105 protein-coding genes and 1 tRNA gene (2 of these 106 only partly in view) are annotated in these 114,007 nt (G+C 66.4%); 65 read left to right on the forward strand and 41 right to left on the reverse strand.

Annotated features, from left to right (window positions below):
• Together ACEE23_RS03375 and ACEE23_RS03380 are read left to right on the forward strand one after the other, a co-directional pair.
• Positions 1–526, forward strand: partial view of a hypothetical protein gene (locus ACEE23_RS03375; protein WP_448871974.1) — the 3' portion only. 80 nt of this gene lie to the left of the window's left edge; only the last 526 of its 606 coding nucleotides appear in the window; the start codon falls outside the window, past its left edge; it ends in the stop codon at positions 524–526.
• Positions 510–2,300 carry a hypothetical protein gene (locus ACEE23_RS03380; protein WP_448873528.1) on the forward strand — a complete coding sequence of 597 codons (1,791 nt, stop codon included), beginning with the start codon at positions 510–512 and terminating at the stop codon, positions 2,298–2,300. Before ACEE23_RS03375 ends, ACEE23_RS03380 begins: the two co-directional genes overlap by 17 nt.
• 95 nt (positions 2,301–2,395) lie before the next feature.
• On the opposite strand, the gene ACEE23_RS03385 is transcribed toward ACEE23_RS03380, so the two are convergent.
• The 3 genes from ACEE23_RS03385 to ACEE23_RS03395 form a co-directional block, all read right to left on the reverse strand.
• Positions 2,396–2,887 carry a hypothetical protein gene (locus ACEE23_RS03385; protein ID WP_368519550.1) on the reverse strand — a complete coding sequence of 164 codons (492 nt, stop codon included), beginning with the start codon at positions 2,885–2,887 and terminating at the stop codon, positions 2,396–2,398.
• A 44-nt stretch (positions 2,888–2,931) separates the two neighbouring features.
• Positions 2,932–3,456: a transcription elongation factor GreA gene (gene greA, locus ACEE23_RS03390; RefSeq protein WP_368519551.1), complete on the reverse strand. Its 525-nt coding sequence runs from the start codon at positions 3,454–3,456 to the stop codon at positions 2,932–2,934.
• 222 nt (positions 3,457–3,678) lie between these two features.
• Positions 3,679–4,182 carry a DUF4307 domain-containing protein gene (locus tag ACEE23_RS03395; protein ID WP_368519552.1) on the reverse strand — a complete coding sequence of 168 codons (504 nt, stop codon included), beginning with the start codon at positions 4,180–4,182 and terminating at the stop codon, positions 3,679–3,681.
• Positions 4,183–4,345: 163 nt separating this feature from the next.
• Between ACEE23_RS03395 and mca the strand changes: the two genes are divergently transcribed.
• The 3 genes from mca (at position 4,346) to ACEE23_RS03410 (ending at position 6,453) form a co-directional block, all read left to right on the forward strand.
• The gene (gene mca, locus ACEE23_RS03400) at positions 4,346–5,236 is read left to right on the forward strand and encodes a mycothiol conjugate amidase Mca (protein ID WP_368519553.1); all 891 of its coding nucleotides are present in this window, start codon (positions 4,346–4,348) and stop codon (positions 5,234–5,236) included.
• An 85-nt stretch (positions 5,237–5,321) separates the two neighbouring features.
• Entirely contained in the window at positions 5,322–5,630 is a 309-nt protein-coding gene (locus ACEE23_RS03405; protein WP_448873530.1) for a hypothetical protein, read from the forward strand.
• Positions 5,631–5,682: 52 nt separating this feature from the next.
• Positions 5,683–6,453: an isoprenyl transferase gene (locus ACEE23_RS03410; protein ID WP_368519555.1), complete on the forward strand. Its 771-nt coding sequence runs from the start codon at positions 5,683–5,685 to the stop codon at positions 6,451–6,453.
• A gap of 27 nt (positions 6,454–6,480) precedes the next feature.
• Here ACEE23_RS03410 and coaA read toward each other — a convergent pair whose 3' ends face one another.
• The gene (gene coaA / locus ACEE23_RS03415) at positions 6,481–7,407 is read right to left on the reverse strand and encodes a type I pantothenate kinase (RefSeq protein ID WP_368519556.1); all 927 of its coding nucleotides are present in this window, start codon (positions 7,405–7,407) and stop codon (positions 6,481–6,483) included.
• 193 nt (positions 7,408–7,600) lie between these two features.
• Here coaA and glyA point away from each other — a divergent pair, with 193 nt between their 5' ends.
• Positions 7,601–8,902 carry a serine hydroxymethyltransferase gene (gene glyA, locus ACEE23_RS03420; RefSeq protein ID WP_368521016.1) on the forward strand — a complete coding sequence of 434 codons (1,302 nt, stop codon included), beginning with the start codon at positions 7,601–7,603 and terminating at the stop codon, positions 8,900–8,902.
• Between the two features lie 46 nt (positions 8,903–8,948).
• On the opposite strand, the gene ACEE23_RS03425 is transcribed toward glyA, so the two are convergent.
• Complete coding sequence (locus ACEE23_RS03425) at positions 8,949–9,293, reverse strand: DUF5997 family protein (protein WP_368521107.1); 345 nt, start codon at positions 9,291–9,293, stop codon at positions 8,949–8,951.
• A gap of 84 nt (positions 9,294–9,377) precedes the next feature.
• On the opposite strand from ACEE23_RS03425, the gene ACEE23_RS03430 reads away from it, so the two are divergent.
• The 4 genes from ACEE23_RS03430 (at position 9,378) to ACEE23_RS03445 (ending at position 13,081) form a co-directional block, all read left to right on the forward strand.
• Positions 9,378–10,064, forward strand: coding sequence for a LysR family transcriptional regulator substrate-binding protein (locus ACEE23_RS03430; protein ID WP_368521017.1), 687 nt, complete (start codon positions 9,378–9,380; stop codon positions 10,062–10,064).
• A 120-nt stretch (positions 10,065–10,184) separates the two neighbouring features.
• A complete protein-coding gene (locus ACEE23_RS03435) occupies positions 10,185–10,823 on the forward strand; it encodes an LGFP repeat-containing protein (protein ID WP_368521018.1) in 639 nt (212 codons plus the stop codon).
• Positions 10,824–11,074: 251 nt separating this feature from the next.
• Positions 11,075–12,448: a PhoH family protein gene (locus ACEE23_RS03440; protein WP_368521019.1), complete on the forward strand. Its 1,374-nt coding sequence runs from the start codon at positions 11,075–11,077 to the stop codon at positions 12,446–12,448.
• A gap of 81 nt (positions 12,449–12,529) precedes the next feature.
• Positions 12,530–13,081, forward strand: coding sequence for a GNAT family N-acetyltransferase (locus ACEE23_RS03445; protein WP_368519561.1), 552 nt, complete (start codon positions 12,530–12,532; stop codon positions 13,079–13,081).
• Between the two features lie 171 nt (positions 13,082–13,252).
• Here the strand turns inward: ACEE23_RS03445 and ACEE23_RS03450 are convergent, their stop codons facing one another.
• From ACEE23_RS03450 to glpX, 5 genes are all read right to left on the reverse strand, one after another.
• Complete coding sequence (locus ACEE23_RS03450; RefSeq protein WP_368519562.1) at positions 13,253–14,812, reverse strand: MDR family MFS transporter; 1,560 nt, start codon at positions 14,810–14,812, stop codon at positions 13,253–13,255.
• Positions 14,806–15,435, reverse strand: coding sequence for a TetR/AcrR family transcriptional regulator (locus tag ACEE23_RS03455; protein WP_368519563.1), 630 nt, complete (start codon positions 15,433–15,435; stop codon positions 14,806–14,808). Before ACEE23_RS03455 ends, ACEE23_RS03450 begins: the two co-directional genes overlap by 7 nt.
• A gap of 98 nt (positions 15,436–15,533) precedes the next feature.
• Positions 15,534–16,061, reverse strand: coding sequence for a hypothetical protein (locus ACEE23_RS03460; RefSeq protein ID WP_368521020.1), 528 nt, complete (start codon positions 16,059–16,061; stop codon positions 15,534–15,536).
• Between the two features lie 77 nt (positions 16,062–16,138).
• Positions 16,139–17,539 carry a class II fumarate hydratase gene (locus ACEE23_RS03465; protein ID WP_368519565.1) on the reverse strand — a complete coding sequence of 467 codons (1,401 nt, stop codon included), beginning with the start codon at positions 17,537–17,539 and terminating at the stop codon, positions 16,139–16,141.
• A gap of 114 nt (positions 17,540–17,653) precedes the next feature.
• Positions 17,654–18,673, reverse strand: a complete 1,020-nt coding sequence (glpX, locus tag ACEE23_RS03470; protein ID WP_368519566.1) for a class II fructose-bisphosphatase — start codon at positions 18,671–18,673, stop codon at positions 17,654–17,656.
• Positions 18,674–18,889: 216 nt separating this feature from the next.
• Here glpX and ACEE23_RS03475 point away from each other — a divergent pair, with 216 nt between their 5' ends.
• A complete protein-coding gene (locus ACEE23_RS03475) occupies positions 18,890–19,486 on the forward strand; it encodes a DUF4245 domain-containing protein (protein ID WP_368519567.1) in 597 nt (198 codons plus the stop codon).
• Here the strand turns inward: ACEE23_RS03475 and ACEE23_RS03480 are convergent.
• The 3 genes from ACEE23_RS03480 to xseA form a co-directional block, all read right to left on the reverse strand.
• Positions 19,467–19,826, reverse strand: a complete 360-nt coding sequence (locus ACEE23_RS03480; RefSeq protein ID WP_368519568.1) for a hypothetical protein — start codon at positions 19,824–19,826, stop codon at positions 19,467–19,469. The two genes, ACEE23_RS03475 and ACEE23_RS03480, sit on opposite strands and share 20 nt — an antisense overlap.
• Before the next feature lie 64 nt (positions 19,827–19,890).
• Complete coding sequence (locus ACEE23_RS03485) at positions 19,891–20,172, reverse strand: exodeoxyribonuclease VII small subunit (protein WP_368519569.1); 282 nt, start codon at positions 20,170–20,172, stop codon at positions 19,891–19,893.
• A 51-nt stretch (positions 20,173–20,223) separates the two neighbouring features.
• Positions 20,224–21,465, reverse strand: coding sequence for an exodeoxyribonuclease VII large subunit (gene xseA, locus ACEE23_RS03490; protein WP_368519570.1), 1,242 nt, complete (start codon positions 21,463–21,465; stop codon positions 20,224–20,226).
• 85 nt (positions 21,466–21,550) lie between these two features.
• On the opposite strand from xseA, the gene ACEE23_RS03495 reads away from it, so the two are divergent.
• On the forward strand, positions 21,551–22,537 hold the full coding sequence (locus ACEE23_RS03495) for a 4-hydroxy-3-methylbut-2-enyl diphosphate reductase (RefSeq protein WP_368521021.1): 987 nt from the start codon (positions 21,551–21,553) through the stop codon (positions 22,535–22,537).
• 108 nt (positions 22,538–22,645) lie between these two features.
• On the opposite strand, the gene ACEE23_RS03500 is transcribed toward ACEE23_RS03495, so the two are convergent.
• The 3 genes from ACEE23_RS03500 to ACEE23_RS03510 all read right to left on the reverse strand — a co-directional run bounded on the left by ACEE23_RS03500 (position 22,646) and on the right by ACEE23_RS03510 (position 26,181).
• On the reverse strand, positions 22,646–23,530 hold the full coding sequence (locus ACEE23_RS03500; RefSeq protein WP_368519572.1) for a DUF6542 domain-containing protein: 885 nt from the start codon (positions 23,528–23,530) through the stop codon (positions 22,646–22,648).
• 120 nt (positions 23,531–23,650) lie between these two features.
• Positions 23,651–24,769, reverse strand: coding sequence for a DNA recombination protein RmuC (locus ACEE23_RS03505; protein ID WP_368519573.1), 1,119 nt, complete (start codon positions 24,767–24,769; stop codon positions 23,651–23,653).
• A gap of 35 nt (positions 24,770–24,804) precedes the next feature.
• Positions 24,805–26,181: an AI-2E family transporter gene (locus ACEE23_RS03510; protein WP_368521108.1), complete on the reverse strand. Its 1,377-nt coding sequence runs from the start codon at positions 26,179–26,181 to the stop codon at positions 24,805–24,807.
• 127 nt (positions 26,182–26,308) lie between these two features.
• On the opposite strand from ACEE23_RS03510, the gene ychF reads away from it, so the two are divergent.
• Positions 26,309–27,394, forward strand: coding sequence for a redox-regulated ATPase YchF (gene ychF, locus ACEE23_RS03515; protein WP_368521023.1), 1,086 nt, complete (start codon positions 26,309–26,311; stop codon positions 27,392–27,394).
• Positions 27,395–27,460: 66 nt separating this feature from the next.
• Here ychF and ACEE23_RS03520 read toward each other — a convergent pair whose 3' ends face one another.
• The gene (locus ACEE23_RS03520; protein WP_368519575.1) at positions 27,461–28,120 is read right to left on the reverse strand and encodes a pyroglutamyl-peptidase I family protein; all 660 of its coding nucleotides are present in this window, start codon (positions 28,118–28,120) and stop codon (positions 27,461–27,463) included.
• A gap of 41 nt (positions 28,121–28,161) precedes the next feature.
• On the opposite strand from ACEE23_RS03520, the gene ACEE23_RS03525 reads away from it, so the two are divergent.
• Both ACEE23_RS03525 and ACEE23_RS03530 read left to right on the forward strand, forming a co-directional pair.
• Positions 28,162–28,728 (forward strand): mismatch-specific DNA-glycosylase, encoded by a 567-nt coding sequence (locus ACEE23_RS03525; protein ID WP_368519576.1) that lies wholly within the window; start codon positions 28,162–28,164, stop codon positions 28,726–28,728.
• 108 nt (positions 28,729–28,836) lie between these two features.
• Positions 28,837–29,370 (forward strand): type 1 glutamine amidotransferase domain-containing protein, encoded by a 534-nt coding sequence (locus tag ACEE23_RS03530; protein WP_368519577.1) that lies wholly within the window; start codon positions 28,837–28,839, stop codon positions 29,368–29,370.
• A gap of 60 nt (positions 29,371–29,430) precedes the next feature.
• Here ACEE23_RS03530 and ACEE23_RS03535 read toward each other — a convergent pair whose 3' ends face one another.
• Positions 29,431–30,156 carry a FadR/GntR family transcriptional regulator gene (locus ACEE23_RS03535; RefSeq protein WP_448872518.1) on the reverse strand — a complete coding sequence of 242 codons (726 nt, stop codon included), beginning with the start codon at positions 30,154–30,156 and terminating at the stop codon, positions 29,431–29,433.
• 425 nt (positions 30,157–30,581) lie between these two features.
• On the opposite strand from ACEE23_RS03535, the gene ACEE23_RS03540 reads away from it, so the two are divergent.
• Positions 30,582–31,526, forward strand: a complete 945-nt coding sequence (locus ACEE23_RS03540; protein WP_368519579.1) for a PRC and DUF2382 domain-containing protein — start codon at positions 30,582–30,584, stop codon at positions 31,524–31,526.
• 207 nt (positions 31,527–31,733) lie between these two features.
• Entirely contained in the window at positions 31,734–32,945 is a 1,212-nt protein-coding gene (locus tag ACEE23_RS03545) for an MFS transporter (RefSeq protein WP_448872520.1), read from the forward strand.
• Positions 32,946–33,590: 645 nt separating this feature from the next.
• Here ACEE23_RS03545 and ACEE23_RS03550 read toward each other — a convergent pair.
• Positions 33,591–34,979, reverse strand: coding sequence for a dicarboxylate/amino acid:cation symporter (locus ACEE23_RS03550; RefSeq protein ID WP_368519581.1), 1,389 nt, complete (start codon positions 34,977–34,979; stop codon positions 33,591–33,593).
• 151 nt (positions 34,980–35,130) lie between these two features.
• Here ACEE23_RS03550 and ACEE23_RS03555 point away from each other — a divergent pair, with 151 nt between their 5' ends.
• The 7 genes from ACEE23_RS03555 to yedF all read left to right on the forward strand — a co-directional run bounded on the left by ACEE23_RS03555 (position 35,131) and on the right by yedF (position 43,108).
• Positions 35,131–35,829: a PIG-L deacetylase family protein gene (locus ACEE23_RS03555; RefSeq protein WP_368519582.1), complete on the forward strand. Its 699-nt coding sequence runs from the start codon at positions 35,131–35,133 to the stop codon at positions 35,827–35,829.
• 108 nt (positions 35,830–35,937) lie between these two features.
• Positions 35,938–39,216 (forward strand): formate dehydrogenase-N subunit alpha, encoded by a 3,279-nt coding sequence (gene fdnG / locus ACEE23_RS03560; protein WP_368519583.1) that lies wholly within the window; start codon positions 35,938–35,940, stop codon positions 39,214–39,216.
• A 72-nt stretch (positions 39,217–39,288) separates the two neighbouring features.
• A complete protein-coding gene (locus tag ACEE23_RS03565) occupies positions 39,289–40,290 on the forward strand; it encodes a 4Fe-4S dicluster domain-containing protein (protein WP_368521109.1) in 1,002 nt (333 codons plus the stop codon).
• Positions 40,287–41,405 carry an NrfD/PsrC family molybdoenzyme membrane anchor subunit gene (nrfD, locus tag ACEE23_RS03570; RefSeq protein WP_368521024.1) on the forward strand — a complete coding sequence of 373 codons (1,119 nt, stop codon included), beginning with the start codon at positions 40,287–40,289 and terminating at the stop codon, positions 41,403–41,405. Before ACEE23_RS03565 ends, nrfD begins: the two co-directional genes overlap by 4 nt.
• A gap of 129 nt (positions 41,406–41,534) precedes the next feature.
• Positions 41,535–42,536, forward strand: a complete 1,002-nt coding sequence (gene yedE / locus ACEE23_RS03575) for a selenium metabolism membrane protein YedE/FdhT (protein ID WP_368519585.1) — start codon at positions 41,535–41,537, stop codon at positions 42,534–42,536.
• 12 nt (positions 42,537–42,548) lie between these two features.
• Positions 42,549–42,785, forward strand: a complete 237-nt coding sequence (locus tag ACEE23_RS03580) for a hypothetical protein (protein ID WP_368519586.1) — start codon at positions 42,549–42,551, stop codon at positions 42,783–42,785.
• The gene (gene yedF / locus ACEE23_RS03585) at positions 42,785–43,108 is read left to right on the forward strand and encodes a sulfurtransferase-like selenium metabolism protein YedF (protein WP_290225688.1); all 324 of its coding nucleotides are present in this window, start codon (positions 42,785–42,787) and stop codon (positions 43,106–43,108) included. Before ACEE23_RS03580 ends, yedF begins: the two co-directional genes overlap by 1 nt.
• On the opposite strand, the gene selD is transcribed toward yedF, so the two are convergent.
• The gene (selD, locus tag ACEE23_RS03590; RefSeq protein ID WP_448872768.1) at positions 43,105–44,091 is read right to left on the reverse strand and encodes a selenide, water dikinase SelD; all 987 of its coding nucleotides are present in this window, start codon (positions 44,089–44,091) and stop codon (positions 43,105–43,107) included. The two genes, yedF and selD, sit on opposite strands and share 4 nt — an antisense overlap.
• A gap of 180 nt (positions 44,092–44,271) precedes the next feature.
• Between selD and ACEE23_RS03595 the strand changes: the two genes are divergently transcribed.
• From ACEE23_RS03595 to selB, 3 genes are all read left to right on the forward strand, one after another.
• Positions 44,272–44,366: transfer RNA gene (locus ACEE23_RS03595), tRNA-Sec, on the forward strand.
• 27 nt (positions 44,367–44,393) lie between these two features.
• Positions 44,394–45,686, forward strand: coding sequence for an L-seryl-tRNA(Sec) selenium transferase (selA, locus tag ACEE23_RS03600; protein ID WP_368521026.1), 1,293 nt, complete (start codon positions 44,394–44,396; stop codon positions 45,684–45,686).
• The gene (gene selB / locus ACEE23_RS03605; protein WP_448872770.1) at positions 45,687–47,480 is read left to right on the forward strand and encodes a selenocysteine-specific translation elongation factor; all 1,794 of its coding nucleotides are present in this window, start codon (positions 45,687–45,689) and stop codon (positions 47,478–47,480) included.
• A gap of 9 nt (positions 47,481–47,489) precedes the next feature.
• On the opposite strand, the gene ACEE23_RS03610 is transcribed toward selB, so the two are convergent.
• Positions 47,490–48,365, reverse strand: a complete 876-nt coding sequence (locus ACEE23_RS03610) for a hypothetical protein (protein ID WP_368521028.1) — start codon at positions 48,363–48,365, stop codon at positions 47,490–47,492.
• 361 nt (positions 48,366–48,726) lie between these two features.
• On the opposite strand from ACEE23_RS03610, the gene ACEE23_RS03615 reads away from it, so the two are divergent.
• Entirely contained in the window at positions 48,727–50,619 is a 1,893-nt protein-coding gene (locus tag ACEE23_RS03615; protein WP_368521110.1) for a BCCT family transporter, read from the forward strand.
• A gap of 39 nt (positions 50,620–50,658) precedes the next feature.
• Positions 50,659–51,459, forward strand: a complete 801-nt coding sequence (zupT, locus tag ACEE23_RS03620) for a zinc transporter ZupT (protein ID WP_368519591.1) — start codon at positions 50,659–50,661, stop codon at positions 51,457–51,459.
• Here zupT and ACEE23_RS03625 read toward each other — a convergent pair.
• From ACEE23_RS03625 to ACEE23_RS03640, 4 genes are all read right to left on the reverse strand, one after another.
• On the reverse strand, positions 51,428–52,732 hold the full coding sequence (locus tag ACEE23_RS03625) for a chloride channel protein (RefSeq protein WP_448872773.1): 1,305 nt from the start codon (positions 52,730–52,732) through the stop codon (positions 51,428–51,430). The two genes, zupT and ACEE23_RS03625, sit on opposite strands and share 32 nt — an antisense overlap.
• Positions 52,713–53,630 carry a DUF808 domain-containing protein gene (locus tag ACEE23_RS03630; RefSeq protein WP_368521030.1) on the reverse strand — a complete coding sequence of 306 codons (918 nt, stop codon included), beginning with the start codon at positions 53,628–53,630 and terminating at the stop codon, positions 52,713–52,715. Before ACEE23_RS03630 ends, ACEE23_RS03625 begins: the two co-directional genes overlap by 20 nt.
• Before the next feature lie 130 nt (positions 53,631–53,760).
• Complete coding sequence (locus ACEE23_RS03635; protein ID WP_368521031.1) at positions 53,761–54,303, reverse strand: DUF402 domain-containing protein; 543 nt, start codon at positions 54,301–54,303, stop codon at positions 53,761–53,763.
• 4 nt (positions 54,304–54,307) lie between these two features.
• A complete protein-coding gene (locus ACEE23_RS03640; protein WP_409338323.1) occupies positions 54,308–55,027 on the reverse strand; it encodes an Rv1157c family protein in 720 nt (239 codons plus the stop codon).
• A gap of 520 nt (positions 55,028–55,547) precedes the next feature.
• Between ACEE23_RS03640 and typA the strand changes: the two genes are divergently transcribed.
• From typA to ACEE23_RS03680, 8 genes are all read left to right on the forward strand, one after another.
• Positions 55,548–57,458, forward strand: a complete 1,911-nt coding sequence (gene typA / locus ACEE23_RS03645; protein WP_368519595.1) for a translational GTPase TypA — start codon at positions 55,548–55,550, stop codon at positions 57,456–57,458.
• Between the two features lie 86 nt (positions 57,459–57,544).
• Positions 57,545–59,143 (forward strand): ABC transporter family substrate-binding protein, encoded by a 1,599-nt coding sequence (locus tag ACEE23_RS03650; protein ID WP_368521033.1) that lies wholly within the window; start codon positions 57,545–57,547, stop codon positions 59,141–59,143.
• The gene (gene mshB, locus ACEE23_RS03655) at positions 59,130–60,044 is read left to right on the forward strand and encodes an N-acetyl-1-D-myo-inositol-2-amino-2-deoxy-alpha-D-glucopyranoside deacetylase (RefSeq protein WP_368521034.1); all 915 of its coding nucleotides are present in this window, start codon (positions 59,130–59,132) and stop codon (positions 60,042–60,044) included. Before ACEE23_RS03650 ends, mshB begins: the two co-directional genes overlap by 14 nt.
• The gene (locus ACEE23_RS03660; protein WP_368519598.1) at positions 60,041–60,424 is read left to right on the forward strand and encodes a hypothetical protein; all 384 of its coding nucleotides are present in this window, start codon (positions 60,041–60,043) and stop codon (positions 60,422–60,424) included. The genes mshB and ACEE23_RS03660 overlap by 4 nt, the downstream gene beginning before the upstream one ends.
• Before the next feature lie 48 nt (positions 60,425–60,472).
• Positions 60,473–60,796 carry a ferredoxin gene (fdxA, locus tag ACEE23_RS03665; protein WP_070769427.1) on the forward strand — a complete coding sequence of 108 codons (324 nt, stop codon included), beginning with the start codon at positions 60,473–60,475 and terminating at the stop codon, positions 60,794–60,796.
• 7 nt (positions 60,797–60,803) lie between these two features.
• A complete protein-coding gene (gene dapC / locus ACEE23_RS03670; RefSeq protein ID WP_368519599.1) occupies positions 60,804–61,904 on the forward strand; it encodes a succinyldiaminopimelate transaminase in 1,101 nt (366 codons plus the stop codon).
• An 8-nt stretch (positions 61,905–61,912) separates the two neighbouring features.
• Positions 61,913–62,713 (forward strand): pseudouridine synthase, encoded by an 801-nt coding sequence (locus ACEE23_RS03675; protein WP_368521111.1) that lies wholly within the window; start codon positions 61,913–61,915, stop codon positions 62,711–62,713.
• A gap of 57 nt (positions 62,714–62,770) precedes the next feature.
• Complete coding sequence (locus tag ACEE23_RS03680; protein WP_368519600.1) at positions 62,771–63,334, forward strand: GtrA family protein; 564 nt, start codon at positions 62,771–62,773, stop codon at positions 63,332–63,334.
• A gap of 330 nt (positions 63,335–63,664) precedes the next feature.
• On the opposite strand, the gene ACEE23_RS03685 is transcribed toward ACEE23_RS03680, so the two are convergent.
• The 6 genes from ACEE23_RS03685 to ACEE23_RS03710 form a co-directional block, all read right to left on the reverse strand.
• Complete coding sequence (locus tag ACEE23_RS03685) at positions 63,665–64,156, reverse strand: hypothetical protein (RefSeq protein WP_368519601.1); 492 nt, start codon at positions 64,154–64,156, stop codon at positions 63,665–63,667.
• A 151-nt stretch (positions 64,157–64,307) separates the two neighbouring features.
• A complete protein-coding gene (locus tag ACEE23_RS03690; RefSeq protein WP_448871531.1) occupies positions 64,308–64,730 on the reverse strand; it encodes an endonuclease domain-containing protein in 423 nt (140 codons plus the stop codon).
• Positions 64,731–64,743: 13 nt separating this feature from the next.
• On the reverse strand, positions 64,744–65,166 hold the full coding sequence (locus ACEE23_RS03695; protein ID WP_448871529.1) for a hypothetical protein: 423 nt from the start codon (positions 65,164–65,166) through the stop codon (positions 64,744–64,746).
• A gap of 395 nt (positions 65,167–65,561) precedes the next feature.
• Complete coding sequence (locus ACEE23_RS03700; RefSeq protein ID WP_368519796.1) at positions 65,562–66,893, reverse strand: amino acid permease; 1,332 nt, start codon at positions 66,891–66,893, stop codon at positions 65,562–65,564.
• Between the two features lie 126 nt (positions 66,894–67,019).
• The gene (gene dapD, locus ACEE23_RS03705) at positions 67,020–67,991 is read right to left on the reverse strand and encodes a 2,3,4,5-tetrahydropyridine-2,6-dicarboxylate N-succinyltransferase (RefSeq protein WP_368519603.1); all 972 of its coding nucleotides are present in this window, start codon (positions 67,989–67,991) and stop codon (positions 67,020–67,022) included.
• Between the two features lie 84 nt (positions 67,992–68,075).
• Positions 68,076–69,446, reverse strand: coding sequence for an amino acid permease (locus ACEE23_RS03710; protein ID WP_368519604.1), 1,371 nt, complete (start codon positions 69,444–69,446; stop codon positions 68,076–68,078).
• Positions 69,447–69,575: 129 nt separating this feature from the next.
• Here ACEE23_RS03710 and dapE point away from each other — a divergent pair, with 129 nt between their 5' ends.
• From dapE to ACEE23_RS03745, 7 genes are read left to right on the forward strand one after another with little or no spacing between them, the layout of a single operon-like run.
• Entirely contained in the window at positions 69,576–70,679 is a 1,104-nt protein-coding gene (gene dapE / locus ACEE23_RS03715) for a succinyl-diaminopimelate desuccinylase (protein ID WP_368521035.1), read from the forward strand.
• Between the two features lie 43 nt (positions 70,680–70,722).
• Positions 70,723–71,514 (forward strand): LOG family protein, encoded by a 792-nt coding sequence (locus ACEE23_RS03720; RefSeq protein WP_368521036.1) that lies wholly within the window; start codon positions 70,723–70,725, stop codon positions 71,512–71,514.
• A 4-nt stretch (positions 71,515–71,518) separates the two neighbouring features.
• The gene (gene folP, locus ACEE23_RS03725; RefSeq protein ID WP_368521037.1) at positions 71,519–72,358 is read left to right on the forward strand and encodes a dihydropteroate synthase; all 840 of its coding nucleotides are present in this window, start codon (positions 71,519–71,521) and stop codon (positions 72,356–72,358) included.
• Positions 72,355–73,098: a glucosyl-3-phosphoglycerate synthase gene (locus tag ACEE23_RS03730; protein ID WP_448871525.1), complete on the forward strand. Its 744-nt coding sequence runs from the start codon at positions 72,355–72,357 to the stop codon at positions 73,096–73,098. Before folP ends, ACEE23_RS03730 begins: the two co-directional genes overlap by 4 nt.
• On the forward strand, positions 73,095–73,382 hold the full coding sequence (locus tag ACEE23_RS03735) for a cell division protein DivIVA (protein WP_368521039.1): 288 nt from the start codon (positions 73,095–73,097) through the stop codon (positions 73,380–73,382). Before ACEE23_RS03730 ends, ACEE23_RS03735 begins: the two co-directional genes overlap by 4 nt.
• 44 nt (positions 73,383–73,426) lie before the next feature.
• Positions 73,427–73,594 carry a DUF3117 domain-containing protein gene (locus ACEE23_RS03740; RefSeq protein ID WP_070769414.1) on the forward strand — a complete coding sequence of 56 codons (168 nt, stop codon included), beginning with the start codon at positions 73,427–73,429 and terminating at the stop codon, positions 73,592–73,594.
• A gap of 9 nt (positions 73,595–73,603) precedes the next feature.
• Positions 73,604–74,464, forward strand: coding sequence for a methyltransferase domain-containing protein (locus ACEE23_RS03745; protein ID WP_368521040.1), 861 nt, complete (start codon positions 73,604–73,606; stop codon positions 74,462–74,464).
• Positions 74,465–74,478: 14 nt separating this feature from the next.
• Here ACEE23_RS03745 and ACEE23_RS03750 read toward each other — a convergent pair whose 3' ends face one another.
• Together ACEE23_RS03750 and glgA are read right to left on the reverse strand one after the other, a co-directional pair.
• Complete coding sequence (locus ACEE23_RS03750; protein WP_368519797.1) at positions 74,479–75,897, reverse strand: GH32 C-terminal domain-containing protein; 1,419 nt, start codon at positions 75,895–75,897, stop codon at positions 74,479–74,481.
• A 23-nt stretch (positions 75,898–75,920) separates the two neighbouring features.
• Positions 75,921–77,075, reverse strand: a complete 1,155-nt coding sequence (gene glgA / locus ACEE23_RS03755) for a glycogen synthase (protein WP_368519611.1) — start codon at positions 77,073–77,075, stop codon at positions 75,921–75,923.
• A 109-nt stretch (positions 77,076–77,184) separates the two neighbouring features.
• On the opposite strand from glgA, the gene glgC reads away from it, so the two are divergent.
• Positions 77,185–78,402: a glucose-1-phosphate adenylyltransferase gene (gene glgC, locus ACEE23_RS03760; RefSeq protein ID WP_368519612.1), complete on the forward strand. Its 1,218-nt coding sequence runs from the start codon at positions 77,185–77,187 to the stop codon at positions 78,400–78,402.
• On the opposite strand, the gene ACEE23_RS03765 is transcribed toward glgC, so the two are convergent.
• A complete protein-coding gene (locus tag ACEE23_RS03765) occupies positions 78,399–79,070 on the reverse strand; it encodes an O-methyltransferase (RefSeq protein WP_368519613.1) in 672 nt (223 codons plus the stop codon). The two genes, glgC and ACEE23_RS03765, sit on opposite strands and share 4 nt — an antisense overlap.
• Before the next feature lie 114 nt (positions 79,071–79,184).
• Between ACEE23_RS03765 and sigE the strand changes: the two genes are divergently transcribed.
• The 3 genes from sigE to ACEE23_RS03780 all read left to right on the forward strand — a co-directional run bounded on the left by sigE (position 79,185) and on the right by ACEE23_RS03780 (position 80,904).
• Positions 79,185–79,793 carry an RNA polymerase sigma factor SigE gene (gene sigE / locus ACEE23_RS03770; RefSeq protein WP_368519614.1) on the forward strand — a complete coding sequence of 203 codons (609 nt, stop codon included), beginning with the start codon at positions 79,185–79,187 and terminating at the stop codon, positions 79,791–79,793.
• Positions 79,794–79,933: 140 nt separating this feature from the next.
• Complete coding sequence (locus ACEE23_RS03775) at positions 79,934–80,341, forward strand: zf-HC2 domain-containing protein (RefSeq protein WP_409338180.1); 408 nt, start codon at positions 79,934–79,936, stop codon at positions 80,339–80,341.
• Positions 80,342–80,346: 5 nt separating this feature from the next.
• Complete coding sequence (locus tag ACEE23_RS03780) at positions 80,347–80,904, forward strand: twin-arginine translocase TatA/TatE family subunit (protein ID WP_368519615.1); 558 nt, start codon at positions 80,347–80,349, stop codon at positions 80,902–80,904.
• Positions 80,905–80,907: 3 nt separating this feature from the next.
• Here the strand turns inward: ACEE23_RS03780 and ACEE23_RS03785 are convergent, their stop codons facing one another.
• On the reverse strand, positions 80,908–82,044 hold the full coding sequence (locus ACEE23_RS03785; RefSeq protein WP_368519616.1) for a P-loop NTPase: 1,137 nt from the start codon (positions 82,042–82,044) through the stop codon (positions 80,908–80,910).
• Positions 82,045–82,135: 91 nt separating this feature from the next.
• Here ACEE23_RS03785 and ACEE23_RS03790 point away from each other — a divergent pair, with 91 nt between their 5' ends.
• Together ACEE23_RS03790 and ACEE23_RS03795 are read left to right on the forward strand one after the other, a co-directional pair.
• Entirely contained in the window at positions 82,136–82,840 is a 705-nt protein-coding gene (locus ACEE23_RS03790) for a hypothetical protein (protein ID WP_368519617.1), read from the forward strand.
• 134 nt (positions 82,841–82,974) lie between these two features.
• On the forward strand, positions 82,975–84,003 hold the full coding sequence (locus ACEE23_RS03795) for an HNH endonuclease signature motif containing protein (protein ID WP_368519618.1): 1,029 nt from the start codon (positions 82,975–82,977) through the stop codon (positions 84,001–84,003).
• A gap of 87 nt (positions 84,004–84,090) precedes the next feature.
• Here the strand turns inward: ACEE23_RS03795 and ACEE23_RS03800 are convergent, their stop codons facing one another.
• Together ACEE23_RS03800 and ACEE23_RS03805 are read right to left on the reverse strand one after the other, a co-directional pair.
• Positions 84,091–87,834, reverse strand: coding sequence for a multifunctional oxoglutarate decarboxylase/oxoglutarate dehydrogenase thiamine pyrophosphate-binding subunit/dihydrolipoyllysine-residue succinyltransferase subunit (locus tag ACEE23_RS03800; RefSeq protein WP_448871521.1), 3,744 nt, complete (start codon positions 87,832–87,834; stop codon positions 84,091–84,093).
• A 144-nt stretch (positions 87,835–87,978) separates the two neighbouring features.
• Positions 87,979–88,746 carry a hypothetical protein gene (locus tag ACEE23_RS03805; protein WP_368521043.1) on the reverse strand — a complete coding sequence of 256 codons (768 nt, stop codon included), beginning with the start codon at positions 88,744–88,746 and terminating at the stop codon, positions 87,979–87,981.
• 116 nt (positions 88,747–88,862) lie between these two features.
• Between ACEE23_RS03805 and ACEE23_RS03810 the strand changes: the two genes are divergently transcribed.
• From ACEE23_RS03810 to ACEE23_RS03820, 3 genes are read left to right on the forward strand one after another with little or no spacing between them, the layout of a single operon-like run.
• Positions 88,863–90,563, forward strand: coding sequence for a carboxylesterase/lipase family protein (locus tag ACEE23_RS03810; RefSeq protein WP_448871519.1), 1,701 nt, complete (start codon positions 88,863–88,865; stop codon positions 90,561–90,563).
• A gap of 54 nt (positions 90,564–90,617) precedes the next feature.
• Positions 90,618–91,430 carry a DNA primase gene (locus tag ACEE23_RS03815; protein WP_368519622.1) on the forward strand — a complete coding sequence of 271 codons (813 nt, stop codon included), beginning with the start codon at positions 90,618–90,620 and terminating at the stop codon, positions 91,428–91,430.
• Positions 91,431–91,456: 26 nt separating this feature from the next.
• The gene (locus tag ACEE23_RS03820; protein WP_368519623.1) at positions 91,457–92,293 is read left to right on the forward strand and encodes a hypothetical protein; all 837 of its coding nucleotides are present in this window, start codon (positions 91,457–91,459) and stop codon (positions 92,291–92,293) included.
• A 12-nt stretch (positions 92,294–92,305) separates the two neighbouring features.
• Here ACEE23_RS03820 and ACEE23_RS03825 read toward each other — a convergent pair whose 3' ends face one another.
• Positions 92,306–92,812, reverse strand: coding sequence for a hypothetical protein (locus ACEE23_RS03825; protein WP_368519624.1), 507 nt, complete (start codon positions 92,810–92,812; stop codon positions 92,306–92,308).
• Positions 92,813–92,918: 106 nt separating this feature from the next.
• Between ACEE23_RS03825 and ACEE23_RS03830 the strand changes: the two genes are divergently transcribed.
• A complete protein-coding gene (locus ACEE23_RS03830; protein WP_368534105.1) occupies positions 92,919–94,193 on the forward strand; it encodes an MFS transporter in 1,275 nt (424 codons plus the stop codon).
• Position 94,194: 1 nt separating this feature from the next.
• On the opposite strand, the gene ACEE23_RS03835 is transcribed toward ACEE23_RS03830, so the two are convergent.
• Entirely contained in the window at positions 94,195–95,256 is a 1,062-nt protein-coding gene (locus ACEE23_RS03835) for an alcohol dehydrogenase catalytic domain-containing protein (RefSeq protein WP_448871516.1), read from the reverse strand.
• Between the two features lie 344 nt (positions 95,257–95,600).
• Here ACEE23_RS03835 and ACEE23_RS03840 point away from each other — a divergent pair, with 344 nt between their 5' ends.
• On the forward strand, positions 95,601–96,917 hold the full coding sequence (locus ACEE23_RS03840) for a YjiH family protein (RefSeq protein WP_448871535.1): 1,317 nt from the start codon (positions 95,601–95,603) through the stop codon (positions 96,915–96,917).
• A 44-nt stretch (positions 96,918–96,961) separates the two neighbouring features.
• On the opposite strand, the gene hutG is transcribed toward ACEE23_RS03840, so the two are convergent.
• Positions 96,962–97,948, reverse strand: coding sequence for a formimidoylglutamase (hutG, locus tag ACEE23_RS03845; protein WP_448871514.1), 987 nt, complete (start codon positions 97,946–97,948; stop codon positions 96,962–96,964).
• A gap of 61 nt (positions 97,949–98,009) precedes the next feature.
• On the opposite strand from hutG, the gene ACEE23_RS03850 reads away from it, so the two are divergent.
• From ACEE23_RS03850 to ACEE23_RS03880, 7 genes are all read left to right on the forward strand, one after another.
• Positions 98,010–98,753: an IclR family transcriptional regulator gene (locus ACEE23_RS03850; RefSeq protein ID WP_448871512.1), complete on the forward strand. Its 744-nt coding sequence runs from the start codon at positions 98,010–98,012 to the stop codon at positions 98,751–98,753.
• 166 nt (positions 98,754–98,919) lie between these two features.
• Entirely contained in the window at positions 98,920–100,509 is a 1,590-nt protein-coding gene (gene hutH, locus ACEE23_RS03855) for a histidine ammonia-lyase (RefSeq protein WP_448871510.1), read from the forward strand.
• A gap of 281 nt (positions 100,510–100,790) precedes the next feature.
• Positions 100,791–102,467 carry a urocanate hydratase gene (locus tag ACEE23_RS03860; RefSeq protein WP_448871508.1) on the forward strand — a complete coding sequence of 559 codons (1,677 nt, stop codon included), beginning with the start codon at positions 100,791–100,793 and terminating at the stop codon, positions 102,465–102,467.
• 54 nt (positions 102,468–102,521) lie between these two features.
• Positions 102,522–103,721: an imidazolonepropionase gene (gene hutI, locus ACEE23_RS03865; RefSeq protein WP_368521050.1), complete on the forward strand. Its 1,200-nt coding sequence runs from the start codon at positions 102,522–102,524 to the stop codon at positions 103,719–103,721.
• A 75-nt stretch (positions 103,722–103,796) separates the two neighbouring features.
• The gene (locus ACEE23_RS03870; protein WP_368519633.1) at positions 103,797–105,770 is read left to right on the forward strand and encodes a DEAD/DEAH box helicase; all 1,974 of its coding nucleotides are present in this window, start codon (positions 103,797–103,799) and stop codon (positions 105,768–105,770) included.
• A 122-nt stretch (positions 105,771–105,892) separates the two neighbouring features.
• The gene (locus tag ACEE23_RS03875) at positions 105,893–106,471 is read left to right on the forward strand and encodes an HNH endonuclease family protein (RefSeq protein ID WP_368519634.1); all 579 of its coding nucleotides are present in this window, start codon (positions 105,893–105,895) and stop codon (positions 106,469–106,471) included.
• Between the two features lie 120 nt (positions 106,472–106,591).
• Entirely contained in the window at positions 106,592–107,035 is a 444-nt protein-coding gene (locus ACEE23_RS03880; protein ID WP_368519635.1) for a DUF2269 domain-containing protein, read from the forward strand.
• Positions 107,036–107,146: 111 nt separating this feature from the next.
• Here ACEE23_RS03880 and putP read toward each other — a convergent pair whose 3' ends face one another.
• Positions 107,147–108,712, reverse strand: coding sequence for a sodium/proline symporter PutP (putP, locus tag ACEE23_RS03885; protein WP_368519636.1), 1,566 nt, complete (start codon positions 108,710–108,712; stop codon positions 107,147–107,149).
• Positions 108,713–109,165: 453 nt separating this feature from the next.
• Between putP and ACEE23_RS03890 the strand changes: the two genes are divergently transcribed.
• The 3 genes from ACEE23_RS03890 to ACEE23_RS03900 all read left to right on the forward strand — a co-directional run.
• The gene (locus tag ACEE23_RS03890; RefSeq protein ID WP_368519637.1) at positions 109,166–112,255 is read left to right on the forward strand and encodes a DEAD/DEAH box helicase; all 3,090 of its coding nucleotides are present in this window, start codon (positions 109,166–109,168) and stop codon (positions 112,253–112,255) included.
• Between the two features lie 12 nt (positions 112,256–112,267).
• On the forward strand, positions 112,268–113,101 hold the full coding sequence (locus tag ACEE23_RS03895; RefSeq protein ID WP_368521051.1) for an SWIM zinc finger family protein: 834 nt from the start codon (positions 112,268–112,270) through the stop codon (positions 113,099–113,101).
• Between the two features lie 65 nt (positions 113,102–113,166).
• Positions 113,167–114,007, forward strand: the 5' portion of a protein-coding gene (locus ACEE23_RS03900; RefSeq protein WP_368519639.1) for a metallophosphoesterase family protein. The gene runs 317 nt beyond the window's last position; 841 of the gene's 1,158 nt are visible here — the first part of the coding sequence; its start codon is at positions 113,167–113,169; its stop codon lies off the right edge, out of view.

The following is a 114,007-nucleotide window of genomic DNA, read 5'->3' on the forward strand; positions in this document are numbered from 1 at the left end:
GGATGAGCACAACACCGTTGGTGCCGAGGGGGCGGCGTCCGAGCCCGCGGATGTTGCATCCGACGCAGAACCCCACAGCTCAAACTCCGAGTCCACGAAGTCCTTGCTTCCTCCACTAGGGGAGCCGGACTTTATGGCCCCGGGGTTTGAGCTCTTTCAGCTTTGCAAGGAAATTTCACAAGAAGAATTCGAAAAGGCCGGGTTCGGTCCACGTTGGGACACCATGGATGCTTTCAGCAACGAGATCTGCATGTTTGGGGAATCTAGGGCTGACTTGGTTGTCGCTTCGGTAGCTGAGGCGTCGAACAATTGGGACCCTGAGTATGAGCCTGTAAGAGGAGCAGCGGAAGAAATCAGCGGAAAAGTATCCGAAGATCGGTGCACCATAAGCATCGATACTGTTGGTGGCTCTGTGACTGTCCAACATATCAAACAGCAAGATGTAGCTCTCGAAGAGCGATGCGAAAGAACAAGAGAATTAGTTAGCAATTTAACGGGGGATGAGTTTTATGGAACTGAGCGCTGATTCGCTTTTTGAAAGCCAACAAAGAATGTTGCAGGTCAAGGACCGCGTCGATAGCTTGCGCCACTTCGGTTTCGACGTCTTAGACTTCGGCTTCTCGCCCATTACTGGCATTGACCGGACGGGGGATATCCACGGGCGGGCGGTGCATATGGACCCGGCGTCGGCGTTTAGTACTTTGGAGAAGTTTGCGGGCCAGTTGGGGTGGATGGCCTCGGTGCTGGGGGATGAGGCGCAGGGCTTCGAACAGCAGGAGGATGCGAATGCTCATGGCCTGGATATTGCGGATGCTGGCGGGGCGGTAGGTAAGTCGGCGATGCCGATTGTGAACCAGCCGGAGCCCGGCTACAGTCCGTTTAGCTTTGTGCCGCCGGTGGTGAATACGGGGTCGTCGATGTTTGGCCTGGTCCAGGGCTTCTTGTTTACGAATATGGGCCGGATTAGCAACACGATTCATCGCTGGCAGCAGTTCGCGTCTCGGGTCAATGGGATCTCCAACGAGATGGATGCGCTGGCGGGGCAGCTGCAGTCGCGCAACCAGTCGGAGACCACGGACCGGGCCGCGGCCAAGATTCGGGAGGTCGCGGCTACGGGTCGGCAGTTCGCGGCTAATGCGACGGTGATGGCGGGGAAGAACTCGACCATGCTGGCGGGCCTGCAAGCCGACCAGGTAGTGGCGTCAGTTGATTGGGGAACGGTTCTTTCTATCCCGGACCCGGTGGCGCGGAAAGCGGCGGAGCAGGCGATGCTGCTCAAGCACCAGGGGATTTTGCAGAATATTGTGCTGCAGTCCATGCCCATCCAGCACAGCCTGATGGACCAGGCCCCGGCCAGCGGTGGTGGGGACCTGCACTTGGGGATGGGGGCCGTGGATGGAAACGGGCAGCGCTATTCCACCGAGGGAGTCACACTGCCACAGCAGATGCAGGAGCTTATGAACCGCCCGGGCGTGGGCCCGGGCTCCTTCGAAGTCGCAGACGGCCAGATTAGTGCGGTCGACGGGGTGGGCCTGGACGCCGCGACGCGGCAGGAGATGCGCGATGCCGCCCACCGCGGCAGCCAGTGGCTGGCCGACCACGGGCTGATTCCGGCCGGGGATTCGGCGTTCAGTGGCGGGCAGATGGCAACGCACGCGGCCAACGTGGCGGCGCCGAGTATGCCGGGCGCGGTGGTGCCGGGTGCATCGGCAGCAGGTGGTGTAGCGACACCGGCCGGTGCGCCGGGCACTGTCACCCCGGCCGGGGCGTGGGCCGCACCAGGCGCCGGTCGACCGGGGATTGGGGCAGCGGGCGGTGGCCTGGCCGGAAGCAACCGCGGGGCGGCCTTCTTGCCGGGGAGTGCCTTCGGAGGGATGACCACGGCGGCGCCGGGTGCGGCCGGCGGTTCCGGCCATGGTTCAGCCGGAGCGCGCGGTGGCCTGCGCGGCGGGGTGCCGGGGGCTGCTGGCATCGCTGGTGTCCCGGGAGCGGCCGGCGGTGGCCTGGGCGCTGGTGCCGGGGCTGGTTCGGGTGCCGGCGGTGCCTACGGGCAGAGCCCGGCGCAGCAAGCCAACAAGGCTGCGGCCGGGGCGTCGCAGAATGGCCGGGCAGGAGGCATCGGCCGCGGAATGGCGCCCATGATGGGCATGCACCGCGGGGGACACTCGTCGAAGGAGTCCTCGCGGTCGGTGCGCGCGGTCGTAACCGAGGTCGAAAAGGACCCGAACCGGCTAGCGCTGCTGGGCCAGCGGCCGGCGGTCGTCCCCGGCGTTATTGGTGCCTGGGTGCGCGAAGACTAGGTTCTGTTAGGTCTTTTAGTCCCTTAGCTGGACAACAAAACCGCCCCGCGGGAGTGCGTGTGTACTCCGGCGGGGCGGTGGTGTTTAGGGGGAGATTAGTTCTCGCCGACGACTTCGCCGTCGACGGTGATCTCCGTGAAGGTCAGGCCCTGCGGGGACTCGGCCGGGCGGGAGAGGACGACCTCGACCTCTTCGGTGTTGGCGCCGCCGGCGCGGGTGCCGGTGCCGCGGGCGGAGTCATTGTCCCACTCGGTCCACTCGATGTTGGTGATGGAGTCGGTGGTGTCCTCGCAGTCCAGAGCGATGGAATCCGGCTCAGCGACGGCGATGGACTCGCAGGTCAGGTGGCGCGGGGCGCCGGCCGCGGCCAGGGTCGGCTGAGCCGAGGAGGGCTCAGCGGTGGTGCTGGCGGAAGAACCCGCGCCGGACTCGGCGGCGGAGCTGGACGGCTCAGCGCGGTCGGTGAAGGTCGAGGCGTTGTCGATCTTCTCCTCGGACGGGTTCTCGTGCGGCGGGTGGCAGGCAGCAAGGCCCAGGGCGGAGACTACGGCGAGGCCGGCGGTAGCGAGGCGAGAAAACTTCTTCATGGGGAGTGCTCTTTTCTGAGTTAGGGGGATCGCAGAAATGTGGATTAAGACTGCTGGCGCGGGGTAGCGGCCTTAGCAGAATCATACGGCTTGGCCGACAGGATCGTGACCGAATTGGTCTTGCCGCTCGGAGCGGTGTATTCGCGGGTCTCACCCTCGTGAGCGCCCAGGATGGCAGCGCCCAGCGGGGACTGCTCAGAGTAGGTCTCCAGGTCCTTGTTGTCGGAGGCGGCAGCGCGGGTACCGATGAGGAAGGTTTCCTTGTCGTCCTCGTCGCCGTTGTAGTAGACGTGCACCACGGAACCGATGTGGGCCACGCCCTCCTCGACGCCGGAGCGCTCCGTGGTGGAGTTGGCCAGCACCTCGGAGATCTGCTTGATGCGGGCCTCTTCCTGGTCCTGCATCTCACGGGCGGCGTCGTAGCCGGCGTTCTCCTTGAGGTCGCCCTCTTCGCGGCGCTCGTTGATCTCGGCGGCAACGACGGGGCGGTGATCGATAAGCTCCTGGAGCTCTGCCTCCAGCTTGGCCTTGGTCTCCGGCGTGATGTACTGCTTTTGCTGTTCAGCCATGGTGCACCTTCCCTAAATTCATCTCAGATTGTTCACCGTGCCACTACCTGGCCGGTGGTAAATGGTGGGGTCGGCCGGCGAAAAAGAAACAGGCACGGTCGACCCACGTAGCGCCCCGAATTTTAGCACAGCGGCTAGGCCGCACTTGTGTGCGTCCCCCAAGATTGGGGCCAGCGGGTCCCGCCGCACGGCGGAGTAACGGTAGCGGCGTGGGAGCCGGGATTATTCGGCGTATTCGGGGTTGTCGACGTCGAGGTAGGCCGGGATCTGGCTCGAGCAGCCGTAGACGCCGCCGGCGACGGCGCGGTCATTGGTGGGGATATCGACCGCGATGCGCATGCTGTCCTTACCGTTGGCAGGGATGGGGATTTCGCGCCGGCCGACCTCGGCCTTGGAGTAGTCATAGGCCTGGACGATGCAGTATGCGGCCTCGTCAGGGGAGTTGCGGGTGACATCCGCCCACACGCGCAGGGTGTGATCGTCGCGGATTTCGTGGGTGACGTAGGAGATTTCCGCGTTGACCTTTTCTTGCTGCATGAAATACTGCACGCCGTAGAAGATCATGGCCAGGATGATCGCGCCGATGACGAGGGCGATTGCCTTGCCCGTGAAATCCTTCGGGGCGGTGCGGGTGCGGGTGCCGCCGTAGCGGGCCGACAGGACCGTGCTCGTGGGCCGTGCTGCCGATGCCCCACGCGGGGCGCGCTGGTCTCCTCCGGAACTCATGAGCCACAGTCTAGTCAGAGTGCCCGGCGTTCGGGAATTCGCCGTCATCGCTTAGGATAGATCCCCATAGGCTCAGGCGGTTGAACGTTCGCGCCCCGCACGCGGGCGCCACGCACCGGATCTGAGCCGGACGGTAAATCTACGATTGAGGATGTTTTAGCACGTGACTGGATTGCGTCTGTTAGCTATTCACGCCCACCCGGATGACGAGTCATCGAAGGGCGCGGCCACCACCGCCAAGTACGCCGCCGAAGGCGACGAGGTGCTGGTGTTGACCTGTACCGGTGGCGAGCGCGGCGACATCATCAACCCGGCGATGGACAAGCCGGGCATTAAGGAGCGGATGAAGCAGGTCCGCCGCGAGGAGATGGCCGCTGCCGCCCAGGCGCTGGGCGTTAAGCACCACTGGCTCGGCCACGTCGACTCCGGCCTGCCCGGGGACCCGTGGACCGAGGACATCCAGGCGCTACTGCCGGAGGGCTGCTTCGCCGCGCTGGACGATGCCGTGGTGGCCCAGGAATTCGTCCGCGTCATCCGCTCCTTCCGCCCCCACGTCATCGTCACCTACGACGAGAACGGCGGCTACCCGCACCCGGATCACCTGATGGTGCACCGGGCCTCGATGATCGCGTGGGAAAAGGCCGGGGATCCGGGCTACCACCCGGAGCTCGGCGAGGCCTGGGAGCCGCTGAAGCTGTACTACTCCCACGGGTTTATCTACCAGCGGATGAAGATCTTCCACGAGATGCTGCTCAAGGAGGGCAAGACCAGCCCGTACGCCCCGATGATGGCGCGCTGGGACGAAGGCTTCGGCGATATTATGGCCAGGGTTACCACTCAGGTAGAATGTAGTGAGTACTTTGCCAACCGCGAGGCCGCCCTGCGGGCGCACGCGACGCAGATTGACCCGGCCGGCGCTTTCCTCGCGACCCCGGTTGCGGTGCAGCAGAAATACTGGCCGACCGAGGAATTCGAGCTGGCGCGCACGCGGGTGTCCACGTCGCTGCCGGAAAACGACTTGTTCGCCGGGATTTCTGCGGACAGCGAACGCTAACCGCGCAGCACACGCTTCTTGCCCCGCGTAGTGAGCAGTATTATTGAACCTATCGGGCATTTCTAACCAGGAGGACGAAGCCCCTATGAGTATCAGCGATCACGTGATTTACGCCGCCAGCGACCCCAGCTTCATGCTGCTGGCCCAAGGCGGCTCCGACGGCCCGGTCGGGCCGGAGTTCGGTAAGGCCTCGCCCATCGGCCTGCTGATCCTCGCCATCATGGGCGTCTTCGTCATCATGGCGGGGGGGTTCTTCCACCGCCGCTACTCCCGTTTCCGCCGCCGCACCCTCTTTGCCGAGGCGCACGGCATCGATCCCTTCGACAAGGAGACGCTGGACGCGGCCATGGCAGAGGCCGGGGTCCTCGACCGTCGCAAGTCCTCGAAATTCTAGACATTCAACCGCATTTGGCTCGAGAGAGGCAATAGCCAGCTACACTAAGGGCGTGAATTTCGTGCCAGCTTTGCTCTACCCGCTCTACGAAGCCCGGCTCCTGCGGGGGCTCAAGGGCAAACCCCAGCCTAAGCACGTCGCGATCATGGCGGACGGCAACCGCCGGTGGGCACGGGAAGCTGGTTTTACCGACATCAGCCACGGGCACCGGCAGGGGGCCAAGAAGATCGGCGAGATGATCTCTTGGTGCGCCGATACCGAGGTGGAAGTTGTCACTATTTATCTGCTTTCGACGGAAAACCTCAAGCGCCAGGAGGCGGAGGTCAAGCTCCTCTTCGACATCATCTCGGATGTGGTAGAGACCCTCTCGACGGGCGATCTGGGCTGCCAGGTCCGCTTGGTCGGGCACTTAGACCTACTGCCGGACCCCGTCGTCGATCGCATGCGCCAGGCCGCCGAAAAGACGCAGGATAACTCCGGGGTCATCGTCAACGTGGCCGTCGGCTACGGCGGCCGGCAGGAGATCGTCGACGCCGTCCAAGACTTGGTGCGCGCGGAGGCGGCCGAGGGCACGACCGCGGAGGAGATGGCTGAGCGCGTGACCGCCGAGTCCATCTCGCACCACCTCTACACCAAGGGGCTGCCGGACCCGGACCTGGTCATCCGCACTTCGGGCGAGCAGCGCCTGTCCGGCTTCCTGCTCTGGCAGGCGGCCTATTCCGAAATCTGGTTCACGGACACGTACTGGCCGGCCTTCCGCAAGCTCGACTTCCTGCGCGCGCTGCGTGACTATTCGCAGCGCTCCCGCCGCTTCGGCAAGTAGGACGGGGAGTTCAGCGCGGAGTTTTGTTTAAAGCTTGCGCATGCGCACTTGCTCGACCAGGTGGTTCGGGCCCTTGGTGAGCACCAGGGAGGCCCGCACGCGGGTCGGCAGGATGTTTTCTACCAGGTTGGGCAGGTTAATCGACTGCCAGATCTCGCGGGCCTGGGCCGCGGCCTCGGGGTCTTCCAGCCCGGCGTAGTGGGCGAAGTGAGCGCCCGGCTTGCGGAAGGCCGTGTGGCGCAGCCGCAGGAAGCGATCGATGTACCACTGTTCGATGACGCTGGTGCGGGCGTCGACGTAGACCGAGAAATCGATCAGGTCGGAGACCATTAGCGTCGGGCCGGTCTGCAGCACGTTGAGGCCTTCCAGGATGAGGATGTCGGGCTGCTCGATGACCTGCTGCTCGTCCGGCAGGATGTCGTAGACCACGTGGGAGTAGACGGGGGCCTTGACCTGCGCGGCGCCGGACTTGACCTCGGTGACAAAGCGCAGCAGCGCGCGCCGGTTATAGGACTCGGGGAAGCCCTTGCGTTGCATCAGGCCGCGTTCCTTGAGCACCTTGGTGGGGTAGAGGAAGCCGTCGGTGGTCACCAGGCTGACCTTCGGGTGGTGCTCCCAGCGCTGCAACAGCACCTGGAGCAGGCGCGCGGTGGTGGACTTGCCGACGGCCACGGAGCCAGCCACGCCGATGACGAACGGGACGTTGGCGGGCGGATTGCCCAGGAATTGTTCGGTGGCGGCCGTGAGCTTCTGCCGGGCCTCGACCTGCATGTGGATGAGACGCGACAGCGGCAGGTAGACGTCTGCGACCTCGTTAAGGTCGATGTTCTCCCCGAGGCCGGATAGCTTGGCTACCTCTTCTTCGGTCAGCACCTGGGGCATAGATTTGCGCAGCTCGCGCCAGGAATCTCGGTCGAAGTTCAGGTAGGGGCTGGGGTCATGCGTGCGCGCCATAGCCCCTATTGTTCCAAAGCTCCCTTCAAGCGGGTGTAAACGGGTAGCGGGAAACGCCGAACTAAACGGGAAAGTACTCACTTTCGTTAAGATAAGTGGCACGCCTAATACAACCCCGGGGCGTTCGGCTTTTGAGCGGGCCGGGGAGTGGCGGGTGAGTTTAGCCCCACAAGGAAGGTACGGAAGAATTTCTATGACTGCTTCGAATAACGCGGACGTTCGCTACCAGGAGCTGCGTGAGCTGGATCCGGACACGCACGCGGCGATCACCGGTGAGCTCGCCCGACAGCGAGACACCCTGGAGATGATTGCCTCCGAGAACTTCGTCCCGCGCGCGGTCCTGCAGGCCCAGGGCTCGGTGCTGACCAACAAGTACGCGGAGGGCTACCCGGGTCGCCGCTACTACGGCGGCTGTGAGCACGTCGACGTGGTCGAGGACCTGGCGCGCGACCGGGCGAAGGAAATCTTCGGCGCGGAGTTCGCCAACGTGCAGCCGCACTCCGGCGCCCAGGCCAACGCCGCGGTCCTGGCCGCGCTGGCCGAGCCGGGCGACAAGATCCTCGGCCTGTCCCTGGCCCACGGCGGCCACCTGACCCACGGCATGAAGCTGAACTTCTCCGGCAAGCTCTACGACGTCGCCGCCTACGAGGTGGACCCGGAGACCATGCGCATCGACATGGACAAGCTGCGCGAGCAGGCCCTGGAGGTCAAGCCGAAGGTCATCATCGCCGGCTGGTCCGCCTACCCGCGCACCCAGGACTTCCAGCGCTTCCGCGAGATCGCCGACGAGGTCGGCGCTTACCTGTGGGTCGATATGGCCCACTTCGCGGGCCTGGTCGCGGCCGGCCTGCACCCGTCGCCGGTGCCGTATGCAGACGTGGTCACCACCACCGTCCACAAGACCCTGGGCGGCCCGCGCTCCGGCATGATCCTGGCCAAGCAGGAGCTCGCCAAGAAGCTGAACTCGAACGTCTTCCCGGGCCAGCAGGGCGGCCCGCTGATGCACGTCATCGCGGCCAAGGCCATCGCCATGAAGATCGCCGGCACCCCGGAGTTCAAGGAGCGCCAGGAGCGCACCCTGGAGGGCGCGAAGATTATCGCCGAGCGCCTGACCCAGGACGACGCCAAGGGCGCGGGCATCGACGTGCTCACCGGCGGCACCGATGTGCACCTGGTGCTGGTCGACCTGCGCAACTCGGAGGTCGATGGTCAGCAGGCGGAGGACCTGCTGCACGAGGTCGGCATTACCGTCAACCGCAACGCCGTGCCGAACGATCCGCGCCCGCCGATGGTGACTTCGGGCCTGCGCATCGGTACGCCGGCGCTGGCCACCCGTGGCCTGGACGCGGAGGCATTCACTGAGGTCGCCGACATCATCGCCACCACTCTGGTGGAAGGCGATAAGGCGGACAAGCAGGCGCTGCGCGCCCGCGTGGAGGAGATTACCAAGCAGTTCCCGCTGTACGAGGGACTCGAGGACTGGAAGCTGCTCTAAGGATTGGGGCCTGCAGCTAGGCTCAGCGAGGGCCTAGCTGCAGCTTTTATTCGGACGCCTCGTTGGCGCCCGAGTGGTTGTCGCGTTCCTGGGCGTGCTGCGTGCGCGCGGCGCGCAACCACTCGGGCTGGTTTTCCAGCAGCTCCTTGATCTGGGCTGTGGTCAGCGGGGCGTCCATGTCGTTCTTTTTCAGCGAGGTCACCGAAATGCCCAGCTTCTGGGCGACCACGGGGCGCGGGTGCGGGCCCTCGCGCCGCAGGGTGGCAAGCCACTCCGGAGGATTGTGCTGGAGCTCGCGGAGCTCGGCGTGGGTGACCGCGCCGGATTGGAAGGACTCCGGGGTGGCCGGCAGGTAGATGCCAAGCTTCTTCGCCGCGGTCTGCGGGCGCATGGCGGTGCCAGAGGGCTGCTGCGGGGAATCTTTTTGGTAATCAGTCACAAGGATAACGGTAGCACTTTCGCTAGAATAAGGACCATGTTGCGCCTAGCATTTGCCACCGGCACGGAGCCGGGAAAGTGGTTTCGTCGGTTCCGGGAAAACACCGCCCACGGGGGACTGGAAACACTGGACGCGGACGACGCGCTTGCCACCTTGCTCGACGGGGGAGCGGATCTGGCGCTGGCGCGGGTGCCGGCCCGTGGGGACGAGCGCATCGACAGCTCCTTCCACGTGGTGCGCCTGTACGCCGAGGCCCCCAGCGTGGCGGTTCCCAAGGACTCGGTTTACGCCGAGGTCGGCGAGGACGTCCGCGCGGAAGACGTCGCGGACGAGTACCTCAACTATCGCATCCCGGATTCCGGGCTCGTGGACGTCGAGGCCGTGCGCGCCGGGCTGCAGGTGGTCGGCGCCAACGTGGGCATCGTTATTGCCCCGCGGCCGCTGCTGAAAGTGCTGTCCAAAAAGCAAGTGGTGCCGCTGGGGCTGGTGGATGCCGAGGTACCGCGCACGGAGATCTGCCTGGTGTGGAAGAAAGACCGCGACGCCGACGATATCCAGGACTTCGTGGGCGTGGCGAAGGGGCGGACGAAAAACTCCTCGCGGCAGGAGAAGCCGAAGCGCAGCGCCCGCGAGAAGGCCAAGGCCAAGCAAGCGCGGCGGGCGGCCGCGCGTTCGTTACCAAAAAGTAAGAAATCCTCTGACCGGCATAAACGGCGCAAATAGTTAGCGTATATCCCATAATTTCTGACTAAAGTTTGGGATATTTGTTGAAAAACTCTGGATGGATTCTTACGGTGGAAGTTGTTGTTAAAGCGTATTTATCAACGAAAGTGAGGATCAACCATGAACAAGATTTCTCGTCGTGTTGTTGCCGGCCTGGCAGCTGCCACCCTGTCCTTCGGCGTAGTTGCGTGCTCCGACGCGGAGAACGCTGCCAACGACGCTAAGGACACCGCCGGTTCCGCCGCCAACGAGGCCACCGACGCCGCTGGCTCCGCCGCTAACGAGGCCACCGGCTCCAACGATGACGACGCCGACGACAAGGGCGACGACAATGCTGACGATAAGGGCGACGACAATGGCGCCAACGGCGACAAGAAGGCCGTGACCACCGCCGCCGGTGAGAAGGAAGTTCCGGCTGATTTCGCTTCCGCTATCGAGGACAAGACCTCCGAGTGGGGCGAGCCGAAGGATATCACCGAGGGGGAGAACGGCTCCGTCGCCACCTTCGACGATGACAAGCTGCTGGCTTACTCCGAGGAAACCGGTGCCCAGCCGGTTATCGGCAAGATCGCTGAGACCTGGACCGCCGAGGGCGGCGTCGACAGCAAGGTCGGCCTGCCGACCGCTCCGGAGCAGCGCGACGACGACGATGACGACGGCTTCGAGGGCTGGAAGCAGAGCTTCACCAACGGCTCCATCGAGTGGGACTACGACGATGACCACGGCCAGTACGAGGCTGACATCGACGTCAACGACTAATTTTTCGCAGCGCCTCATTCCGGCGCGCTGATTCACACCCGCGGGAAGCGGCGGCAGTATTTAGCCGCCGGCCCGCGGGTTTCGTGATCGTTAGGGAAGGGGTGGCCGGGATGTTGCGTCTAGTTTGACTAATGTTCATCTTTCACCCATGTAATTTCAACCTAGCCGGCCTACATTGGGTGGTGTCCGCACGGGCCGGGCACCACTGGTTCGTGATTGACCGCCAATTTTTAAGGGAGCACCTTAAAGCCATGACCTATCCGACCACGACCTCCACCCTTCCGCTTACCGACGCCCACCTCGACGGCTCCGTCAAGACCAAGACTTATGTTCTGGATACTTCCGTGCTGTTGTCCGACCCCTGGGCGCTGAAGAAATTCGCCGAGCACGACATCGTGCTGCCGGTAGTTGTTATCTCGGAGCTGGAAGGAAAACGTCATCACCCAGAGCTTGGCTGGTTCGCCCGCCAAGCTCTTCGTCATTTGGAGCAGCTGCGCGTCACCTACGACCACCTGGACCAGCCGGTACCCGCCAACGAGGAGGGCGGCACCCTGCGGGTGGAGCTGAACCACCAGGACCAGTCCCTGCTGCCGGCCGCCTTCCGCGGCCCGGAGGGGGATCACCGGATTCTGGCCTGCGCGCTGAACCTGGCGCACGAGGGCAAGGAGACCGTGCTGGTGACCAAGGACGTGCCGCTGCGCGTCAAGGCCGGGGCCGTGGGCCTGCCGGCGGATGAGTACCACGCGCAGGACATCGTGCTGACCGGCTACACCGGGATGGCGGACGCCGCCGTGCCGGGCGAGGTGATTGACGAACTCTATCGCGATGGGGAAGTCGTGATTGATGACGTCCGTACCCGCGAGGGCACGCCCGTGACAGAGCTGCCGGTGCACTGCGGCGTGAAGCTGTGGGCCGGCCAGCAGGCGGCGCTGGGGCGCGTGGCCGCGGACGGTTCCGTCCAGGTGGTGCGCGGCGACGCCAACGCCTTCGGCCTGCAGGGACGCTCGGCGGAGCAGCGCATCGCCCTGGATCTGCTGCTGGATAACTCCGTCGGCATCGTCTCCGTCGGCGGCGGGGCCGGCACCGGCAAGTCGGCGCTGGCGCTGTGCGCCGGGCTGGAGGCCGTGCTGGAGCGCGGCGAGCACCGCCGGATCGTGGTCTTCCGCCCGATGTACGCGGTCGGCGGCCAGTCCCTGGGCTACCTGCCGGGCTCCGAGTCGGAGAAGATGAACCCGTGGGCGCAGGCCGTCTACGACACCCTGGACGGGCTGGTCTCCGAGAACGTCATGGACGAGGTGCTCGACCGCGAGCTCATCGAGGTCCTCCCGCTGACCCACATCCGCGGCCGCTCCCTGCACGACTCCTTCGTCATCGTGGACGAGGCGCAGTCGCTGGAGCGCAACGTCCTGCTCACCGTGCTCTCCCGCCTGGGGCGGGGGTCCCGCGTCGTGCTCACCCACGACGTCGCCCAGCGCGATAACCTGCGCGTCGGCCGCCACGACGGCGTGCAGGCCGTCATCGAAAAGCTCAAGGGCCACGAGCTGTTCGCGCACGTGACTCTGCAGCGCTCCGAGCGTTCCGCCATCGCGGAGCTGGTCACGGATCTGCTCGAAGGCGATCACTAAAAGCGCTGGTGAGCACGCTCGAAACGCGGTTTTGGGAAACCGACTAGCGCGCAAAAACAACTGCAAGGAATAATGGACAGCATGTCTAAAAAGTCGTTCAACATTCGTCCGTTCCGGACAAACGATTACCCGCAGATGATGCATATTTACGAGGAGGGCCTGAACACGGGCCACGCCACGTATGAAACGACGGCATTGTCGCTCGAGCAATTCACCAACGCCAAGATCCTGTCCACCGTCTTCGTCGCCGTCGAGGAAGACGATGACAACAAGGTCGTCGGCTGGGTTTCGGCCGCCCCGATTTCCTCCCGCTCCGTCTTCCACGGCGTGGTGGAAGACTCCATCTACGTCGATCCCTCGGCCCAGGGCCGGGGCGTGGCCGGCGCGCTGCTGGACAAGCTCATTGAGGTCTGCCAGGAGCTGCACAAGTGGGCCATCCACGCGTGGATCTTCCCGGAAAACACCGGCTCGGCCAAGCTGCACGAGTCCCGCGGCTTCGCCAAGGTGGGCACCTACTCCCACCTGGCGAAGATGACCTACGGCGAGCTCGCCGGCCAGTGGCGCGACACCGTCGTCTACGAAAAGCTGCTGCCGAAGCCGGATGCGCCCGGCACCGCGCCCGCTGAGGACTAGCTCCACTCAACCGCTACTGCACGCCACGCGTCCCTACTCCGGTAGGGGCGCGTTTTGTTTTAAGTACCGACTGCGGCGGAGACGAAAAGACAAAAATGACCACCCGCGCCGCGGCTGGTATGCAGTGCGGCGGTGGGTGGCCATCGTTGGCATCGGAGTAGGTAAGGGGTTTTAGGAGATGGTCTCCTTGAGGTGCTCCTCGCGCAGCGGCAGCAGGAGCAGCAGGGCGATGATGGCCATCGGCACCATCAGCAGGATGACGGGCGTGAGACCGTCGTTGTAGGAGTTCAGGATGGCGTCCTGGACCGGGCCGGGCAGGTTGGCGACCATGTTCGGGGTCAGGGAGTTGGCGCCGCCGCCATTCTCGCTGAACTTCTGGGCCAGGGCCGCGCCCTGCTCGCCCATCTGGGCGAAGGCCTTGGGCAGGCGGGTGGCCATCTCATCCTGCATGTTGTGGATGAACATGGAACCGACCAGGGAAGCGCCCAGTGCGGAGCCGATCTGGCGGAAGAAGTTGTTGGCCGCGGTCGCGGTGCCGACCTGGGCCAGCGGGAAGGAGTTCTGGACGATCAGGACCAGCACCTGCATGACCAGGCCGAGGCCGACGCCGAAGACCAGGAAGCGCACGCCCAGCTGGGTCAGGGAGGTATCCACGGTCAGCTGGGAGAGCCAGTAGAGGGCGCCGGCGGTAATCGCCAGGCCGACAATCGGGTAGATCTTGTAGCGGCCGGTCCGGGCGATGATGAAGCCCACGCCGGTGGAGGTGCCGATCAGGCCGACCATCATCGGAATCATCATCAGGCCCGCCTCGGTCGGGGTGAGGGTGTGGACCATCTGCAGGTAGGTGGGCATATAACCCAGCACACCGAACATCGCCAGGCCCAGGACCATGCCGGAGGCGGTGGTCAGCACCATGTTGCGGTTCTTAAACAGGTGCATCGGGATGAGCGGCTCGGCCGCGCGCAGCTCGATCAGCACGACCAGGATGGCGCCGATGACGGTGATGGCGGCCAGGGTCAGGATGACCGGATCGGACCACTCGTATTCGGTGCCGCCCCAGGTGGTCATGAGGATCAGGCTGGTGGTGGTGATGGCGATGAAGGTCGCACCCAGGGTGTCGAACTTCTGCAGGTTCTTCTCACCGACGCGCAGGTGGAGCACGGCGATGCTCACGCCCATGGCCAGAATGCCCAGCGGGATGTTCATCCACATGCCCCAGCGCCAGCCGGGGCCGTCGGTGAACCAACCGCCCAGGACCGGGCCGAGCACGGAGGACAGGCCGAAGACGCCGCCCATGATGCCCATGAACTTGCCGCGCTCACGGGCGGAGGTCACCTCGGCCACGATGGCCTGGGAGGAAATCATCATGAAGCCAGCGCCGAAGCCCTGGACGGCACGGCCGATGATAAGCAGCGTCATCGAGTTGGCGAAGCCGCCGATGGTGGAGCCGATGACGAAGGTGAAGGTACCAGCGATATAGATCCACTTGCGGCCCATCTGGTCGCCGAGCTTGCCGGAAATCGGCATAGCGATGGTCATGGTGACCAGGAAGGCGGAAATAACCCAGCTCATGTGGTCGACGCCGCCGAGCTCGCCCACGATGGTGGGCAGGGCCGCGGAGAAGATCATCTGGCCGAGCGAAGACATCAACATTGTCAGCACGAGCGCGCTGAAGATGAGCCCGAGGTTGTCGGCGCTCTTTTTACCCGCGTGGGGGTTTGCAACTACCATGCCAGGCCTTTCGCGTACGAAGTAATAATTTGAGCAGAACGACGGAGATTCTCCGTCAAAGATTTATCGGTGGAGTAGAAGTCCCCGGTGGCCACCAGCCACAGCGACTCCCGAAGCAGGGAGGCGATGAGCGCGGCCTCGCACCGCGGGGACATTCTCGGGTTTTGTTGGTCGTCCGGGGTCTTTTCCAAGCGCTTCTCGATCAGCTCGCGCAGCTCCTGGGCCTTGGCCCGCTTGCGGGCGAAGGACTCGGCGGCTACCTCGCTGTCTTGGGCAATTCTTTGCCGACGCGCGTGGATTTCCGGGCTGTCGTAGTGATCGTCTACGTGCTTAGCGATGAGGGTGAGGCTGAGCTCCAGAACGTTGTCGGTGGGGGTGGTCAAAAACCACTCGGTCAGCTCCGGGGAGAATTCCCGGGACGGGCTGCCCATGACCGCCGAGGCCTTGGAGTCGAAGTAGTTGAAGAAGGTGCGCCGGGAAATGCCGGCGTCCTCGCAGATCTCTTCTACCGTTACCGCCGCGAAGCCGTGTTCGTCCACGAGCTTGGTGGCGGAGTCTTCGATCCGGCGCCGCGTCTTGCGGCGCTTCTGTTCACGCAGTCCTACACAGTCATCGTCTTGCACGGAGTGCAACTTTACACGCGGTGCAAGTTTGCACCAAGTGCAACGACTATGATTTTTCGAAAACTCTCGGCCGATTGTTTCCGGCGTTACATCGTGGCCTATTCGGCGGTCAGCGTGCCCCGGACCAGGCCGGCATCCGCAGCCTCATCGCGCGGGGTATACGTCGCGCGCAGGCCGTGGTCGGCGGGCTCAAAAGCCCAGGTCCCGTCCGCCTGGCAGCGCCCGGCGAGGGTCTCGGCGTCGAAAACCACCCGAGAGCCGTCGGCCTCCGGATCGAAGAGGTAGACTTGGCAGTTTTGGTCCGGGTAGGTCGCGATCCCCGTCTGCCCGGTCAGCGCCGCGACCGCGGTCCAGGGAGTATCGGCGGAGTCTTCCTCGCTCAGCTCGCCGTAGAACATGCCGCGGGCAGAAGCGGAGCCGGGATCGGTATGCAGCTCGAAGTCGCCGCCCGCGTCGTCGCGGGCGGTGGGGAGGGAAAACGGCGCGGGCTCGCTGGGGGCCGGGCGCAGCAGGTAAGCGGCGACGGCTGCGAGAAGCGCTAGCACTATCACGGTCACCCCGGCGAGGATGAGGCGGCGGCGGGAGCGACGGGACTCGCGGTAGCGCGTGAAGGTATCGGCAGGCATGACAAAAGCATAACGCCTCCCGCCGGCCCGACTGGGACCGGTGGGAGGCGTAGGTCAGCTTTTAAACGCTGGCGGAACTAGAAGTTGTCGCGGTCGGTGTTGGCCATGTCCAACACGTTCAGGCGGCGATCCAGCTCCCCCTCGGTGAGGTTCTCGCCGTCGACGAAGCCCAGGTCAATGACGGCCTCGCGCACGGTGATCTTCTCGTGGAGAGCGTGCTTGGCGGCCTTGGCGGCGTTCTCGTAGCCGATGGCGGAGTTCAGCGGGGTGACAATCGAGGTCGAAGACTCAGCGAAGGTCTTCATGCGCTCCTCGTTGGCGGTGATGCCGTCGATGCACTTCTCGGCGAAGACGCGGCCGGTGTTGGCCAGCAGGCGGGCGGATTCCAGCACGTTGCGCGCCATCATCGGGATGAAGACGTTGAGCTCGAACTGGCCCTGGGAACCGCCGAAGGCGACGGCGGCGTCGTTGCCGATGACCTGAGCGGAGACCTGGGTGGCGGTCTCGCACAGGACCGGGTTGACCTTGCCCGGCATAATCGACGAACCCGGCTGCAGATCCTTCAGGTGGATTTCGGACAGGCCGGTCAGCGGGCCGGAGCCCATCAGGCGGATGTCGTTGGCGATCTTGTACAGGCTCACAGCCACGGTGCGCATAGCGCCGGAGAACTCCACCAGGGAGTCGCGGGCAGCCTGGGCCTCGAAGTGGTTGTGCGCCTCCTGCAGCTCCTCCAGGCCGGTGAGCTTCTTGAGCTCCTCGGTGACCTTCGCGCCGAAGTCGGCGGAGGTGTTCAGGCCGGTGCCGGTGGCGGTGCCGCCGATGGCCAGCTCACCCAGGCGCGGCAGGGTAGCCTTGACGCGCTCGATGCCGAGCTCGATCTGGCGAGCGTAGCCGCCGAACTCCTGGCCCAGGGTGACCGGGGTAGCGTCCATCAGGTGGGTGCGGCCGGACTTGACGACGCCCTTCCACTCCTGTGCCTTCTTGAGAAGCGACTCGTGCAGAACCTCCAAGCCCGGGATGAGGTCGTTGACGGCCTCGTAGGTGGCCGCCACGTGGGTGGCGGTCGGGAAGGTGTCGTTGGAGGACTGGCCCATGTTGACGTGGTCGTTCGGGTGGACCTCGACGCCGGCCTTAGCAGCCAGGGAGGCGATGACCTCGTTGGTGTTCATGTTGGAGGACGTGCCGGAGCCGGTCTGGAAAACGTCGATCGGGAAGGCGTCGTCGTGCTGGTTGTCAGCAATCTCCTTGGCGGCGGCGATGATGGCGTCAGCCTTGTCCGCATCCAGGGCGCCGGAGTCCTTGTTGACCTGGGCGCAGGCCGCCTTCAGCAGGCCGAGGGCGCGGATCTGCGCGGACTCGAGGCCACGGCCGGAGATCGGGAAGTTATCCACCGCGCGCTGGGTCTGGGCGCGCCACAGGGCGTCCTTCGGGACCTGCACTTCGCCCATCGTGTCGTGTTCGATGCGGTACTCAGTCATGAAAAACCTCGTCTTCCTTAAGTTGGATTAATTGAGCTGTTGAAAACTGCGTTACAGCCACCTTTCAGTATGACAAAAAGCACGCGGGAGGGGGCTGTGATGAGTATGTCCGATTTATTCGTTCGGATCCGAGTAGTCGACCACGGAGTATTCCCGCAGCTTGGACATCTGGTGGATCGAATCGATGTAGCGGATGGTGCCGGACTTCGAGCGCATCACCAGCGAGCGGGTGGTGGCCGAGTGGGCGCGGTAGGACACGCCGCGCAGCATGTCGCCGTTGGTCACGCCGGTGGCGGCGAAGTAGCAGTTCTCGGAGGAGACCAGATCGTCGTTGGTCAGCACGCGGTCTAGGTCGTGGCCGGCAGCCTTGGCCTTTTCCGCCTCCTGCTCGTCCTTCGGCCACAGCTGGCCCTGGATCTCGCCGCCCATGCACTTCATGGCGCAAGCGGTGATGATGCCCTCCGGGGTGCCGCCGATGCCCATCATGATGTCGATGGAGTTGCCGTCCTGGGCGGCCGCGATGGCGCCGGCGACGTCGCCGTCCATGATGAGGCGCACCTTCGCGCCGGCGGCGCGGATCTGGGAGATCAGATCGTCGTGGCGCGGGCGGTCCAGCACGACGACGGTGATGTCCGACGGGCGCAGCTTCTTGGCCTTGGCCACGGCGTTGATGTTGTCCTCGACGGAGGCGCTGATGTCGATGTGGCCCTTGGCCTCTGGGCCGACGGCGATCTTCTTCATGTAGAAGACGGCCGAAGGATCGTACATGGTGCCGCGCTCGGCAGCGGCGATGACGGAAATCGCGTTCGGGCGGCCCTCGGCCATCAGGCGGGTGCCGTCGACCGGGTCCACCGCGATGTCCATCGCCGGGCCCTCGCCGGTGCCGACCTCTTCGCCGTTGAAGAGCATGGGGGCTTCGTCCTTTTCGCCCTCGCCGATAACCACGACGCCCTCCATGGACACGGAGTTGATGAGCTTGCGCATCGCGTCCACGGCGGCGCCGTCACCTTCGTTCTTCTGCCCGCGGCCAACCCACCGGCCCGAAGCCAGGGCGGCGGCTTCGGTCACCCGCACCAGCTCCATGGCTAGGTTGCGATCTGGTGCCTCCGGGGTTCCAGCGTGAGAATTCGACATCGAGGAGATTACCTTCCTTTTAATGCTGTGAGGATCTGAAAATTATCCACCCTCTATTATCCACGCCGATAGCCATTTCCACCCGCAGTACGCCCCACCTGTGGGCAAACGCCCCCGAAAGTGGGAAGTCCCGCGCGTCCGGGCGCGGGTCCGGCGGACGCTGCGGGCGGGGAGAGGGTTTTTCTTATGGCGTTGCCAACTGCCATACTGGAGGGCGTGGCTGCAGAGAATAAACCCAAACTTTTCGAGGGCGGCAAGGACATGATCCTGTCGCTGGGCGTGACCGTCATCGCGATGTTGGCGGTCGTCGGCGCGACCGGCCTGTGCACGGTCAACCCGGAAGACTCGCCGCACGCCGAGGTCACCGAGGTGGACGCGGAGAACTTCCTGCGCATGGAAACCCAGGCCACCGGCGTTCCGGCCCGCCTGCCGCAGCTGCCCGATGGCTGGTACGCCAACTCCGCCCGCCGCGGTCAGGTCGCCGGCGAGCCGGCGCCCATCGTCGGCTTCGTCACCGCCGAGAAGGGCTACCTCCAGGCCACGCAGACCACCGTCGACTACGACGAGGTCCGCCGCGGCTATGACGGCAACTACCGCGAGCACACCGACACCACCGAGATCGACGGGCAGACCGTGGAGATCTACACCAGCGACGACAACGACGTCCGCGACCTGTGGGCCGCCGACCTAGGCGACGTGCGGGTTATGGTCTCCGGCTCTGCTAACGATGCCGACTACCGCACCCTCATTTCTGCCATCGTGGCCGCCGAGCCCGTCGCCGAGGCGGGAACGCCTAGCGGCGAGCAAAAGTAACGGTTTCCAGCCGGTCGGTAAATTCCACGCTGACACCCGGGCCCTGGGCCAGCTCCGCGAGCTCGTTCTGGGTCAGCCCGGTCAGCTTCTCCTTGGCCTGGAAGACGTCGATCTTCTCCCGGCTCAGGTGCGGCTTGACGATGACGTCCGCGACGCCGTCGTCCTCGAAGGTCAGCGCGATCGCGCCGTTGAAATAGCTGATGACGTCGCCGGCGGCCTGGTGGGCTGGGCCGAAAAACTCCTCGACTAGCGCGCGGGAATCACCAAAAAAGACTGCCCCGGCCGAGCCGGAGGCGGAGACGAAATCGACGCGTTCGCCCGGGTAACCATAAATCTGCAACGTGGTGCCTTTCTCTGTTCTAAAAGTAGCTAGCTGTTAAACCGCAAGGGTGCGCGGCGCGGGCCTATTCGGCCGGGGAAGCCGGCTCCTCGCCCTGCGCATCCGGGTCGTTGCCCAGCGCCTTTTCCACGCGGCGGGCGGCGCCGTCGAGGTGGGACTCGCAGGCCTTGGCCAAGGCCTCGCCGCGCTCCCAGTACTTCAGCGACTCGTCCAGGCTCATCTGGCCCAGCTCCAAAATCTTGACGGTCTCGATGAGCTCGTCGCGGGCCTGCTCGTAGGTCAGGTTCTCCACGGGCGGGAAGGCGTCGTCGCCGGCCTGGCCGGTACCGATGGTGTCTTCGTTCATCCTGGTCTCCCTTTCGTTGTGGGGGCTTAAGGTGCGGGTATAAGGTTCTGGCTAGTCGGCCGGCTTGGCCGCCATGGCCGCGGCGGTAACGGAACCGTCGGCGACGCGGATGCGCAGCTGCGAGCCGGGCGGGGATTGCTTATAGGAGGTGACCACCTCGGGGCCGCTGCCGTCGCGGGGCAGGACCTGGACCACGGAATAGCCGCGCTGCAGGGTCGCCGCCGGCCCGAGCGCCGAGACCTGGGCGCGCAGGGCATGGACCCGGTTGTTTTCCCGGTCGAGCAGGTAATTGACGTCGCGGCGCATGGTGGCCCGAGAGCGGTCGATCTCCTCGCGGCGGGCGGTGATCGGGGAGAGGGGATCGGCCAGCACCGGGCGGGAGCGGATATTGGCCAGCCCGCGGCGCTGGTTGTCCACCCAGCCGCGCAGCGCTCCGGCCATGCGCTGGCGGGCCTCGTTGATCAGCGCCTTTTCCTCCATGACGTCGGGCACGACGCGCTTGGCCGCGTCCGTCGGGGTGGCCGCCCGCAGGTCCGCCACGTTGTCGAGCACCGGGCTGTCAGGCTCGTGGCCGATGGCGGAGACCACCGGGGTGGCCGCGGCCGCCACGGCGCGCTGCAGGGCCTCCTCGGAAAACGGGAGCAGGTCTTCGACCGAGCCGCCGCCGCGGGCGATGATGATGACGTCTACCTCCGGATCCCGGTCCAGCTGCTGCAGGGCGTCGACGACCTCTGGGACCGTGGAGCGGCCCTGCACCGCCGTATTGATGACCCGAAACTGGACGGCCGGCCAGCGGTCCTGGGCCACGGAGATGACGTCGCGTTCGGCCGCCGAGCCGCGGCCGGTAATCAGGCCGACCTTGCCCGGCAGGTAGGGCAGGCGCTTCTTGCGGGCCGGGTCGAAAAGCCCCTCGGCGGCCAGCTGCTTGCGCAGCATCTCGATGCGGGCGAGTAGCTCGCCCAGGCCGACGTGGCGGATCTCCGTCGTCCACAGCGAGAAGCTGCCGCGGCCGGCGTAGAAGGCCGGCTTGCCGCGGATGATGACCCGGTCGCCGTCCTTGAGCGGAGTCGGCAGGGAGCGGATCAGGTTGGTGGGGCAGGTCAGCTGTACGGACTTTTCCTGCTCGACGTCGCGCAGGGTCAGGTAGGACAGCTTCCACGTGTTCTTGACGTTGATCTGGGTTAGCTGGCCCTCGACCCAGAGGAAGCCTAGCCGCTCGATCCACCCTTTGACTTGGTCATTGACCTTGCCCACCGGCCACGGAGTATCCGGGGTATTCGCCGGTGCATTCATGTGTGAGCTTCCTCCCGTTCTCCCGTGATTATAGGCGTTTGCACCCAGTCTATTGTTTTGCAGTGGATTTCGTTATTCTGGGGGCATGACTGATGCTGGAAAGAATGTGCTTCTCGCGGCCCCGCGCGGGTACTGCGCCGGTGTGGACCGCGCGGTGGAAACAGTAGAAAAGGCGCTGGAGAAATACGGCGCCCCGATTTACGTGCGCAAGCAGATTGTGCACAACCGCTACGTGGTGGAATCCCTGGCCGAGCGCGGGGTGGTCTTCGTCGACGAGGCATCGGAGGCCCCCGAGGGCGCGCACCTGGTCTTCTCGGCGCACGGCATTTCCCCGGCCGTCCGCCAGGAATCCCAGCAGCGCCGCCAGCTGACTTTGGACGCGACCTGCCCGCTGGTGACGAAGGTGCACAAGGAGGTCCAGCGCTTCGAGCGCGACGGCTATCACATCCTCTTGGTGGGCCATAAGGGCCACGAGGAGGTCGAGGGCACCGCCGGTGAGGCCCCGGAGATTACCCACCTGGTTGACGGCGTGGAAGGCGTGGCGGAACTGCCGGAGTTCCTCCACGACGAGAAGCTCGTGTGGCTGTCCCAGACCACCCTGTCGGTGGATGAGACCATCACCATCGTCAACAAGCTGCGCGAGCGCTTCCCGCACCTGGAGAACCCGCCGTCAGACGATATCTGTTACGCGACGCAGAACCGCCAGGAGTCGGTGAAGGCCATCGCCCCGAAGTGCGACCTGATGATCGTGGTCGGCTCCCGCAACTCCTCGAACTCGGTTCGCCTGGTCGAGGTGGCCTTGGACGCGGGCGCGAAGGAGTCGCACCTGATCGACTTCGCCAAGGAGATCGACGAGTCCTGGCTCGACGGCGTGCAGACCGTCGGCGTGACCTGCGGCGCCTCCGTGCCGGAGCTGCTGGTCCGCGAGGTGCTCGAGTACCTCGACGAGCGCGGCTACAGCGACGTGGAGCAGGTCACCACCACCACCGAGACCATCCAGTTCGCCCTCCCGCGCGAGCTGCGCCCGGCTCGCACCAAGGCAGCCAAGGAAGCGGCAGCAAACCAGTCTTAAACCCACCGCGCCCCAGTGCCGGGGCGCAAAGAAAGCGGCGAGGCGGCCACCTTAAAGAATGTGACCGCCTCGCCGCTTGTGATTATCTTGCCGCGTCTAGCCTTTCGCCTAGTCCTCGTAGAGGTTGTCGTCGCGGGAGGGATTCGGCCGCATGCGGCGGGCCTGAGCCTGAGACTTCGGCGAGTACTGGCGGGACGTCTCAGCCAGCCGGCTGGTGGCCTCGCCGTACCGGGGAAGGTAGGAACCCGGCCTGCCCGCGCGGCGGTTCGGATCCGGGCGGTAGGCCTGCTGGTTGGTCTGCTCCTGCCGGCGCTGTTCCCGGTCGCGCTCGCGGACGCGGCCACCCCGCGAGGCGGGCTGTTCGGAGCCAAGCCCAGACGTGCGGCCCAGCGGGATATTGCCGGCCTGGGCGTGGCGCTTTTGCTCCTCGTTGCGGGCAATGAGCTCGGCCACGGTGAGCCGGCTACTGCGCTCGCGGGCCCGGGCGCTGGTGTCGCGATTGCGCTTGTCGGCCGCGGCCTCCGCGCGGCGGGCGACCTGGGCCTTTTCGTTTTCCGTACGGGCGTTAGACCGCAGCCGCCGCAGTCGGAAGGCCATAATCGCGATGGACGCCAGCGTGGTCAGGAAAAACGGAATGAAGTGCTCCAGGAACGGGAAGGCGCCGGTGACCAGGGCCGTAGCAGAAAACGCTGAAGCCCCCTCGCTGGCCCTTTCCTGGGTAACCAGCCAACCGCAGAGCAGCGTGAACACGGCGTACAGCAGCGGGGATGTGGCCACGGTCAGGTACAGCCCCCGCGGGGCCACGGTGCAGGTGACAGCCAGAACGCTAACGATGTAGCAGAGTAGGTACGGCCACCCCAGGTCCCCGAAGAGGAGGGACAGGAGAAGTCCGGTGGTCAAAGCCGCAGCGACGATAGCGATCGCCATGCCGAGCGGCAGCCCACCGCGGGCCGTTCGAGCCTGGGTTTTATGAAAAGCGTTCGCATGTGACACGAGGCGTTATTCTACCTGCCGCCCATCGTGTCCTGGGAATCATTTGGCCGCGTGCCCGAAGTCGCCCAGGCAGGGCCGGAGGTTCTGGGCCCTGCCCGGGAGAGAGCCGGAGGCTAGATACTAGTCGGACTCGGCGGCGTGGCGCGGCGAGGATTCGACCGGGGAAATCTGCGGCGGGTGCTTGTCCGTGCGGGCCGAGATGTCCATCTCCGCGAGCCGCCGGGAGGTGACCATGACGCGGCTGTCGAAGGAACCCAGCGTGGAGTTGAAGGCATCGACTGCCTTTTCCAGGTTGCGCCCCACCTTGTTGAAGTGCTCGCCCACGGTGTTGACCCGGCTGTAGAGCTCGCGCCCCAGGCGCTGGACCTCCCGGGCCTTGTCCGAGAGATCTTCCTGCCGCCAGCCCAGCGCCACGGTGCGCAGCAGGGCGAAGAGCGTGGTGGGGGTGGCGATGACGATGTTGCGGGAGAAGGCGAATTCCAAAAGCTCGGGGTCCACGCTAAGCGCCGCGTCCAGGAAGGGATCCGCGGGCACGAAGAGGACCACGAACTCCGGGGTGGGCTGGAAGGCCTCGATGTAGTCCTTGCCTGCAAGCGTGGTGATGTGGTTGCGCATCTGGTGGACGTGGTGGCGCAGAAAGGCCGCGTGTTCCTCGGGGTCCTGGGCCTCTAGCGCGTCGAGGTAGGAGCTAAACGGCACCTTCGCGTCGATGACGATGTGGCGCCCGCCGGACAAGTGGATGAGCAGGTCCGGGCGGACTTGGTGGCTGCCGAAGTGGGCGGAGACCTGTGGGTTAAAGTCCACGTGCTTGACCATGCCGCCCAGTTCGACGACGCGCTCGAGCTGAATCTCGCCCCACCGGCCGCGCACATTGGGCGAGCGCAGCGCGGTGACCAGCTGGTCGGTCCTGTCGGACAGGCGGGTAGAGGTGCGCATCATCGCCTGGACCTGGCCGCGTAGGGAGGAAAACTCGCTGGCGCGGTCGGCCTCCAGCTCGCGCAGGTGCAGGCCCAGTCGGTCCATGGCCTTTTCCAGGGGAGCTAGCGATTCGGCGACGTCGGCGCGCCGCTGCTGGGAGGCTTGGAGGGCGGCCTGTTGTTGCTCGGCGGCGCTGGGGCCGGTCGTGGCGGCGGTGGGCTGCCGGCGCTGCCAGTGGGCGTGCCCGAGCCAGCCCAGGACCGCGCCGAGGGCCACACTAATGAGAAGGAAGGCAACCGTGGCGAGCGTGGAAGTACTCATGCCTTCTAACTTCGCACACCCGCCGGACGGAAGCCTTAAGATCCCTCCCGCGTTTCGAACATTCGCGCGATTTTGTCCTTCAGCTTGCGGATGCCGGTGCGGGCCGCCGGGCGTTCGTACTCCGGCGGCGGGGAGCTCAGATCGACTAGTTTGCTCACGTCGGCACCGTCGGGCTCGGGGGCCTCCTCACGCCAATCCTGGCGCTGCCGCAGGCCCTGTTCCTGCTTGACGCGGCCGACGAGGTAGCCGGCCATGGTGGAGAACTCGACGTCGTCGGTGGACTTTTCACCGGACTGCAGCATGAGGATGTCCTGGACGTAGCGGTAGGCCACCGCGATCATCGCCGCGGCGGGCACGGCGAGGAAGGCACCGACCAGATCGAAAAGCGCCGAACCCAACGTCACGGAGACCAGGACGATAACCGGGTGCAGGCTCATCGCGCGGGCCTGCAGCCACGGCGAGAGCACGTTGCCTTCCAGCTGCTGGACCAGCAGGACCAGGCCGAGCACCATCAGGGCCTCGGTAAAGCCTAGGGAGACCAGGGCGATGGTCACGGACAGCGCGCCCGCCACGATGGCGCCAATGAACGGGATGAACCCGGCGATGAAGGTGATGATCGCCAGGGCCATCGCCAGCGGCACGCCGATAATGGCGAGGCCGCCGCCGATGAAGATGGCATCGATGCCGGAGACCAGCGCCTGGGCCCGGATGAACCCGCCCAGCGTGTTCCAGCCGCGCGTGAACAGCTCGGTCAGGTGCCAGCCGGCGCGGCGGCCGACGCTCTCGCGCAGCCACGGCAGGAATTTATGCCCATCCTTGAGGAAGAAGAAGGTCAGCACGGTGACGACCACCAGGGTGATCAGCAGGGAGGTCGCCGTGCCGATGCCGGTGAACACGGAGCCGGCGATGTCGCCGGCCTGGGCCTGCAGCCAGGAGGCGATGTCGTCGATGTACTGGCCCATGTCGTCGCTGTCCAGGTTCAGCGGCGGCCCCTGCGCCCACAGCTGCAGGCGCTGGATACCCTCGACGGTTTGCAGGTAGAGGGACTGCGACTGCCGCGCGAAATCCGGCGCGATGAACGCGACCAGTCCGCCCACCAACGACACGAAGGTCAGCATGGTAATCGCCGCGGCCAGCGAGGCGGGGAAGCGGTGGCGTCGCAGCCAGGAGGCGAACGGCGCCAGCACGGTACAGACGATCAGGGCCAGGATGACCGGCAGAATTCCCTCCCAGAAACTGCCGATGAGCCAGCCGAGCGCGTAGACCAGCAGGCCGATGACGAAGACGCGCACCGACCACAGGGCGGTGCTGCGGATGTAGTGACCGAGCACGATCAAGCGGTCGACCTGGTCGCCCGGTGGGTGGGGAGAGACCGACTTCAGCAGCTTCTGTTGGCCCTCCGCGGAGGTTATGGCCGGGTTGGCGGCTTCATCTTCTTTAGAACTCACGTCCACTATCTTGCCTTAAAAGGCCGTAAGAATGGGAAATACCTGCAACCGGCTGTCGGCTACCTGCCCCCAGTGCGTTAGGATTGGGCACGTGAGTCTTACATTAGGAATTGTCGGATTGCCCAACGTTGGCAAGTCCACGCTGTTTAACGCCCTGACCCGCAGCGACATCTTGGCGGCGAATTACCCGTTCGCCACCATCGAGCCCAACGTGGGCTTGGTGGAGCTTCCCGATGCGCGCCTGAACCGCCTGGCGGAAATCTACTCCTCCGAGCGCATTCTGCCGGCGACGGTTTCCTTCGTAGACATCGCCGGCATCGTCAAGGGTGCTTCCGAAGGCGAGGGCATGGGTAACGCCTTCCTGTCCAATATCCGCGAGGCCGACGCCATCTGCCAGGTCGTGCGCGCCTTCTCCGACGACAACGTCATCCACGTCGACGGCCAGGTCAACCCGACCAGCGATATCTCGGTGATCAACACCGAGCTCATCCTGGCCGACCTCCAGACCATCGAAAAGGCCCTGCCGCGGCTGGAGAAGGAAGCCAAGAAGAACAAGGACCTGGCCGAGACCGTCGAGGAGACCAAGAAGGCCCAGGAGATCCTGGAGGACGACACCACCTTGTTCGCCGCCGCCAAGGACGGCAAGGTCAACCTCGACCTCCTCAAGGAGCTGCACCTGATGACGGCGAAGCCGTTCCTCTACGTGTTCAACTCCGACGAAGAGGTGCTTACCGACGAGGCCAAGAAGGATGAGCTGCGCCAGCTGGTCGCCCCGGCAGACTGCGTCTTCCTGGATGCCAAGACCGAGACCGAGCTGCTGGAACTGGACGACGACGAAGCTCTCGAGCTGCTCGAGTCCGTCGGCCAGAGCGAGCCGGGCCTGCAGACCCTGGCCAAGGCCGGCTTCAACACCCTCGGCCTGCAGACCTACCTGACGGCCGGCCCGAAGGAGTCCCGCGCCTGGACCATCCACCAGGGCGACACCGCCCCGCAGGCCGCCGGCGTTATCCACTCCGATTTCGAGAAGGGCTTCATCAAGGCCGAGATCGTTTCCTTCGAGGACCTTGACGCCGCCGGCTCCATGGCCGAGGCCCGCAACCACGGCAAGGTCCGCCAGGAAGGCAAGGACTACATCATGCAGGACGGCGACGTCGTGGACTTTAAGTTCAACGTCTAGACCTGGATGCTTTCCGGCCCGGGGCAGTGTGCTCCTGGGCCGGATTTTTTATGTGTGGCCAGCGCCTTAATCTACGTGCCCAGCGGGCGGAGGCGTACTGTCCTGTCTTTCGGCGACACCCGTCGCCAGCGCCCGCAAGGCAGCGACGATGCCGGCCGTGATCTCACCCTGCGTGAGTCCTTCATTGGTGAGCGCTCCGGTGGCGGAGGATTCCGCGCCGAGGGCCTGGGGCACGTGAATGAACCCGGCGCGGGCGGGTGTTCCGGCCGTGGCGTGCAGGGCCGTGAACATGGCGGTGTTGCACACGTAGGTGCCCGCGCTGTAGGAGTCCTCCGCGGGGAGGTCTTCCCGGCGCACCGCCGCGGCCATGCCGGCCACCGGCAGGGTAGAAAAATACGCCGCCGGCGCCCCGGCGCAGACCGGCTCATCTAGCGGCTGTGCACCGGCGTTGTCCGGGAGGCGCGCGGCCATCACATTGACCGCCACCTTTTCCATCGATAGCGCCCGGCGGGATTCCGCCAGCCCTAAGCACACCACGAAGTCTGGACGATGGCTGGCGATGAGGCCGCGCAATTGCCTTCGCGCGGCGGCGAACTCCACGGGAAGTACGGCGGTGGTGACGGCGGCATCGGCAAGCGCGCTTTCGATGCCCGGCAATGCCGCGCGCGTCGGATTGTAGGAGCTCGGCCCGAATGGACCGAAGGCGGTGACCAACAGGGAAGCCATGGTGCCAAAGTCTAGCGGCTGACGGGACTAGCCTGGGGTCTATGCGTTTTAGCCAAGAACAACTGGCCGCCTACCGCGGCGCCACCGTGCCAGATCTGTTGCCGGAGCCGCTGCGTTTGCTGTTTGTTGGTATCAACCCCAGCCTGTGGACCGCGGCGACCGGCGCGCACTTCGCCCGCCCCGGCAACCGCTTCTATCCCGGTCTCTACCAGGCTGGGCTGACCACGCACCAATTCGATGCCTCGGGCGGCTACGCGGACGCCGATTTCGCCGAACTGCAAGAACTCGGCATCGGCGTGTCCAACCTCGTTCCGCGCGCGACCGCCCGCGCCGATGAGCTAACCACCGACGAGCTGCTCCAGGCCCCGGCACGCCTGGACGACGTCGTTAGCACACACCACCCGAAGGTCGTGGCCGTGCTGGGGATTACCGCCTACCGCAAGGCTTTTAAACTGCCCCAGGCAGTCATCGGGGAGCAGGATTCGCCGTGGGAGGGCACCCGTTTGTTTGTGCTCGACAACCCGAGCGGCCTCAACGCCCACGCCAGCGTCGCGGACCATGCGGCCGGGTACCGGAAGGTGGCTCAGGCCGCGGGCATCGAAGTGTAATTCTTCTGGGCCCAGATTCGCCCCGTGCGGAGGGCTTCTGCAAGAACGAAAAATGGCGCCTACGATCGGGGACCGTAAGTTACTTTCGAATTTCAAGGAGTGATTGTTGTGGCTGATCTGTCCAACAAGACCGTTGCGGTTATCGCGACTGACGGCTTTGAGGATTCGGAGCTGACCTCCCCGGTCGAGGCCGTGAAGAACGCGGGTGCGACCGTGAAGATTATCGCGCCGAAGGCAGGCGTCATCGAGGGCAAGAACGGCACCAAGGTGGACGTCGACACCACGACGTCCCTGGCCAAGGGGCAGTCTTTCGACGGCATCATCCTGCCCGGCGGCACCGGTAACGCGGATGCGCTGCGTATGGACAAGGACGCGGTCGAGCTGGTGGGCAAGCACGTCGATGCTTACCTGCCGCTCGGCGTCATCTGCCACGGCGCGTGGATCCTCACGGATGCGGACGTGCTCAAGGGCCGCACCCTGACCTCCTTCCCGTCCCTACAGACTGACCTGCGCAACGCGGGCGCTACCTGGGTTGACGACGAGGTCGTCTGCGACCAGGGTCTGGTCAGCTCTCGCACGCCGGACGATCTGCCGGCCTTCAACGACAAGTTGGTCGAGGAGATCGCAGAGGGGCAGCACTAAACCCTGCTTGACGATGCCCGGTCGCCGGAACCTTGCTTCCGCGGCCGGGCTTTTGCATGCCTAGCTCGGGCGCGCGCTAGAGCGGTGCCCCATGGTGTGTCGGTCGATGGCACGCTTGAGCGGTGAGTAGTGCTCGACGACGACGCGGCGGTAGGCTTCGGCATCGCCGGCATAAAGGGCGTTAATGATGTCCTGGTGGGCCTCGACGGTCAGGTCGAGGTTTTCCGACAGGGCGATCCGCACGTGCGGGAGGACGGCCATGTGGATCTGCCAGAAGGCATCGGAAAGCTCTTTAATGAGGGGGTTGGACGTGACCGAGACGAGCTGGGCGTGGAAGGCGCGGTCCTCGCGGGTGAACAACTCGCCCTTGGCGCGCCGGGCCCGCATGCCCTCGACGATAGTTTGTAGCTGGGACATGTCTTCGCCGCGGTAGTGGCTGACCAGGTCGTCGGTCATCCACAGATCGAGGGCCTGGCGGGTATTGACCACGTCCAGGAGGCGCTCGAGGAAGTGGTCGGTGTCCAAGACGATGCGGAAGACCATGCTCGTGACCATGGGGGACAGGGACATGTCCGCGACATAAGTCCCGTGGCCGTGGCGCACCTCGACGATGTCCAGGCTCGACAGGGTGCGTACCGCCTCGCGCACGCTGGAGCGGGAACAGCCCAGCTCCTCGCACAGGGCTGCCTCAGAGGGGAGGCTATCGCCAGTGGTCAGCCGCCGGGAGCGGATGTAGTTGATGATGCCGGTCACGGCATGGGCGGCGGCGCCGGAGTGGTTGAACATGGAGGGACGGACTTTCTAGCTCGGGGCCGGCGGACTCAGTTCCTTCTAGTTTAGTCGGTGTGCCCGGGCTGGAGTGAGTCGTTTCAGCGGTGGGAACGCTGGGCCGCCGGACCGCGGGGGTAGCGTGTCGGAGACCCCATAAACGACACTTATGCGACGCGAGACACTGTTAACATCGGGCGCGAATCAAATGTAGCCGATTTGTTATCAAAGTTCTGGCCTGCGATAACGTTCCCATTTCGCGGCCATTCATGGAAAACACAGACGTTTTCATGGCGATATTGAGCTGGACGCGTACCTTGGGTGGCAGCACGGAAAAGCGAATAAGTTAACTACGCCGGTGATAAGAAAGCAAATCACGGGTGTAGGCCGTGTGATTCCGACAGACGAAATTACCAATAACTAACCGAGAGGAAAGTGTGACTATGTCTAAGGACATCAAGGACCTGCTCAACGCCACCGCCTACGACAAGGACGGCGAGAAGCTCGGCGACGTCAACGAGATCTTCGTGGACGACAACACCGGTAAGCCCACCTTCGTGGACGTCAAGCACGGTCTGTTCGGCATGAACAGCAGCCTGGTCCCGCTGCGCGGCCACGACTTCAACGGTGACGAGCTGCGTCTGGCATTTTCCAAGGATCGCATCAAGGATGCCCCGGACTTCGATTCCGACTCCGCACTGACCCCGGAACAGCAGAACGACATCTTCCGTCACTACGGCCTGGAGCAGGCCGAGGACCGCACCGAGTACCGCGACACCAACCGCGACGTTAACCGCGAGCAGGACCGCACCAACGCCGGTACCGCTGGTGTCGCTGGTGCTGGCGCCGGCGCAGGTGTTGCAGGCGCTGGCGTTGCCGGCGAGCGCACCGCTGCCGACGAGAAGAAGGTTGCCGGCGAGCACGCTGCTGACAAGAACGTTGCTGACCGCGAGGCCGCAGCCACCGAGCGCCAGGCTGCTACCGACGACCGCACCGCTGCTAACAATGACGGCTCCATGATCCGTTCCGAGGAGCAGCTCAACGTCAACAAGGAAAAGGTTGCTTCCGGCGAGGCTCGCCTGCGCAAGTACGTCGTCACCGACACCGAGACCGTCGAGGTTCCGGTTACCCACGAAGAGGTCCGCGTCGAGCGCACCCCGATCTCCGAGGAAAAGGCTGCTAACTTCACCGGCGAGATCAAGGACGGCGACACCGAGGAAGCTTCCGTCACCCTGCACGAGGAGCGCCTCAACGTTGACAAGCAGACCGTCCCGGTCGAGAAGATCAACCTCAACAAGGAGCAGGTCACCGAGACCCAGCGCCACACCGAGGAGCTGCGCAAGGAGCAGATCGACACCGACGGCCTGGGCACCCAGGACAAGAAGTAAACACTTCCTCGTCTAAATAGCACACCCCGGCAGGCCCCGCGCCTGCCGGGGTTTTGTGCTGCCAGCAGGTCTTCGACTAGTTCCAGCAGGTATTCGCCTAGGTCTTGTCGTCGGTGAGGCAGTGCTTGGGCGGCTAAGTGGTACTGATAAAGTATTTCGGTTCCAATAATTCCCGCTGCCGCGTGCAGCTTGCCACAACTCAAGAAGGTGACCCATACGTCCGTAACGCATGCCGACAACGACAAGCTTTTCAACCCGACTTTTATCCTCGCGTGGATCGTAAACTTCGCGCAGTTCCTCGTCTTCTACATCCTGATCACCACGATGGCGGTCTATGCCGTCACCCAATTCGGTGCTTCCGATACCGCCGGCGGCTTCGCTGCTAGCTCCTTCGTCGTGGGCGCCACCGTGGCCCGGCTCTTTTCCGGCTACGTAGTCGACGCCGTCGGCCGCCGGTCCTCGCTCTTGGTGTCCCTGGTACTGGTTGTAGTCAGCTGTGTTTTGTATTTCCCGGCGCATTCGCTGGCGGTGCTGATTCCCGTTCGCTTCGTGCACGGTGTGGGCTACGCGGTGACCTCCACGGCGATTATGGCCGTGGCGCAAGCCGTCATCCCGAACCGCAAGCGCGCCGAGGGGACCGGCTATTTCGCCCTCGGCACCACGCTGGCGACGGCGATCGGCCCGGCCATCGGCCTCTTTCTGGCCAACGGGCCGGGGTATACCACGATGTTCGTGGTCGTTTCCGCGCTGACCATCATCGATCTTGTCGTCGCCTTGTTCCTCAAGGTTCCGGAAAGCAACCGCGACTCCCGGCCGAAGTTCACCTTGGCCGCGGTGGTCCACCCGCGGGTCGCGCCCATTGGCGTGTTCATGTTCCTAGTCGGCATCGGTTACACCGGCGTCGTGACCTTCCTTAATTCTTATGCGCACGCGACCGGCCTGACCGCCGGTGCCGGGCTGTTCTTCATCGCCTATGCCTTAATGACCTTTGCCATGCGCTTCTTCCTGGGGCGTCTCCAGGACCGGCGCGGTGACAACAGTGTCATCTACATCACGCTGGCGGGCTTTATCGCTGGCCTCGCCCTGTTGGCCACGGCGACCGCCGACTGGCACGTGGTCCTCGCGGGCTCGCTGGTCGGCTTGGGTTATGGCTCCATCATGCCGGCCGTGCAGGCGATTTCCGTGCGGCTGGTCAAGCGTGAGGAGATGGGCGTTGGCATCTCCACCATGTTCCTCTTCCTCGACCTGGGTGTGGGGCTCGGCCCGATCTTCCTGGGCATGCTCATTTCTTCTACCGGCTACTCGGCCATGTACTGGTTGCTCGCCGGCCTCATCGTGGTGGCGGGCTGCGTCTACTACCTCGTCCACGGTCGCACCGACGCCGCCAAGGGCAGCAACTTGCACACCGAAGACATTTAGAGGTGCGCCCTTCGCGCTCCGGGAGCAGATTCTGGTGCAGCCGGGTCGTGCTGGTGACCGCGAAGGGTTCATCAAGGGGGATTGGTGCCTGGCGGTTGGCCGGGTGCGCCCTTCGCGCTCACCGGGAGCAGATTCTGGTGCAACCGGGTCGTGCTGGTGACCGCGAAGGGTTCATGAAGGGGGGATTGGTGCCTGGCGGCTGGCCGGGTGCGCCCTTCGTGCTCACCGGGAGCAGATTCTGGTGCAACCGGGTCGTGCTGGTGACCGCGAAGGGTTCATGAAGGGGGATTGGTGCCTGGCGGCTGGCCGGGTGCGCCCTTCGCGCTCACCGGGAGCAGATTCTGGTGCAACCGGGTCGTGCTGGTGACCGCGAAGGGTTCATGAAGGGGGGATTGGTGCCTGGCGGCTGGCCGGGTGCGCCCTTCGTGCTCACCGGGAGCAGATTCTGGTGCAACCGGGTCGTGCTGGTGACCGCGAAGGGTTCATGAAGGGGGATTGGTGCCTGGCGGCTGGCCGGGTGCGCCCTTCGCGCTCACCGGGAGCAGATTCTGGTGCAGCCGGGTCGTGCTGGTGACCGCGAAGGGTTCATCAAGGGGGTGTAAGGCATGAAAAAAGCCCCCAGGAGGGGGCTTGGGCGGTACCGGCTTAGGCGGCAGGTTGCTTGGACGGCTCGATGATATCGCCGACGCCGTGCTCGGCGGCGTCCCAGACTTGCTTGTCCTGGATGCCCGCGCGCTTGGCGACGATGGTGGCGCACACGGACTGGCCGGTGACGTTGACGGCGGTGCGGCCCATGTCGATGATGGGCTCGATGGCCAGCAAGAGGCCGACGCCGGCCAGCGGCAGGCCCAGGGTGGACAGCGTCAGGGTCAGCATGACGGTCGCGCCGGTCGTGCCCGCGGTGGCGGCCGAGCCGATGACTGAGACGAAGATGATGAGCAGGTACTGGGTCGGGCTCAGCGGGATGTCGTAGAACTGGGCGACGAAGATGGCCGCAATGGCCGGGTAGATGGAGGCGCAGCCGTCCATCTTTGTCGTCGCGCCCAGCGGGATGGCGAAGGAGGCGTATTCGCGCGGCACGCCCATGGCCTTTTCGGTAAAGCGCTGGGTCACCGGCATGACGCCCATGGACGAACGGGTGACAAAGCCCAGGGAGAACACGGGCCAAACGCGCTTGTAGAAGCCCATGACCGGGATGCGGTTGTAGGCCAGCACGGCCGGGTAGACGACCAGGATGACCAGGGCCAGGCCGACGTACATGGCAAGCACGAACTTGCCCAGGGAGGCGAGGGCGTCCCAGCCGTAGGAGGAGACGGCCTTACCGATGAGCGCGGCGGTGCCGATGGGTGCCAGGCGGATGATCCACCACAGCACGACCTGGATGACCTTGAGGAAGGACTCGGTGAAGTTCAGGAACGGGTCGGCGGCCTTGCCGGCCTTGACGGCGGCGATGCCCAGTGCCAGGGAGACGACGAGGATCTGCAGGGCACCGAAGCTCAGCGAGACCTCGTTGTCGCTGAAGGAAGCGCCCAGGCCGATGAAGTTTTCCGGGACGATGGACTGGAGGAAGCCGAGCCAGGAGCCGACGTTGCTGGGTTCCTCGGCGGTGGAGGCGTCCACGGTGGTGCCCACGCCCGGCTTTATGACGACGGCGACGAGAATGCCGATGACTACGGAAATCAGGGCGGTGATGGCGAACCAGATGAGGGTGGAAATCGCCAGGGAGGCGGCGTTGGCAACCTTGCGCAGGTTGGCGACCGAGGTGATGACCGCGGCGAAAATCAGCGGCGGCACCATGACCTTGAGTAGCTGGACGTAGGCGGAGCCGACGCCGGTGAGCAGGGAGGTCAGCCAGTTGGGATCCTCGGAGGTGCCGCCCATGCCGGCGGCGATGAAGCCGAGGATGAGGCCGATAATCAGGCCGGCGATAACTTGGGCGCCGAAGCCGGTGGCCCACTTGGGCAGGCCGGAGGAGCCGCGGGTGTTCTTATCGTCGGCGGGCGTGGCCGCGGACGATGGCGTGGAAGAGGACATGAGAAACCTTCTTTAGAAATGAACCGACTAGGTTAGGAAAAATAGACAGGGTAGTTCTTTAAATTGCCTGTTCCACCTTAGACCCTGGCAGGTCAATAGCACAATCCCGCAAGCCCTAGCCGGCCGCCGAAACTCCTGGCAGAATGGGGATATGGCTCTGGAGACACTGGATGATTCGCAGCTGGAACGCATTCTCGTGGTGGTAGCGCACCCGGACGACGCCGAGTACGGCATCTCCTGCGCGGTCAAGCAATGGACCGACGCCGGCAAGGAGGTGGCCTACCTGCTGGTCACCGCCGGCGAGGCCGGGATTAGGAGCCTGCCGCCGGAGGAATGCGGCCCGCTGCGCGCGGAGGAGCAACGGCGCGCCTGCGCGGCCGTCGGGGTCGAGGACCTAGAGATCCTGGACTTCCCGGACGGGCTGGTGGAGCACTCGCACGCGGTGCGCCGGGCCATCGCCGCCAAGATCCGGAAGTTTAAGCCGGATACCGTCGCCATCATGATGTTCGGCCTGCAGGCGCGCTGGGGGCTCAACCACGTCGACCACCGCGCGGTGGGCGTGTCCACGATTGACGCCATCCGGGACGCCGACAACCCCTGGATCTTCCAGGACCTAGACCTGCCGGCCCACAAGGCGCAGCGGCTGCTGGTGGCTAACGACCCGGACAGTACCCACGTGCAGACGCTGAGTGGGGAAGCGGTGGCTGGTGGGGTGGCATCGTTGAGCGAGCACAAGCGCTACCTCGAAGAGCTGCCCGACCATCCGCGGCCGGAGGATTTTATCCCGCAGATGGTCGCGTTGGACGGCGGTGGCTACGGGCTGCGCGTGCGCGTCTACGATCCGGTTTAGAACGCCGGAAGTTGACGCGGCAACTAAAAGCCGTGGCAGTGGCTCTAACAGGGCTTAATTAGGATAGCCTTTCTGGAAATCGGGCGGTCTGCGCCGTAGATTGAGGACATGTCTAAATTTAGCCCTCTCAACTGGCCTGTCGTGCGCCAGTTCCGCTCGGGTGACGCCTTCGGACGGGACGTGAATACCCAGTCCGCCAAGAGCCAGCACCTGCACGGCCGGACCGCGGAGGCGGACAAGGTTGTCCAGTCCGTGTGCCCCTATTGCGCGGTGGGCTGTTCCCAGCGCGTCTACGTTAAAGATGACAAGGTTATCCAGATCGAGGGCGATCCGGATTCGCCGGTCTCGCGCGGCCGCCTGTGCCCGAAGGGCTCGGCCTCGGAGCAGCTGATCAACTCCGAGTCCCGCCTGACCACCATCAAGTACCGCGCGCCGTATGCCACCGAGTGGCAGGACCTGGACACGGATACCGCGATGGAGATGATCGCGGACCGCTACCTGGAGTCCCGCCGCAACGGCTGGCAGGACACGGACGATTACGGCCGTCCGCTCAACCGCACCATGGGCGTGGCAGGCCTGGGCGGGGCGACGCTCGATAACGAGGAAAACTACCTGATTAAGAAGCTGTTTACCGCCACGGGCGCGGTGCAGGTCGAAAATCAGGCCCGCATATGACACTCCGCCACCGTTCCCAGTTTGGGAACTTCGTTTGGCCGCGGCGGCGCAACCCAGCCGCTGCAGGATATGGCGAATGCGGACTGCATCGTCATTGAGGGTTCGAACATGGCCGAGTGCCACCCGGTGGGCTTCCAGTGGGTGGTTGAGGCCAAGAAGCGTGGTGCCCGCATCATCCACGTGGACCCGCGGTACACGCGTACCTCTGCCTTCGCGAACCGACACATCGGTATCCGCGGCGGCACGGACGTGGTGCTGCTGGGTGCGTTGATCAAGTACATGATCGACAATGATCTGTACTTCCACGACTACGTGGTCAACTACACCAACGCGCCGACCATCATCAGCGACGACTACCTGGACACCGAGGACTTGGACGGGCTGTTCTCCGGCTTCGACCCGGAGACCGGCAAGTACGTCAACGACTCGTGGCAGTACGTCAAGAAGGATGAGGGCCAGGCGTGGAACGTGGAGCGCGACGAGACCCTGCAGCACCCGAATTCGGTGTTCCAGATTCTCAAGCGTCACTACGCGCGCTACACGCCGGAGATCGTGGAGGAGACCTGCGGTATCTCGCAGGAGGACTTCTACTACCTGGCGCAGTCGATCGCGGATAACTCCAAGCCGGATCGCACGACGTGCTTCGCCTACGCTTTGGGCTTTACCCAGCACACGCTGGGCGCGCAGTTCATCCGCACGGCGGCTATCCTGCAGCTGCTGATGGGCAACGTCGGCCGCCCGGGCTCGGGCATCATGGCGCTGCGCGGGCACGCCTCGATCCAGGGCTCGACGGATATCCCGACGCTGTTTAACAACCTGCCGGGCTATCTGCCGATGCCGCACGTCCAGGACGACGGCTGGGACAACTACGTGGCCAACTTCGCCAAGCCGGGCTCGAAGGGCTTCTGGCAGATCGGTGAAAACTACGCCGTGTCCCTGATGAAGTCCTACTTCGGCGACAACGCCACGAAGGACAACAACTGGGGCTTCGACATGATGCCGCGCATCTCCGGGGCGCACTCGACCTACGAGACGCTCATGGGCATGCTCGACGGGCAGGTCGAGGGTTACCTGGTCTTCGGCCAGAACCCGGCGGTGGCGCAGTCCAACGGTGGCATGCAGCGCCGTGGCCTGGCCGCGCTGAAGTGGCTGGTGGTCCGCGACTTCCAGGAGATCGAGACCGCCTCCTTCTGGCACGACTCCCCGGAGATTAAGACCGGCGAGCTCAAGACGGAAGAGATCGGCACGGAGGTCTTCCTCATGCCGGCGGCCACCCACGTGGAAAAGGCCGGCACCTTCACGCAGACGCAGCGCATGCTGCAGTGGCGTTTCAAGGCTGTCGATGCCCCGGGCGACGCCACCAGCGAGCTGTGGTTCTTCTACCAGCTGGGTAAGAAGATCAAGGAGCGCTTGGCGGATTCCACCGACCCGCGCGACCGCGCCATCCAGGCGCTGGCGTGGGACTACGAGGAAAACGAGGAAGGCGAGCCGCACTCGGAGGACATCCTCAAGGAGATCAACGGCTACTACCTGGACGGCCCGAAGAAGGGCCAGCTGCTGCCGGCGTTCACGGAGATGAAGTCGGACGGCACTACCTCGGGTGGCTGCTGGATCTACACCGGCGTCTACAAGGACGGCATCAACCACTCGGCCAAGAAGGTCCCGGGTTCGGAGCAGAACGAGGTCGCTCTGGAATGGGGCTGGGCGTGGCCGGCGAACCGCCGCATCCTGTACAACCGGGCATCGGCGGCGCCGGACGGCACCCCGTGGTCGGAGCGCAAGAAGTACATCTGGTGGGACGCCGAGGCCGGCAAGTGGGCCGGCGACGACGTGCCGGACTTCCCGGCCACGCTGCCGCCGGATTACAAGGCGCCCATCGACGCGGTGGGCCCGGCTGCCCTGGACGGCACGGATGCCTTCATCATGCAGACCGACGGCCGCGGCTGGCTGTTCGCTCCGTCGGGCCTGTCGGACGGTCCGCTGCCGACGCACTACGAGCCGCATGAGTCTCCGGTGCGCAACATCCTGTACAAGCAGCAGCAGTCGCCGACGCGCTTGACCATCAAGCGCCCGGACAACCTGTCGAAGCCGGAGGCCGGCACGCCGGGATCCGAGGTCTTCCCGTTCGTCTTCTCCACGTACCGACTGACGGAGATGTACACCTCGGGTGCGATGTCGCGCCGCCTGCCGTACCTGGCGGAGCTCCAGCCGGGGCTGTTCTGCGAGGTCTCCAAGGCCCTGGCAGAAAAGCGCGGCCTGGAAAACGGCGGCTGGGCCACGATTGTCTCGCCGCGCGGCGTGATCGAGGCGCAGGTGCTGGTCACCGACCGCATGGAGCCGATGGTCATCAACGGCCAGGAGTTCCACCAGTTGGGTCTGCCGTTCCACTACGGCGATTCCAACAACGCGGTGGTGGCCGGCGACGGCCCGAACGACCTGCTGGGGCTTACGCTGGAGCCGAACGTGTTCATCCAGAACTCGAAGATCGGCGCCTGCGATATCCAGCCGGGCCGCCGCCCGCGCGGCCAGGCCAAGTTGGAGCTGCTGCACGAATACCAGCGCCGGGCCAACCTGGACCTGGATTCGGGCAACCAGTTGGTCGACGTGCTCGATGAGTTCACCATCGAGTCCAAAAATGCCGACGAGGACGGCGGCACCGGCACGGACCGGACCGCCGGCAACGTGGCGGACGACGAAGGAAAGGAGTTCTAGGTGACTGACGTTTTGGGCGCTAATTCCAACGCGCTGACCGAGCACTCCCACGGGTATGACTCATACACGCGCATGGCGTTTTTCACCGATACCTCCGTGTGCATCGGCTGCAAGGCCTGCGAGGTCGCCTGCAAGGAGTGGAACCGTAACCCCGTCGAGGGCTACGAGCTCACCGGCAACTCCTACGACAACACCGGCGCGCTGGGGGCGAATACCTGGCGCCACGTGGCGTTCGTGGAGCAGGGCGACGACCGCATCCAGGAGGCCCGCGAGGAGGGGCGGAAGCTCATCTCGCTGGGCATGCCGACCATCGGCGGCGCGGAGCCAGAGATTGACACCACCCCGCCGGATACTTCGGATTTCCGCTGGCTGATGTCCTCGGACGTGTGCAAGCACTGCACCCACGCCGGCTGCCTGGACGTGTGCCCGACGGGCGCGCTCTTCCGCACCGAGTTCGGCACCGTGGTCGTCCAAGACGACGTCTGCAACGGCTGCGGTACCTGCGTGGCAGGCTGCCCGTTCGGCGTGATTGAGCGCCGCGACGACGGCGGCGTGACCCTGAAGACGGACAAGACCGCCACCGTCGATCACCAGGACAACCCCCACGCGGGCGTCAACGTCTTGGCCAAGCTCAAGCAGCTTAAACCGCAGGGCGACGACCACACCGCGGGCCAGCCCATGCCGGTGAAAAACCTGGGCGTGGCCCAGAAGTGCACCATGTGCTACGACCGGCTAAAGATGGGGCAGGAGCCGGCGTGCGCGAAGACCTGCCCGACCAATTCCATCCAGTTCGGCACCTACGACGACATGCTCGCCGCCGCCCAGGAGCGCGTGCGCGAGCTGCACGCGCAGGGCCTGCACGAGGCGCGCCTCTACGGGGCGAACTCGGAGGACGGCGTCGGCGGCACCGGCTCGCTGTTCCTGCTGCTGGATTCGCCGGAGGTCTACGGCCTGCCGCCGGATCCGCGCGTGCCTACTGCGGATCTGCCGCAGATGTACAAGACAGCAGCTAAGGCCATCGGCGCGATGGCGCTGGCGGTCGCGGGATCCTTCGTGTTGGGAGGCAAGAAGTGAGCGCATACGACGAATACCGGCCCCCGCAGCCGGAGCGGGCTAACCGCTACAAGAAATTCGACGGCACCAAGCCGAAGCGCAAGAAGCGCGGCAAGGTAGGCGCCGGTGCGCAGGACGGCTCCAAGGAGCAGCGGATGGCGGAGGACTTCGAGTTCTCCTCCTACTACGGCAAGCCCGTGGTCAAGGCCCCGCCGTGGGAGTGGCCGATTGGCGTCTACCTGTTCCTAGGCGGCGTCTCCGGCGGTTCGGCGCTGCTGTCGCTGGGCGCGCAGGCCACCGGCAACCGAGCGCTGCGGCGTTCGACGTCTATCTCCGCCTTCGGCGCAGCCGCGGCCGGCTCGGTCTGCCTGGTGCTCGACCTGGGCCGCCCGGAGCGGCTGCTCAACATGTTCCGCGTGTTCAAGGTGACCTCGCCGATGAGCATCGGTTCCTGGATCCTGGCTACCTTCGCCACGGCGGCCTCGCTGCCAGCTCTGTCCGAGCTCGACGATGCCACCGGGCGCCGCGTCCCCCTGCCGAAGTTCGCGCGCAAGGCCGTGCACGGCGCGGCCGGCCCGGCCGGCGTCGTCGCCGGTGTACTGGGCGGCCCGCTGGCCGGCTACACCGCCGTGCTGCTGGGCAACACCTCGAACCCGACCTGGAACGACACGAAGCGGCACCTGGCCTTCGTCTTCGTCTCCTCGGCCTCGGCGGCGGCCTCCGGCCTGGCGATGGTGACCACCCCGCAGCAGTTCGCCGGCCCGGCCCGTGCCTTGGGCATGATGGCCGCGGTCAGCGACTTGGTCGCCACCCGCGTCATGGAAGAAAACATGGAGCCCGAGCCGCGCGAGACCCTGCACAAGGGCACGCCCGGCAAGCTGATGAAGGCCTCCGAGTACTTCATCGCCGCCGGGGGAGTGGGCACCGCGATTTCCGCGCTAACCAAGTCGCGGTGGGGCGCGGTCGCCTCCGGACTGAGCCTGCTGGCCGGCTCGGCGTGCACGCGTTTCGGCGTGCTGAATGCGGGTTTGGAGGCGGTCAAGGACCCGATGACGACCATCGGCCCGCAGAAGCGCCGCGCCGCCGCGCGGCGGGCGGAGCAGGGCTTGGATAGCTCGGTCGTCACCCCAGATTAGCGGGGGACAGCGCAGTCTGAGTTTTCGGTTTGTCAGCCCTGTCAAAGGGCGGCATAACGTTGGCTCGTGTGCCCAAGGTGGGACAGAACCTTCGGCACGAGCTACAACCGAATGAAAGATTGCATATTCGTGACTATTCCCCGCACGAAGTCGTCCTATGACAAGCGCTCGTACGACGCCTTCTATCGCAGCCGCGTAGGCCTTGCCCCTGGACCCGTGTTCGCCATCCTGGGCGTGCTCAGTGGTCTCTACTTCCTTCTGACCGGCACTGTTTGGGCAGTGACCGGCGAGTTCACCCGCCTGGGCGGCCACCTGGTCGAGGCCCTGGGCGCAGATATCCAGTCCTGGCAGTACTACCAGGAGGTCACCACCATGGAGGGCAACCCCCTCCAGCGCACCGACGGCTGGATCGTCGTCGCCATGCTCATTGGCTCCCTGGTGGCCGCCCTCATCGCCGGCGATTTCCGCTGGCGCATCCCGCCGCTGAAGCGCCGCTGGGTCCAGGCCCTGTGCGGCGGCATCATCGCCGGCTTCGGCGCCCGCCTGGCGTTTGGCTGCAACCTCGCCGCCATGTTCACCGGCATCCCGCAGTTCTCCCTGCACGCCTGGCTGTTTACCATCATGACCGCGGTCGGCACGGCCGTGGGCGTCAAGATCATCAAAATGCCGTGGTGGCGCGGGCCCTCCAAGCCCAAGCCGATCAACACGCCCAAGGTGGGCCTGGCGGACGTGCGCCGGCAGCTGCAGCGCAAGCGCTGGCTGGGCATCGCCGTGACCATCGTGACGCTTGTCATCGCCGTCGTCTACTTCGCTTCCGGCCAGCCGCTGCTGGGAGTGGCCGTCCTCTTCGGCCTGGCCTTCGGCGTGCTCATCCAGCGCGGCCAGATCTATTTTACCGCCGCGTTCCGTGACCTGTGGGTGACCAAGAAGACCAAGCTGGCGGACTCGCTGATCATCGGTCTGGCCGCCGCCGTCGTCGTGACCTTCGCGGTCCTGCTGCTTACGGATGCCACCCCGCTGACCAAGCCGGCCGGCTGGGGCACCATCCTGGGCGGCTTCCTCTTCGGCATCGGCATCATCTTCGCCGGCGCCTGCGAGACCGGCATGATGTACCGCGCGATGGAGGGCTAGCTGGTTGCCTGGGTGGCCTTCGCCGGCAACATCATCGGCGCCACCGTCTTGGCCTACGGCTGGGATCACTGGGGCATTTACGATGCCCTGGTGGCCAACGCCATCAAATTCAACTTCTACGAATCCTGGGGCCCGTGGCTGGCGCTCATCGCCTCGCTGGCCGCCCTCGGCCTGTGGTGGCTGGCGCAGGCTCCGCTGCGCACCGACCGCCGCGGCCGCCTCGACGCCCAGTACGGAAAGGACAACTAGTGAACGAGCTACCTGATTTCGAGCTGGATCTTTGCGGCGAATCTTGCCCCTACCCGGTTATCCAGACTTTGAGCGCCCTGCAGGACATGGACCCGGGGCAGAAGCTGCAGATCACCACCGACTGCCCGCAGGCCTTCCGCAACGTGCCTGACGATGCCACCGCCGCCGGCCACCGCCTGGTCGGCGAGCCGGAACGCACCGGCGCGCGCATGACCTTCGTCTTCGAGCGCGGTGAGCACGTCACCGGCCCGCGCATGGACAACAAAACCCAGCAGACCAAGCCGGGTCTGCTGGGCAAGCTGAAAAATAAGCTGGGCCGCTAGCGCACGCTAATCAGGGCCTCGCCGGTAGCCGGCACGGTGCGGCCGATGACCGGGTAGCCCGGCACCTCACCGATGAGCAGCAGGCCGCCGGAGGTCTGCGCGTCGGCCAGGAAGATGAGGTCTTCCTCGCTGGCCTCGCCGCCGTCCAGGTGCGGGCGGACCCAGTCCAGGTTGCGGCGGGAGCCGCCGGGGATGAAGCCGTCGGCCAACGCCTCGCGGGCGCCGTCGATGGCGGGCACGGCCGACTGATCAATCTCCGCCGCGATGCCGGAGGCCCGGCACATCTTGTACAGGTGGCCCAGCAGGCCGAAGCCGGTGATATCGGTCGCGGCCTTGATCCCGGCCTGGGTGGCGGCCTGAGCGGCCTCCCGGTTCAGCGTGGTCATGGATTCGACCGCCGACGGGATGGCCTCGCCGGTGGCCTTGTGCTTGTTGTTCAGGATGCCGACGCCGATGGGCTTGGTCAGGGTGATGGGCAGGCCCGCCTCGGCGGAATCGTTGTGCATGAGCTTGTCCGGGTCCACGATGCCCGTGGCCGAGAGCCCGTAGAGCGGCTCCGGCGCGGTAATAGAGTGCCCGCCGGTAATCGAAATGCCGGCCTGCTCGGCTACGTCCATGCCGCCGCGCAGCACCTCGCGCAGGATGTCCAGGCTCAGCACCTCGCGCGGCCACCCCACGAGGTTGATGGCGGTAACGGGCGTGCCGCCCATCGCGTAGACGTCGCTCAGCGCGTTCGCCGCGGCGACCCGGCCCCAGTCATAGGGGTCGTTGAGCATCGGGGTGAAAAAGTCGGCGGTGGAGATGACGGCCAGCCCGTCCTGGATCTTGACCGCGGCGGCGTCGTCGCCGGCGTCCAGGCCGACGATGACGTTCGGGTCCGCGTGGCCCACCAGGCCTTCGACGGCGGATTCGAGCTCGCCGGCGGGGATTTTGCAGGCGCAACCGCCGCCTGCTGCGAATGAGGTCAGCTTGATATCGTCCATGCCCCCGAGCCTACCCGTCAAAGCGCCCGGGATGGTACGGTTGTCGCCCCTCCCATGAACCCTTCGCGCTCACCGGGAGCAGGAAAGTGTGCACTTTGCTCGCGCTGGTGACCGCGAAGGGCGCACCTAGGCAGGCGGGCGCTGGTGTTGGCCGCGGGGGTGCTTGGTAGAGTCTCCGGTGGAGGCGTCTGCGTCCTGGTGGGCGCCCCGGTCTTCAAAACCGGTGAGGCCGAGTATCTCGGTCTGGCAGGTTCGATTCCTGTCCGTCTCCGCCAATAAGCTTATTTTTATCCAGGAGTGCCGTGACTGACCCGCGCCGCAACATCCCGCGCACCGATGAACTGCTGAAACTGCCCGAGGTCGAGCAGGCCCGGGCGCACGTGGCTGAGCCGGTGATTCGCAGCATCGTCGACGGTGTCCTCAACCAGGCCCGCCGCGGGCAGGTGCCGCCGGAGGACGTGGCGAGCGAGGTCGCCCGGCGAGTCGGCAGCGCCCAGCCGTATTCGCTGCGGCCGGTCATTAACGCCACGGGCGTTATCGTGCACACGAACCTGGGACGCGCCCCCTTGCCGCCCGCGGCCGTCGATGCCCTGGTCGCCGCCGCCGGCTACACCGACGTGGAGCTGGATCTCAAGACGGGCTTGCGCTCTAAGCACCGCGGACGCGGGGCGGTCAATGCGCTGCTTGCGGCGTGCCCGGCGGCTGAGGACGCGCTCATCGTAAACAACGGCGCGGCCGCCCTGCTGCTGGCTACTGCGGCGCTGGCCCCGCACCAGGAAGTGATTATCTCGCGGGGAGAGCTCATCGAAATCGGCGCGGGCTTCCGCCTACCGGAGCTCATCGAGTCCTCGCACGTGCGCCTGCGCGAGATCGGGGCGACGAACCGGACCCACCTCCACGACTACGTCGGAGTCATTGGTCCGGAGACCGGCGCCATCTTGAAGGTGCACCCCTCGAACTTCCGGATCACCGGCTTTACTAGCGCGGTCTCGGTGGAGCAGCTGCGCCCGGTCGCGCAGGAGCATGGCGTCCGCCTCATCGTGGACTTGGGATCGGGCCTTCTGACCCCGGACGCGACGCTGCCGGACGAGCCCGACCTGCACGCCCAATTGGCGGCCGGCGCGGACGTGGTCATCGCCTCCGGGGACAAGCTGCTGGGCGGCCCCCAGGCCGGGATTCTGCTCGGCACTCGGGAGGCCATCGCCTGCATGAAGAAGCACCCGCTGGCCCGGGCGCTGCGGGTGGACAAGCTGCGGCTCAACGCCTTAGAGGCCGCGCTGAACACGCCGAGCAACGCCGTCGCGGACGCGCTGCACGTCAGCGCCGAGTCGCTGAAAGCCCGCACGGAGGCGATGGCCGCGGAGCTGGGCGCGCAGGTCGTCGAGCACGCCGGGCGCGTGGGCGGCGGCGGGGCGCCGGAGTACCCGCTGCCCGGCTACGCCATCGCCTTAGACGACAAGGTGGCGGGGCGCCTGCGCAAGGGCAGCCCGGCGGTGCTCGCGCGCGTCCACGACGGGCGCTGCCTGGTGGATCTGCGCTGCGTGCCGCCCGGAGAAGATCCCACCTTGCTCGCGGCCCTGAAGGAGGCTATCTAGATGCAGGTCATCGCCACTGCCGGACACGTCGATCACGGCAAATCCACCCTGGTCAAAGCGCTGACCACCATGGAGCCGGACCGCTGGGAGGAAGAAAAGCGCCGCGGGCTGACCATCGACCTGGGCTTTGCGTGGACCACGCTGCCCAGCGGGGAAGACGTCGCCTTCGTCGACGTGCCCGGGCACGAGCGTTTCCTGGGCAACATGCTGGCCGGGCTGGGGCCCATCGGCCTGGGGCCGGCGCCCATCCTGCTCTTCGTCGTCGCCGCGGACGAGGGCTGGCAGGCCCAGAGCAGCGATCACCGCGACGCCGCGGTGGCGCTGGGTATCGAGCGCGCGGTGGTGGTCTTAAGCCGCGCGGACAAGGCGGACGCGCAACAGCGGGCTAACACCGCCGCCCAGGTCCAGCGGGAGCTGGCCGGCACGCCGCTGGCGCAGGCGCCGGTGGTGGAGGTCTCGGCGGTCACGGGCGAGGGCATCGACAAGCTGCGCGAGGCCCTCGACGGCCTGGTCGGGCCGGAACCGGACCCGGCAGCCGCCGTGCGGTTGTGGATCGACCGGTCGTTTAGCATCACCGGCGCGGGCACCGTGGTCACCGGCACCCTGGTGGCCGGCACCCTGCGGCCCGGGGACACTCTCAGCCTGTTCCAGGCCACCGGCGTGCGCGAGGTCGAGGTGCGCGGGCTGCACAGTGAGAACTCCGCCATCGACCTTGCCCAGCCGGTCAGCCGGGTGGCGGTGAACCTGCGCGGCATCGACGCCGGCACCATCCACCGCGGCGACGTGCTGGCCACCCCGGGCAAGTGGGAGGCCACCCGCGTTATCGACGTGCGCCGCACCACGGGCCGGGGCCTGGACGAGGTCCCGCAGGAGGTCGTCGCCCATCTGGGCAGCGCCGGGGTGGGTGTGCACGTGCGGCCCTTCGACGCCCAGCACGCCCGCCTGCAGCTGCCGGAGCCGCTACCGGTCGTGGTCGGGGACCGCCTCATCCTGCGCGGCTCGGGCGCGCGCCACGTGCTGGCCGGCGTCGAGGTCATCGACGTCGCCCCGCCGGAGCTCAACCGACGCGGGGACGGGACCCGGCGCGGCCAGGTGCTGGCGGGCATTACCGATGCCAGCGACGCCGGGGAACAGGTACGTCGCCGCAAGGCCGTGCGCGTCGAGGACCTGGCCCGCCAGGGCCTGGATACGGACAACCGACCGGCCGGCGTGGTCGCCTTCCGCGGGTGGTGGATTGCCGCCCGCGCGGTCACGGAGTGGAAGACCGAGCTGCTGGGCGCACTCGAGGCCTATTTCGCCGACAACCCGCTGGCCGCCGGCATGCCGCGCGTGGCCGCGGTCCACCTGTTGGCCTTGCCCGGCGAGGAGCTTCTCGACGTCGTCATCGCCGCGGCGAAGGTCAGTTCCGCCGACGGGCTGCTGAGCCTGCCGGGGCGCCAGGCGGGCCTCGGCGCGGCGGAAGAAGGCATCGCCAAGCTGGAAAAGCAGCTGGCCGATGCCCCCTGTGCGGCGCCCGAGGCCGGCGACCTGGAGGCCTGGGGGCTGGGCGCGAAGGAGCTGGCCGCTGCCGAGCGCGCCGGGCGCGTGGTGCGCCTGGGCGGCGGGGTGGTGTTGGTGCCGGCCAGTCTGGAGTGGGCCAAGGCCCGCCTGGGCGAGCTGGACCAGCCGTTTACGACCTCGCAGGCGCGCCAGGCGCTGGGCACCACCCGCCGCGTGGTCATCCCGGTGCTCGACCACTTCGATGCCCAGCGGGTGACCCGCCGGATCGACGCCGGGCACCGCGAGCTGCGCTAGCGGGAGGCGCTAGTCCTGCGCCGGCGGGTCGTGGTGCAGCTTCGGGAAAGGCCCGAAGGCGCTCCTGGGGACCTCCTCCTCGTCGGGAGCATCGGGCCCTAAAACCGGCCGCCCGCCCGGGGTGGGCAGGGGGAAGGCGGCGCAATCGAGAGTGACGTCCCAGACCTGGGGGACCGGCTGCGGGCGGGCCGGCCAGGCCTGCGCGTCCGGCAGCGCAGGCGGGACGGGGCGAAAGCGCAGCGCTTCTGCGTCGGCGGGGACATCGACGGCGATGCTGCCGTCGGCCACATAGGCACGCGCACAGACGGAGCGGTCACCCGCGGCATCGAGAGCTGCGGTCAGCGCCGGGTAGTCGGCCGGGGCCCCGATGGTGCCTAAGACGTGGTCTTCGGTGCTGGCGATGAGCTCCGCGGCCTGCCTGTCCACGCGCACGATGAGCTGGCAGGCGCGGCTGCGCGCCGCGAAATCGTCCGGCAGGTCCCCGCGGGAGGTATCCACCGCGGCGGGCTGGCCGCCGTCGAGGAGCGCTGCCTGGGCCGGCACCGTGTTGACGGGGACCAACCATTCGTCCGGGCCCAGGTGGATGCCGACCTCGACCTGGCCGTCGGCAATCTCGCACTGCGCCCACGTGGTGGGCACCAGCCCGGCGCGCCGCAGGCGCTCCAGGGAGGGGAAGGCCACCGCTTCTTCCGCGGTGATGGTGGCGATGATGCCCACGGCGGCCCGGACCCGCCAGCCGGTAGGCAGGGGCTCCAGGCTAACCTCTAAGACCTGCGGCTCGTGCGCCAGGCCGGGCAGGCTCAGCACCGCGGCGGGGATGAGGTGATCCAGGAGGGCCAGGTGCTCCACGCCAAGGAACTGGGCGGGCAGATGGTAGTTACGCATAAGGCGGCGCTCCTGCGGTTGCTTTGAGAAACGGGTGGGCTCAGCCAGAACCAGCCGAAAGCTGAGCGGCAAGCCCTCACTGCCAGACAGTCTATCGAGGCCTCCGCCGCCTTTACCCGATTACTAGGGTGGACGTTCGCCCAAAGTGGAGAAGTCCAGCACACAGTGCGTTATGGTATACGCCACAGAAGTATCGACTTATGTGTTCTGTCCACTCTTTTATCCACTCGGGAATCGAGTGTCTAGGGCAAGGAGGATCCTCATCTCGCAGCAAGAACCTTCATCATCGTCCGACGCCGGCGTAGGGTCGGAACCGGTTTCGGCCCAGCGCGGCGCCGGGCACAACCGCAAGCCAGGCCGCCTGCCGCAGGCCAAGCGGGTGCTCAAGGACATCATCTACCCGCACAACATCCACCCGGCGCTGGTGCCGGGCGTGTCCATCGAGGACCAGAAGATCAAGTACGGGGTGGACAAACCCATCCTGGTGGTGGTCGGCGGCCTCATCGTGGCGTTTATCATCTGGGGCGTGCTGGCCCCGCAGCAGGTTTTCGATGCATCCTCGGTCGCCCTCGAATGGGTCATGACGAACCTGGGCTGGATCTTTACCGTGCTGGCCATCGGGCTGGTCTTCCTGCTCCTCATCCTGGCGTTTTCCCGCTACGGGCGCATCCCGCTCGGCGTGGACGGGGAAAAGCCGGAGTTCTCCACGGTCAGCTGGGCGGCCATGCTCTTTGGCGCCGGCATCGGCATTGGCATCATCTTCTTCGGCCCCTACGAGCCGCTCAGCCACTACCTCTCGCCGCGGCCCGGGGCCTACGAGGCCGCCAGTGAGGAAGCCATGATGGGCGCGATGGCACAGGCGGCCATGCACTGGGGATTGAATGCCTGGGCCATCTACGCCATCGTCGGCCTCGCCGTGGCTTATGTGTCCTACCGCCGCGGGCGCGTGCCGCTGATGAGCTCCATCCTGTTGCCGCTGCTGGGAACCAAGAAGAACGACTCCTGGCAGGCCCGGGTTATCGACGGCCTGGCGATCATCGCCACGCTGTTCGGTACGGCGGCGACGCTCGGCATCGGCGCGCTGCAGATTAGCCGCGGCGTCGAGGTGGTCACCGGCTGGTCGCCGGAGGGCAACGCCCTGGCGCTGGTCATCATCATGGTGCTCTCGGTCGGCACCATCGCCTCGGCGGTCTCGGGCGTGGCCCGCGGCATCCGTTGGCTGTCCAACATCAACCTGGCCCTGGCGCTCGGCCTGGCGATCTTCTTCTTCGTGGTCGGCCCGACCGCGTTTTTGGCCAATATGCTGCCGGCCGTGGTCGTCGAGTACGTCGGCTCCATGCCGGACATGCTGGCCGCGAACATGGGCGAGGGCGAAGAGATGCAGGCCTACCTCTCGGCCTGGACCACGTTCTACTGGGCCTGGTGGGTGTCCTGGGCGCCGTTCGTCGGCGTCTTTGTGGCCAAGATTTCGCGCGGGCGCACCATCCGCCAGTACATCCTGGGCGTGCTTTTTATCCCGTCCGCCATCATCGTGGGCGCCTACACCATCCTGGGCGGGACCACCATCTGGCTGCAGCGCCAGTCCAACGCCGTGGCTCCCGACGGCACCGCCGAGTCCATGCCCGCGCCGGAGGAGATCTTCTTCGTGGTGCTGGATAAGCTCCCCGGTACCGAAATCGTCGCGCCGCTGGTGATGGTGATGCTCGCGGTCTTCTTCGTGACCACCGCGGACTCGGCCTCGCTGGTCAACTCGCAGATGACGCAGAAGGGCAACCCGCGGCCCAAGCCCTGGATCACCATCTTCTGGGTGCTGTGTATGGCCGGCATCGCCGTGGTGATCCTGCTGGCCGGCGGTCGCAACGCCCTGCAGGGCCTGCAGAACCTCATTACGATTACCGCGCTGCCCTTCGCCGTCATCATCGTGGCCATGTGCGTGGCCTTGGTGCGCGAACTGCGCAACGACCCGATGAGCATCCGTGCCCACTACGAGTCCCAGGCGATCTCCAACGCCGTCGTCCACGGCGTGCGCGACTACGGCGACGACTTCGCCCTGACCATCGAGCCGACCCCCTCCGAGTCCGACTACGCCACCGGCGCCGACTTCGACTCCACCGCGGACGAGGTCACCGAGTGGTACACCCGCACCGACGAGGAGGGCAACGCCGTCGGCTACGACTACGAGACCGGCGAGTACATCGCCGAGGACAACAGCGGCGTCGAGCCGGAAGGCGACGGCGGAGTTAAGTCGGACTAATAACGGCGGGGGAAAGGCCGGGCCTTTAAGGTAGTGGGCATGCACGATCTGCCCACCATCGCCTTCGCCTTCGGGCTGGCGCTGCTGGCCGGCCTGTCCACCGCGATCGGTGGCGCCATTGCCGTCAGCCGCCGCAACCCGGGCCCCGGCTTCATGGCCGGGGCCCTGGGCTTGTCGGCCGGCGTGATGCTGTACGTCTCCTTCGTCGAGATCCTCCCGGAGGGCAAAGAGCAGCTCACCGAGGCCTTCGCCGACGCGCGCGCCGGGACCTGGGCGGCCGTCGGCGCGTTCTTCGCAGGCATTGCCGTCATCGCGATCATCGACCGCCTGGTGCCGGAGGAAATTAACCCGCACGAGCCCGGCACCACCGAGGAAGCCGCTCGCCGCCGCCGGCTCATGAAGACCGGGGTGTTCACCGCCGGCGCGCTGGCCATCCACAACTTCCCGGAGGGTTTTGCCACCTTCCTGGCCGGCCTCGAGGACGTCCAGGTCGCGCTGCCCGTCGCGGTGGCGATTGCCATCCACAACATCCCCGAGGGCATCGCCGTGGCCGTGCCGCTGCGGGAGGCGACCGGCTCGCGCGCCAAGGGCTTCTGGTGGGCGCTGGTCTCCGGCTTAGCTGAGCCTATGGGCGCGCTTATCGGTTTCGTGCTCCTGATGCCGCTGCTGGGACCGGCGACGATGGGCATTAGCTTCGCCGCCATCGCCGGCACCATGGTCTTTATCAGCCTGGACGAGCTGCTGCCGACGGCCGAGGAAACCGGCAAGCACCACTTCGCCATCTACGGCGTCATCGCGGGCATGGCCATCATGGCGCTGTCGCTGCTGCTGTTCCTGTAGGAGTCTTGCGCGCAGCCGCCGCCCGCCGCGCCCCGCGGGCGAGGTAGAACGAGCCCAGCGCCGAGACGACAATTGGGCCGACCAGCCACAGCGGGGCCGCGGTCAGTTCCCAGGTGATGACGGCGGCGAAGAGGGGAGCCCGCTGAGTGACCGCCAGCACTGCGGCGGCGCCGATGAGCGCGCAGGTGATGATCGAGTATTCGCTGTCCATCCACGGCAGGCCGGCCCAATGAAAGAAGAAGGCGGCGGCCCCGCCCAGCGATGCCCCCGTGGCCAGTGCGGGCGTGAGCGTGCCGCCCACGGCCCCGCAGCGCAGGCAGAGCACCGTCAGGACAGGTTTGGCCACCAGCAGGCAGGCAAAGAGCGCGCCGCTGCCGCCCAGGTGCAGCGTGAGCTGGATGATATCGAAGCCGTTGCCCGGCACGGGCGGCAAGACCAGCGCGCAGGCGCCCACGGCCGCCCCGGCCGCGCCGACGGAAAGCGGCAGGTACCACCGCGGCGGGGTGCGGTTGCGGCCGGCCCAGTCCGCGCCGGCTGCGAAAGCGCCGCCGATGCCGCCGGCCAGCGGCATCACCACCACCATCCAGCCCACGGCCGCCAGGACGAGCCCGCGGCTGGGGGAGAAGTCGGGCAGCGTATAGAAAGCCTGGTGGCCCACCACCGGCCAGGCGGTTACGGTCGCCAGCCCGGAAACCGCCAGCGCGGAGCACACCGTGCGGAAGGTGGGGGTTATCCGCATTACGGAGAAGGCGAAGATGGCCCCGGCCAGCGGGACGTTATAGACCGCGCCCAGCCCGGCGCCGGCGGCGATAGGCAACAGCTCGCGAACGACGCTGTCGGTATGGCCGTCTTTCCGGGGGAAGGCCGCGGCGAGGGCGGCCGCACCCTGGCGCGGGGCGTTCTCCCGGCCGATGGAGCTGCCCGTGCCGGCGGCGAGCAGTTGGAAGGCGGCATCGGCTAGCGTGCGGCCTAGCGGCAGGCCCCGGCCGCCGCTTAACGCGTCGTCCACGGTGCGCACGGGACCGCCGCGGCGCAGCCACCACCAGCCGGCCCCGGCCAGCAGCCCGCCGGCGGACGGCACGCCGACGACGGTTAGCCAGTGGGCAGGGCCCGGATCGTCGTGCGCGCCCACCAACAGGAGGGCGTCGACGAACAGCGTCATGGCCATGCCGACCAGGCCGGCGGAAATACCGCTCGCGACCAGCAGGGCCAAGTAGGAAAGCCGGGATTTCAGCCGCGTGCTACGGGTGGTGCTACTTGGCCGCCCGGACATGCTGAATACCTTCGACGACGGCGACGATGATGGCGCCGCCCATGAAACCGAAGACCATCGAGCCGGCGGTATCGACCAGCCACTCCAGCACGCCGGCGGGGACCAGCTGGCTTAAGTGGTGGACGGCATCGGCGGGCGCGCTCAAGCCGAACTCGGCCAGGCCGGAGGTCAGGATGTGGCCGCCGACCCACAGCATCGCGGCGGTGCCGATGATGCCGATGATGTGCAATACGTAGGGCATGCCCTTGACCAGGGCCTTGCCCACGAAGGAATTGCCCTCGCGGCGCTCGAGCAAGCGCAGGCCGATGTCATCCATCTTGACCAGCACGGCCACAGCGCCGTAGACGCCCAGGGTGAAGACGATGGCGATGGTGATCAGCGTGACCACGCGCAGCCCGAAGGACTCCTCCATCAGCTCGTTGAGAGCGATGACCATGATCTCGGCCGAGAGAATGAGATCGGTGCGGATGGCCGAGGAGACGAGGGAATCCTCAGCCTCCGGGCCGGACTCGCGCACCGGCGTTTCCTGATCCTGCATGCCCGGCAGCAGCTTCGCGGCGATCTTGTGGGCGCCCTCGAAGCACAGGTAGCAACCGCCCAGCATCAGGATGGGGGTCAGCGCCCAGGGGGCCAGCCAGGACAGCAGGAGGGCCACCGGCAGGATGATGATGAGCTTGTTGACCAGGGAGCCCTTGGTGATGCGCCAGATCATCGGCAGCTCGCGCTTGGGGTCCACGCCGGCGACGTATTGCGGGGTCACGGCGGCGTCGTCGACCACCACGCCGACGGCCTTGGCGGAGGTCTTGCCCGTCAGCGCGGCGACGTCGTCGATCGACGAGGCCGCCGAACGCGCGATCAGCGCGATGTCATCGAACAAGGCAAGAAGGCCACCGGCCATGAAACCACTCTCCGAACAGTGCTAGGCGAATAAAGGCGAAAGCAAGAATTTTAAGCAAAAATCAACAGCTAAAACGATTGCAATCTACCCCGGATCCCCGGCGGCTGCAACACTTGCGACGCTAGAGTGCTTAGGCGTTGCCGGCGGGCACGAGCTCTACCTCGTCGGCCCACGTGAGCGGGAAGCCCAGCTGGTGCAGCCACTCCATGGCGTCGTCGCGGTGGCGGGTGATGCCCTCGACCGCGGTCAGGGTGGCATCGATAGCGCCCTCGGCCTCCTCGGCGGTGAGGTAACCGGCGGAGGTGGCGGCCGCGAGCTCGTCGATGTCCAAGACCTCGACCGGGCGGCCGGTCAGGGAGACCAAGTCGACGTAGAGGTCACGAGTGGACCACACGTCGTCGGTCACCGAGATATCTGCGATGTCGAAGTAGAAGTCCTGGGAGTGCTCGACGCCGGGGCGGAAGTGGAAGATGTTGGCGCGCAGGCGCAGTTCCGGCAGGAGCCAGGACTCCAGGTAGCCGAAGCACGGGTGGTCGGCGCCGCGGCCCATGTAGAGGCCGAAATCGGTGCGCTCGTAGCGGTCGACCGGGCGGTTAAAGCCCTTCGGATCGATGTTGAAATCGCCGCGCGTGTCGAAGGTTTCTTCCTTCACGGGATGCAAGTCAACGCTCATAGCTTTAATTAACCTCCACGATGGCGGCGGTGGGGGCGAAGCGGCAGCTGCCCTCCTCGGTGTTGACGGCGCCGCTGAGCAGGGCGACGACGGTGCCGGGGCCGGTGGCGGCGCGGCCCGAGATGGTCGCCGGGCCGTCCGGGTTAATCCCGTGGTCGCCCAGCGCGGTAACGCCGCTGCGGAAGTTGTTCAGGTTGAACCAGTGGACGTTCATCTGGCCCTGGTTGGGCGTGGCCGCCTGGGTGCCCATGGCGGTGAACAGGAAGGCGGTCTCGCCGGCGCCCGCGCCAGGGGTGGGGATCTTGGTCGGACCGGGCACCGCGATGGCAGACCCGACGGAGTCCTGCGTGCCGCCGATGCAGCGGCCGGAGACGGTCGGCCAGTAGAACTGGCGGAAGTTCGGGCCGCCGACGGGCATCTCCACGCCGGCCTCGCCGCCGCCCTGGCCGGTGGTATAAGCCAGCGCGGCCAGGATGGCGTTGCGCGCGTCCTCCGGCATCCACGGCTGGTAGGCGAAGTCGCGCACCTGCGCGGCCGCCTGCGGGGTGGGCCGGCCCAAGTGATCCACCGGCAGCGAGGAGCCGACGGCGTCTTCGAACTGCGCGCTCAGCTCGGCGGCGGACGACGCGGCCGAGGCGGCGGGCGCCGGTACCTGCGCGGCGGCCTCGGCGGGGGAGACCATGGCAACGAGGGCGCCGATAAGGCCGGCGGTCGCGGCTGACATGGCTGCCGCGCGGCCGAGGCGGGACGTCGAGTTCCGGCGGCGCGGGTGGTTGGCGTGGTCCGCAGAGGAAATGGTCACGATGAACGCAGTCCTTGGGTGGGGGATAAGTTCTAGTAAAGAAGTCGTTGTCCGGCGGTGACTAATCTGACCCCGGGATTTGTGTCTGCAAGCCTCCTGAGTCACATTAGTTACAGCCGTAACAACTTCACCTGTAGTAACAGTATTCAATTTTTGGCAACAGTCAACTGGAAACTTGACTATTACTTCATCTTTCGTCGAATGTAATGGTTTCGTTACACATCCCAGCGCGGGGCAAATGCGGAAGCCGCTGCGGGGGCCGGGAGGGCGGCGGGGATAATTTTGGGCGGTTTTTCGGTGGCCAATTCTGCAGCGAACCAGCAGGCGGGGTATCGTAGTACCCCGTTGAAAAATGTCCCGTTCCTGGGAGCCTGGGCGGCAAGAGCCTGCTCCCGGCAAGGAAAGCGGGAAACCCGAGATTCCATTGAAGGAGAATCGATTCGTGACCCATACTGAGTTCCGTAACGTCGCCATCGTCGCCCACGTTGACCATGGCAAAACCACCCTGGTCAACGGCATGCTGGAGCAGTCCGGCGCTTTCGGCGAACACGGCGAACACACGGACCGTGTCATGGACTCCAACGACCAGGAAAAAGAGCGCGGCATTACCATCCTGGCCAAGAACACCGCGATTATCCGTAAGGGTAAGGGCAAGGATGGCGCCGACCTTATTATCAACGTCATCGACACCCCGGGCCACGCCGACTTCGGCGGCGAGGTCGAGCGCGGTATCTCCATGGTCGACGGCGTGGTCCTGCTGGTCGATGCCTCCGAGGGCCCGCTGCCGCAGACCCGCTTCGTGCTGACCAAGGCCCTGGAGGCCAAGCTGCCGGTCATCATCGCGGTCAACAAGACCGACCGCCCGGACGCCCGCATCGACGAGGTCGTCACCGAATCCCAGGACCTCCTGCTGGAAATCGCCGCCGGCCTGGACGATCCGGAGGCCGCGGCCGCCGCCGAGGAGCTGCTCGACCTGCCGGTGCTCTACGCCTCCGGTCGTGCCGGCATCGCCTCCACCGAGAACCCGGGCGACGGCAACGTGCCTGCCGGTGAGGACCTGCAGCCGCTCTTCGACGTCATCTACGACGTCCTGCCGGAGCCGTCGGCCACCATCGACGCCCCGCTGCAGGCGCACGTGACCAACCTGGACTCCTCCGACTTCCTGGGCCGTATCGCGCTGCTGCGTATCTACTCCGGCACCATCAAGAAGGGCCAGCAGGTCGCCTGGATCCACTACGACGACGAGGGCAACCAGCACACCAAGACCGTCAAGGTCGCGGAGCTGCTGCGCACCGTTGGCTTCGAGCGCCAGCCGGCCGAGGACGCCATCGCCGGCGACATCGTGGCCATCTCCGGCATCTCCGACATCATGATCGGCGACACCATCGCGGACCCGGAGCACCCGGAGGCCCTGCCGCGCATCACTGTCGACGAGCCGGCCATCTCCATGACCATCGGCGTGAACACCTCGCCGATGGCCGGCCGTGGCGGCGGCGACAAGCTGACCGCCCGCCTGGTCAAGGCCCGCCTGGACCAGGAGCTCATCGGTAACGTCTCCCTGCGCGTCCTGCCGACCGAGCGCCCGGACGCCTGGGAGGTCCAGGGCCGCGGCGAGATGGCGCTGTCCGTGCTCATCGAGTCCATGCGCCGCGAGGGCTTCGAGCTGACCATCGGCAAGCCGCAGGTCGTCACCCAGGAGATCGACGGCAAGGTCCACGAGCCCTACGAGCTGATCACCATCGACGTGCCCTCCGAGCACCAGGGTGCGGTCACCCAGCTGATGGCCACCCGCAAGGGCCAGATGCAGTCCATGGACGTGCGCGAAGGCGACTGGGTCCGCATGGTCTTCCGCATCCCGGCCCGCGGCCTCATCGGCTTCCGCACCCAGTTCATGACGGAGACCCGCGGCGCGGGCATCGCCAACTCCATCTCCGACGGCCTGGACGTCTGGGCCGGCGAGATCAAGTCCCGCCCGACCGGCTCCCTGGTCGCCGACCGCACCGGCCAGATCACCCAGTACGCGCTGACCCAGCTGGCCGACCGCGGCAGCTTCTTCGTGGAGCCGGGCGACGAGGCCTACGAGGGCATGGTCGTCGGTGCCAACAACCGTGATGAGGACATTGACATCAACATCACGAAGGAAAAGAAGCTGACCAACATGCGCTCGGCCACCGCCGACGCCACGGTCACCCTCGCCAAGGCCCACACCCTGAGCCTGGAAGAGGCCCTCGAGTTCTGTGGCACCGACGAGTGCGTCGAGGTCGCCCCGAACGCCCTGCGCGTGCGCAAGGTGATTCTGTCCGCGACCGACCGCAAGCGCGCGGCCTCCCGCAACAAGCAGCTCAATAAGTAGTTCGCCCGAGCGTTAACTACCTCATCCCGCCCCTACTGCACTAAAGTGGGGCGGGATTTATTTCTTTCTAGAAGGCAGGTGCACCGGTGACAAAGCCGTTTCGCGGCGCGATCGCGCTGCTGAGCGCCGGGCTGCTGGGCGGCGGCGTTCTCAGTGCGTGCGCGGCGAACCCGGGCCCGCCGCCGGTGGTCGAAGAGGCCCCGTCGGAGCCCTCTACCACCTCGACGACGACCAACCCGCCGCCCGAGCCCACCGAGCGCTCGCGCGTGGCCGTCGGCGTCGACCCGCTCCAGGCCGGGTTGAACCCGCACCTCTTGGCGGACAACCAGCAGCTCGTTGAAGACATCGCCGACCTCGTGCTGCCGTCGGTTTTCCATGGGGACCAGCTAGATACCGACGTGGTGGACTCCGCCGAGGAAGTCGAGGCCCCGGAGGGCGTGGCCCAGCGCCTGCGCTACGAGATTTCCTCGGCCGCCCAGTGGTCCGATGGCACCCCGCTGACCTCAGCCGATTTCAGCTACCTGTGGGAGAAGATGCGCAGCGCCCCAGGGGTGAAATCCCCGGCCGCCTACCAGGCGATCAGTGCGGTGCACAGCTCCGACGGCGGCAAGATTGTCACCGTGGATCTATCCACCCGCGTGGCTGACTGGCGCGTGCTGTTCCAGCACCTCTTGCCCGCCCACCTGTTGGAGGAGGGCGACGCCTCCTTTAGCGCTGCCCTGGCCAACGACATCCCGGCCTCGGCCGGGCGCTTCCTGGTCGCCTCCGTGGACAACGCCCGCGGCATCATCACCCTGAACCGCAACGACCGCTACTGGGGCGCGGAGCCGGCCCAGCTGGACGTGATCGAGCTGCACTACATGCGCTCGTCCCAGCAGGCGGTCAACATGTTGCGCACCGGCCAGGTCGGTTTCGCCGACATCCTGCCGGAGCAGACCACCATGGAGTCGCTGTCCCTGGTGCCCGGGGTCGAGGCCCAGACCCAGGCCGGGCTGCGGCAGCTGCGCCTGCAGCTATCCACCCGCACGCTTGCCGATGCCTCCGTCCGCCGCGCCCTAGCCAGCCTCGTCGATACCGATCAGCTGGCCCGCCTGGCCACCGGCCGCAGCGCGGACCTGGCCGTGGCCCGCAACCCGGTGTCCGCCGGCGCGGATCTCACCCCGCTGCGCGAGCTCGCCGAGAACCGGCCCATCCGGCTGGCCGCGGACCCGTCCGACGTGCCCGCCACCAACGCCGCCCATGCGCTCGTGGACGTGCTCACCAGCCAGGGCATTGCCGCCGAGGTGGTCGGGGAGAAGATGTCGGTCATCACCTCCACGCTACTGCCCAACGAGCGCGCCGATGCCGTCCTCGCCTGGCACGACCTGACCTTGCAGCCGGCGGACTTCGCCGACTATTTCGTTTGCCCGAGCCCCGAGAACAAGGCTGGCGGCGACCTGTCCGGCTATTGCCCCGAGGACGCCGAGGCGCAGCTGGGGCGTATCCTGGGAGGCGAATACACGGGCGAACAGGCCCTCGAGCAGGTGCGCGCCCTGAATGCGGCCCAGACCCTCTACGTGCCGATCATCGACGAAACCCGGGTACACGCCGTGGGCCGGGGCATCGCCGGCCCCGCGGGCGCGCCGGCCGAGTGGTCGCTGGAAACCGCCCCAACCTGGAAAGAAGGAGAACGTGTCGAAGACTAACCTGGACCTGTCGGGATTTCGGGTCTTGCTGACCCACGCGCATCCGGACGACGAGACCCTGTTTACCGGCGGGACCATCGCCGGGCTGAGCGCGCGCGGCGCGCAGGTCACCGTCGCGACGGCCACGCTCGGCGAGGAAGGCGAGGTCATCGGGGACAAGTACCAGCACCTGGTGGCGGACGAGGCCGACCAGCTGGGAGGTTTCCGCATCGGCGAGCTGGACGCCGCCGTCGGTCACCTGGGCGCGCGGTCGGTGCTGCTGGGCGGGCCCGGCCAGTTCCGCGACTCCGGCATGGCAGGATCCGCCGCCCACGCCAACCCACGTGCCCTGGTCAACCGCGTCCCGGAGGCGGCGCAGCTCATCGCCCAGCTCATCGACGAGCTACGCCCTGATGCCGTCATCACCTACGGGCCCGACGGCGGTTACGGGCACCCCGACCACATCGCGGTGCACCAGGCTACCCACCAGGCGCTAGAGCAGGCCGGATGGGCCGTGCCCCGGGTGTGGTGGGCCATCTACGAGCGCGAGCTGACGCTGGGGGCGCTGGAGACCCTGCGCGTTCCGGAGGGCTGGCAGCTGCCGATCGCCGATTACCTAGACAACTTCACCAACGCCGGCGCCGATCTCAAGGTCCGGCTCACCCCGGCCGCCTACCAGGCCAAGCGGCGCGCGATGGCCGCCCACGCGACCCAGATCTGGCTCGGCGACGGCACCGTCACCGAGACCAACCCGGAACCCGCCTGGGTGCAAGCCACCAACCCGGCCGAGGTGCCCACCGGCTACGCGCTGTCCAACCGCCTGCTGATGCCGCTGCCGCGCACCGAGTCCTTCCAGCTCGCCCAAGGCCCGTCGCCGCTCGGCGAGGGCATCCGTGGGCTGCTGGGGGAGCTAGACTCATGAGCGGCGAGGAGGCGGTTATCCGCACCGACTTCACGCGGGCCGAGGCCGTCGGTGGGCTGACGTGGCTGTGCCTCGGGGCGGCGCTGTCCTGTCTGCTGGAGGTGGTCTACCTCAACGCGTGGATTGGGCCGGTACCGTTCCCGATTACCATCGTGGTGGCGTTCCTGTTCAACCACGTGCTGACCAAAACGGCGCGGCTGTGGAGCTCGAATCCCTTCGTGGTCGCGCTGCCTTTGGCGGTGTGGATCCTGCTCTTCGCGATATTTTTGTTTGGCGTTGAAGTAACCGGGGATCAACTACTAGCCAATAATATTCGCACCGTGTGCCTGCTTTTTGCGGGCATAGCGGGCGGTGTCTGGCATTTTGTCAAGACGAAGTGACATACTATTTAACGGCCTAAAAACTGGATCAGGAGATAATTTTCACCCATGACTTATACAATCGCCCAACCTTGTGTTGACGTGATGGACCGGTCCTGCGTCGAGGAGTGCCCGGTCGATTGCATCTATGAAGGCAAGCGTTCCCTCTACATCCACCCTGACGAGTGCGTGGACTGCGGCGCCTGCGAGCCCGCCTGCCCGGTGGAAGCCATCTTCTACGAGGACGACGTGCCGGACGAGTGGCTCGACTACAACGACGCCAACGCCGCCTTCTTCGACGATCTGGGTTCCCCGGGCGGGGCTGCCGCCTTGGGCCCGCAGGACTTCGACGCGCCGATGATCGCCGCGTTGCCGCCACAGAATCAGGAGTAGAAGCACCATGAACCGCACCCCGCTGGGGGAGAAGCTACCGGACTTTCCCTGGGACTCGCTGGCCGATGCCAAGGCCAAGGCCGCCGCGCACCCGGACGGAATCATCAACCTGTCCGTCGGGACCCCCGTGGACCCGGTCTCGCCGGGGGTGCAGCTGGGCCTGGCATCGACGGCCGCGGAGCCGGGTTACCCCGCCACCGCCGGCACGCCGCAGCTACAAGAGGCCATCGTGAGCGCTTTGGAGCGGCGCTACCACGTGACCGGCCTGGATACCCAGTCGGTGCTGCCGGTTATCGGTTCTAAGGAAGCCATCGCGTGGCTGCCCACTCTGCTGGGGCTCAGCGGCCACCGGATCGTGATCCCCGGCCTGGCGTACCCGACCTACGAGGTGGGCGCCCGTCTCGCCGGCGCCGAGGTTGTCCGAGCCGACGACACCGCCGACTTCGGCGATGCCTCGCTGGTCTACCTCAACTATCCCGCCAACCCGACCGGGGAGGTCGCCTCCGTCGAGCACCTCCGCGAGGTAGTCGCCTGGGCCCGGGCTCACGATGCCATCGTCGCCTCCGACGAGTGCTACCTCGGCCTGGGCTGGAACGACGACAACCCGCCGGTGTCCATCCTGGACCCGCGCGTGTGCGACGGCGACCACACCGGCCTGCTGGCCCTGCACTCGCTGTCCAAGACGGCGAACCTCGCGTCCTACCGCGCGGCGTTTATCGCCGGCGACCGCGACCTCGTCCAGGAGCTGCTGGCCGTGCGCAAGCACGCCGGCCTCATCGTGCCCGGCCCCATCCAGTCCGCGATGGTCGCCGCGCTTGACGACGACGCCTCCGAGCAGCTGCAGCGCCAGCTCTATGCCCGCCGGCGCGTGGCGTTGATGAAGGCACTGACCGCAGCGGGCTTCAAGATCGACCACTCCGACGGCGGCCTCTACCTGTGGGCCACCCGCGGCGAGGACTGCCGGGCGACCGTCGACTGGCTGGCCGAGCGCGGCATCCTGGTCGCACCTGGCGACTTCTACGGCCCGGCCGGCAAGCAATACATCCGCATGGGCCTCAACGGCACGGACGAAGGTATTGCCGCCGCGGTGGAGCGCCTGGGGCGCTAGTGCCGCCCATCGGCTGCCGGGAGGGTATCTCCCCGCAAAAGACCGTCCTGCGCGGTCGCGTTCCGTGGGAAGGGGAGTACTGGGCCGCCCGTGCTGGTGATTCCCCGTTTGCCGAGGGCGAGAAACTCCGTCCCGGCCAAGCGTTGCCGCGGCCCGTGCCGGCGTGGTTTCACCCCGTCGTGCCGGCGGAAGTGGAGGTCCCGTTCTACCACCGCGTCCTCTTCGCTGACGAGGACCTCATCGTGGTGGACAAGCCGCACTTTCTGCCGACGACGAGCAACGGGCGCATCGTCCGCAACACCGTCCAGACCCGCCTCCGCCTCGAGTTCGGCGAGGACGAAATCGTGCCCATCCACCGGCTGGACCGGCTGACCGCGGGGATTGTGGTCTGCTCTCGCCGGCGCGCCACCCGCAGCGTCTACCAGCAGCTTTTCGCCCAGCGCCGCGTTCGCAAGCAGTACCGCGCGGAGCTTTCCGCCCCGCTGGACATCGACGAGCTCATAACCCTGCCCATGCGCAAGATCGCCGGGCAGCGCCGCGTGGCCGTCGATGCCACCGGCACCACCACCCGCACCCGAGTCCGCGCGCACGGGCGGGTGGCCGACCTGTGGCCGGAGACCGGGCACACGCACCAGCTGCGGGTGCTGCTGAACCACCTGGGCGCGCCAATTCTCGGCGACGACACCTACCCAATCGACCGTGGCCTCGACCTTTACGACTTTTCCCGGCCGCTCAAGCTGTGGCACACCAGCCTTAGCTTTACCGATCCGTTGCAAGGCACGCAGCGCCGGTTTTCGCTCCCGCAGTAGTCGCGGAGTATTCTCGAAGAGTTATTGTTGTTATCCGCAGGCCTGAAAAGGTAGTTCATGAGTGAGCAGAGCTTCGCGCGCATGGCGGCCAACCTCCGGCAGTTCATCAAATTCGGAATGGTGGGCGGCTCGGGCGCGCTGGTTAACTTTGCCGTGTTCGTGCTGTGCAAGAAGATTGCCGAAGGCTTCTTCTCCGTGCACGAGACCGACGTCTGGTTCCCGATTTTCGGCACCGAATTCAACGTGCGCTGGTACAACGTCTTCATGGTGATCGCTTTCCTCGTGGCCAACACCTGGAACTACCAGCTCAATCGCATGTGGACCTTCAAATCGGTCAGCAGCGTGTCCTGGCTGCGCGGCTTCTTCCCGTTCCTGCTTACCGGCCTTGGCGCGCTGGTCGTCTCACAGATTTTCATGGTTCTGCTGATGAACCCCACCACGCCAATCGGCCTGCCGCGCGATATCTTCGACGACTCCACCGGCCTGCGCACCATGTCCTACTGGGCCAACATGATTTCCGTCATTCTCGCCATGCCGGTCAACTTCATCATCAACAAGCTCTGGACCTTCCGCTCGCGGCCCGAGGGCCCGCGCGTCGTCCACGAGCAGGAGCCCGCCTAGCGCTTATTCCCGGCCCGCTTCTCCCGCTTCCGCTTGGTTTCGCGCAGCCGTTGGCTCCTGTTTCCGGCTCTCCGCCGGCCCGCGCGCCCTCCGCGCTCACGGGTAGGGGATTGGTGCGCGGATTTGCCTTGCCGGTGACCGCGAAGGGTTCATGCGCGGTAGCGCCGGTCGGCCGGCTACTCGTATGTTCAGCAGAACTTTCCTCGCGCGCCCTTCGCGCTCACGGGCAGAGGATTGGTGCACGGATTTGCCTTGCCGGTGACCGCGAAGGGTTCATGCGCGGTCGAGTGAGGTTTCGGCCAGGCGGTAGTCGCCCAGCCGGCCAGCTAACTAGTCATCGAATGAGGCGTCCAAGCGCCGCTGGTCGCGTGCGCGGAGGAGGTTGATGATGAGCGGGGTGAAAACCAGCCCGCCGAGAAATCCCAAGATACCGCCGACGATGATGCCGCTAGCCGTATCAAGCTGGCCCGCCTGGTAGGTGTTGTAGAACATGCCCGCCATCATGATCGCAGCTGGTAGAGCGACAAGCGCGGTGGGAAGAAGACGCGGGGTAGCGGGCTTCGGGCGGGGAATGTGCTTGGTCATCCATTGGGTGCTGAGCATTTCGGCCAGGACGTACGGCAGAATCACGACCACGGAAACTTGGGAGAGCTGCCCGTCTAAGAGCCAGGCGAAGATTGCGCCGACGGTGTACAGGCTGAAGACCATCGTGGAATACCCCACGGCGTAGGACTTGTATACTATCTCCCGCTGGTACTCGTCCTCGGTGCACGCCTCGACCTGCTCAAAGGTGTGATTCGCGATGTGATCGGCGATCGACATGGCAGGTAATCCTTTCTTGGCTCTTGCCACTCCCGCCGGGGACAAAAACCGAAGGCTACGGAGGCGGGAGGTCCCATTGGCACCGAGCCAACGGCGCAACAGGCCCATCTTCGTGATTAAGCGTAGAGAATAGCGGGCTACCTGGCAAAGCTTAAAGGTTCCAGTGCCACTTCCAAGCAGGCTCGCGGCTGACATACGTCATTTGCCCGGGGTGTCCTCGCGTGCGGCACCGAATAGCGTCGCGGATCTGGTTGATCACACTGGGAAGGTTGAAGCGAATGCAGTCGCCGGTAAACCGAAGCACCAGGTAGCCGTGGTTCTGGCCGGCATTAGATTTCATGCGGTCGAGGATGAAGTTGCGGTGCTGGCTATGGTAGGTATAGCCGTCGACCTCGATGAGAATCTTCCACCGCCGCAGCTCCAGGTCGAAGCGGTAGCCAGCCACGACCGAGTTATGAATCGGGTAAATTCCCTCCTTGCGCAGGGCGCGCGCAAGTTCCCGCTCGCGCAGCGAATCCGTGCCGATGGCGCACTCGCGCAGGCACGCCCGCAGGCCCTTGGGTATCCGCCCCATCCGGCGCCTGTCCTTAGCCAGCCGAGCCCGGCCGTCTTTGCCGTGGTAGTGCCCTTCCAGCATGGGCCCGCTGCGCTCCGGGCAGCGCCGCGCCGCCCCACAAGGGTTCCACGACCCGAAAACCATTGACCTGCTGCTTCGAGCGCAGCCGTGAATGCACGACACGGAAATTCTCACCCACGATGGTCCGCGGCCCCTCCAGCGTCAGTGGAAAGCTCAGCGGCAGCCCACAGTGCACCTCGATGGCGCTTCGCCCAGCCAGCGCCGCACGCGGATACGCCGCCAGCAGGCACGTCGCGACCTCGTGAGCGCTCGGTTGCTGGTCCGTGTAGACGCCGCGATGGATACGAAAAAGTCGGCCCTCGGCCAGCAGCGTTCGAATCCGCCGCTTGCCGATGCCCTCCTCCCGCAGCCGCGCAGTCGTCCACATCGCCATGCACCTAAAGCTAGGCAGCGGGCAGAGTCATTGCTAGGGAAGAGGGCGGAAATGGCCGACAAACGCTAAAAATACTCCGCCCACGCCGGTTTCTGGCGGGCGCGACCTGCAAAATGCCCATCCTAAATGGTGACATTGCTACCAAGTGGGTAGGCCGCGGGGGTGATTTCCGCTTAGCGCGCCCTTCGCGGTCACGGTGGCGGGTCTCGCGCGCAGAAAAGCGCCGCCGTTGCCCGCGAAGGGTTCATTGTGCCGGGCAATTGAAGCCGGCGGAAGAGAAGCCGGCGGAAGAGAAGCCGGCAGAAGGGCAGGCGGCATAAGCGCAGCCGGAGAACCAGAAGCCGGCACAAAGAAAGGGCGCCCACCACACGGTGAGCGCCCAGCCGGCCGAGCTGCTACGGCAGGTCCAGCGTCGAGGTCGGGGAAATGCCGCGGACCTTCGAGTTGATGAACCCGGCAACCGCCAGCACCGCGAACATGGCGGCGGCGGAGGCGAGCTGGATGCGGGAGGAGGCATCGCTGAGCATGAGCACGGCGATGCCGGCCAGCGCAATCAGAGTCAGCCACGTCAGGTAGGGGTAGGCCCACATGCGGATGGGCAGCTCGTAGCGGGCCTCGAGCTGGCGGCGCAGGCGCAGCTGCGCGACCGCGATGAAGGTCCACACGATAAGCAGGGAAGCGCCCGCCGAGTTGAGCATGAAGGTCAGCAGCCAACCGGTATCGGCGTAGTTGAGGACGACCATGACGGCGGCCAGCGCCACCGACAGCCCAATGGCCGGCAGCGGGACGCCGTGGGTGTTGGTGCGGGCGAAGATGCGCGGCGCCTCACGGCGGGTGGCCAGCGAGTGCATCATGCGGGAGGAGGCGTAGATCTGCGCGTTGAAGGCAGACAGCAGCGCCAGCACGATGATGACCTCCATCAGGCCGGCCGCGAACGGGATACCGGCGTGCTCGAGCACGCGGGTAAACGGCGAGGCGGCGGCGGTATCGGAGTCACCCAGCGAAGAGTAGGGCAGCAGGAAGGTAATCACCAGCACGGAGCCCAGGTAGAAGACCGAGATACGCAGGATGGTCGAGCGCACGGCGTTGACCAGGGAGCGCTTCGGGTCCTCCGACTCGGCGGAGGCGATGGCGACGACCTCGATGCCGCCGAAGGCGAAGGCGACCGCCAGCAGGCCGGTGGCCACGCCCGACAGCCCGTTGGGCATGAAGCCGTCGCCCAAGAAGATCTCGGTGCCGACGAAGGTGTGGCCGGGCAGCAGGCCGAAGATAAGCGCCACGCCCAGCAGCAGGAAGGCGACGATGACGACGACCTTGATGGCGGCGAACCAGTACTCGAACTCGCCGAAGGAACGTACGTGCAAAAGGTTAATCACGCCGAAGATGGCCACGCACACGGCCGCGGGGATCCACGGCGGCACGGCCAGCCACGCGCCGATGAAGGCGGCGGCGCCGGTGATTTCGGCGCCCAGCACCGCCACGGTGGCCAGCCAGTAGATCCAACCCTGTGTAAAGCCCGCCCAGCGTCCGATGCCGTGCTCGGCATACTCGGAAAACGAGCCGGAGGCGGGAATGACGGTGCCCATCTCGCCGAGCATCTGCATCACGAGGATGGCCAAGGTGCCGGCGATGACATAAGCGACGAGGACCGCCGGGCCAGCGGCGGCGATGGCGACCCCGGTGCCCAAAAAGAGCCCGGCACCGATGGTGGAGCCTAGGCCCATCATCGTCAGGTGGCGGACCTTCAGGCCGTGGCCGAGGGTAGCGGCGGGAGTAGGTTCAGCAGTAGACACTCTCTTAGTGTAGGTCGCCTACGAAAAAGGACCCCCGAAGGGGTCCTTAGCGGCCGAATTTTAATTCTTGTGGAGGTCGGAGTTTAAGGCCACGGCTGCGGCCTTCCACTCGGTGGCCTCGACGGCGCCGGTCACGGAGTGGCGGCGCAGCAGCACGCCGGAAGCGCCCGACAGCTTCGCGGCCTTAACCTGCTCGCCGGCCTCGACGCCGACGGCCTCGGCGACCTTGCCGTAGACGGTAACCCGGGTGCCGGCGGTGACGTACAGGCCCGCCTCGACGACGCAGTCGTCGCCCAGCGAGATGCCGACGCCGGAGTTGGCGCCGAGCAGGCAGCGCTCGCCCAGGGAGATGACCTCCTTGCCGCCGCCGGACAGCGTGCCCATGATGGAGGCGCCGCCGCCGATATCGGAGCCGTCGCCGACCACCACGCCGGCAGAGACGCGGCCCTCGACCATGGAGGCGCCCAGGGTGCCGGCGTTGAAGTTGACGAAGCCCTCGTGCATGACGGTGGTGCCCTCCGCGAGGTGGGCGCCCAGCCGGACGCGGTCGGCATCGCCAATGCGCACGCCGGAGGGGATGACGTAGTCGACCATGCGGGGGAACTTGTCCACCGAGTACACGGTGACCGGGCCGCGGGAGGCCAGGCGGCCGCGCACCATCTGGAAGTCGGAGACGGCGCACGGGCCGTAGTTGGTCCACACGACGTTGGCCAGGTGGCCGAAGATGCCGTCCATGTTCAATTCGTGCGGGCGGACCGCGCGGTGGGACAGCAGGTGCAGGCGCAGGTAGGCGTCGTAGGTGTCGATGGGGGCATCGTCAAGCGAGGCGATGCCGGTGGCAACTGCCACGCGGGCGACGCCGCGTTCCTCGTCGGGGCCTACCAGCTCAGCGAACTGCTGGGGAACCTCATCCAGCTGGGTGGTGCCGGACTGCTCCACCGGCTGATCGGTGTGGACGGCCGGGAACCAAACGTCCAAGACCGTGCCGTCGTGGGTGATGGTCGCGAGCCCGCGGGCGGATGCTGAAGTCATAGTGTGAAAATGCCTCGTGAAAAAATCGAAGGGAATATGCCACGTATTCAGTTGTTTAGACGCACGTTGAGCCAGTTTAGCTAATTAGCGTTTGTTGCGCCCCACCTGGCTGCGCGCGCCGGTCGGCAGTGCGAAAGACAGCACGATGAGGACGGCGGACATCGCCACGACGGCGCCGATCTGGGCGCGGGCGGCCGGGTCGAAGAGCATGAGCACGATCAGCGCGCCTAGGGCGGCCAGCACGATCCACGGCACGTACGGGAAGCCGGGGGTGCGCAGCTGGGTGAGCTCGCCGTTGGCCTTCATCTCGGGGTGCAGCTTCAGGTAGGAGCAGACCACCAGGATCCAGATGACCAGCAGGCACCCGCCCACGGCGTTGAACAGGAAGGTCAGCAGCCCCGGCGGGTTCCAGTACTGCAGGCCGACGGAGGCGAAGGCGAAGATCATGGAGAGCACGACGGCGTTGCGCGGCGAGCCCTGGGCGTTGGTGAACAGGAAGGCGTGGTGGGCGTTGCCGTCGCGGGCCATGTCGAAGACCAGGCGGGAGGTCGCGTAAATCTGGGCGTTGAACGCGGACAGCAGGGCCACGACGATGACGAGCTCCATGAAGCCGGCCACGGCCGGGATGTTGGCGGTGCCCATCACCAGGGCGAAGGGGGACTGGGAGGCGTCGTCGGCGTCCTGGATCAGCTCGAAGGGCAGCAGCAGGGCGATGACGGCGACCGAACCCAGGTAGAAGACGATGATGCGGAAGATGATGGCGCGCACGGCGGTGGAGACGTTGTGCGCGGGATCCTCGGACTCCGCGGCGGCGATGGTCACCAGCTCGATGCCGCCGAAGGCGAAGGCCACGGCCAGCAGGCCGGCGGCGAAGCCGGGGATGCCGTTGGGCAGGAAGTTATCGGTGAAGTTCTCCGTGGCGACGAAGGTCGTGCCCGGCCACAGGCCGGTGACCATCAGCACGCCCAGCACGAGGAAGGCGACGATCACCGCGACCTTGATGACAGCGAACCAGAATTCGAACTCGCCGAAGCCGCGCACGGAGGCGAAGTTGATGACCGCGAAGATCAGCACCGCAATGAGCGCCGGGATCCACGGCTCGACGCCGAACCAACCGCCGATGATGGCCGCCGCGCCGGTGATTTCGGCGCCCATGACCATCACCAGCATGAACCAGTACAGCCAGCCGCAGGTAAACCGCGCCCAGTTGCCGAAGGCCTGGCCGGCGTAGGTGGAAAAGGAGCCCAGCGACGGGCGGGCGGAGGCCATTTCCCCCAACATTCGCATGATCAGGGCGACCAAGGCGCCCGCGATGGCATAGGCGATGAGAATGGACGTGCCGGCGATATGAATGCCCACGCCCACGCCGAGAAACAGTCCGGCGCCGATGGCGGAGCCCAGGCCCATCATGGTCAGGTGGCGGGTTTTTAGTCGCTGTGGTTTCTCCGTAGCCATTGAATTCTCCAACCCAGATTTGCGATATGTCGATCCCGCTGAAATACAGCGAGTGTTTGCTGGGAGTTTACACGTTCGTCACCAAGGTCACGCCCGCCACCCCCGCGTTACGCGGTAGCATGGCCGGTTGTGAGTACTCCGAAGCCGAATTACCTAGATCTGCTGACCTGCCCAGTCGAGCTGACGAAGCAGCTCGTGGACATCCCCAGCCCCTCCCACCACGAGGAAGCCATCGCGGATGCGATTGAGGCCGCCCTCCGCGACATCGAGGAGGTGGAGGTCGTTCGCTTCGGCAACACGGTCTGTGCCCGCACCCACCGCGGGCTGGATTCCCGCGTGGTCCTGGCCGGGCACGTGGACACGGTCCCGCTGGCCGACAACGTGCCGCATCACATGGATGGCGAGACGATGTTCGGCTGCGGCACGGTCGACATGAAGTCCGGCCTGGCCGTCTACCTGCACACCTTTGCCACCCTGGCTAACGATGCCTCCTTGGCCCACGATCTCACCTTCATCGCCTACGAGGGGGAGGAGGTCGCCACCGAATACAACGGCCTGGGCCACATCCAGCGCGACAACCCGGAGTGGCTGGCCGGGGACCTGGCGCTGCTGGGTGAGCCCTCCGGCGGGATGATCGAGGCCGGCTGCCAGGGCAGCATCCGCCTGCGGGTCACCGCCCGCGGCACCCGCGCGCACTCGGCACGGGCCTGGCTCGGCTCGAACGCCGCCCACACCCTGGCCCCGGTCATCAACAACATCGCCGCCTACCAGCCGCGCGACGTCGAAATCGACGGCTGCGTCTATAAGGAAGGCATCAACATCGTGCAACTGGAGGCCGGGGTGGCGACCAACACTATCCCGGACGAGGCGTGGCTGTTCGTCAACTACCGCTTCGCGCCCGATCGCAGCTCCGAGGAGGCCATGGCCCACCTGCGCGAGGTCCTCGGCGAGCACGAGAACATCGACATCGAGGTCGATGACGTCGCCGGGCCCGCGCTGCCCGGCCTGGGCCAGCCCGCGGCCGCCGCGCTTATCGATGCCGTCGGCGGCCAGGTCCGCGCCAAGTACGGCTGGACCGACGTGTCCCGCTTCTCCGAGATGGGCACCCCGGCGGTGAACTTCGGCTGCGGCGATCCCGGTTTCGCGCACAAGCCGGACGAGCAGTGCCCGGTAGGCCAGATCACCTCGGTCGCCAGCGTCCTGCGCCAGTACCTGACCAGCACGAACTCTTAAGAGAAAACTCTTAAAAGAAAACAAAGAAAGGGAGCCGTTGTCGATGGCACCGCAGAAAAACAATCAGAAGCACCTTTCTGAAAATTATCACCGCACCCTGCGCGGGCCGCTGCTGCTGCGCACCGAAGGCGAGCAGGAGTCGACCTACGACCAGCGCCTGCTGCAGTCGGGCGCCGACCACGAGTGGCAGCACGCCGACCCGTGGCGCGTGCTGCGCATCCAGGGCGAGTTCGTGGCCGGCTTCGACGCCCTGTCGAAGCTGCCCAAGGCCGTGACCGTCTTCGGCTCGGCGCGCACGCCGGAGGATGCCCCCTCCTACGCCCAGGCCGTCGAGCTGGGCAACAAGCTAGTCGGCGCGGACTACGCCGTCATCACCGGCGGTGGCCCCGGCATCATGGAGGCCGCCAACCGCGGCGCGCACGAGGCCGGCGGCATGTCCATCGGCTTAGGCATCGAGCTGCCCTTCGAGCAGGGCCTGAACCAGTACGTCGACCTGGGCCTGAACTTCCGCTATTTCTTCGCCCGCAAGACCATGTTCTTGAAGTACTCCCAGGCTTTCGTCTGCCTGCCGGGCGGGATGGGCACCATGGACGAGTTCTTCGAGGTTGCCTGCATGGTCCAGACCGGCAAGGTGACCAACTACCCGATCGTCCTGCTCGACACCGAGTACTGGTCCGGCCTGGTGGACTGGATGCAAAAGCGGCTGGTCGCCGACGGCTACATCAATGAGTCCGACCTGGACCTGTTCCTGGTCACGGACTCGGTGGACGAGGCCGTCGAGCACATCGTCAGCGCGCACGCCATCATGACCGACGGGCGCATCCGCGATCTCTAGCCCCATGCACAACCACGCTATCGCCCAGGTCATGGCGATTATCAACCGCACCCCGGACTCTTTCTACGACCAGGGCAGCACCTTCGAGCTAGACCGCGCCCTGGCGCGCTGCGAGCAGGTCGTTGCGCAGGGGGCATCGATAGTCGATGTCGGCGGCGTCAAAGCCGGGCCCGGCACGCAGGTCGATGCCGCCGAAGAGATCGACCGCGTCGTGCCCACCATCGCGGCCATCGCCGAGCGCTACCCGGACGTCGTCGTGTCCGTGGACACCTGGCGCTCCGAGGTTGCCGATGCCGCCATCGCCGCCGGCGCCCGACTCGTCAACGACACCTGGGCGGGCTTTGACCCGCAGCTCATCGAGGTCGCCGGCCAGCACCGCGTCGGCTACGTCTGCTCGCACACCGGCGGGATCACCCCGCGCACCCGCCCGCACCGCGTGCACTTCGACGACGTGGTCGCTGACGTCATCGGGGAGACCACCGCTCTGGCCGAGAAGGCCGCGGGGTTGGGCTGCCCAGAAGAGCTGGTCTTTATCGACCCCACGCACGACTTCGGCAAGAATACTTTCCACGGGCTCGAGCTGCTGCGGCGCATCGACGAGGTCGTGGCGACCGGCTGGCCGGTGCTCATGGCGTTGTCGAACAAGGACTTCGTGGGCGAGACCGTCGGCCGCGGGGTAGGCGAGCGCGTCGCCGGGACGCTCGCGGCCACGGCTTGGGCCGCGGCCCGCGGGGTGGCGGCCTTCCGCGTGCACGAGGTCGCCGAGACCGTCGACGTCATCCGCATGACCGCGGCTATCGCGGGCGAGGTGGCCCCGCTGGCCACGACGCGAGGGCTGGCATGAAAGTCTCCGTTGTCATCCCGGCGCTCAACGAGGAAGCCACCGTGGCCCGGGTCGTTACCGCCTGCCTCGCCGACTGCCCGCACGAGGTCTTAGTCATCGACGCCGATTCCACCGACGAGACCGCGAAAGAGGCCGCCCGCGCCGGGGCCACGGTGCGCAACTGGCGCGAGGTGCTCCCAGGTATTACGCCCGTGCCCGGCAAGGGCGAGTCGCTGTGGCGCGGGGTCGCCGCCGCGCGCGGGGACGTCGTGGTCTTCGTCGACGCCGACTTGGACTCGGCCGAGCCCGGCATGGTCAACGCCCTGGCCCGGCCCTTCCAGGACCCGGGGATCCACCTGGTCAAAGCCCATTACGAGCGCACCCTAGGGGCACAAGCCACCGGCGGCGGGCGGGTGACGGAGCTTTCTGCCAAGCCGCTGCTGCGCCTGTTCTTCCCGGAGCTAGCCGATATCTACCAGCCGCTGGGCGGGGAGTACGCCCTGCGGCGCGCGAGCGCGGTGCAGCTGCCCTTCGTCGCCGACTACGGGGTTGAGGCCGGCCTGCTGATAGATGTGTGGCGGGCCTATGGGAGGGCATCGATAGCGCAGGTGCCACTGGCCCCGCGGCGCCACCGCAACAAGCCGCTGGAGCAGCTGGGCCCGATGGCGGACGTGGTGGCGCAGACCATCCTGGCCCGCGCCGGGGCGGGAGTGCCCGAGGTGGCCGAGCGGCCTGCGCTTGCTGGTATCCTCAAACCATGATTTCTTGGCTCGTGCTGATCGTGGTGCTGGGCGCCCTCGTCGTCGTGGGCACCTGGCTGTGGGGCAAGCTGGTAGGCCCCGGGCCCGTCATGGAGGCCGTCCCCAACCCGGCGGCCGCCGATGAGCACAACGATGCCGCCCTCGCCGCCGGCAACTACGCCGAGATGGAGTTCGACGTCGCCCGCCACGGCTACCGCCAGGACCAAGTCGACCGCGTGATAGCGGCCCTTAGCACCGAGCTGGAAAGGTACCGGGCCGCTACCCCGGATGTGAATAAAGGATAGACTGGGAAGAAGCAGTAATCCTTTGTAAAGAAAGTGTGGAAACCATGGCAGCTATGAAACCTCGTACCACGGGCGGAGCGATGGAAGCGGTGGAAGAATCGCGCAAGATTGTCATGCGGATCCCCTCCGACGGCGGCGGGCGAATCGTCATCGAACTGTCCAAGGAAGAGGCGGCGGAGCTCGGTTCGTTGCTGACCGAAGTCGCCAGCTAGAGTAGGTCTATGCTTTCCGACATCATTGATCTTTTGGCGGATCCCGCCGACGGAAGTGCCCTTAAGGGCGCAGACGAGTTTTCCCGCCTCGTGTCCGAGTCTGGACACAGCTACGACGTAGCCAAGCAGGGCTACGTGACGCTCGCGGCCGGGGCGGGGCTCAAGCACCAGGGCGATGACATGGACATGGTCAACGCCCGCGAAACCTACCTGGCCAGGGGCCATTTCGCCCCCTTCGTAGAGGCCGTGACCGGCAGCATCCAGGACGTCGTGGAGCCGGTGGCTGACGATGTCGCCCCGACCATCCTCGAGGTCGGCGCCGGCACCGGCTACTACCTGGCGCACACGCTCGACTCGATTGCGGGTTCGCGCGGCGTGGGCCTGGATATCTCCCCGCACGCGGCCAAGCACCTGGCCAAGGCCCACCCGCGGATCGGCGCCGTGGTCGCCGACGTCTGGGAGCGCCTGCCGCTGCGCGATAAGAGCGTGCACGCCATCTCCGTGGTCTTCGCCCCGCGTAACCCGGCCGAATTCCGCCGCATCCTGGCCCCGGGCGGCCAGGTCGTTGTGCTGACCCCCGAGGTCGGCCACCTCGACGAGCTGCGCGAGCCGCTGGGCATCCTGGGCGTGGAAGAGGGCAAGATCGACCGCATGTACGAGCAGGCCAGCGGCTACCTCGAGCAGGCCGCCGACCCGGTGGATATCTCTTTCCCCATCACCCTGGACAAGGAATCCATCCGCGACCAGGTGGGGATGAGCCCGTCGGCGCGGCACATCAGCGCCGCCGAACTCGACGAGCGCCTAGCGGCCCTGCCGACGACGCTGTCGGTCACCGCCCGCGCCCGCCTCGACCGCCTGCGCGCGGTCTAGCCCGGCCGGTTCTCCTAAGAGCCGGCGCGCTCCCACTCGCGCAGGATTTCGGCGTCGCCGCTGGTGCGCAGGCCGCTGCAGCCGCCGGTGAAGTAGACGCGCGAGGCCATGGCCACCTGGCCGCCGTCGGCGAAGACCTCGACGGTAGAGCCATCGATGATGATGGTCAGCGAGTCGGAGTCGTCCTCGGCGAGGGAGGCGGCGGCGGGGGCATCGTCGGCGTAGAGATCCTGGAACTTGGAGCAGCGCTTAAGGCTGAGCTCCTCGCCGGAGTGGGTCACGACCGCGGCCGGATCCCCGTCGGCGTCGAGCAGTTCGACCGTCAGGTGGGAGCCGGCCGGCACGTTGAGCAGACCCACCCAGGAACGCGCCCGGGAGGACTCGGCAACCGCGTCCGGCAGGCCCACGGCCGGGGTCTGGAAGAGCTTGCCGCCCTGCAGGGTGACGTGCCGCGGCAGGGAGAGCACGTTGGCCCAGCCTTCCTCGGTGAAGGAGGGGTGCGTGGTGGCATCGTCGGCGCGGCCCTGGCCGTTCATGAGACCGAACAGGCGCGACTGCTCGAAGCGCTGCTGCTGGTCGACCGTGCCCGGCATGTAGTTCGTGGTGCGCGGGCGGGTGAAATCGTGCCCGAAGTCCAGCTGCTGGAAGCCGGTACGTACGTTAAACACGGTGCCCTCCAGGCGCCCGACCAGGTAGCCGGAGACTTCTCGGTCGCCGCGCTCGATGGTCACTAGCAGGACGTCGTAGATGTGGTCGTCGACCTGATCGCGCAGGCGGATGATGCGCGGGGAGACGACCGGGGGCAGGTCCCCGCCGGCGCTCCAGCCGGACAGGCCGGTGTCGCCGTCGAAGGTCAGCGGGCCGGAAAAGGTCCAGGAGGTGCCGTCCTCGGAGTGGAGGATGACCGGCTGCGGGGTTTCCGTGGTGCCGGTCAGCGCCAGCATGATCCAGCCGGCGTGCCCCTCGTCGCGGTCGGCCTCGGCCCAGCCGGGCACGACGCAGGGGGAGCGGAACCGGGAGAAATCGGTGGTGTCGGAGGCGACGGTGCCCACCCGCTGGATGGCCGCGTCCAGGGTGGACGGGTCGTCGGAGACCTCGCAGACGCGGTCGAAGTCCTTGTCTTGGGCCAGGGCCACGGTGCTGCCCGTCGACGTCACGGAGGTGAAGTACAGGTTCACGCCGGCATCGACTGCCGCGACGGCGCCGGCGCGCAGCGTGATTTCGCCGCCGGCGGGGGCGAGCACGTCGTCGCACTCCAACCAGTCGAAGGGCATGTCCTCGGAGAAGACATGGCCCCACCGGGCGCCCTGCCCGGGCTGCGCGCGGTACTGGAAGTACAGGTGCCAGGTCGTGCCGTCGAGCAGCGCCCCGGCGGGAGCGTCCAGGATTCCGCTTTCCGGAGCGAAGTGAAGCTCAGGATGGTGAATGTGGATTGGCAAGAAAAACTCCTTAAAACTCAGACCAGCGAGCGGTAGATATCGACCGTTTGTTGTGCGATTGCCGCCCAGGAAAACTCCTCCACGGCGCGCTGCCGGCCGGCCTCGCCGTAGCGGCGGGCGCGGTCGGGGTCGGCGGCGAGGTCGTTGACGGCCTGGGCCAGATCCGCCTCGAAGGTGGCGGCGTCGTCGGCGTCGTAGGGCACCAGAGTACCCGTAATCCCGTCGCGGACGACTTCCGGAATGCCGCCGACGCGCGAGGCGACGACCGCGGTGCCGCACGCCATGGCCTCGAGGTTAACGATTCCCAGCGGCTCGTAGATGGACGGGCACACGAAAATATCCGCGCCGGTGTAGACCTGCTGGACGCGGTCGTGGTCGAGCATCTCTTGGACCCAGAAGACGCCGTCGCGCTCAGCGCGCAGCGTGTCCACTAAGGCCTGGGTGCGCTCGGCGATCTCCGGGGTATCGGGGGCGCCGGCGCACAGAACGAGCTGGATGCCCGGGTCGAAGGAGCGGGCGGCGCGCAGCAGGTGCTCCACGCCCTTCTGGCGGGTAATCCGGCCCACGAAGGCGACCACCGGCCGCTGGCTGTCCACGCCCAGCTGTGCCAGGTAGTCGCCGTGGCGCGGCTGCCAGCGCTGCGTATCGATGCCGTTGAGCACCACGTGCACCTTGCCGGCGTCGATGTGCGGGTAGGCGTCCAGGATGGAGTCCTTCATGCCCGCAGAGACGGCGATGACGGCGTCGGCGGATTCCATGGCGTTGCGCTCGGACCAGCTGGAGATGTCGTAGCCGCCGCCCAGCTGCTCGCGCTTCCACGGGCGGTGCGGCTCCAAGGAGTGGGCGGTGACCACGTGCGGGATGCCGTAGAGCAGCCCCGCCAGGTGGCCGCCCAGGCCGGAATACCAGGTGTGCGAGTGCACCACGTCCAGGTTGTCGGCCGCGTGCGCCATCCGCAGGCCGGTCGACAGGGTCTGTAGGGCGGGGTTGGCGTCGTTCAGCGCGCTGTCGGGGCCGTGGGCAAAGACCCCGGCCTCAGCGCGGTCGGCGCCCATGCAGTGGACGTCGACGTCGATGATGTCGCGCATGAAGCGGGTCAGCTCGGCGACGTGGACCCCGGCGCCGCCGTAGACCTCGGGAGGGTATTCCTTGGAAAAGATTCCGGCTCTCATACCCTCCCAGAATAATGATTAATGCCGCGCCGCGCACCGAAGGTAAACAGGGGGTAAATACTAGCCATTTCCGCTGCGTAGTTTCGATACTGCGGATAGGTTGGAGGTTGTGAGAAGCCAGCCTAACGTCCTTGCCATCGTCCTCGCGGGCGGAGAGGGCAAACGCCTCTTTCCGTTGACGGAAGACCGCGCCAAACCCGCCGTGCCTTTCGGCGGCTCCTACCGACTCGTCGACTTCGTCTTGTCGAATCTGGTCAACGCCCGTTTCTTGAAGATCGCGGTGCTGACCCAGTACAAGTCGCACTCGCTCGACCGCCACATCTCCCAAGCCTGGAACCTGTCCGGGCCCACGCCGCAGTACATCGCCTCCGTGCCCGCGCAGCAGCGGCGCGGCAAGCGCTGGTACAACGGCTCGGCCGACGCGATCGTCCAGTCGCTGAACCTCATCTACGACGAGAAGCCCGACTACGTCATCGTCTTCGGCGCCGACCACGTCTACCGCATGGACCCGGCGCAGATGGTCGACGAGCACATCGCGACCGGCCTGGACTGCTCCGTCGCCGGCATCCGCGTGCCCCGCTCCGAGGCCAGCGCCTTCGGCTGCATCCAGGCCGACGGCATGGGCACTATCACCGAGTTCGTCGAAAAGCCGGCCGATCCGCCGTCCACCCCCGACGACCCGACGCAGACCTATGCCTCCATGGGCAACTACGTCTTCACCGCCCAGGCGCTTATCGATGCCCTCCTGGCCGACGAGGACAACCCCGACTCCGCGCACGACATGGGCGGCGACATCATCCCGTACTTCGTGGAGCGCGGCCAGGCCCACGTCTACGATTTCATGTCTAACCAAGTACCCGGCTCTACCGAGCGCGACCACGGCTACTGGCGCGACGTGGGAACAATTGACTCCTTCTACGAGGCGCACATGGATCTCATCTCCGTGCACCCCATCTTCAACCTGTACAACCGGCACTGGCCCATCCACTCGACGGATGATTCCAACTTCCCGCCGGCGAAGTTCGTGCAAAACGGTATCGCGCAGTCGTCGATGGTGGCCCCGGGCTGCATCATCTCCGGCGGCACGGTGCGCAACTCGGTGCTGGCCTCCGACGTGCACGTCGCCGACGGCGCGACCGTGGAGGGTTCCGTGCTGCTGCCGGGCGTGCGCGTCGGCCGCGGGGCCGTGGTGCGGCACGCCATCCTGGACAAGAACGTCGAGGTAGGCGAGGGCGCCATCATCGGCGTCGACGCGGAGCGCGACGCCGAGCGCTTCCAGATTTCGGCCGGCGGCGTGGTCGTCGTCGGCAAGAACCAGCGCGTTTAGAGCTTCGTCACGAGCGTGACCCCGCCGCCCAGCGGCAGGCGGGTGACCACGGCGTCCTCGAGCTCGCGGATGGCGGCGTCGGCCTGGCGGGCGGACTGGGTGGCCCGATCCGTGCGGGAGCTATCGCCCAAGGTCCCGTCCAGGAGGGCATTCGGGAGGATCAGGGTGCCGTGCGGGGATAGGAGGGGCCAGGCGGCATCGACTAGCGCGGGCAGGTCCAGGCTGTGCACGTCGGCGTAGATGACCTGGTAGGACTCGCTGGCCAGGCGGCTCATGACGTCGAGCGGGCGCGACGGCAGGTAACGCACGCGGCTGGGCGGGTAACCGGCCTCGCGGAAGGAGGCCTTGGCCGCGGCCTGGTGCTCGGCCTCCGGGTCGATGCAGGTCAGCGAACCCGACTCGGACAGGCCCTCCAAAACGTAGAGGCCGACGACCGCCGCGGCCGGGGAAATGACAATAGCTTGGGCTTTCGGCGTGGCCGCGTGCCCCGTCGAGGCGGCGGCGAGGGTGCTAATCAGCTGGCCCAGCGACTCGTCGGGCAGCGGCAGGGAATACTCCTGCGCGTGGTCGCGGGCGTGCGCCAGTGCCTCCGAGGGCGCGGAGGTCGAGCCGATATAGGATTGCAATGCGTCAAAAGCCGTAGTAGTCACGGCCTTCAGTCTAGGCATAATGCCGCGCTTAGGTGGGGATAACGCCCCGAGTTGTGGGTGGCAAAACGGCTAACAGCAAATGTACAGTCCACCGTCTGGAGTTTGGAAGAAAGATGTAGCACAATACTTGTTATGGCAAAAGAGTCACTCCCGTCGAACGATGCCCCCGCAAGCACCGCAGCTTTCGATGCCGGGCAGGCAGCCATGCCATCGTGGGCCGACTTGGTGGCCGAGCACGCCGACAGCGTCTACCGGCTGGCCTACCGCCTGTCCGGTAACCAGCACGACGCGGAGGACCTAACCCAGGAGACCTTCATGCGTGTGTTCCGGTCGCTGCACAACTACCAGCCGGGCACCTTCGAGGGCTGGCTGCACCGGATCACCACCAACCTCTTCCTGGACATGGTGCGCCACCGCGCGAAGATCCGCATGGAGGCCCTGCCCGAGGATTACGACCGCGTGCCGGGCAACGATATGACGCCCGAGCAGGCCTACACCGTGGCCAATCTGGACCCGGCCTTGCAGGCCGCGCTGGATTCGCTGAGCCCGGAGTTTCGTGTCGTCGTCGTGCTTTGCGACGTCGTGGGCATGAGCTACGACGAAATCGCCGAGACCCTGGGCGTGAAGATGGGCACTGTGCGCTCCCGCATCCACCGCGGCCGGTCCCAGCTGCGCGCGGCCATCGAGTCCGCCGCGGCTAACGATGCCGACGCTCGCCTCCTGCTTCCCACCAAGTCCTAGGAAAATTCCCTAGGCTGGTGTTAGGACTAGTGCTAGGTGGCAGAAAGGAGGCCAAAGCTGTGCACCCGCATGTTTCGCGTTTTTCTTCCTTGGGCGCGGCCGGAGCTGCCGGTTCGGCCGGAGCTGCTGGCGCGGCGGGGATTGCGCGGGCCCGCAAGATCCGCGACAAGGCTAAGGCGCGGGCCCGCCGCATGGACACCATCGGGCACTTGGGCCCCGAGGCGGTCGTGGCCTTCGTCGACGGCGAGATGGACCACAAGGCCGCTCACCGCGTGCGCGTGCACCTAGTACACTGCGCGGAATGCCGCCGCGAGGTCCACGTGCAGCGCGGCGCCTCGGAATGGGTGCGCATGTGCAACGTCGACCACCAGGTGCGCGCGCCGCATTCGCTGGTGGATAGGCTGACTAGCATCGCTAGCTCGGCGGTGGGGCCCGGCCCGGACGCCTCCACGCCGACCTACCATCCGGAACAGGATCTGCTCGACCGGCTGGAGATGATGGTGCGGGCCATCCGGCATAACCAGGGCCGTGGAGAAAGACTAGAGTAAGTCACGTGTTTTCGAATTTAGGCGTTACCGAGATCGTGGTGATCGTGCTGATCGCCGTCGTTGTCATCGGGCCGGAGCGGCTGCCCGGCGTGCTCCAGGACGTGCGCGCCGCGATTTTCGCCGCGCGGCGGGCGATCAACAACGCCAAGGCCGAGCTCAACGGCGAGGTGGGGGAGTTCTCCAAGGAGTTCGACGACCTGCGCGGGCCGCTCAACCAGGCCATGGAGTGGGGCCGGCTCGGGCCCCGCGGCGTGCTGACCAAGGCGCTGTTCGACGGCGACGATAGCGCCTGGGACGACTTCAACCCGAAGAAATTCTTAGACGAGCCGGCGGCGAAGGTCGAGCAGCGCGAGGAAAGCTACAGCCCGTACACCGACCAGCCGCGCGAAACCAATACCGCGGCGGCCGCGCAGGGCTTTGATTATTCGCAGATTTACGCTGCCGATGCCACCTCTGCCCCCGCGCCCGAGGAGAAGGCAGCACCGCAGCCTAAGCAGCAACCGCAGCCGAGTGAACGCCGCCCCGAGCAGACCTCGGGCTTTAGCTGGTCGGATATTACCTAGCGTTTAGTGCTGGGTAACGCCCAAGCCCAGCGGCTTGCCGGCCAGGGAATCCTTCCGCACCGCGATCTTGTCCGCGATGGCGGCCACCGCTTGCGCGGCAGCCGAGTCGGGGGCCTGCTCGAGGATCGGCACGCCGGCATCGCCGCCGGTGCGCAGCGCCGGATCCAGCGGAATCTGGCCCAGCAGCGGGACCTCGTGGCCCAAAAGGGTGCTCAGCCGGTCCGCGACGATCTGGCCGCCGCCGCTGCCGAAGATGTCCATCGTGGTGCCGTCCGGCATGACCATCGCGCCCATGTTCTCAATGACGCCGGCCACACGCTGGCGGGTCTGCTGGGAGATGGAGCCGGCGCGCTCGGCGACCTCCGCGGCCGCGGCCTGCGGGGTGGTGACGATGAGCAGCTCGGCGTTGGGGATGAGCTGGGCCACCGAGAGCGCGACATCGCCGGTGCCGGGAGGGAGATCCAGCAGCAGCACGTCGAGGTCGCCCCAGAAGACGTCGACCAGGAACTGCTGGAGGGCGCGGTGGAGCATCGGCCCGCGCCAGACGACCGGCGCGTTGCCCTCGACGAACTGGCCGATGGAGATGTGCTTAATATCGTGCGCGATGGGCGGCAGCAGCATCTCCTCGTCCAGCACGGTGGGGCCTGTCGTCGAGCCCAGCAGGCCGGGGACGGAGTGGCCGTAGATGTCGGCATCGATAATGCCTACCTTGAGGCTCTTGCGCTGCAGGGCGGAGGCCAGGTTGACGGTCACGGAGGACTTGCCGACGCCGCCCTTGCCCGAGGCCACCGCGAAGACGCGGGTGGTGGAATCGGGCTTCGCGAACGGGATTTCCGGCTCGGCCTTGCCGCCGCGGAGCTTCTTTTTGAGTTCGAGGCGCTGCTCGTCGTTCATCGCATCCAGCGTCACGGTGACGTTGCCAACGCCGTCGATGTCTTCCAACGCCGCCTGGGTGTTGGACTGGATGGTGTTTTTCATCGGGCAGCCGGCGATGGTCAGGTAGATTTCCACGGCGACGTCGTTGCCGTCGACGGAAATGGACTTGACCATGTCGAGTTCGGTAATCGGGCGCCCGATTTCAGGATCCTCTACGCGGGAGAGCGCGCTGCGGACAGCGGATTCGGTTAGTGCACTAGTCATATCATGAACCATCGTAGTAACCGGGCGGGGAAAATACACGTCGGGGCACGCCGTGTAAGATGACAGGGAATTTCAACGTTGGGAGGATTCGATGCGTGTGCAAGCCGGTGCCGCCTGCCTGGTGGCCGCGGTGGTGGCCTTGAGCGGGTGCGCGGACGCCGATCCGGGCAGCTCCGCCGACCCGCGGGAAGACGCGGACATCCGCATCCTGGTCGACTCGCAGGAGACGGAGGGCCAGGTCGTCGCCGAAATCTTCAAGCAGGCCTTCGCCCGCAACGACCGGCATGCCGAGCTAGTCGTCGAGGACAACACAGCCGGTTCCTCCCTGGTGGAAAAGATGGGCGAGGAAGGTAATTTCTGGGCCGCCTGCACCGGCGATGCCCTCTACGCCCTCGACCCCGACCGCGCCCGGGAGATGGCCGAAGATTTCGGCGCCGGCGAGGCCAGCCGGGACGAGGACCGCAACGGGCAGACGCACATCGCGATGATGGAATCGCTGCCGACCACGCTGACCACCGTCGACCCGTCGACCGCCCAGGGCTGCAGCGCGAGCCCCGCCAGCGAGCTGCCGCAGAACTACAGCCCCATCTTCACGAAGGGCCTGCTGGACCGGGAAGAAATGGAGATGCTGGGCTCGCTGTCGAAATTCCTGATCGAGCAGGACATCGACGAGTTGGTCGAGGAGGTCGAGACCGGTGACGGCGACATCGAGAAGGTCGTTTCCCGCTGGAGCCAGAACAGCGTCCCCGAAGGCGAGCTGGACGCGAACAGCGACTCGGATTCCACCGAAGAATAGCGCCCCGGAAAATAGCGCCCGGGCCTGTGGATAACTCCGCGGTATATGCGCCCGCATATAATTTGGGCCGGTTATCCACAGGCTAGCGCCCCGAATCCTTGAGCCGCGCCGCGCGGGCTGCTGTTCTAGGAGGCATGAACACAGAATTTGATCCAGACCGTTTAGAACGCACGCGGGCGTACTTCGGGGCGCGGGCGACGGGCATCGCCCTGCTGGAGGAAGTCCGCGGCGCGAGCGTCGACGACCTCGTGCAGCATGCCGGTGCCACGCGCGCCGGTGCCGAAGAGCTGCTGGGAGTGCGCGACCTCTTTTTCGGGGCCACCCGCTACCGTGGTCGCCAACGCCGGGCGCTAGCGTCTGCGCGCCGGATTGGCCACGACCTGGCGGTGCTGCTGGTGATCGCCTACCACGTGGGGCGGGCCCGCAAGCAGGACGACGCCTGGCGCATCTTCGAGGAACTTGCGGCCATTGCGGCGGACGAGGAGGCGATGGGGCGCATCGCTCGCCGCAAGGTGCGCGAGGCCAACCCCAGCCCAACCCGCACGCCCGGCGTCGAGCTGCGTCGCGGCAAGGACGGACTGTGGTCGTGGAAGATTACCGCGGACTCGGCGTTCATCGCGGACCTGCACGCCAACATCGACTCGGTCGACGACGCCCGCGCCGTCCTCTTAGGCGGCGGCGGGGCGGCCACACCGGCAATCACCAACGCGGTCATGGACATCAGCGACTTCGGTCGCCTGCTTAACGATGCCTCCTCCGGCGCCGAAGACATCGCCGTCCAGCTGACCAACGGCGCCGTCGTCAGCGGCGCCGAGCTGGTGCGGCGCAAGCTCAGCGAATTCGGTTTCGTCGGCCTGGTCGACCCAGTGCGCGGGCCGGTGAACCTCTACCGCATCGAACGCTTTGCCTCCGACAAGCAGCGGCGCCTGGCGCTGATTGAAAACCCGGTCTGCGCCTGGCCGGACTGCCTGGTGGGCGGGGATGAATGCCAGGTACACCACATACAGGCCTGGGAGCGGGGAGGGCCGACCAACATGGACAACCTGGTCACCTTGTGCCCGCACCACAACGGCGCGAATGATGACGCGGGGTGCGGCGGGCCGGCATCGCGGGGCAGGATGGCACGGGTGCGCGGAAAGACGGTGTGGATACCGCCCCGGTAGGTCCGCCTAGAAACAAAAAACCGACCCGCCGCCTCCCTAGCTGAGGGAGGGCAGCGGGCCGGCTAGTCGGCGTGCCTAGAGCGCGGTCTAGACGTCGAAGGCCTCATCGAGCAGGTTCTTCTGCTCGAGCTGGTGGACCTTGGACACGCCGGTGGCAGTCGAGGACTGCGCGCGGCGGGACACGCGGACCAGTTCCGGCATGTCCGGAATCAGCTCGCGCAGGTGCTCGTTGTAGAACGGCCACGGGCCCTGGTTGGCCGGCTCGTCCTGGACGAAGCGCACCTGGGTGGCGTTCGGGTAGGTCTCGAAGGCCTCGCGCAGGCGGTTGAACGGGATCGGGTGCAGCATCTCGACGCGCACGATGGCGATGTCGTCGCGGCCGTCCTTCTCCCGCTTCTTCTCCAGGTCGTAGTAGATCTTGCCGGAGCAGAGCATGATGGTCTTGACCTTGTCCGGGTCGCCGACAACCTTGCCGTTGTGGTCGACCTGGTTCGGGTCGTTGATGACCGAGCGGAAGGAGGTCACCTCGGTGAAGTCCTCCACCGCCGAGGTCGCCTGCTTGTTACGCAGCATGGACTTCGGGGTGAAAACGACCAGCGGACGCTTCATCGTGCCCAGTGCCTGGCGGCGCAGCAGGTGGAAGTGGTTGGCCGGGGTGGTCGGCTGCGCCACGGTCATCGAGCCCTCAGCGCACAGCTGCAGGTAGCGCTCGATACGGGCGGAGGAGTGGTCCGGGCCCTGGCCCTCGTAGCCGTGCGGCAGCAGCAGCACGAGCGAGGAGGTCTGGCCCCACTTGGCCTCGCCGGAGGCGACGTACTCATCGATGATGGTCTGCGCGCCGTTGGCGAAGTCGCCGAACTGGGCCTCCCAGGCCACCAGGGCGTCCTGGTTGCCCAGGGAGTAGCCGTACTCGAAGCCCATGCCGGCGTACTCGGTCAGGGCGGAGTTGTAGATGAGGAACTTGCCGCCGTTGCCCTTGGCGTCGGCCAGGTGGTTGAGCGGGTTGTACTCCTGGCCGGTCTCCGGGTCGAACAGGACTGCGTGGCGCTGGGTGAAGGTACCGCGGCGGGTATCCTCACCGGCGATACGGATGACCTTGCCGGAGTTTGCCAGGGAGCCGAAGGCGAGCAGCTCGCCCCAGGCCCAGTCGATGCCGCCTTCCTGCGCGGTCTTGGCCCGCTCCTTGGCGACCTTGGACACGCGCTTGTGCAGGTCGAAGCCCTCCGGCGGGTTGACGAAGGCCTGGCCCAGCTCGTTCATCTCCTCGGCGGTGATGGAGGTATCCAGACCGCGGGTCAGCTCCTGGGACGAGGTAATACCGGTCTGCTCCTGCGGGCCGGTCTTTTCGGCTTCCTTGACCTCGGTGAACACGGACTCCATCTGGTCGTGGAAGTCGCGGGCGGCGGCCTCGGCGTCTTCCGCCGAGAGATCGCCACGGCCGATGAGGTCCTCGGTGTAGGACTCGCGCACGCCCTTGTGGTCGTTGATGAGGTCGTAGAGAACCGGCTGGGTCATCGACGGGTCGTCGGCCTCGTTGTGGCCGCGCAGGCGGTAGCAGATGAGGTCGATGAAGACGTCCTTGCCGAACTGGCGGCGGTACTCGGTAGCCAGCTGGCCGACCCAGACGACGGCCTCCGGGTCGTCGCCGTTGACGTGGAAGACCGGGCAGTCGAAGCCCTTGGCCAGGTCGGTGGCGTAGTGGGTCGAGCGGCCGGAGTCCGGGGTGGTGGTGAAACCAATCTGGTTGTTGACCACGATGTGGATGGTGCCGCCGACGGTGTAGCCGCGCAGGTTGGACAGGTTGATGGTCTCCTGGACCACACCCAGGCCGGTGAAGGAGGCATCGCCGTGCAGCATCAGCGGGACGACGGAGTAGCCCTCGTCGCCCTGGTCGATGATGTCCTGCTTGGCGCGGGCCATACCGACCAGCACCGGGTCGACGGCCTCCAGGTGGGACGGGTTGGCGGTCAGGGAGACCTTAATCTCGCCGTCGCCGAACATCTGGAGGTGCTCGCCGCTGGCGCCCAGGTGGTACTTAACGTCGCCAGAGCCGCCCAGCTGGCCGCCGCGGTAGTTGCCGTCGAACTCTTCGAAGAGCTCGGCCAGCGGCTTGCCCACGATGTTGAACAGGACGTTCAGGCGGCCGCGGTGCGGCATGCCGATGACGACCTCGTCCAGGCCCTGGCCGGCGGCGGTGTCGATGATGGAGTCCATCAGCGGGATGAGGGACTCGGCGCCCTCCAGGGAGAAGCGCTTCTGGCCGACGTACTTGGTCTGCAGGAAGTTCTCGAAAGCCTCGGCGGCGTTGACCTTCTGCAGGATGTACTTCTGCTCGGCATTGGTCGGCTTGGGCATGCCGTCCTCGAGGCGATCTTGCAGCCAGCCGCGCTCGTCGCGATCGAGGATGTGGGCGTACTCGGAGCCGACCTTCAGGGTGTAGGCCGAACGCAGGCGGGACAGGACCTCGCGCAGCGTCATGGACTCCTTGCCGCCGAAGCCACCGACGTTGAAGGTGCGGTCCAGGTCCCAGATGGTCAGGCCGTGGGTGGCCATGTCCAGGTCGCGGTGATCCGGCGACGGCAGGCCCGGCTGGTGCCAGCCCAGCGGGTTGACGTCGGCCAGCAGGTGGCCGCGGGAACGGTAGGCCTCGATGAGCTGCATGACGCGGGTGTTCTTGTCCACGCCGGAGTTCGGGACGTCCTGGGCCCAGCGGAACGGCTGGTAGGGAACGCCCATCTCGGCGAAGAGCTCGTCCCAGAACTTGTCGTCGACCAGCAGCTGGCCGATGGTGCGCAGGAACTCACCGGACTCCGCGCCCTGGATGACGCGGTGGTCGTAGGTGGAGGTCAGCGTGACCAGACGGCCCACGCCCAGGTCCGCCAGGCGGTCGGCGGAAGCGCCGGCGAACTCGGCCGGGTAGTCCATGGAGCCGACACCGATGATGGAGCCGGAGCCCTTGGTCAGGCGGGCGATGGAGTGGCGCGTGCCGATGCCGCCCGGGTTGGTCAGGTTGATGGTCACGCCGGAGAAGTCGTCCATCGTCAGCTTGCCGTTGCGGGAACGGGTGACGATGTCCTCGTAGGCGTCGACGAACTCGGAAAAGCCCTTGTTTTCACATTCCTTGATGGCGGCGACGACCAGCGCGCGGGAGCCATCCTTCTGCGGCAGGTCGATGGCCAGGCCCAAGTTGATGTGCTCGGGCTGGACGACGGTCGGCTTGCCGTCGGAGACCTCGTAGCGCACGTTCATGGCCGGGTGGATCTGGGTGGCCTTAACCAGGGCGTAGCCGATGATGTGAGTAAAGGAGATCTTGCCACCGCGGGTGCGCTTGAGGTGGTCGTTGATCATGGAGCGGTTTTCCCACATGAGCTTGACCGGCATGTCGCGCACGGTGGTTGCGGTCGGGATCTCCAGGGACTCGTCCATGTTCTTGGCGATGGCCTTGAAGGTACCCTTCAGCGACTTCTGGCCCGGTTCGGGGGTAGCGCCGATGCGATCCAGGGGTGAAGTCGGGGCCTTTTCCTTAGCCGGAGTGTTGGCCTTGGCGGATTCCTTCTGCGCCTTCTTTACACCCTTGGAGACCTCAGTCTCGCGGACGTTCTGCTTGGTCTTAGCAGTCGTGCCTTCAGATTCCTTGGGCGCCTTCGCCGGCTTGTCCTTCTTCGGCTGGGTCGACCCGGATTTGCCAGCGTCAGCCGACTTTTTGGGGGCGCCGTTGGCCTCGAAAAACTCCCGCCATTCCTTATCTACGGAGGATGGATCCTGGGAATACTGCTGGAACTGTTCGTCAATCAGCCACGCGTTGGGGCCGAATATATTCGACTTGCTCACGGCAGGTGCTCGCCTCTTTTCCTTTAGCTTTGTCGGGTAGTCACATCAACTTTAGTGGTAAACATCCACGGCGGGGGTAATGCCCCCAGCAAAGTGGTCCGTTCCCAATGATACGGGTCAACAGCTGGCTGACAATCCTGCTTCTTAATTGGTGATCGCGGGCAGCGGATCGAGGTTGGTGCGGGCGTGTTCGATGACCTGACGGGCCAGCTTGCGGTTGGCCACGGAGCCCAAAAACGCGCCGATTCCGAGCGGCATTAGCTTGGACACCCAGGCCCATTTGAAGCGCTTGGTGATCTGCTTGGTAAAGAGCTTGCCCAGGCGCGCGTTCATCCCGGACAGGGTAGGGGCGGAAAAACGCGTCAGCGATGCCGCGCTCGACAGGCTCGCCCCCTGGCCCAGGTCGCCGACGATGGTGTCGACGAGCGCCGAGCCCTTGGAACCGGTCAGCACCAACAGCACGAGCGCGCGCCTCTGCTCCTCGTTGCTGACATCGATGCCCCGCAGGTGCGCGGAGGCCAGGATGTACCAGGCCGCGGCCTCTAAGAAAACGAGCGAATCCGCCCCGATGGCGGCCGCGCCGGTGAAAAAGCCGACGCCCGGAACGGAGGCGGCCGCGCCGGCCCCGGCGCCCGTGCCCGTGGTGATGTTGCGGAAGTGCTTGTCGATAATCGCCTGGATCTGTTCCGGCGTGGCGTTCGGATTGCGCTTCTTGACCGACTCGACGTATTTGACGATGGTGCCGGCCTGGATCTTGACGGCCTTATCTAAAGACTTGAGCAGAGTGGCCGTCCACTTGTCGGCGTTGTCCGGATCAATGTCGTAGCGCTGCAGGTTGTCCGCGGCCTCTTCCGGGGTGACGGTAGCTACCGCGCCGTTGTCTTCTTTGTTTTTCTTACCAATTCCAAACACGTTTCGTCTCCTCCGATAAATAGGTCCTATACCACTCTAGGGGAAAGTGTGGTGGGGCATCGTCAAGCGTGCGCAAGGTTGCGCAAACCCGACGCGAGCTTACTACGCTGGAATCCATGGGGCCCTGGGACGAGGAGTGGGAAGAAGAATCAGTCGCTGCCGCGCGCCGGCAAGCGGCAGCCGCCCATGCCCGCGCCGCCGAAGCCCAGGCGGCCGCGCACGCCCACCCCGGCGACGGGCTGGCCATCCGGACGGCCGCCGGCTGGGTCCACGGCAAGCGCGAGCACGACGACGAAGGCCTCGACGTCAGCTCCTGGAAGGGGATCCCGTTCGGCAAGGACACCGCGCTCACCGGGCGGTTTTGTGCCCCCGAGCCGGTGGCGGCCTGGGAAGGCGTGCGCGAATGCCGGGACTTCGGCGAGGTGGCGCCGCAGCCGACGTATTCGTGGACTGAGAGGGTCATCGGCAGCGAAGACTGCCTGAACCTGGACGTGGTGCGGCCGACGGGCACGCAGCGGCTGCCGGTGGTGGTCTACCTGCACGGAGGGTCCTTCATCATGGGCTCGTCGCACATGCTGATGCTGCGCGGTTTCCACCTGGCGCAGTCGATGAACGTCGTCTACGTTTCTATTAACTTCCGCCTCGGCGCGCTGGGCTACCTGGATATGCGCAGCCTGCCGGGCGAGTGCGTGGCCAACCCGGCGGTGCTGGACCAGCTCCTGGCGCTGGAGTGGGTGCGGGACAATATCGCCCAGTTCGGCGGCGATCCGGACAACATCACGCTGATGGGCGAGTCCGCCGGGGCGGCCGCGGTGCTTACCCTCATGACGAGCCCGGCGGCGCAGGGGCTCTTCCACAAGGCCATCGCCCAGTCGCCGCCCATCGGGCTGATTCATTCCCGCGCGCAGTCGACGCTGTGGGCCCGCGAGCTGGTCAAGCGTCTGGCCTTGCCGAGGGGAAGCGGCATCGATGAGCTGCGCGCCGAGGAGTGGCCGGACCTGGTCCGCGCTGGGCAGTCGATGATGTGGCGCGCCGGGGAGTTGCTGCACCTGAATTCCTGTTACTCGCCGACGGTCGACGAGGACGTGCTGCCCGCACACCCGCTGGAAGCCTTTGAGAAGGGGAGGCAAGCGGGGGTTCCGCTGCTGGTGGGGACCAACTCGGGCGAGACCAGTTTTGCCAAGTACCTGTTCCAGCGGGAGGATTCCCGCGCCCGCGCCGGGCTGCGGCTGCTACGGTCCTTCGACGAGCGCAACGCCGAACGGGTGGTGGACGCCTACGGGCGGGCCGAGGGCCGGCGGGATTTCGCCGACCTGCTTTCCGATGCCCTGTTCTGGGCGCCCACCGTCCGCGCCGCCGAGGCCCACGCGGAGCGCTACCCGACGTGGATGTACCGCTACGACTACACGCCGATGGCGCTGCGCTGGCTGGGGCTCGGCGCGGTGCACTCGCTGGAGCTGGCCAACGTCTTCGGGGATCCGAAATCCTCGCGGATGTCGCTGGTGACCAAGCTGGGCAACGGGGACGCGGGGGAGTCGATGACGGAGTTGATGCAGGACCACTGGGCACGGTTCATTTGGGAGTCGGAGCCGGCGCCCAGCTGGCCGCGCTACCGGGTGGAAGGCGCGCAAGAATCCGAAGAATCCGAAGAAGCCGAGCTGCGCGCGACGCAGGTTTACGATATCCCGCCGCGGGTGGACCACGATCCGAAGGCCGAGCAGCGCCGGGCTTGGGAGGACTATTCCATGCTGGAATGGGGTGCCGGCCGCCCGGAGCTGCTGGCGGAACTGGGATTCATCACGAGCGAGCCCGATTAGCGGTAGGCTAGGGCCGGTGCACCACTGCCTAAACACAAGGACGGATTGCTGAACATGAGCTTTTTCGAAGATATCGCAATTGCCTTGGACGCCGAAGGAATTGAATCCCGGGTCAACGACGACGTCTTGTTCGTCCCGATCACCGCGGAGCTGGAGATCCAGTTCGTGGAGATCGACCCGCTGCTGCCCGCTGCCAACGTCTACATTGCTGCCGCGGACGTCGACGAGGATGACGAAAACTTCGAGGCAGTGCTGGTCTCGGTGGCGTTTTCGGTAGAGGACGCGACCGAGGCGGTCGCCCGCCACATCGCCACCGACCAGGTGGTCACGGTGCTGCGGGATCTCATCGAAGGTACCGACGAGCGGATTTCCGACCTGGAATTCGAGCAGGACTCCTTTAACCCGAACCTGGTGGTCGCCGAGGTAGGCGAGGACTCCGAGCTGCGCGTGCTCGTGGAGACCGTAGACGGCATCCCGCAGGCGATCGTGCGTTTCCTGGCCTTCGACTTCGACGAGGACGAGCTCGACGCCGCCGAGGACGAGGCCATCTCGGAAGCCTGGGACCAGGGCGAGGCCGACGGCATCGTGGAGGAAGACCGGATCGCGCTGTTTGAAAGCGGCGAGCTGGCCGAAGGCGCGCCGATCATCGAGGTGCCGGCCGAGACCCTAGAGTTGGGCACCTACACCGACTTTGACCGCCTCTTCGACGTGCTGGGCTTGGTCTCCGAGCAGGCGCTTGACTGGGAGGCCCAGCTGGTCTCCTTCGACGCGGGCGAATTTGATGAGCCGGATGTCTACGACATCTTCGGCGAAGACGTCGACGATGCCGATTTCGCCGACTACGAGGACACCACCGGCGAAGACTAATGCACCTCCCCGTTCAAGGATCGCGGGTGAAGTGGCGGAAGGTTTTCGTTGGCCTCGCCACCGCGTTGTTAATCGCCGTGTGGGCCGCGGGCATTAAATACCCTTCCAGCTTGCTGGCGGAGGGGATTTTCGCCAGCACCCCGGCGCTGTTGATGTGGCTCGGGGTGGTTGTCGCCGCGGCCCTGCTGCTGTTGGCCCGGGTTGACGAGCTGCCGGGGACAGTCTTCAAGTTGTTTCCCTGCGCGGTGGCGGTCAACGTGCTGATTGGCTGGCTTTTCCGGGCCTGGGAACTGCCGTTTTATTTCGACAGTATCGGTACCGGTATAGCCGCCATCGTGGGCGGACCGCTGCTGGGGATGGCCACTGGGGCCGCTAGCGGCGCGGTCATGGCGCTGGGGGCGCCGGGAGATCTGGCTTTCGCGTCCGTCGGGGCCCTGGCCGGGGTGCTGTTCGGCTGGGCCGCCAAGCGTCAGTGGTGCAGCTCGGTCCTGCGCATCCTGGCCGCCGGCTGGCTGATTGGACTTACCACCGCGCTGGCTTCCTGTCCGCCCCGGCTGTGGCCGCAGCCCGAGACCAACGCCGCGGGGCTGCGGCACCTAACCGATTTCTATTTCCTGCTGTCCCGGCACCAGGGGTTTTCCACGGTTATGCAGGTGCTGACCTCGGATACGATTGACAAGATTTTCTGTCTGCTACTGGCCGGGGTGCTCTTGCGTACGCTGCCTGCCGCGCTGCAGCTGCGCTTGAGCTACGGCGGCAACGTGGAGCGCCTGGGCGGGTTGCTGCGCGCGCCGGACGAGGCCGAGCGGGCCCGCGAACAGATGCGGGCCTATCAGCGGCACACCCTCCAGACCGGGCGCTAAACCTCACCGCGCCTAGGCGGCCTGGTCGAAGCCGGCGAAGAGCGAGATGGGGGAATGCACCGGCTGGAAGTCGCGGTCGACGAGCCAGATGAAGGTGTGGGCGGTGCCGGAGCTGAGCTCGTGGACGGCATCGATAAGCTCTTTGTCGATGACGGCGCGGACCCAGGCCTCCGCGGTAGTGCTGTCGACGAAGTCGCCGCCGGCGTGGGTAAAGCGCAAGGAGACCACGTAGGCGGGCTCGCGCTCGGCGCCGTAGCCCTTAGCACGGGCTTTGGCGCGCGGGCCGACGCGGTGGCGCGTGATCGCCACGTTGAGCCCGGGGCTGCCGGCCACCGGTGGCAGGGAGACCGACGGTGGACGCCAGTTCGCCAGCGGACGAGCCAGGGAACGCGGGTGGCGCATGATGCTGGTTACCGCCCGGGCGTCCTCCCAGGCGGTGAACTGGATTTCGGAGGCCAAGCGGCTGGGGGAGATGGTCGAGGCGGCGGTGGGCTGGGGGCGGTAGTTCGTGTTCTTCATGCCTTAAAAGCTAGCGGCCCGTGGGGACATAGCCTCGCGCGAATTAGAACGCATGTGCGAATCTGGCTGGCGGATTTGGGGGCACCGGCTAAGCTAGGGATTTACCATGTCAGATACCGCGCCAGATTCCTCGCAGCCCAGCCCAGCCACTCCAGCCATTCCGCGGCAGATCTGGGTGCTCGTGGCTGCTGTCTTCATTATCGCGCTGGGCTACGGGCTCATCGCGCCACTGTTGCCGCAGTTCGTGGTGAGCTTCGACGTCTCGATGGCTGCGGCGGGCCTGGTCGTGTCGATTTTTTCCGCCTCCCGGCTGCTTTTTGCCCCGGCCTCGGGTTACCTGGTCAACCGGATAGGATCCCGGCGCATCTACCTGACCGGCCTTCTGACCGTGGCGGTGATGACGGGCTTGGTCTCGCTGGCGCAGGCGTACTGGCATATCATCGCGCTGCGCTTTTTGGCGGGGATTGGCTCGACCATGTTTACGGTCTCGGCCATGGGGCTCATCGTGAGCCTGTCGCCGGCGCAGATCCGCGGCCGGTGCTCGGCGCTGTACGGGACCGCCTTCCTGCTGGGCAATATCGCCGGGCCGCTTTTAGGCGCCGGGCTGGCGTTTTTGGGCTTCCGCTGGCCGTTTTTCATTTATGGCCTCGGCGTGGCGCTGGCCGCCGGCGTGGTCTGGTGGCTGATGCCGCGCTCGGCGGGGACGGGCAATACAAAGTCCAGCCTGCCGCCGATGCACCTTGCACAGGCCTGGCAGGACACCGCCTTTCGGGCCGCGCTGACCTCCAGCTTCGCCCACGGCTGGGTGAATATGGGCGTGCGCGTTTCGGTCATCCCGCTCTTTGCTGCCGCGGTCTTTGCCAACAGCTCCGCCGCCGCGGGTTACGCGCTGGCGGCATTTGCGGCCGGTAACGCCGTGGTCCTGCAGTTCTCCGGACGCTGGGCCGACACCTTTGGCCGGCGCCCGATGATCCTGGCCGGCCTGTGCGGATCGGCCGTTTTTACCTGGCTGCTGGGGCACGCGGACTCGCTGCCGCTGCTGATTGGCTTCTCGGTGCTCACCGGCGCCGCGGCCGGCTTCATCAACCCCGCCCAGCAGGCCACCCTGGCTGACATCATCGGATCCGAGCGCTCCGGCGGGCAGGTGCTCTCCAGCTTCCAGATGGCCATGGACCTTGGCTCTATCTTCGGGCCGGTCGTGGTGGGCGCGCTGGCGGATATCTACGGTTTCCAGACCGCGTTCGCGGTCAGTGGGGCGGTCGCGCTCGTGGGCGTTGTCGCGTGGAGCTTTTCCCGCGAGCCGCTACCGTCCACCCAGGCCAAGCTGCGGGTTATCCCCTGCCTGATTGGGGGACCGCGGCGGCCGAGGAGGCATCGTTAGCCTAGGCGTTGCCGTGCGGGACGATGACGGCGCGGCCGGATACCTCGCCGGCCTGCAGCTTGCGGTAGGCCTCCAGGCCCTCGCTGAGCGGGTAGGTGGTGTACATCGGCTCGAGGTAGCCGTCACGGAAGAGCTCGACCAGCTCGTGGAGCTCGGGCAGCGTGCCCCAGTAGGTGGAGATTAGCTCCGTCTCGCGCGGCGAGGTCAGCCAGGCGAACTCGTAGGGCGAGCCGTTGCCCAGGCCGACCACCGTCACGCGGCTGTCCGGCCCGACGGTGGCCATCGCGGTCGATACCGTCTGGCCCAGGCCGACGAAGTCGAAAGCGGCGTCGATCCCCTTGCCGCCCGTGGCGGCCAGGATATTGTCGACGACGTCGTCATCGGAGGCTACGGTAACCGCGCCCAGGCGCTCGGCCTCCTGGAGGGCGGATTCCTTCGTGTCGGTGGCGATAATCGTCGCGCTCGTCATGGCCTTGAGGATCTGGATGCCCAGCAGGCCCAGCCCGCCCAGGCCGATGACGAGGACGTACTGGCCGCCCTGGTTGAGCGTCGGCAGGGCCTTCTTGATGGCGTGGTATGGGGTCAGGCCGGCATCGGCGAGGGCGGAGGCGGCGATGGGGTCGGCATCGCCCAGCGGGACCAGGTTGCGGGCCGGGACGGTGACGTACTCGGCCATGCCGCCGTCGCGGCCTAGGCCAATGCCGGCGGGGGTGTTGGCGGCGCGGTTGCGGCACTGGAGCATATCGCCGCGCACGCACATGGAGCAGCGCCCACACCCCAGCGGGCCGTAGACCAGGTAGGCGTCGCCCTTCTCGAAGCCCTCCACGGCGGAGCCGACTTCTTCGACCCAGCCGGTAACCTCGTGGCCCAGGGTGAATTCGCGGTGGTAGACGGCGGGGGAGGACTCGCCGAATTCGTCGAAGATGGCGACATCGGAGTGGCAGGCGCCGGAGCCGGCGACCTTCAGCAGGACCTCCGTGGGTGCCGGGGTGGGGCATTCGATGTCTTTGAGCTCGGGGAAAGTGTGCAGGCCGATGTGGCGGATTGCCTTCATGGTGGTCATGTTTTTCTCCGTGTTTTCTGTTTTCTGCCGAAAGGTTTTCTACCGAAAGGTGCGGGTGTGCGTGGTGCGGATAGGGGACGGGGACGCCGCCCAGTCTAGTAATTGGGAACCTACTGGACATTGAAAGTGTTCTAGGTTACATTTAGTGCTACTCGCGTCTGGCTGTCGCGCGGGCATCACAGACCTCACCCCGGTTGCCCAAAACCCGGGAGGGCCGTATGCCCCCTTTTGGCGTGCGCGCTTCTCGTGGCTTTTCGGGCCCCGCCGAAACCCCGATCGACCAGGAGTAAGCAGTGACTACTCAATCCCAACCGCCCGCCGACGAGCGGGTCGAAGCCGCCCCCTTGCCGCGGGTGGACGGCAAGTGGCGCCTGTTCGTCTACAGCGCCATCGGCGCCTTCGTCTTTTTCTTCCCCGTCACCTACGACGGAAAGCAGTCCATCCCGCTGGACCACCTGGTGACCATCATCCAGCAGTACCTGCCCGGGGTCGTGCCGTGGATCATCCTGGCGCTGGCCGCCTACGGCACGTGGCGCTCCATTGCCAACAAGAACTGGGAGCAGGGCCCGCTCCAGGCGGTCTTCACCGTGCTCAACGTCGTGGGGCTGGTGGTCAGCTTCCTGATGGTCATCGACAAGCTGCCGTGGGTTTTGGGCGAGGAGGATCTGGTCCCGTTCCTGTGGAATAAGATCGCGGTTCAGGTCGGGCTGATCGTTCCTATCGGCGGGGCGTTTTTGGCCCTGCTCATCGGCTACGGCCTGCTGGAATTCGTCGGGGTGCTCATGCAGCCCATCATGCGCCCGCTGTGGAAGACCCCGGGGCGCTCGGCTATCGATGCCGTCGCGTCCTTCGTCGGCTCTTATTCCCTGGGCATCCTCATTACCGACCGCGTCTACCAGAGCGGCAGCTACACCGCGCGCGAGGCCTCCATCGTGGCCACGGGCTTTTCGACGGTCTCGGCCGCCTTCATGGTCATCGTCGCCAAGTCGCTGGACATCATGAATATCTGGGGCATCTATTTCACCGTCACCCTGGTGGTGACGTTCCTGGTCACCGCGGTGACCGTGCGCATTCCGCCGCTGCGCACCATCCCGGACGAGTATTACCACTCCGCCGAGCCGGACCCGGAGCGCACCGTGCAGGGCAACCGCTTCCGCGAAGCCTGGCGCGAGGCCCTGCAGGCGCTGGCGACGGCGCCGTCGCTGCGCAAGGGCATCGGCGAGAATTTCCTGGACGGGCTGAAGCTGTCGGGGGCCATCGTGCCCTCCATCATGTCCGTGGGGCTTATCGGCCTGCTGCTGGCCCGGTTCACCCCGGTTTTCGAGTGGATTGGCTACCTGTTCTACCCGTTCGCTTGGATCGTGCGGCTGCCGGAGCCGGTGCTGGCCGGCAAGGCCTCGGCGATGGGCGTGGCGGAGATGTTCCTGCCGGCCACCGCGGTGGCGGACTCGTCCAGCCTGGTGCTGAAGTTCGTGATCGGGGTGGTCTCGGTCTCGGCGATTATCTTCTTCTCGGCGCTGGTGCCCTGCATCCTGGCGACCAAGATTCCGATCAAGCTTTGGCACATGCTGGCCATCTGGTTCGAGCGGGTGGCCCTGACCATCGTGCTGGCCACCCCGATCGCCTACGTGCTCTTCGAGGTCTTAGGGCTCGGGACTTAAAGCCTGGGGGCTTAAAGCCTGGGACTTAAAACTAAGGGGGGGCTTTAAGCGTGGGTGGACGCGTGGGTGGCCACGATATCGGCGATGAGCCGGGCGGCCAGCTTGGCGGTCCGGCCGTCGACGTCGAAGTCGGGGTTGAGCTCCACGACGTCGACCAGACGCAGCTTGCCGGTGGCCGCCACGGCGAGTGCCATCGCGCGGATTGTGGCGAAGTCCACGCCCAACGATGCCGGGGCGGACACGCCCGGCGCGGCGGCGGCCGGCAGGACGTCGAGGTCGATGGACAGGTGGATGGCCGGCTGGTTCTGCACAGACTTGGCCACCAGGCCGGCGGCCTGGGAGGGACTGAGATCCACCAGGTCCTCGTCGAGGACGGTTTCCACGCCGAGCTCGTCGGCGGTGTTGAACAGCACCGCGGTGTTGTTGGCCTCGGAGATGCCGAAGACGGAGTAGTCGAAGGCGGCCGGCTGGTCGGGGCAGGCGTTCTGGACGAACTCGGCGATCTGCTTGAACGGTGTGCCGGAGGTGGCCCGGTCGGCGGTGCGCAGGTCGAAGTGGGCGTCGAGGTTGACGATCTTCAGCGGCTGCTCGCCATTGCCGCGGAAGGCGCCGCAGTGGGTGGCAAACGCCGTTTCGTGCCCGCCGCCCAGCACCACGGCGAGGTTGCCGTTGCCGACGATGTCGCCGACCCAGCGGGAAAGCTCGGCCTGGGAGCCTTCCAGGTCGTCGCCCTGGGTGGTTACGGTGCCGGCGTCGAAGCGGGGGAAGGAGTCGTGGACGGCCAGGCCGCCCAGGGCGGAGCGCAGCGCGGCCGGGCCGGCGGCGGCTCCCTGGCGGCCGCCGTTGCGCAGCACGCCCTCGTCGGAGGCGTAACCGATGAGCACGGCGGCATCGGTAGCAGAAGCGGCGCCGTCATCCGGCAGGGGCCGGACGACGCTGTGCCAGCGGGCGTGTTCGGGGCCGGGGCCGTCGTCGCGGCCGGTCCATTCGGGGGCGGGGGCAAAGAGCGGTTGGTCGCTGATGGTGTTCATAGTCTTCCACTGTAGGCGCTTTGTACCGCGAGTTTGCGGGGGAATTTCCTACAATTGTCGCGTGAGAAAGATTCAGGTGCCCGCCGCCCACAATGCCCTGCGGATTCTGTCGCTGCTGTCTACCATCGACGTGCCGATTTCGGCCGCGCGTATCCGCAGCGAACTGGACCTGCCGCGGTCGAGCACCTACCACCTGCTCAACGAGCTGGTGGAGTCGGGCTTCGTGGTGCACCTGCCGGAGAACCAGACCTACGGGCTGGGGCTGGCGGCCTACGCGATGGCCTCGGCGTATACGACGCAGCAGCCCTTGGTGCGGATGAGCCACCGCTATGTCGAGCAGGCGGCGAACCTGGCGGGCGGGTCCGGGCACCTATCCCGGCTGGCGGGCTCGGAGGTGGTTTACCTGCACGAGGTCCGCAGCCCCGGAGCGGTCTCCCTGGTCACGGAGGTGGGTGTGCGCTTGCAGGCGCTGCGCTCGGCCTCCGGCCGGGTCATGCTGGCCTACCTGCCGGAGGCCGAGGCGCGTGCCACCTTCGCCACCGCGGGGCAGGAGGGTAGCCTGCGGCAGTTTCGCGAGCGCTTGGCCCAGGTGCGCGAGCGCGGCTGGGAGGAGGAGACGGAGGAGATCTCGCGCGGTCAGGCATCGTTGGCCGTGCCGGTGTTGGATCACTTGGCCCGCCCGGCCGCCAGCCTGGCGGTGACCTTCGGGGTGGGCCGGCTGGGCGATGCCACCCGCGCGGCCGTCCTCGACCACCTGCAGTCCTCTGCCCGGCAGATAGCGACGCGGATGTACGGCTCCCGGTAGGGAGGGCAAAGGCCGCCGCCCACGGGGCAACCGGCCAGAGAGAGGCACAACATTTTCAGCCAAATATGTGGTAAATGACACAAATTGAGGTTAGTGTCTGGAAGTAGCGTTCCGCGGCGCACAAGGCTGGGGGACGGGCCAGGCTACGAGAAGGAGACAACTGACCATGGCTGAATTTAAGGCTGACAAGACCGCTTTCGCGGGCGGAAATAGCAGGGATATTAGGGGAGTGGAAGTAGGGATCGGCGGGCTGAGTATCGCCGAGGTCGTGGCGGTGGCCCGCTACGGCGCACGCGTGACGGTGGCTCCGGACGCGCGGGAAGAGGTGGCGGCCACCCGGCAGCGGGTCGAAGACCTGGCCGCCGCGGAGACGCCGGTCTACGGGATTTCCACCGGCTTCGGCGCGCTGGCCCGCCGGCATATCCCCGCCGAAAAGCGCGCCCAGCTGCAGCTGTCCCTGGTGCGCTCCCACGCGGCCGGATCGGGACCGGAGGTGGAAGAAGAGGTCATCCGTGCGCTGATGTTGCTGCGCCTGTCCACGCTGTGCACGGGGCGCACCGGCGTGCGGCCGGTGGTGGTGGACACTTACGCGGCGGCGCTGAACGCCGGGATCGTGCCGGTGGTCTACGAGTACGGCTCGCTGGGCTGCTCCGGCGACCTGGCCCCGCTGGCGCACTGCGCCCTGGCGCTGCTGGGCGAGGGCGAGGTCCGCGTGGAGGGCAAGCGGCAGCCGGCGACCGCGGCCCTGGAGCGCGCCGGGATAACGCCGCTGCAGCTGCGGGAGAAGGAGGGCCTGGCGCTGATCAACGGCACCGACGGGATGCTGGGACAGCTGTGCCTGGCCATCGCGGACCTCGAGGCGCTGGCCCGGCAGGCGGATATCGCGACCGCGCTGACGCTGGAGGGCCTGCAGGGCAGCCTGGACGTCTTCGCGGAGGACCTGCAGCAGCTGCGCCCGCACCCCGGCCAGGCCGCCGCCGCGGCGAATATCCGCGCGCTGGCCGCCGGATCGGAGAACCTGTCCCAGGCCCACGCCGAGTTCGCGCAGTCGCACGTCCAGGACGCCTACTCGGTGCGCTGCGCCCCGCAGGTGGCCGGCGGCTTCCGGGACACGCTGGAGCACGCCCGCCAGGTGGCCGTCAACGAGCTGGCCGCGGCGGTGGACAACCCGGTCGTGGCCCTGGACGGCCGGGTGGTCTCCAACGGCAATTTCCACGGCGCGCCCGTGGCTTATGTACTCGACTTTCTGGCGATCGTGGTTGCGGATCTCGCCTCCATCTCGGAGCGGCGCACGGACCGCTTTTTGGACGTGGCGCGCAACCGCGGCCTGCCCGCCTTCGTCGCGGACGATCCGGGCGTGGATTCCGGCCACATGATCGCGCAGTACACGCAGGCCGGCATCGTCAGCGAGCTGAAGTGCCTGGCGGCCCCGGCATCGGCGGATTCCATCCCGTCGTCGGCCATGCAGGAAGACCACGTCTCCATGGGCTGGTCGGCGGCGCGCAAGCTGCGGCGCGGCATCGACGGCGCGCAGCGCGTGGTGGCGATTGAGATCCTGACTGCGGCCCGCGGCATCGACCTGCGGGGAACCACCCCCGGCGCCGGCGTGGCCGCGGTCGTGGCAGCGCTCCGCGAACGGGTCCCGGGGGTGGGGCCGGACCGCTACCTGGCCCCGGAAGTCGCCGCTGCGGTGCAGATGGTGCAGGACGGCACCTTCCTGCGGGCGGCCGAATCCGCGATCGGCCAGCTGCAATAAACCGGCGTACACCAGCGCAATCCCGTATCTGAGACAGCTAGGTCCCCAGGTACGGGACTTTTTAGTATGACGCGGGTTACTTTTGTTGCACGGCACGCGGTGGCGCACAATCCCACATGTGGTTGCTCCACCTCCGTGCATGCGCGCGGTGCCGCCCACCCACTTCAGGGGTAATCGGGGAGACAGCCCCGGGAAACCGGTCCCCAACGCCCCGGGAAGGAGAGGCGGCATCGGCAAGCGCGTGCTGACCTGCCGCCGGAATGATGAGGAAGGAATACTAAATGTCGGAAGCTCGTGAAGTCCGCGCCCCGCGCGGGACCGAAATCAGCGCCAAGTCCTGGGCCACCGAGGCCCCGCTGCGTATGTTGATGAACAACCTGGACCCGGAGGTCGCTGAGCGCCCCGAGGGCCTGGTCGTCTACGGCGGCACCGGCAAGGCCGCCCGCAGCTGGGAAGCCTTCGACGCCATCGTCGACACGCTGCGCGACCTCGAGGCGGACGAGACCCTGCTGGTGCAGTCCGGCAAGCCGGTCGGCGTGTTTAAGACCAACGAGTGGGCCCCGCGCGTGCTGATTGCTAACTCCAACCTGGTCGGCGACTGGGCCAACTGGGAGCACTTCCGCGAGCTGGAGGCCGAGGGCCTGATGATGTACGGCCAGATGACCGCCGGGTCCTGGATCTACATCGCCACCCAGGGCATCCTGCAGGGCACCTACGAGACCTTCGCGGCCGTGGCCCACAAGCGCTTCGACGGCACGCTCGCCGGCACGCTGACCCTGACCGGCGGCTGCGGCGGCATGGGCGGCGCCCAGCCGCTGGCCGTGACCTTGAACGGCGGCGTGTGCCTCATCGTGGATGTGGACGAGACCCGCCTCAAGCGCCGCCAGTCCAAGCGCTACCTCGACGAGGTAGTCACCGACCTGGACGAGGCCCTCAAGCTGACCCTGGCCGCCAAGGAAGAAAAGCGCGCCCTGTCCGTGGGCCTGGTTGGCAACGCCGCGGAGGTCTTCCCCGAGATCCTCCGCCGCCAGCAGGCCGGCGAGCTGACGGTGGACGTGGTCACCGACCAGACCTCCGCCCACGATCCGCTCAGCTACCTGCCCACCGAGAGCACCGTGGCGGACTGGCACACCGAGGCCCAGGCCGACCCGACCACCTTCACCAAGAAGTCCCGCGAGTCCATGGCCCGCCAGGTCCAGGCCATGGTCGAATTCCAGGACGCCGGCGCCGAGGTCTTCGACTACGGCAACTCCATCCGCGACGAGGCCCGCCACGCCGGCTACACCCGCGCCTTCGAGTTCCCGGGCTTCGTCCCGGCCTATATCCGCCCGCTGTTCTGCGAGGGCCTGGGCCCGTTCCGTTGGGCCGCGCTGTCCGGCGACCCGGAAGACATCAAGGTCACCGACCAGGCGCTTAAGGAGCTCTTCCCGGACAACGAGCACCTGCACAACTGGCTGGATGCTGCCGAGGAATACGTCGAGTTCGAGGGCCTGCCGGCGCGCATTTGCTGGCTGGGCTACAACGAGCGCCACAAGGCCGGCCTGCGGTTTAACGAGCTCGTCGCCGAGGGCAAGATCTCCGCGCCGATCGTTATCGGCCGCGACCACCTGGACTCCGGTTCCGTCGCCTCGCCGTACCGCGAGACCGAGGCCATGCTGGACGGCACCGATGCCGTGGCCGACTGGCCGCTGCTCAACGCCATGACCGCCGTGTCCTCCGGCGCGACCTGGGTTTCCATCCACCACGGCGGCGGCGTCGGGATGGGCCGCTCCATCCACGCCGGCCAGGTCAGCGTCGCCGACGGCACCGAGCTGGCCGCCGCCAAGCTGCGCTCGGTGCTCACCAACGACCCGGGCATGGGCGTTATCCGCCACGTGGACGCGGGCTACACTCGGGCCCAGGAAGTCGCCGAGGAGCGCGGGGTGCGCATCCCGATGGAGTTCAAGGCCCGCGACTAGGTATAAAGCCCCGTTCCCTTTGCCGACCACGCCCGTTCCAGAAAGGTATGACGCATGACCAAGGTATTCCGCAATATTTCCGAGCTCCGCACGGTAGCCGAAGCTGGCACCATTACCGACGCCGCGCTGGTGTCTGACGACGCCGGCACCATCGCCTGGGTCGGCCCCGCGGCCGAGTTGCCCGGAGAATACGCAGACGCCGAGACCGTCGACCTGGGCGGGCGGGCCGTGCTGCCCGGCTGGGTGGACTCCCACACCCACATGGTCTTCGACGGCAACCGCGCCGAGGAATTCGAGGCCCGGATGGCCGGCGGCGACTACGCGGCCGGCGGAATCGCGGTGACCATGGAGGCCACCCGCTCGGCCGGCGCGGAGCGGCTGAGCCAGTTGGTCCGCGAGCGCGTGGCCGCCGGGCACGCGGGCGGCACCACGACGTTCGAGACCAAGACCGGCTACGGCCTGGACGTGGATTCTGAGGTCGAGGCCGCCCGGGTGGCTAGCCAGTACGTCGACGAAGTGACCTTCCTCGGCGCGCACCTGGTGCCGCCGGGGCAGGAGGCCGAGGCCTACGTCGAGCAGGTCGTCGGGCCGATGCTAGATAAGGTTGCGCCCTATGCCGGCTGGATCGACGTCTTCTGCGAGCGCGGCGCCTTCAACGAGGAACAGTCCCGCCGGGTCCTGGAGGCCGGCCGCGACGCCGGGCTGGGCCTGCGCGTGCACGGCAACCAGCTGGGGGAGGGCCCGGGCGTGGCGCTGGCCGTCGAGCTCGGCGCCGCCTCCGTCGACCACGTCAACTACCTAAGCGACGACGATATTGCGCGCCTGGCGGATTCGGAGACCGTCGCGACCATGCTGCCGGCCTGCGATCTGTCCACCCGGCAGCCGCTCGCGCCGGGCCGCAAGCTCATCGACGCTGGCGTGACCGTCGCGATTGCCTCCAACCTGAACCCGGGCACCAGCTACACCTCCTCGATGAATTTCTGCGTGACCACGGCGGTGCTCCAGCAGCACCTAAGCCTGGACGAGGCCATCGCCGCGGCCACCCTGGGCGGGGCGAAGGCGCTGCGCCGGCAGGCGGTCTCGGGAGGCAAGGACGCCGCCGGTCGCCCGGCCAAGGGCCAGCTGGTGGTCGGCGCGGCCGCGGACTTGCACGTCCTGACCGCGGAAAACGCCATTAATCTGGCGTACCGCCCGGGCATGCCGGCCACGTGGCGCACCTATGTCGGCGGGGAATTGGCCGCCGAGAATAACTAGCCCCACCGGCGGCAACGCGCCGGGGGCTTGCCCCAATGGTGTTTGCCCGCCCATTAGCGTAATGTTGGGCGGGCAATGAGCATTACCGATAACGCCACCGGCGGCGTCAACGAGCCGGAAGAATTTTCTCAACAGTCGGAATCTCAGGACAACGCGCAAGGTGTGGCAGCAGAGGCTGCGAAGAACACCGGGGCTGCGCAAGCTTCTGAGGGCGCCGGCGCCGAATCCCAGGATTCGGCCAAAGACAACTCCCAGGGGTTTGACGGCCTAGGCCTGCCAAGCGAAGTGCTTGACGCCGTGGCCAGCGTTGGTTTCACCACCCCTTCGCCAATCCAAGCGGAAACCATCCCGATCTTGATGGAAGGCCGCGACGTGGTCGGCCTCGCCCAGACCGGTACCGGCAAGACGGCGGCCTTCGCGCTGCCGATCCTCGCCCGCATCGACGAGCAGGCCCGCCACCCGCAGGCCCTCGTGCTCGCGCCGACGCGCGAGCTGGCCCTGCAGGTTGCCGATTCCTTCCAGTCCTTCGCGGATCACCTGGGCAACATCGAGGTCCTGCCGATCTACGGCGGTCAGGCCTACGGCATCCAGCTGTCCGGCCTGCGCCGCGGCGCCCAGATCATCGTCGGCACCCCGGGCCGTGTCATCGACCACCTGGAGAAGGGCTCGCTGGACCTGTCCCAGCTGCGCTTCCTGGTCCTCGACGAGGCCGACGAGATGCTGAACATGGGCTTCCAGGAAGACGTCGAGCGCATCCTGGAAGACACCCCGGACAACAAACAGGTCGCGCTGTTCTCGGCCACCATGCCCAACAGCATCCGCCGCCTGTCCAAGCAGTACCTGGATAACCCGGCCGAGGTGACCGTCAAGTCCGAGCGCCGCACCAACGACAACATCAAGCAGCGCTTCCTGCTGACCCCGCACCGCGCGAAGATGGACGCGTTCACCCGGATCCTCGAGGTCACGGACTACGACGCCATCATCGTCTTCTGCCGGACCAAGCACGAGACCGAAGAGGTCGCCGAAAAGCTGTCCGATGCCGGCTATTCCGCCGCCGCCATCAACGGCGACATCGCGCAGAACCAGCGCGAGCGCACCGTGGATCAGCTCAAGGACGGCCGCCTGGACATCCTGGTGGCTACCGACGTGGCCGCCCGCGGCCTGGACGTCGAGCGCATCACCCACGTGGTCAACTACGACATCCCGAACGACACCGAGTCTTACGTGCACCGCATCGGCCGCACCGGCCGTGCCGGCCGCACCGGCGAGGCCATCCTGTTCGTCACCCCGCGCGAGCGGCGCATGCTGCGCTCCATCGAGCGGGTGACCAACGCCCGCCTGGAGGAGATGGAGCTGCCGACCGTCGACGAGGTCAACGTCAAGCGCAAGGAGAAGTTCGCGCAGTCCATCACGGAGACCCTGGGCGACAAGCAGATGGAGCTCTTCCGCGGCCTGGTCCGCAAGTACTCCGAGGTCAACAACGTCGGCATGGACGACATCGCCGCTTCCCTGGCCGTGCAGCTGCAGGCCGGCTCCGACTTCCTGATGAAGGAACAGCCGGTGAGCAAGAAGGACAAGCGCGACAAGGAGCGCTTCCGCCGCGACGATCGTGGCGACCGCGGCGACAAGCGCGGCGGCCGCTTTAGGGATCGCGACCGGGACCGCGACCGCGGGCCGAAGCGCCCGGACGGCGACTTCGAGACCTACCGCCTGGACGTCGGCAAGCGCCAGAACGTCCGCCCGGGTGCCATCGTGGGCGCCATCGCCAACGAGGGCGGCCTGTCGTCGAAGGACTTCGGCCGTATCACCATCGCGGTGGGCCACACCTTGGTCGACCTGCCGAAGAACTTGGACCCGGCCGTGCTGGATCGGTTGAAGGACACCCGTATTTCCGGGCAGCTCATCAACATCCAGAAGGACACTGGGCGCCCGCCGCGCCGCGGCTTCCACCGCGACGATAACCGCGACAACCGCGATAACCGCGGGGGCCGCCGCCGCGAGGGTGGCCGCCGGGGCGACAAGGGCGGTCGCGGCCGCTGGCGCGACTAGTGCGCTGACCGGCCCTAAGCCAGCTAAGGAACCACAGGAAACCTGGCGCAGTCTATAAAGGCATGCGCCAACGCTTCCTGTGGTTTCTTTGTCTGTGCACCCTGCTCTATCTCTGCGGGCAGGTGGCCCCTTACCTACAGCCGGAGGAAGACGACGGTCTCCCAGAACTGGGCGCCAGCCTGGAGCGGGTGGAGCCGGTCGAGCAGCGCCAGCGCGTGCTGGGCTACGAGCGCGAGGCCTTCGGCGCCGGGTGGGGCCCGGCCCCAAGCTCGGCGTGCACCACCCGGGAGGTCGCCATTATGGAACAGGCCATGCAGCTGCGCCGCAGCGGGGCGTGCGGGATTAGCCGCGGCAGCCTCTACGACCCCTACGCCGGGGAGGAGGTGCCCCTGCGCCGCGGCGACGTCCCGGTGGAGGTAGACCACGTCTTCCCGCTCTCTGCCGCGTGGGATCTGGGCGCGCACAGCTGGTCGGCGCAGCGGCGGCAGGATTTCGCTAATGATCCGCTCAACCTGGTGGTGACCCGGGACGAGGTCAACCGCGACAAGTCCGACGACCTGCCGGCCCGGTGGCTGCCGCCGGCGGTGGGGCAGCGTTGCTGGTACGTGCGGCGGCTGGCGGCCGTCGCCGCGAAATACGGCCTGCCCCTGCCGCGGCGGGACGTAAAGGTCATGCGGGCGCAGTGCCGGTTGATCATTTGACCCGAATTAACGATAGGGTTAACTGCGGAAGCCGTGTCCCATGCACGGTGATTTTCCTATGAGCGGCGCTTTTACTTAGCCGTCGCAAAAACCCGTGAGAAAGGTTCTGGAGCAACTTTTATGACTTCTTTGTTCATCGCCGCGCACGTGATTGCCGCGATTTTGCTGTTGGGCCCGGTCACCGTGGCGACGTCGCAGTTCGGCCCGCAGATGCTGAAGGCCGCCGAGGGCGACGACAAGGCGCTTGGCGCCACGCGTACCCTGCACAACATCACTAATTCCTACGGCTATATCTCCGCGATCGTGCCGATTTTGGGTATCGCCGTCTTCCTGATGGATATGTCCACCTACGGCACCCAGGGGCAGTTCCACGCGTCCATCCTGCTGGCGATTATCGCCTGGGCGCTGCTGTTCTTCCTCATCATCCCGCGCCAGAAGAAGGCCATGGCCGCCCTAGCCGGTGAGGGCACCACCGATTTCGCCAAGGACAAGAAGCAGCTGGCCATGTTCAGCGGCATCTTCAACCTGCTGTGGGTTGTTATCGCCATCCTGATGTTCCTGTAGACGCCACGGGGCATCGGCAAGCAAAAACCCGCCTCCCGGACCGCGCAAGAACGCGGCGGGGAAGGCGGGATTTTTCTTATCTTAGGAGGGCGCCGTGCGGGCTAGGCGGAACTAGTCCTTGACCTGCTTGGCAGCGTCCTCGAAGGCCATCTCGTCGTCCTTGGAGACGATCTTGACCAGGTCCTCGACCTGGGCGAACTCGTCCTGGACCTCCTTGGGCGGCTGCTTGGTCGCCAGGGAGACCACGACGGTCACGAGGAGCGAGAGGGCGAAGCCCGGGACGATCTCGTAGATGGTCTCGGTCAGCGCCGGGACGTTGCCCCAGATGATGGTGGTCAGTGCACCGACAATCATGCCGGCGATGGCGCCGGTGGAGTTGAGTCGCTTCCAGTACAGGGACAGCAGGACCAGCGGGCCGAAGGCGGCACCGAAGCCGGCCCAGGCGAAGCCGACCAGACCCAGGATGGAATCCGACGGGTTGATGGCCAGCAGGGCGGCCACGACGGCCACGGCCACGACCGCGGTACGCGACAGGTTGATGAGCAGATCCTCGGAGAGGTTCTTCTTGGAGAAGATCTTCCACAGGTCCTCGATGAGCGAGCTGGCCACGACCAGCAGCTGGGAGGACATGGTGGACATGATGGCGGCCAGAACCGCGGTCAGCACCAGGCCGGCCGGCAGCGGGTGGAACATGACCTGCGCCATGTCCAGGAAGACGGTCTCGTAGTTCTCCTGGTCCGTGATGGAGTAGTCGTTCTGGGTGAAAAAGACCGTGGCGGACAGTGCCACGAAGATGGCGCCGAGCACGGACAGGCCCATCCAGGTCACCCCGTAGAAACGGCCCTGGCGGGCATCGGAGGGCTTGCGCAGTGCCATGAAGCGCACGATGACGTGCGGCTGACCGAAGTAGCCCAGGCCCCAGGCGATATTGCCGATAACCACGCCGGCGGTCACGCCGGAGACGAGGGAGAAGTAGTTCGGGTTCTCCAGCACGCCGTTGGTGGCGTAGGGGTTCTCTGCGGCGAAGGAGAAGATGTCCGACGGGTTATCCAGGGAGATGATGGCCATGACCGGCACGATGATGAGCGAGCAGAACATCAGCAGGCCCTGGACGACGTCCGTGTAGGACACGGCGAGGAAGCCGCCGACGAAGGTGTAGGCGACGGTGACCGCGGCGATGATCAGCATGCCGGTCAGGTAGTCGCCGCCGAAGGTGGACTCGAAATAGCGGCCGCCGGAGACCATGCCGGAGGAGACGTAGAAGGTGAAGAAGAAGATGATGACCAGCGCGGCGATAATCCGCAGCAGGCGGGACTTGTCGCGCAGGCGGTTTTCGAAGAAGGACGGGATGGTGATGGAGTTCCCGGCCACCTCCGAGTAGGCGCGCAGACGCGGGGCAACCCACTTCCAGTTAGCCCAGGCGCCGCAGGTCAGGCCGATGGCGATCCAGACCTCGGACATGCCGGTCAGGAAGAGGGCGCCGGGCAGGCCCATGAGCAGCCAGCCGGACATATCAGAGGCGCCCGCAGACAGGGCCGCTACGAAGGGGTGCAGCCCACGGCCGCCCAGAACGTAGTCGTCGTATTGATCGGTTTGCTTGTAGCTCCAGTAACCGATGGCGAGCATCGCGAACAGATAAATAATGATCGCGATGACATACCAGGTTGAGGTATCCACGAAGGCTCCTTGCAGTAATTGATGTGTAAAAACAGTGCGCCGCCCGGGCGCGATAAAGCTCAAGCGGCCCAGGGGCGGGAAATAACGGTTGCCTACAGAGTCTTTTCCCAGGTGGTGCCGTGGGAATATGACCTGCGGAACATAACAAGGGTAACGAGACTCACAGAACTGCCCAAGCTATGAAACACGGCGTCACAGGTGCGTGGCAGGCTTTTGTGAAGCAATGAGGAGGTTCACCACTGTTTATAACGAGACGGTAACAATCCCAGGTGACAGGCGTTCCGGCGTCGTTTGCGCGAAAAAGCGCCGTTTCCTCCCCTCAAAGGAGGGTAGGCATCCACGCTGGCCAGCGGCCTAGGCGGCCGGCCGGCAGGGTCGGACGGGTCGGGGAGAGCAATCTTTGACGCAGGCAGAAAAAGTCGCGTGTCGGCCATCGGTGTTAGACTATTCGGCATGTCTGGATACCTTCTGCACGGCCTCTGGCTGCCTGTGTCTGGGTTTAGCCTGTGGGTCGAACAGGTGGAGGGGCACAAGATTGTCACGCCCGCCTCCGTGCCGGAAGGGACCTTTCCAGAAGCGGTCGAGAGCCTGCTTGCCAAGAAGTCTTTCCGCAACCGGGCCCGTGTCTCCCTGCGCACGCCGAAGGGCAAGGACGTCTCGCTCATGGCGCCGATGGCTATGTTCGGCCCGCAGGACGCCATCGTCGCGCTGTCCCAGCTGTCCTTCCTGGACGAGCGGACCCCGGCGGCCACCGCCGAACAACGCGCCTCCATTGCCCCCGATCTCTATTGGCTCATCCGGACCTACCGCGGGCTGACCAAGTTCGTGCGCGCCGGGCGTGTGACCATCCGCCTGTCCTACCAGGCGGGCGAGTGGTTCCCCATGTGGCAGCTGGCCGCCGGGCTGGGGGAGCGCGGCTGGCTGGCGGAGATGATCGCCGCGGCGCCGGGGATCTTGACCATCAACAACCGATCGCTGTCGGACGATCTCATCGACGAGCTCACCCACTGGATCGCCTTCATGGAGCTCAAAGACCTGCTCCACACGCCGCGGCCGTACCCCTGGCACGATTTCGCGCAGGCCATGCTGACCACCTCGCCCATCAAGCGGGGCCGGGCGCAGCTGCTGCGGGGCCTCAACGAGTGGAAGGATTCGATCGCCTCGGTCGATCTGCAGCTGGTCATCATCGTCGAGGAACCCGGGGAGGAGGAGACCTCTCTGGATCCTTCCCAGGCGGTGTGGCCGGTGCGCCTGCGGGTGCGTTCCGGTACAGACTCGCCGCAGCCCATCCGCGTCGACCAGCTCGACGCCCGTTCGGTGGAGAAGCTGCGCGACTCGCAGCGCCGCGCCATCGGCATCGCCCCGGCGCTCAACCCCAGCTCCTCGCGGCCGGCACCCCGCTGGTACGACAACGCCGGGGACTGGGACGTCTACCTGAGTACGGACGCGCTGGTGCAGTTCATCGGCAGCGACGTCTCCGCGCTCAAGGCCGCCGGCTTCACGGTGATGCTGCCCAAGGCCTGGGCGCAGGCGGAGACCAAGGCCCAGCTGGAGACCCGCGAGGTCACCGACCCGGCCGTGGCGGCCACCAAGTCGCAGGTGGGCCTGGAGAAACTGGTCGAATACGACTGGCATATCTCCGTCGGCGACGTGCAGCTGAGCGAACAGGAAATGGAGGAGCTGGTCAACTCCAAGTCGGGGCTCATCCGCCTGCGCGGCGAGTGGGTCATGGCGGATACGCAGGCGCTTAGCCGTATTACCGACTACATGGATAAGCTCAACCAGACCGCCTACAAGCGCCGGAAGAAGCAGCTGGAGGCGGCCGCCAAAGAAGCCGAGCGCGCCCGGGTGCTGGAGACGCCGGGCTGGGAGCAGCTGGTCGCGGACGTGGAACGCCAGCTGGCCGAGTTCAACCAGGCCGACAAGGACACGGACGAGTTCGGCGAGGTGACCATCGCCGAGCTGCGCCAGCTGGCCCTGGAATCCATGGCCAACGAACCGATCGAGTTCACCGGCTCCAAGTGGTTCAACAGCCTGCTGGGCGGCATGGACACCGTCGCCCCGCAGCGCGTCGCGGTGCCGGATACCGTGCACGCGGAGCTGCGCGAATACCAGCGCCGCGGCGTCGACTGGCTCTACTGGATGTCGCAGAACAACATCGGCGCCGTGCTGGCCGACGACATGGGCCTGGGCAAGACCCTGCAGCTGCTGACCCTGCTGGCCGTGGAAAAGGACAAGGCCGCTGAGGAAGGCAAGGAACTCGGCCCGACGCTGGTGGTCGCGCCGACTTCCGTGGTGGGCAACTGGGCGCGGGAGGCCGCGCGCTTCGTCCCGGATTTCACGGTCTTGGTCCAGCACGGCTCCGGCCGCTTAAAGGACAAGGCGCTGCTGACCGCAGCTGCCGATGCCGACTTGGTCATTACCTCCTACGGCACCGTCGGGCGCGATTTCAAGCAGCTCGGCCTAGCCGAGTGGGACCGCGTCGTGCTGGACGAGGCGCAGGCGATCAAGAACTCCGCGACCCGCAGCTCCCGGGCGGTGCGCTCCCTGCCGTCGCGCCACCGCATTGCGCTGACCGGCACGCCGGTGGAAAACCGCCTGTCGGAGATGCGCTCCATCCTGGACTTCTGCAACCCCGGCATCCTGGGGTCTACCAGCTTCTTCCGCAACCACTTCGCCAAGGCCATCGAGCGGGAGCAGGACCCCACCATGACCGAGCGCCTGCGCCTACTCACCGCGCCGTTTATCATGCGCCGGCTGAAGACGGACCCGAAGATCATCGACGACCTGCCGGAGAAGTCCGAGCAGATCCTCACCGTATCCATGACCGCCGAGCAGGCCTCGCTCTACAAGGCCTTCGTGGACGACGTCCAGGTCCAACTCGAGCAGCGCCAGGGCATGGCCCGCCGCGGGCTGGTGCTCTCCTCGCTGACCCGCATCAAGCAGATCTGCAACCACCCGGCCCACTTCCTGGGCGACGGCTCGCCCGTGACCATTAAGGGCAAGCACCGCTCCGGCAAGGTCGCCGAGCTGATGCGGATCGTCGACGAGTCGATCCAGGCCGGCGAACGCCTGCTGGTGTTTACCCAGTACCGCGCCTTCGGCGATATCTTGCAGCCCTACCTGAGCGAGCAGTTGGGGCGCGATATCCCGTTCCTGCACGGCGGGGTCACCAAGAACAAGCGCGATCAGATGGTCGAGGACTTCCAGGATCCGGACGGACCGCCGGCGATGATCCTGTCGCTGAAGGCCGGCGGCACGGGCCTGAACCTGACCGCCGCCAACGTCGTGGTGCACATGGACCGCTGGTGGAACCCGGCGGTGGAAAACCAGGCCACGGACCGCGCCTTCCGCATCGGCCAGCGCAAAAACGTCCAGGTCTACAAGATGATCACCGCCGGCACCCTGGAGGAGAGCATCCAGGATATCCTGGACGGCAAGACCACCCTGGCCGGCTCCGTCGTCGGCGAGGGCGAAGGCTGGCTCACCGAGCTGGATCCGGAGCAGCTGGCCTCCCTGATGAGCTACCGGGGCAGAGAGTAGGAGGAGTCGGTCATGAGCGTGTCTAAAGACAATGTCATCTACGCGAACTTCGGGACCCGCAAGCGCGTGACCTCCGCGGAGGAGACCAACAAGGTCACCCGCAGCGGGGCTACCGGGCCCGTGTTGTCTCCGGCGGCCCAGCGCGTCTGGTCCGTTATCAGCAAGGCCACCGACGACGGCCGCCTGACCCGCGGGCGCCAGTACGCGCGCGCCGGGCACGTGGTGGGCCTCGACGTGCGCAACGGCGCCATCCACGGCCGGGTCGCCGGCTCCCAAAACGAGCCCTTCACGGTCCTCATTCAGCTGCCGTACCGCTCCAACGACGACCTAGCGCGCATTAATGAGCTGCTGGCGCGCACCCCGAACGCCCTGCGCAACGCCCACGAGGGGCACCTAAGCGAGGAGGTCCTCGACCTGCTTTTTGCCCCCACGGCCGACGACCTGCGGCTGAGCTGCTCCTGTCCGGATTCTACCCCGGTCTGCAAGCACGTGGTGGCGGTGGCCGATCGCCTGGCCAGTCGTATCGACGCCGACGCGTCGGTGGTCTTCGCCTTCCGCGGCCTGAACTTCCTGACCCTGGAACAGGCGGTCCTGGAAGAATCGCAGGCCGCGTCCCAGGACGCCTTGGCTAACGATGCCGGCCTGACCAACGACGAGCGCAACGACCTGTTCTGGAAGGGCCGCCAGCTGCCGGACCTGCCGCGGCCGAAGGTCGCCCCGGCGCTGGAGGATTCCGACCCGGATTTGCTGCGCAAGGCCATGCGGGCGGTCTCGCACACCAACGTGGACTTGCTGCGCTCGATCTCCGATATCGAGGACATGTACCACCACCTGACCACCCGCTAGGGGATTAAACGGGTGTTCGATAATAGCTTCGGGCATGTGTCCGGTGGCTGTGTTAGACATGGGGTATGACTTCAACGACGTTCATCCACACCTCCGACCTGCAGATAGGGATGGAGCGTGGTTTCCTCGGAAGCGACGGCCAGGCCCGCTTTAACGCGGCCCGGCTGGCCAGCATTGACAAATTGGGAAAGCTCGCCGCCGAAGTGGGCGCCGAGTTCATCGTCGTAGCCGGGGACGTCTTCGAACATAACTCCCTGTCGCCGCAGACCACCGGTCGCGCCCGGGAGGCGCTGGCCAACCTGGACGTGCCGGTCTACCTGCTGCCCGGCAACCACGATCCGCTGGTGGCGGACTCGATCTTCTTTCGCACCCAGGCCGAAGGAATCCACGTCATCGCGGACTCGGAGCCCATCCCGGTCGCGGACGGCGTCGAGCTCGTCGGGGCCCCGTACCTGTCGAAGCGTTCCAATTACGATCTGGTCGCGGCCGCCCTCGAGCCCCTAGAGCCTACCGACACCATCCGGGTGGCCGTCGGGCACGGGCAGGTCGAATCTCGCACCTCAGAAGAGGACGCCGAGCTGATCGACCTCGCCCTGGTCGAGGAAAAGATCCGCGCCGGGGCCATCGACTACCTCGCGCTGGGGGATACCCACTCGGCCATGCCCCTGGGCAGCACCGGGGCGGTGTGGTTTTCCGGGGCGCCGGAAACCACCGCCTTCCACGAGGTGGAAAGCGACGCCGGCGAGAACAACTCGGGCAAGGCCCTGGCCGTGACCATCGAGAAGACCGCCGCGGGGCAGGCCTCGGTAACCGTGGAAGAGCACCAGCTGGGCGAGTGGCGCTTCGAGGCCTTGAGCGCCGAGCTGACCACCAGCCAGGACGTGGATCACTTCCTCGAAAGGCTCA

This window comes from Corynebacterium sp. 32222D000AT (assembly GCF_053546955.1).

Coding starts and splice junctions, on each gene's coding strand:
- ACEE23_RS03380 (WP_448873528.1), top strand. CDS start 510: ATGGAACTGAGCGCTGATTCGCTTTTTGAAAGCCAACAAAGAATGTTG.
- ACEE23_RS03385 (WP_368519550.1), bottom strand. CDS start 2,887: ATGAAGAAGTTTTCTCGCCTCGCTACCGCCGGCCTCGCCGTAGTCTCC.
- greA (WP_368519551.1), bottom strand. CDS start 3,456: ATGGCTGAACAGCAAAAGCAGTACATCACGCCGGAGACCAAGGCCAAG.
- ACEE23_RS03395 (WP_368519552.1), bottom strand. CDS start 4,182: ATGAGTTCCGGAGGAGACCAGCGCGCCCCGCGTGGGGCATCGGCAGCA.
- ACEE23_RS03405 (WP_448873530.1), top strand. CDS start 5,322: ATGAGTATCAGCGATCACGTGATTTACGCCGCCAGCGACCCCAGCTTC.
- coaA (WP_368519556.1), bottom strand. CDS start 7,407: ATGGCGCGCACGCATGACCCCAGCCCCTACCTGAACTTCGACCGAGAT.
- glyA (WP_368521016.1), top strand. CDS start 7,601: ATGACTGCTTCGAATAACGCGGACGTTCGCTACCAGGAGCTGCGTGAG.
- ACEE23_RS03425 (WP_368521107.1), bottom strand. CDS start 9,293: ATGCGCCCGCAGACCGCGGCGAAGAAGCTTGGCATCTACCTGCCGGCC.
- ACEE23_RS03430 (WP_368521017.1), top strand. CDS start 9,378: ATGTTGCGCCTAGCATTTGCCACCGGCACGGAGCCGGGAAAGTGGTTT.
- ACEE23_RS03435 (WP_368521018.1), top strand. CDS start 10,185: ATGAACAAGATTTCTCGTCGTGTTGTTGCCGGCCTGGCAGCTGCCACC.
- ACEE23_RS03440 (WP_368521019.1), top strand. CDS start 11,075: ATGACCTATCCGACCACGACCTCCACCCTTCCGCTTACCGACGCCCAC.
- ACEE23_RS03445 (WP_368519561.1), top strand. CDS start 12,530: ATGTCTAAAAAGTCGTTCAACATTCGTCCGTTCCGGACAAACGATTAC.
- ACEE23_RS03450 (WP_368519562.1), bottom strand. CDS start 14,812: ATGGTAGTTGCAAACCCCCACGCGGGTAAAAAGAGCGCCGACAACCTC.
- ACEE23_RS03460 (WP_368521020.1), bottom strand. CDS start 16,061: ATGCCTGCCGATACCTTCACGCGCTACCGCGAGTCCCGTCGCTCCCGC.
- ACEE23_RS03465 (WP_368519565.1), bottom strand. CDS start 17,539: ATGACTGAGTACCGCATCGAACACGACACGATGGGCGAAGTGCAGGTC.
- glpX (WP_368519566.1), bottom strand. CDS start 18,673: ATGTCGAATTCTCACGCTGGAACCCCGGAGGCACCAGATCGCAACCTA.
- ACEE23_RS03485 (WP_368519569.1), bottom strand. CDS start 20,172: ATGAACGAAGACACCATCGGTACCGGCCAGGCCGGCGACGACGCCTTC.
- xseA (WP_368519570.1), bottom strand. CDS start 21,465: ATGAATGCACCGGCGAATACCCCGGATACTCCGTGGCCGGTGGGCAAG.
- ACEE23_RS03495 (WP_368521021.1), top strand. CDS start 21,551: ATGACTGATGCTGGAAAGAATGTGCTTCTCGCGGCCCCGCGCGGGTAC.
- ACEE23_RS03505 (WP_368519573.1), bottom strand. CDS start 24,769: ATGAGTACTTCCACGCTCGCCACGGTTGCCTTCCTTCTCATTAGTGTG.
- ACEE23_RS03520 (WP_368519575.1), bottom strand. CDS start 28,120: ATGGCTTCCCTGTTGGTCACCGCCTTCGGTCCATTCGGGCCGAGCTCC.
- ACEE23_RS03525 (WP_368519576.1), top strand. CDS start 28,162: ATGCGTTTTAGCCAAGAACAACTGGCCGCCTACCGCGGCGCCACCGTG.
- ACEE23_RS03535 (WP_448872518.1), bottom strand. CDS start 30,156: ATGTTCAACCACTCCGGCGCCGCCGCCCATGCCGTGACCGGCATCATC.
- ACEE23_RS03540 (WP_368519579.1), top strand. CDS start 30,582: ATGTCTAAGGACATCAAGGACCTGCTCAACGCCACCGCCTACGACAAG.
- ACEE23_RS03550 (WP_368519581.1), bottom strand. CDS start 34,979: ATGTCCTCTTCCACGCCATCGTCCGCGGCCACGCCCGCCGACGATAAG.
- ACEE23_RS03555 (WP_368519582.1), top strand. CDS start 35,131: ATGGCTCTGGAGACACTGGATGATTCGCAGCTGGAACGCATTCTCGTG.
- ACEE23_RS03565 (WP_368521109.1), top strand. CDS start 39,289: ATGGCGTTTTTCACCGATACCTCCGTGTGCATCGGCTGCAAGGCCTGC.
- selD (WP_448872768.1), bottom strand. CDS start 44,091: ATGGACGATATCAAGCTGACCTCATTCGCAGCAGGCGGCGGTTGCGCC.
- selB (WP_448872770.1), top strand. CDS start 45,687: ATGCAGGTCATCGCCACTGCCGGACACGTCGATCACGGCAAATCCACC.
- ACEE23_RS03610 (WP_368521028.1), bottom strand. CDS start 48,365: ATGCGTAACTACCATCTGCCCGCCCAGTTCCTTGGCGTGGAGCACCTG.
- zupT (WP_368519591.1), top strand. CDS start 50,659: ATGCACGATCTGCCCACCATCGCCTTCGCCTTCGGGCTGGCGCTGCTG.
- ACEE23_RS03625 (WP_448872773.1), bottom strand. CDS start 52,732: ATGTCCGGGCGGCCAAGTAGCACCACCCGTAGCACGCGGCTGAAATCC.
- ACEE23_RS03630 (WP_368521030.1), bottom strand. CDS start 53,630: ATGGCCGGTGGCCTTCTTGCCTTGTTCGATGACATCGCGCTGATCGCG.
- ACEE23_RS03635 (WP_368521031.1), bottom strand. CDS start 54,303: ATGAGCGTTGACTTGCATCCCGTGAAGGAAGAAACCTTCGACACGCGC.
- ACEE23_RS03640 (WP_409338323.1), bottom strand. CDS start 55,027: ATGTCAGCCGCGACCGCCGGCCTTATCGGCGCCCTCGTTGCCATGGTC.
- ACEE23_RS03660 (WP_368519598.1), top strand. CDS start 60,041: ATGAGCGGCGAGGAGGCGGTTATCCGCACCGACTTCACGCGGGCCGAG.
- fdxA (WP_070769427.1), top strand. CDS start 60,473: ATGACTTATACAATCGCCCAACCTTGTGTTGACGTGATGGACCGGTCC.
- dapC (WP_368519599.1), top strand. CDS start 60,804: ATGAACCGCACCCCGCTGGGGGAGAAGCTACCGGACTTTCCCTGGGAC.
- ACEE23_RS03680 (WP_368519600.1), top strand. CDS start 62,771: ATGAGTGAGCAGAGCTTCGCGCGCATGGCGGCCAACCTCCGGCAGTTC.
- ACEE23_RS03685 (WP_368519601.1), bottom strand. CDS start 64,156: ATGTCGATCGCCGATCACATCGCGAATCACACCTTTGAGCAGGTCGAG.
- ACEE23_RS03690 (WP_448871531.1), bottom strand. CDS start 64,730: ATGGGGCGGATACCCAAGGGCCTGCGGGCGTGCCTGCGCGAGTGCGCC.
- ACEE23_RS03695 (WP_448871529.1), bottom strand. CDS start 65,166: ATGGCGATGTGGACGACTGCGCGGCTGCGGGAGGAGGGCATCGGCAAG.
- ACEE23_RS03700 (WP_368519796.1), bottom strand. CDS start 66,893: ATGATGGGCCTAGGCTCCACCATCGGTGCCGGGCTCTTTTTGGGCACC.
- dapD (WP_368519603.1), bottom strand. CDS start 67,991: ATGACTTCAGCATCCGCCCGCGGGCTCGCGACCATCACCCACGACGGC.
- ACEE23_RS03710 (WP_368519604.1), bottom strand. CDS start 69,446: ATGGCTACGGAGAAACCACAGCGACTAAAAACCCGCCACCTGACCATG.
- ACEE23_RS03720 (WP_368521036.1), top strand. CDS start 70,723: ATGGCACCGCAGAAAAACAATCAGAAGCACCTTTCTGAAAATTATCAC.
- folP (WP_368521037.1), top strand. CDS start 71,519: ATGCACAACCACGCTATCGCCCAGGTCATGGCGATTATCAACCGCACC.
- ACEE23_RS03730 (WP_448871525.1), top strand. CDS start 72,355: ATGAAAGTCTCCGTTGTCATCCCGGCGCTCAACGAGGAAGCCACCGTG.
- ACEE23_RS03735 (WP_368521039.1), top strand. CDS start 73,095: ATGATTTCTTGGCTCGTGCTGATCGTGGTGCTGGGCGCCCTCGTCGTC.
- ACEE23_RS03740 (WP_070769414.1), top strand. CDS start 73,427: ATGGCAGCTATGAAACCTCGTACCACGGGCGGAGCGATGGAAGCGGTG.
- ACEE23_RS03745 (WP_368521040.1), top strand. CDS start 73,604: ATGCTTTCCGACATCATTGATCTTTTGGCGGATCCCGCCGACGGAAGT.
- glgA (WP_368519611.1), bottom strand. CDS start 77,075: ATGAGAGCCGGAATCTTTTCCAAGGAATACCCTCCCGAGGTCTACGGC.
- ACEE23_RS03765 (WP_368519613.1), bottom strand. CDS start 79,070: ATGCCTAGACTGAAGGCCGTGACTACTACGGCTTTTGACGCATTGCAA.
- sigE (WP_368519614.1), top strand. CDS start 79,185: ATGGCAAAAGAGTCACTCCCGTCGAACGATGCCCCCGCAAGCACCGCA.
- ACEE23_RS03785 (WP_368519616.1), bottom strand. CDS start 82,044: ATGACTAGTGCACTAACCGAATCCGCTGTCCGCAGCGCGCTCTCCCGC.
- ACEE23_RS03790 (WP_368519617.1), top strand. CDS start 82,136: ATGCGTGTGCAAGCCGGTGCCGCCTGCCTGGTGGCCGCGGTGGTGGCC.
- ACEE23_RS03795 (WP_368519618.1), top strand. CDS start 82,975: ATGAACACAGAATTTGATCCAGACCGTTTAGAACGCACGCGGGCGTAC.
- ACEE23_RS03810 (WP_448871519.1), top strand. CDS start 88,863: ATGGGGCCCTGGGACGAGGAGTGGGAAGAAGAATCAGTCGCTGCCGCG.
- ACEE23_RS03815 (WP_368519622.1), top strand. CDS start 90,618: ATGAGCTTTTTCGAAGATATCGCAATTGCCTTGGACGCCGAAGGAATT.
- ACEE23_RS03825 (WP_368519624.1), bottom strand. CDS start 92,812: ATGAAGAACACGAACTACCGCCCCCAGCCCACCGCCGCCTCGACCATC.
- ACEE23_RS03830 (WP_368534105.1), top strand. CDS start 92,919: ATGTCAGATACCGCGCCAGATTCCTCGCAGCCCAGCCCAGCCACTCCA.
- ACEE23_RS03835 (WP_448871516.1), bottom strand. CDS start 95,256: ATGACCACCATGAAGGCAATCCGCCACATCGGCCTGCACACTTTCCCC.
- hutG (WP_448871514.1), bottom strand. CDS start 97,948: ATGAACACCATCAGCGACCAACCGCTCTTTGCCCCCGCCCCCGAATGG.
- hutH (WP_448871510.1), top strand. CDS start 98,920: ATGGCTGAATTTAAGGCTGACAAGACCGCTTTCGCGGGCGGAAATAGC.
- ACEE23_RS03860 (WP_448871508.1), top strand. CDS start 100,791: ATGTCGGAAGCTCGTGAAGTCCGCGCCCCGCGCGGGACCGAAATCAGC.
- hutI (WP_368521050.1), top strand. CDS start 102,522: ATGACCAAGGTATTCCGCAATATTTCCGAGCTCCGCACGGTAGCCGAA.
- ACEE23_RS03870 (WP_368519633.1), top strand. CDS start 103,797: ATGAGCATTACCGATAACGCCACCGGCGGCGTCAACGAGCCGGAAGAA.
- ACEE23_RS03880 (WP_368519635.1), top strand. CDS start 106,592: ATGACTTCTTTGTTCATCGCCGCGCACGTGATTGCCGCGATTTTGCTG.
- ACEE23_RS03890 (WP_368519637.1), top strand. CDS start 109,166: ATGTCTGGATACCTTCTGCACGGCCTCTGGCTGCCTGTGTCTGGGTTT.
- ACEE23_RS03895 (WP_368521051.1), top strand. CDS start 112,268: ATGAGCGTGTCTAAAGACAATGTCATCTACGCGAACTTCGGGACCCGC.